This window comes from Niallia oryzisoli (genome assembly GCF_036670025.1).
GTDB lineage: Bacteria > Bacillota > Bacilli > Bacillales > Cytobacillaceae > Bacillus_BD > Bacillus_BD oryzisoli.
The window spans coordinates 5,330,001-5,445,343 of the sequence record NZ_CP137640.1; the positions used below are offsets into that span (position 1 = coordinate 5,330,001).

At 39.8% G+C, this 115,343-nt stretch carries 110 protein-coding genes, 1 rRNA gene, 4 pseudogenes and 1 riboswitch (2 of these 116 cut by a window edge); of the genes and pseudogenes, 58 read left to right on the forward strand and 57 right to left on the reverse strand.

The genetic code is table 11. The features are described from left to right. The 3 genes from R4Z09_RS26590 to yppF all read right to left on the reverse strand — a co-directional run. Positions 1–624 (reverse strand): 16S ribosomal RNA (locus tag R4Z09_RS26590); it reaches 926 nt to the left of the window's first position. A gap of 628 nt (positions 625–1,252) precedes the next feature. Continuing rightward, entirely contained in the window at positions 1,253–2,104 is an 852-nt protein-coding gene (locus R4Z09_RS26595) for a tyrosine-type recombinase/integrase (RefSeq protein ID WP_338449680.1), read from the reverse strand. A 267-nt stretch (positions 2,105–2,371) separates the two neighbouring features. Beyond that, positions 2,372–2,569, reverse strand: a complete 198-nt coding sequence (gene yppF, locus R4Z09_RS26600; RefSeq protein ID WP_338449681.1) for a YppF family protein — start codon at positions 2,567–2,569, stop codon at positions 2,372–2,374. A 496-nt stretch (positions 2,570–3,065) separates the two neighbouring features. On the opposite strand from yppF, the pseudogene R4Z09_RS26605 reads away from it, so the two are divergent. Then, positions 3,066–3,783: pseudogene (locus R4Z09_RS26605) on the forward strand (hypothetical protein). Positions 3,784–4,252: 469 nt separating this feature from the next. Here the strand turns inward: R4Z09_RS26605 and R4Z09_RS26610 are convergent. Both R4Z09_RS26610 and R4Z09_RS26615 read right to left on the reverse strand, forming a co-directional pair. Further along, positions 4,253–4,402 carry a hypothetical protein gene (locus R4Z09_RS26610; protein ID WP_338449682.1) on the reverse strand — a complete coding sequence of 50 codons (150 nt, stop codon included), beginning with the start codon at positions 4,400–4,402 and terminating at the stop codon, positions 4,253–4,255. Between the two features lie 671 nt (positions 4,403–5,073). After that, positions 5,074–5,250: a hypothetical protein gene (locus R4Z09_RS26615; protein ID WP_338449683.1), complete on the reverse strand. Its 177-nt coding sequence runs from the start codon at positions 5,248–5,250 to the stop codon at positions 5,074–5,076. Positions 5,251–5,303: 53 nt separating this feature from the next. Between R4Z09_RS26615 and R4Z09_RS26620 the strand changes: the two genes are divergently transcribed. Further along, on the forward strand, positions 5,304–5,639 hold the full coding sequence (locus tag R4Z09_RS26620; protein ID WP_338449684.1) for a VTC domain-containing protein: 336 nt from the start codon (positions 5,304–5,306) through the stop codon (positions 5,637–5,639). Positions 5,640–5,749: 110 nt separating this feature from the next. Continuing rightward, positions 5,750–6,433: a DUF4956 domain-containing protein gene (locus tag R4Z09_RS26625; protein WP_338449685.1), complete on the forward strand. Its 684-nt coding sequence runs from the start codon at positions 5,750–5,752 to the stop codon at positions 6,431–6,433. 360 nt (positions 6,434–6,793) lie between these two features. On the opposite strand, the gene R4Z09_RS26630 is transcribed toward R4Z09_RS26625, so the two are convergent. From R4Z09_RS26630 to R4Z09_RS26660, 7 genes are all read right to left on the reverse strand, one after another. Further along, on the reverse strand, positions 6,794–8,308 hold the full coding sequence (locus tag R4Z09_RS26630; RefSeq protein ID WP_338449686.1) for an acetyl-CoA hydrolase/transferase family protein: 1,515 nt from the start codon (positions 8,306–8,308) through the stop codon (positions 6,794–6,796). Between the two features lie 131 nt (positions 8,309–8,439). Further along, the gene (locus R4Z09_RS26635; RefSeq protein WP_338449687.1) at positions 8,440–9,084 is read right to left on the reverse strand and encodes a LytTR family DNA-binding domain-containing protein; all 645 of its coding nucleotides are present in this window, start codon (positions 9,082–9,084) and stop codon (positions 8,440–8,442) included. 177 nt (positions 9,085–9,261) lie between these two features. Further along, positions 9,262–9,834, reverse strand: a complete 573-nt coding sequence (locus tag R4Z09_RS26640; protein WP_338449688.1) for a hypothetical protein — start codon at positions 9,832–9,834, stop codon at positions 9,262–9,264. A 527-nt stretch (positions 9,835–10,361) separates the two neighbouring features. Beyond that, a complete protein-coding gene (locus R4Z09_RS26645) occupies positions 10,362–11,675 on the reverse strand; it encodes a S8 family peptidase (RefSeq protein WP_338449689.1) in 1,314 nt (437 codons plus the stop codon). 217 nt (positions 11,676–11,892) lie between these two features. After that, positions 11,893–13,185 carry a cation:dicarboxylate symporter family transporter gene (locus tag R4Z09_RS26650; protein ID WP_338449690.1) on the reverse strand — a complete coding sequence of 431 codons (1,293 nt, stop codon included), beginning with the start codon at positions 13,183–13,185 and terminating at the stop codon, positions 11,893–11,895. A gap of 110 nt (positions 13,186–13,295) precedes the next feature. Further along, positions 13,296–14,186, reverse strand: coding sequence for a response regulator (locus R4Z09_RS26655; protein ID WP_338453363.1), 891 nt, complete (start codon positions 14,184–14,186; stop codon positions 13,296–13,298). A gap of 2 nt (positions 14,187–14,188) precedes the next feature. Beyond that, positions 14,189–15,469 (reverse strand): sensor histidine kinase, encoded by a 1,281-nt coding sequence (locus tag R4Z09_RS26660; RefSeq protein WP_338449691.1) that lies wholly within the window; start codon positions 15,467–15,469, stop codon positions 14,189–14,191. Positions 15,470–15,810: 341 nt separating this feature from the next. Here R4Z09_RS26660 and R4Z09_RS26665 point away from each other — a divergent pair, with 341 nt between their 5' ends. The 3 genes from R4Z09_RS26665 to R4Z09_RS26675 all read left to right on the forward strand — a co-directional run bounded on the left by R4Z09_RS26665 (position 15,811) and on the right by R4Z09_RS26675 (position 18,853). Continuing rightward, positions 15,811–16,728 (forward strand): aldo/keto reductase, encoded by a 918-nt coding sequence (locus tag R4Z09_RS26665; protein ID WP_338449692.1) that lies wholly within the window; start codon positions 15,811–15,813, stop codon positions 16,726–16,728. Between the two features lie 165 nt (positions 16,729–16,893). Next, complete coding sequence (locus R4Z09_RS26670; RefSeq protein ID WP_338449693.1) at positions 16,894–17,655, forward strand: HipA family kinase; 762 nt, start codon at positions 16,894–16,896, stop codon at positions 17,653–17,655. 280 nt (positions 17,656–17,935) lie between these two features. Then, positions 17,936–18,853 (forward strand): VOC family protein, encoded by a 918-nt coding sequence (locus R4Z09_RS26675; RefSeq protein ID WP_338449694.1) that lies wholly within the window; start codon positions 17,936–17,938, stop codon positions 18,851–18,853. 161 nt (positions 18,854–19,014) lie between these two features. On the opposite strand, the gene R4Z09_RS26680 is transcribed toward R4Z09_RS26675, so the two are convergent. The 3 genes from R4Z09_RS26680 to R4Z09_RS26690 all read right to left on the reverse strand — a co-directional run bounded on the left by R4Z09_RS26680 (position 19,015) and on the right by R4Z09_RS26690 (position 20,864). Next, complete coding sequence (locus R4Z09_RS26680; protein WP_338449695.1) at positions 19,015–19,212, reverse strand: hypothetical protein; 198 nt, start codon at positions 19,210–19,212, stop codon at positions 19,015–19,017. A gap of 159 nt (positions 19,213–19,371) precedes the next feature. Next, on the reverse strand, positions 19,372–20,355 hold the full coding sequence (locus tag R4Z09_RS26685; protein ID WP_338449696.1) for a multidrug resistance efflux transporter family protein: 984 nt from the start codon (positions 20,353–20,355) through the stop codon (positions 19,372–19,374). Between the two features lie 284 nt (positions 20,356–20,639). Continuing rightward, positions 20,640–20,864 (reverse strand): hypothetical protein, encoded by a 225-nt coding sequence (locus R4Z09_RS26690; protein WP_338449697.1) that lies wholly within the window; start codon positions 20,862–20,864, stop codon positions 20,640–20,642. Positions 20,865–21,016: 152 nt separating this feature from the next. On the opposite strand from R4Z09_RS26690, the gene R4Z09_RS26695 reads away from it, so the two are divergent. Then, positions 21,017–21,157, forward strand: a complete 141-nt coding sequence (locus tag R4Z09_RS26695; protein ID WP_338449698.1) for a hypothetical protein — start codon at positions 21,017–21,019, stop codon at positions 21,155–21,157. Between the two features lie 180 nt (positions 21,158–21,337). Next, positions 21,338–21,475, forward strand: coding sequence for a hypothetical protein (locus R4Z09_RS26700; protein WP_338449699.1), 138 nt, complete (start codon positions 21,338–21,340; stop codon positions 21,473–21,475). A gap of 112 nt (positions 21,476–21,587) precedes the next feature. Here the strand turns inward: R4Z09_RS26700 and R4Z09_RS26705 are convergent, their stop codons facing one another. Beyond that, positions 21,588–22,055, reverse strand: a complete 468-nt coding sequence (locus R4Z09_RS26705) for a CBS domain-containing protein (RefSeq protein ID WP_338449700.1) — start codon at positions 22,053–22,055, stop codon at positions 21,588–21,590. Between the two features lie 222 nt (positions 22,056–22,277). Between R4Z09_RS26705 and R4Z09_RS26710 the strand changes: the two genes are divergently transcribed. Further along, on the forward strand, positions 22,278–22,532 hold the full coding sequence (locus R4Z09_RS26710; protein ID WP_338449701.1) for a hypothetical protein: 255 nt from the start codon (positions 22,278–22,280) through the stop codon (positions 22,530–22,532). Between the two features lie 57 nt (positions 22,533–22,589). Here R4Z09_RS26710 and R4Z09_RS26715 read toward each other — a convergent pair whose 3' ends face one another. After that, on the reverse strand, positions 22,590–22,781 hold the full coding sequence (locus R4Z09_RS26715; RefSeq protein ID WP_338449702.1) for a hypothetical protein: 192 nt from the start codon (positions 22,779–22,781) through the stop codon (positions 22,590–22,592). Positions 22,782–23,289: 508 nt separating this feature from the next. Here R4Z09_RS26715 and R4Z09_RS26720 point away from each other — a divergent pair. Further along, positions 23,290–23,676, forward strand: a complete 387-nt coding sequence (locus R4Z09_RS26720) for a GntR family transcriptional regulator (RefSeq protein ID WP_338449703.1) — start codon at positions 23,290–23,292, stop codon at positions 23,674–23,676. Between the two features lie 60 nt (positions 23,677–23,736). After that, positions 23,737–24,831 (forward strand): DUF1648 domain-containing protein, encoded by a 1,095-nt coding sequence (locus R4Z09_RS26725; protein ID WP_338449704.1) that lies wholly within the window; start codon positions 23,737–23,739, stop codon positions 24,829–24,831. Between the two features lie 33 nt (positions 24,832–24,864). Here R4Z09_RS26725 and R4Z09_RS26730 read toward each other — a convergent pair whose 3' ends face one another. Beyond that, positions 24,865–26,544 carry a hypothetical protein gene (locus R4Z09_RS26730; RefSeq protein ID WP_338449705.1) on the reverse strand — a complete coding sequence of 560 codons (1,680 nt, stop codon included), beginning with the start codon at positions 26,542–26,544 and terminating at the stop codon, positions 24,865–24,867. 118 nt (positions 26,545–26,662) lie between these two features. Next, complete coding sequence (locus R4Z09_RS26735; protein ID WP_338449706.1) at positions 26,663–28,015, reverse strand: hypothetical protein; 1,353 nt, start codon at positions 28,013–28,015, stop codon at positions 26,663–26,665. 472 nt (positions 28,016–28,487) lie between these two features. Between R4Z09_RS26735 and R4Z09_RS26740 the strand changes: the two genes are divergently transcribed. Beyond that, positions 28,488–28,724, forward strand: coding sequence for a hypothetical protein (locus R4Z09_RS26740; protein ID WP_338449707.1), 237 nt, complete (start codon positions 28,488–28,490; stop codon positions 28,722–28,724). Positions 28,725–28,845: 121 nt separating this feature from the next. On the opposite strand, the gene R4Z09_RS26745 is transcribed toward R4Z09_RS26740, so the two are convergent. Continuing rightward, entirely contained in the window at positions 28,846–29,319 is a 474-nt protein-coding gene (locus tag R4Z09_RS26745; protein WP_422392320.1) for a DoxX family protein, read from the reverse strand. Between the two features lie 357 nt (positions 29,320–29,676). On the opposite strand from R4Z09_RS26745, the gene efeO reads away from it, so the two are divergent. From efeO to R4Z09_RS26760, 3 genes are all read left to right on the forward strand, one after another. Then, on the forward strand, positions 29,677–30,522 hold the full coding sequence (gene efeO / locus R4Z09_RS26750) for an iron uptake system protein EfeO (RefSeq protein WP_338449709.1): 846 nt from the start codon (positions 29,677–29,679) through the stop codon (positions 30,520–30,522). Beyond that, positions 30,523–31,806, forward strand: coding sequence for an iron uptake transporter deferrochelatase/peroxidase subunit (gene efeB / locus R4Z09_RS26755; protein ID WP_338449710.1), 1,284 nt, complete (start codon positions 30,523–30,525; stop codon positions 31,804–31,806). A 139-nt stretch (positions 31,807–31,945) separates the two neighbouring features. After that, a complete protein-coding gene (locus R4Z09_RS26760; protein ID WP_338449711.1) occupies positions 31,946–33,691 on the forward strand; it encodes an FTR1 family protein in 1,746 nt (581 codons plus the stop codon). Positions 33,692–34,338: 647 nt separating this feature from the next. On the opposite strand, the gene tatC is transcribed toward R4Z09_RS26760, so the two are convergent. Together tatC and tatA are read right to left on the reverse strand one after the other, a co-directional pair. After that, positions 34,339–35,082 carry a twin-arginine translocase subunit TatC gene (gene tatC / locus R4Z09_RS26765; protein ID WP_338453364.1) on the reverse strand — a complete coding sequence of 248 codons (744 nt, stop codon included), beginning with the start codon at positions 35,080–35,082 and terminating at the stop codon, positions 34,339–34,341. A gap of 176 nt (positions 35,083–35,258) precedes the next feature. After that, positions 35,259–35,450 carry a twin-arginine translocase TatA/TatE family subunit gene (gene tatA / locus R4Z09_RS26770; RefSeq protein ID WP_338449712.1) on the reverse strand — a complete coding sequence of 64 codons (192 nt, stop codon included), beginning with the start codon at positions 35,448–35,450 and terminating at the stop codon, positions 35,259–35,261. A gap of 389 nt (positions 35,451–35,839) precedes the next feature. On the opposite strand from tatA, the gene R4Z09_RS26775 reads away from it, so the two are divergent. From R4Z09_RS26775 to R4Z09_RS26790, 4 genes are all read left to right on the forward strand, one after another. Next, positions 35,840–36,568 (forward strand): polysaccharide deacetylase family protein, encoded by a 729-nt coding sequence (locus R4Z09_RS26775; protein WP_338449713.1) that lies wholly within the window; start codon positions 35,840–35,842, stop codon positions 36,566–36,568. A gap of 183 nt (positions 36,569–36,751) precedes the next feature. After that, positions 36,752–37,000 carry a FeoA family protein gene (locus R4Z09_RS26780; protein ID WP_338449714.1) on the forward strand — a complete coding sequence of 83 codons (249 nt, stop codon included), beginning with the start codon at positions 36,752–36,754 and terminating at the stop codon, positions 36,998–37,000. Next, complete coding sequence (locus R4Z09_RS26785; protein ID WP_338449715.1) at positions 36,997–37,683, forward strand: FeoB small GTPase domain-containing protein; 687 nt, start codon at positions 36,997–36,999, stop codon at positions 37,681–37,683. The genes R4Z09_RS26780 and R4Z09_RS26785 overlap by 4 nt, the downstream gene beginning before the upstream one ends. Positions 37,684–37,686: 3 nt before the next feature. Further along, positions 37,687–39,087 carry a nucleoside recognition domain-containing protein gene (locus R4Z09_RS26790; RefSeq protein WP_338449716.1) on the forward strand — a complete coding sequence of 467 codons (1,401 nt, stop codon included), beginning with the start codon at positions 37,687–37,689 and terminating at the stop codon, positions 39,085–39,087. An 82-nt stretch (positions 39,088–39,169) separates the two neighbouring features. Here R4Z09_RS26790 and R4Z09_RS26795 read toward each other — a convergent pair whose 3' ends face one another. From R4Z09_RS26795 to nagA, 4 genes are all read right to left on the reverse strand, one after another. Further along, positions 39,170–39,895 carry an SIS domain-containing protein gene (locus R4Z09_RS26795; protein ID WP_338449717.1) on the reverse strand — a complete coding sequence of 242 codons (726 nt, stop codon included), beginning with the start codon at positions 39,893–39,895 and terminating at the stop codon, positions 39,170–39,172. An 18-nt stretch (positions 39,896–39,913) separates the two neighbouring features. Beyond that, complete coding sequence (locus R4Z09_RS26800) at positions 39,914–40,645, reverse strand: GntR family transcriptional regulator (protein WP_338449718.1); 732 nt, start codon at positions 40,643–40,645, stop codon at positions 39,914–39,916. Positions 40,646–40,727: 82 nt separating this feature from the next. Continuing rightward, the gene (gene nagB, locus R4Z09_RS26805) at positions 40,728–41,459 is read right to left on the reverse strand and encodes a glucosamine-6-phosphate deaminase (RefSeq protein ID WP_338449719.1); all 732 of its coding nucleotides are present in this window, start codon (positions 41,457–41,459) and stop codon (positions 40,728–40,730) included. Next, positions 41,456–42,655 (reverse strand): N-acetylglucosamine-6-phosphate deacetylase, encoded by a 1,200-nt coding sequence (nagA, locus tag R4Z09_RS26810; RefSeq protein ID WP_338449720.1) that lies wholly within the window; start codon positions 42,653–42,655, stop codon positions 41,456–41,458. Before nagA ends, nagB begins: the two co-directional genes overlap by 4 nt. Before the next feature lie 262 nt (positions 42,656–42,917). On the opposite strand from nagA, the gene R4Z09_RS26815 reads away from it, so the two are divergent. From R4Z09_RS26815 to R4Z09_RS26835, 5 genes are all read left to right on the forward strand, one after another. Beyond that, positions 42,918–43,436, forward strand: coding sequence for a PTS sugar transporter subunit IIA (locus R4Z09_RS26815; RefSeq protein WP_422392221.1), 519 nt, complete (start codon positions 42,918–42,920; stop codon positions 43,434–43,436). A gap of 279 nt (positions 43,437–43,715) precedes the next feature. Next, positions 43,716–45,260 carry a maltose/glucose-specific PTS transporter subunit IIC gene (locus R4Z09_RS26820; RefSeq protein ID WP_338449721.1) on the forward strand — a complete coding sequence of 515 codons (1,545 nt, stop codon included), beginning with the start codon at positions 43,716–43,718 and terminating at the stop codon, positions 45,258–45,260. 33 nt (positions 45,261–45,293) lie between these two features. Then, positions 45,294–45,998: an N-acetylmannosamine-6-phosphate 2-epimerase gene (locus tag R4Z09_RS26825; RefSeq protein ID WP_338449722.1), complete on the forward strand. Its 705-nt coding sequence runs from the start codon at positions 45,294–45,296 to the stop codon at positions 45,996–45,998. Between the two features lie 100 nt (positions 45,999–46,098). Continuing rightward, positions 46,099–46,968 carry a MurR/RpiR family transcriptional regulator gene (locus R4Z09_RS26830; protein ID WP_338449723.1) on the forward strand — a complete coding sequence of 290 codons (870 nt, stop codon included), beginning with the start codon at positions 46,099–46,101 and terminating at the stop codon, positions 46,966–46,968. 141 nt (positions 46,969–47,109) lie between these two features. After that, entirely contained in the window at positions 47,110–47,934 is an 825-nt protein-coding gene (locus R4Z09_RS26835; protein ID WP_338449724.1) for a metal-dependent hydrolase, read from the forward strand. A 484-nt stretch (positions 47,935–48,418) separates the two neighbouring features. On the opposite strand, the gene R4Z09_RS26840 is transcribed toward R4Z09_RS26835, so the two are convergent. The 8 genes from R4Z09_RS26840 to R4Z09_RS26875 form a co-directional block, all read right to left on the reverse strand. Continuing rightward, the gene (locus R4Z09_RS26840) at positions 48,419–49,717 is read right to left on the reverse strand and encodes an MFS transporter (protein ID WP_422392321.1); all 1,299 of its coding nucleotides are present in this window, start codon (positions 49,715–49,717) and stop codon (positions 48,419–48,421) included. A 277-nt stretch (positions 49,718–49,994) separates the two neighbouring features. Beyond that, positions 49,995–50,519: a 3-phenylpropionate/cinnamic acid dioxygenase subunit beta gene (locus R4Z09_RS26845; RefSeq protein WP_338449725.1), complete on the reverse strand. Its 525-nt coding sequence runs from the start codon at positions 50,517–50,519 to the stop codon at positions 49,995–49,997. Next, complete coding sequence (locus tag R4Z09_RS26850) at positions 50,519–51,871, reverse strand: aromatic ring-hydroxylating dioxygenase subunit alpha (RefSeq protein ID WP_338449726.1); 1,353 nt, start codon at positions 51,869–51,871, stop codon at positions 50,519–50,521. Before R4Z09_RS26850 ends, R4Z09_RS26845 begins: the two co-directional genes overlap by 1 nt. A 319-nt stretch (positions 51,872–52,190) precedes the next feature. After that, entirely contained in the window at positions 52,191–52,964 is a 774-nt protein-coding gene (locus R4Z09_RS26855) for an IclR family transcriptional regulator (protein ID WP_338449727.1), read from the reverse strand. 182 nt (positions 52,965–53,146) lie between these two features. Next, complete coding sequence (locus R4Z09_RS26860; RefSeq protein ID WP_338449728.1) at positions 53,147–54,262, reverse strand: GerAB/ArcD/ProY family transporter; 1,116 nt, start codon at positions 54,260–54,262, stop codon at positions 53,147–53,149. A 138-nt stretch (positions 54,263–54,400) separates the two neighbouring features. Beyond that, entirely contained in the window at positions 54,401–55,531 is a 1,131-nt protein-coding gene (locus R4Z09_RS26865; RefSeq protein ID WP_338449729.1) for a GerAB/ArcD/ProY family transporter, read from the reverse strand. A 25-nt stretch (positions 55,532–55,556) separates the two neighbouring features. After that, positions 55,557–56,771 carry a Ger(x)C family spore germination protein gene (locus R4Z09_RS26870; protein WP_338449730.1) on the reverse strand — a complete coding sequence of 405 codons (1,215 nt, stop codon included), beginning with the start codon at positions 56,769–56,771 and terminating at the stop codon, positions 55,557–55,559. After that, positions 56,761–58,422 carry a spore germination protein gene (locus R4Z09_RS26875; protein ID WP_338449731.1) on the reverse strand — a complete coding sequence of 554 codons (1,662 nt, stop codon included), beginning with the start codon at positions 58,420–58,422 and terminating at the stop codon, positions 56,761–56,763. Before R4Z09_RS26875 ends, R4Z09_RS26870 begins: the two co-directional genes overlap by 11 nt. A gap of 134 nt (positions 58,423–58,556) precedes the next feature. Here R4Z09_RS26875 and R4Z09_RS26880 point away from each other — a divergent pair, with 134 nt between their 5' ends. Then, a complete protein-coding gene (locus R4Z09_RS26880; RefSeq protein ID WP_338449732.1) occupies positions 58,557–58,841 on the forward strand; it encodes a hypothetical protein in 285 nt (94 codons plus the stop codon). A 44-nt stretch (positions 58,842–58,885) separates the two neighbouring features. On the opposite strand, the gene R4Z09_RS26885 is transcribed toward R4Z09_RS26880, so the two are convergent. From R4Z09_RS26885 to R4Z09_RS26895, 3 genes are all read right to left on the reverse strand, one after another. Beyond that, positions 58,886–60,829 carry an FUSC family protein gene (locus R4Z09_RS26885; RefSeq protein ID WP_338449733.1) on the reverse strand — a complete coding sequence of 648 codons (1,944 nt, stop codon included), beginning with the start codon at positions 60,827–60,829 and terminating at the stop codon, positions 58,886–58,888. A 278-nt stretch (positions 60,830–61,107) separates the two neighbouring features. After that, entirely contained in the window at positions 61,108–63,459 is a 2,352-nt protein-coding gene (locus tag R4Z09_RS26890; RefSeq protein ID WP_338449734.1) for a glycerophosphodiester phosphodiesterase family protein, read from the reverse strand. A 294-nt stretch (positions 63,460–63,753) separates the two neighbouring features. Then, positions 63,754–65,346 carry an AraC family transcriptional regulator gene (locus R4Z09_RS26895; RefSeq protein ID WP_338449735.1) on the reverse strand — a complete coding sequence of 531 codons (1,593 nt, stop codon included), beginning with the start codon at positions 65,344–65,346 and terminating at the stop codon, positions 63,754–63,756. Between the two features lie 195 nt (positions 65,347–65,541). Between R4Z09_RS26895 and R4Z09_RS26900 the strand changes: the two genes are divergently transcribed. The 7 genes from R4Z09_RS26900 to R4Z09_RS26925 all read left to right on the forward strand — a co-directional run bounded on the left by R4Z09_RS26900 (position 65,542) and on the right by R4Z09_RS26925 (position 72,440). Then, the gene (locus R4Z09_RS26900) at positions 65,542–66,969 is read left to right on the forward strand and encodes an MFS transporter (RefSeq protein WP_338449736.1); all 1,428 of its coding nucleotides are present in this window, start codon (positions 65,542–65,544) and stop codon (positions 66,967–66,969) included. A 17-nt stretch (positions 66,970–66,986) separates the two neighbouring features. Further along, the gene (locus tag R4Z09_RS26905; protein WP_338449737.1) at positions 66,987–67,772 is read left to right on the forward strand and encodes an SDR family oxidoreductase; all 786 of its coding nucleotides are present in this window, start codon (positions 66,987–66,989) and stop codon (positions 67,770–67,772) included. 12 nt (positions 67,773–67,784) lie between these two features. Beyond that, the gene (locus tag R4Z09_RS26910; protein ID WP_338449738.1) at positions 67,785–68,828 is read left to right on the forward strand and encodes a zinc-dependent alcohol dehydrogenase; all 1,044 of its coding nucleotides are present in this window, start codon (positions 67,785–67,787) and stop codon (positions 68,826–68,828) included. A gap of 19 nt (positions 68,829–68,847) precedes the next feature. Continuing rightward, complete coding sequence (locus R4Z09_RS26915) at positions 68,848–69,717, forward strand: transketolase (RefSeq protein ID WP_338449739.1); 870 nt, start codon at positions 68,848–68,850, stop codon at positions 69,715–69,717. Positions 69,718–69,720: 3 nt separating this feature from the next. After that, on the forward strand, positions 69,721–70,692 hold the full coding sequence (locus R4Z09_RS26920; RefSeq protein WP_338449740.1) for a transketolase family protein: 972 nt from the start codon (positions 69,721–69,723) through the stop codon (positions 70,690–70,692). An 18-nt stretch (positions 70,693–70,710) separates the two neighbouring features. Further along, entirely contained in the window at positions 70,711–70,833 is a 123-nt protein-coding gene (locus R4Z09_RS31205) for a GapA-binding peptide SR1P (RefSeq protein ID WP_422392222.1), read from the forward strand. Positions 70,834–70,979: 146 nt separating this feature from the next. Then, positions 70,980–72,440, forward strand: a complete 1,461-nt coding sequence (locus R4Z09_RS26925; RefSeq protein ID WP_338449741.1) for an aldehyde dehydrogenase family protein — start codon at positions 70,980–70,982, stop codon at positions 72,438–72,440. 76 nt (positions 72,441–72,516) lie between these two features. Here R4Z09_RS26925 and R4Z09_RS26930 read toward each other — a convergent pair whose 3' ends face one another. Beyond that, the gene (locus R4Z09_RS26930; protein WP_338449742.1) at positions 72,517–72,687 is read right to left on the reverse strand and encodes a hypothetical protein; all 171 of its coding nucleotides are present in this window, start codon (positions 72,685–72,687) and stop codon (positions 72,517–72,519) included. Positions 72,688–72,735: 48 nt separating this feature from the next. Continuing rightward, positions 72,736–72,820, reverse strand: a riboswitch (cyclic di-GMP riboswitch). 197 nt (positions 72,821–73,017) lie between these two features. Continuing rightward, the gene (locus R4Z09_RS26935; protein ID WP_338449743.1) at positions 73,018–73,173 is read right to left on the reverse strand and encodes a hypothetical protein; all 156 of its coding nucleotides are present in this window, start codon (positions 73,171–73,173) and stop codon (positions 73,018–73,020) included. 220 nt (positions 73,174–73,393) lie between these two features. Here R4Z09_RS26935 and R4Z09_RS26940 point away from each other — a divergent pair, with 220 nt between their 5' ends. The 7 genes from R4Z09_RS26940 (at position 73,394) to R4Z09_RS26970 (ending at position 81,655) form a co-directional block, all read left to right on the forward strand. Continuing rightward, positions 73,394–73,627 (forward strand): hypothetical protein, encoded by a 234-nt coding sequence (locus tag R4Z09_RS26940; protein ID WP_338449744.1) that lies wholly within the window; start codon positions 73,394–73,396, stop codon positions 73,625–73,627. A 701-nt stretch (positions 73,628–74,328) separates the two neighbouring features. After that, on the forward strand, positions 74,329–75,519 hold the full coding sequence (locus R4Z09_RS26945; protein WP_338449745.1) for a glycine C-acetyltransferase: 1,191 nt from the start codon (positions 74,329–74,331) through the stop codon (positions 75,517–75,519). Positions 75,520–75,635: 116 nt separating this feature from the next. Then, positions 75,636–76,619 carry an L-threonine 3-dehydrogenase gene (locus R4Z09_RS26950; protein ID WP_338449746.1) on the forward strand — a complete coding sequence of 328 codons (984 nt, stop codon included), beginning with the start codon at positions 75,636–75,638 and terminating at the stop codon, positions 76,617–76,619. Between the two features lie 416 nt (positions 76,620–77,035). Beyond that, complete coding sequence (locus tag R4Z09_RS26955; protein WP_338449747.1) at positions 77,036–78,424, forward strand: amino acid permease; 1,389 nt, start codon at positions 77,036–77,038, stop codon at positions 78,422–78,424. Between the two features lie 253 nt (positions 78,425–78,677). After that, entirely contained in the window at positions 78,678–79,337 is a 660-nt protein-coding gene (gene sdaAB, locus R4Z09_RS26960) for an L-serine ammonia-lyase, iron-sulfur-dependent subunit beta (RefSeq protein WP_338449748.1), read from the forward strand. 181 nt (positions 79,338–79,518) lie between these two features. Continuing rightward, the gene (gene sdaAA, locus R4Z09_RS26965; RefSeq protein WP_338449749.1) at positions 79,519–80,421 is read left to right on the forward strand and encodes an L-serine ammonia-lyase, iron-sulfur-dependent, subunit alpha; all 903 of its coding nucleotides are present in this window, start codon (positions 79,519–79,521) and stop codon (positions 80,419–80,421) included. Positions 80,422–80,611: 190 nt separating this feature from the next. Continuing rightward, entirely contained in the window at positions 80,612–81,655 is a 1,044-nt protein-coding gene (locus R4Z09_RS26970) for an S-layer homology domain-containing protein (protein WP_338449750.1), read from the forward strand. A gap of 76 nt (positions 81,656–81,731) precedes the next feature. On the opposite strand, the gene R4Z09_RS26975 is transcribed toward R4Z09_RS26970, so the two are convergent. Next, on the reverse strand, positions 81,732–83,597 hold the full coding sequence (locus R4Z09_RS26975) for a helix-turn-helix domain-containing protein (RefSeq protein ID WP_338449751.1): 1,866 nt from the start codon (positions 83,595–83,597) through the stop codon (positions 81,732–81,734). Between the two features lie 151 nt (positions 83,598–83,748). Between R4Z09_RS26975 and R4Z09_RS26980 the strand changes: the two genes are divergently transcribed. The 4 genes from R4Z09_RS26980 (at position 83,749) to R4Z09_RS26995 (ending at position 86,795) form a co-directional block, all read left to right on the forward strand. Further along, positions 83,749–84,390: a hypothetical protein gene (locus R4Z09_RS26980; protein WP_338449752.1), complete on the forward strand. Its 642-nt coding sequence runs from the start codon at positions 83,749–83,751 to the stop codon at positions 84,388–84,390. Between the two features lie 40 nt (positions 84,391–84,430). Beyond that, positions 84,431–84,937 (forward strand): 2,4'-dihydroxyacetophenone dioxygenase family protein, encoded by a 507-nt coding sequence (locus R4Z09_RS26985; protein WP_338449753.1) that lies wholly within the window; start codon positions 84,431–84,433, stop codon positions 84,935–84,937. Between the two features lie 142 nt (positions 84,938–85,079). Beyond that, positions 85,080–85,754, forward strand: a complete 675-nt coding sequence (locus R4Z09_RS26990; RefSeq protein ID WP_338453366.1) for an FMN-dependent NADH-azoreductase — start codon at positions 85,080–85,082, stop codon at positions 85,752–85,754. A gap of 258 nt (positions 85,755–86,012) precedes the next feature. Beyond that, on the forward strand, positions 86,013–86,795 hold the full coding sequence (locus tag R4Z09_RS26995; protein ID WP_338449754.1) for an alpha/beta hydrolase: 783 nt from the start codon (positions 86,013–86,015) through the stop codon (positions 86,793–86,795). A gap of 172 nt (positions 86,796–86,967) precedes the next feature. Here R4Z09_RS26995 and R4Z09_RS27000 read toward each other — a convergent pair whose 3' ends face one another. Beyond that, positions 86,968–87,102: a hypothetical protein gene (locus tag R4Z09_RS27000; protein ID WP_338449755.1), complete on the reverse strand. Its 135-nt coding sequence runs from the start codon at positions 87,100–87,102 to the stop codon at positions 86,968–86,970. 220 nt (positions 87,103–87,322) lie between these two features. Beyond that, a complete protein-coding gene (locus R4Z09_RS27005) occupies positions 87,323–87,859 on the reverse strand; it encodes a hypothetical protein (RefSeq protein WP_338449756.1) in 537 nt (178 codons plus the stop codon). Positions 87,860–88,135: 276 nt separating this feature from the next. Between R4Z09_RS27005 and R4Z09_RS27010 the strand changes: the two genes are divergently transcribed. After that, complete coding sequence (locus tag R4Z09_RS27010) at positions 88,136–88,609, forward strand: NUDIX hydrolase (RefSeq protein WP_338449757.1); 474 nt, start codon at positions 88,136–88,138, stop codon at positions 88,607–88,609. A gap of 139 nt (positions 88,610–88,748) precedes the next feature. Here R4Z09_RS27010 and R4Z09_RS27015 read toward each other — a convergent pair whose 3' ends face one another. Then, entirely contained in the window at positions 88,749–89,810 is a 1,062-nt protein-coding gene (locus R4Z09_RS27015) for an S-layer homology domain-containing protein (protein WP_338449758.1), read from the reverse strand. 289 nt (positions 89,811–90,099) lie between these two features. Here R4Z09_RS27015 and R4Z09_RS27020 point away from each other — a divergent pair, with 289 nt between their 5' ends. From R4Z09_RS27020 to R4Z09_RS27030, 3 genes and pseudogenes are all read left to right on the forward strand, one after another. Further along, positions 90,100–92,853 carry a hybrid sensor histidine kinase/response regulator gene (locus tag R4Z09_RS27020; RefSeq protein WP_338449759.1) on the forward strand — a complete coding sequence of 918 codons (2,754 nt, stop codon included), beginning with the start codon at positions 90,100–90,102 and terminating at the stop codon, positions 92,851–92,853. Further along, positions 92,843–93,193 (forward strand): annotated as a pseudogene (locus R4Z09_RS27025) (response regulator); the annotation flags it as partial. The gene R4Z09_RS27020 and the pseudogene R4Z09_RS27025, both read left to right, overlap by 11 nt. A gap of 120 nt (positions 93,194–93,313) precedes the next feature. Next, a pseudogene (locus R4Z09_RS27030) lies at positions 93,314–94,384 on the forward strand (two-component system sensor histidine kinase NtrB); the annotation flags it as partial. An 85-nt stretch (positions 94,385–94,469) separates the two neighbouring features. Here R4Z09_RS27030 and R4Z09_RS27035 read toward each other — a convergent pair. The 8 genes and pseudogenes from R4Z09_RS27035 to R4Z09_RS27075 all read right to left on the reverse strand — a co-directional run bounded on the left by R4Z09_RS27035 (position 94,470) and on the right by R4Z09_RS27075 (position 100,545). Beyond that, complete coding sequence (locus R4Z09_RS27035; protein ID WP_338449760.1) at positions 94,470–95,063, reverse strand: hypothetical protein; 594 nt, start codon at positions 95,061–95,063, stop codon at positions 94,470–94,472. 297 nt (positions 95,064–95,360) lie between these two features. After that, positions 95,361–96,509: a plasmid pRiA4b ORF-3 family protein gene (locus tag R4Z09_RS27040; RefSeq protein WP_338449761.1), complete on the reverse strand. Its 1,149-nt coding sequence runs from the start codon at positions 96,507–96,509 to the stop codon at positions 95,361–95,363. 104 nt (positions 96,510–96,613) lie between these two features. Then, on the reverse strand, positions 96,614–96,925 hold the full coding sequence (locus tag R4Z09_RS27045) for a hypothetical protein (RefSeq protein WP_338449762.1): 312 nt from the start codon (positions 96,923–96,925) through the stop codon (positions 96,614–96,616). 100 nt (positions 96,926–97,025) lie between these two features. After that, positions 97,026–97,334 carry a hypothetical protein gene (locus tag R4Z09_RS27050; RefSeq protein WP_338449763.1) on the reverse strand — a complete coding sequence of 103 codons (309 nt, stop codon included), beginning with the start codon at positions 97,332–97,334 and terminating at the stop codon, positions 97,026–97,028. Positions 97,335–97,391: 57 nt separating this feature from the next. Then, positions 97,392–97,733, reverse strand: coding sequence for an SDR family NAD(P)-dependent oxidoreductase (locus R4Z09_RS27055; protein ID WP_338453367.1), 342 nt, complete (start codon positions 97,731–97,733; stop codon positions 97,392–97,394). After that, positions 97,687–98,189, reverse strand: a pseudogene (locus tag R4Z09_RS27060) (SDR family NAD(P)-dependent oxidoreductase). Before R4Z09_RS27060 ends, R4Z09_RS27055 begins: the two are co-directional and overlap by 47 nt. A 509-nt stretch (positions 98,190–98,698) precedes the next feature. Next, positions 98,699–99,361 (reverse strand): response regulator transcription factor, encoded by a 663-nt coding sequence (locus tag R4Z09_RS27070; protein ID WP_338449766.1) that lies wholly within the window; start codon positions 99,359–99,361, stop codon positions 98,699–98,701. Then, positions 99,358–100,545, reverse strand: a complete 1,188-nt coding sequence (locus R4Z09_RS27075; protein ID WP_338449767.1) for a sensor histidine kinase — start codon at positions 100,543–100,545, stop codon at positions 99,358–99,360. Before R4Z09_RS27075 ends, R4Z09_RS27070 begins: the two co-directional genes overlap by 4 nt. 143 nt (positions 100,546–100,688) lie before the next feature. Here R4Z09_RS27075 and R4Z09_RS27080 point away from each other — a divergent pair, with 143 nt between their 5' ends. After that, positions 100,689–101,498, forward strand: coding sequence for a type II CAAX endopeptidase family protein (locus tag R4Z09_RS27080; protein ID WP_338449768.1), 810 nt, complete (start codon positions 100,689–100,691; stop codon positions 101,496–101,498). A 100-nt stretch (positions 101,499–101,598) separates the two neighbouring features. Here the strand turns inward: R4Z09_RS27080 and R4Z09_RS27085 are convergent, their stop codons facing one another. Beyond that, positions 101,599–102,492 (reverse strand): fumarylacetoacetate hydrolase family protein, encoded by an 894-nt coding sequence (locus tag R4Z09_RS27085; RefSeq protein ID WP_338449769.1) that lies wholly within the window; start codon positions 102,490–102,492, stop codon positions 101,599–101,601. A gap of 176 nt (positions 102,493–102,668) precedes the next feature. On the opposite strand from R4Z09_RS27085, the gene R4Z09_RS27090 reads away from it, so the two are divergent. Both R4Z09_RS27090 and R4Z09_RS27095 read left to right on the forward strand, forming a co-directional pair. Beyond that, the gene (locus R4Z09_RS27090) at positions 102,669–103,625 is read left to right on the forward strand and encodes a D-2-hydroxyacid dehydrogenase (RefSeq protein ID WP_338449770.1); all 957 of its coding nucleotides are present in this window, start codon (positions 102,669–102,671) and stop codon (positions 103,623–103,625) included. A gap of 625 nt (positions 103,626–104,250) precedes the next feature. Then, entirely contained in the window at positions 104,251–105,591 is a 1,341-nt protein-coding gene (locus R4Z09_RS27095) for an aromatic acid/H+ symport family MFS transporter (protein WP_338449771.1), read from the forward strand. A 72-nt stretch (positions 105,592–105,663) separates the two neighbouring features. On the opposite strand, the gene R4Z09_RS27100 is transcribed toward R4Z09_RS27095, so the two are convergent. Then, positions 105,664–106,095 carry a hypothetical protein gene (locus R4Z09_RS27100; protein WP_338449772.1) on the reverse strand — a complete coding sequence of 144 codons (432 nt, stop codon included), beginning with the start codon at positions 106,093–106,095 and terminating at the stop codon, positions 105,664–105,666. Next, positions 106,082–106,300, reverse strand: a complete 219-nt coding sequence (locus R4Z09_RS27105; protein ID WP_338449773.1) for a helix-turn-helix transcriptional regulator — start codon at positions 106,298–106,300, stop codon at positions 106,082–106,084. The genes R4Z09_RS27100 and R4Z09_RS27105 overlap by 14 nt, the downstream gene beginning before the upstream one ends. Before the next feature lie 258 nt (positions 106,301–106,558). Here R4Z09_RS27105 and R4Z09_RS27110 point away from each other — a divergent pair, with 258 nt between their 5' ends. The 3 genes from R4Z09_RS27110 (at position 106,559) to R4Z09_RS27120 (ending at position 108,566) form a co-directional block, all read left to right on the forward strand. After that, positions 106,559–107,191: a LysE family translocator gene (locus tag R4Z09_RS27110; RefSeq protein ID WP_338449774.1), complete on the forward strand. Its 633-nt coding sequence runs from the start codon at positions 106,559–106,561 to the stop codon at positions 107,189–107,191. A 202-nt stretch (positions 107,192–107,393) separates the two neighbouring features. After that, on the forward strand, positions 107,394–107,978 hold the full coding sequence (locus R4Z09_RS27115) for a helix-turn-helix domain-containing protein (RefSeq protein ID WP_338449775.1): 585 nt from the start codon (positions 107,394–107,396) through the stop codon (positions 107,976–107,978). A gap of 315 nt (positions 107,979–108,293) precedes the next feature. Continuing rightward, complete coding sequence (locus R4Z09_RS27120) at positions 108,294–108,566, forward strand: hypothetical protein (RefSeq protein WP_338449776.1); 273 nt, start codon at positions 108,294–108,296, stop codon at positions 108,564–108,566. A gap of 119 nt (positions 108,567–108,685) precedes the next feature. On the opposite strand, the gene rsgA is transcribed toward R4Z09_RS27120, so the two are convergent. Beyond that, positions 108,686–109,771, reverse strand: a complete 1,086-nt coding sequence (gene rsgA / locus R4Z09_RS27125) for a ribosome small subunit-dependent GTPase A (protein WP_338449777.1) — start codon at positions 109,769–109,771, stop codon at positions 108,686–108,688. Positions 109,772–110,191: 420 nt separating this feature from the next. Here rsgA and R4Z09_RS27130 point away from each other — a divergent pair, with 420 nt between their 5' ends. Beyond that, positions 110,192–110,374: a hypothetical protein gene (locus tag R4Z09_RS27130; RefSeq protein WP_338449778.1), complete on the forward strand. Its 183-nt coding sequence runs from the start codon at positions 110,192–110,194 to the stop codon at positions 110,372–110,374. A 136-nt stretch (positions 110,375–110,510) separates the two neighbouring features. Next, positions 110,511–111,353: an aldo/keto reductase gene (locus R4Z09_RS27135; protein ID WP_338449779.1), complete on the forward strand. Its 843-nt coding sequence runs from the start codon at positions 110,511–110,513 to the stop codon at positions 111,351–111,353. Between the two features lie 147 nt (positions 111,354–111,500). On the opposite strand, the gene R4Z09_RS27140 is transcribed toward R4Z09_RS27135, so the two are convergent. Further along, a complete protein-coding gene (locus tag R4Z09_RS27140; protein WP_338449780.1) occupies positions 111,501–111,686 on the reverse strand; it encodes an aspartyl-phosphate phosphatase Spo0E family protein in 186 nt (61 codons plus the stop codon). Positions 111,687–112,001: 315 nt separating this feature from the next. Here R4Z09_RS27140 and R4Z09_RS27145 point away from each other — a divergent pair, with 315 nt between their 5' ends. The 3 genes from R4Z09_RS27145 (at position 112,002) to proC (ending at position 115,073) form a co-directional block, all read left to right on the forward strand. Continuing rightward, positions 112,002–113,396, forward strand: coding sequence for a CorA family divalent cation transporter (locus tag R4Z09_RS27145; RefSeq protein ID WP_338449781.1), 1,395 nt, complete (start codon positions 112,002–112,004; stop codon positions 113,394–113,396). Positions 113,397–113,576: 180 nt separating this feature from the next. Next, positions 113,577–114,071: a DUF6803 family protein gene (locus R4Z09_RS27150; RefSeq protein ID WP_338449782.1), complete on the forward strand. Its 495-nt coding sequence runs from the start codon at positions 113,577–113,579 to the stop codon at positions 114,069–114,071. Positions 114,072–114,272: 201 nt separating this feature from the next. Beyond that, a complete protein-coding gene (gene proC / locus R4Z09_RS27155) occupies positions 114,273–115,073 on the forward strand; it encodes a pyrroline-5-carboxylate reductase (protein ID WP_338449783.1) in 801 nt (266 codons plus the stop codon). 142 nt (positions 115,074–115,215) lie between these two features. Here proC and R4Z09_RS27160 read toward each other — a convergent pair whose 3' ends face one another. Then, a protein-coding gene (locus R4Z09_RS27160; protein WP_338449784.1) for a hypothetical protein crosses the window boundary here: on the reverse strand, positions 115,216–115,343 show its 3' portion. It continues 379 nt past the right edge of the window; 128 of the gene's 507 nt are visible here — the last part of the coding sequence; its start codon lies beyond the right edge, outside the window; its stop codon occupies positions 115,216–115,218.

The window sequence follows — 115,343 nt, forward strand, 5'->3', positions numbered from 1 at the left end:
GCCGTGGGCTTTCACATCAGACTTAAGAAACCGCCTGCGCGCGCTTTACGCCCAATAATTCCGGACAACGCTTGCCACCTACGTATTACCGCGGCTGCTGGCACGTAGTTAGCCGTGGCTTTCTGGTTAGGTACCGTCAAGGTACGAGCAGTTACTCTCGTACTTGTTCTTCCCTAACAACAGAGTTTTACGATCCGAAAACCTTCATCACTCACGCGGCGTTGCTCCGTCAGACTTTCGTCCATTGCGGAAGATTCCCTACTGCTGCCTCCCGTAGGAGTCTGGGCCGTGTCTCAGTCCCAGTGTGGCCGATCACCCTCTCAGGTCGGCTACGCATCGTCGCCTTGGTGAGCCGTTACCTCACCAACTAGCTAATGCGCCGCGGGCCCATCTGTAAGTGACAGCCGAAGCCGCCTTTCAGCTTTCCTACATGAGTAGAAAAGAATTATCCGGTATTAGCTCCGGTTTCCCGAAGTTATCCCAGTCTTACAGGCAGGTTGCCCACGTGTTACTCACCCGTCCGCCGCTAACTTTTGGGAGCAAGCTCCCGCAAGTTCGCTCGACTTGCATGTATTAGGCACGCCGCCAGCGTTCGTCCTGAGCCAGGATCAAACTCTCCAATAAGATTGTTTGAATAGCTCATATGTTTTTGTTGCCTTTAGACAACTAGAATTAACGTTGACGTTTCTGCTTTGTTTAGTTTTCAAAGAACAATTTTCATTATCGCTTCATCTCAGCGACCTTGATTATTATATCGTGCTAATTTTTCAAAGTCAATATTCTTTTCAAAAAAATCTTATAATTGAATTTGATAATTTTACGCACTTTCTTATCATCCAAAAGACAACAAAACGATTCTAACAAATTAATTCACCGAAGGCAACTTCCTATTTAATATTTCTATTACAATTAGAAAGATGTCTTGTATCAGCGACCTATTTAATATACCAGCTAACTTCATTAAAGTCAACTTCTATCAATAATTTTTCTCTTCTCTTTTTTACACTATAAATATTATATAAAGAAAAAAACCTTACTTTTTCAAAAGCAAGATTTTTATTATACCATCAAACCCCATTGGAATCAATATCATTTTCATAGCATGTTTTCATATTGTTCAAACAAAAGAAAGGTGTCTTTCACCACAGTATAGAATCTAGTATCTCTTTGCGTAAAATCGCACTGGATTCACATTTATTGTGGATATCTGACACTGATGGGATAGCCCATACCGATTCTTTCTATATAATTATTAGCCAATCTGATTGTTTGTAAAAGCTTGATTAATGGCTTCTTCTACTTTTCGTTTATTCATGCGTGACTTCACATATCGTTTCGTCACGTTAATATCCTTATGACCGGCCAGACGGGATACCGTTTCAACATCCACTTTATTATCAATAAGGCGCTGGCAAAAAGTATGGCGAAGCTTTTGCGGGTTTACATCATACTTCTTCAGCATATATTGTACCGCTCTTTCAGTGAGACGTTCACCTGCACTGGAAACAAACACCGCTTCTTCTATCGAATGGGAGTCCAAATAATTTTGCAAGTATCCTCTTGTCTCCAACGATAGTGGTATAACCCTTTTTTCATTCGTTCTTTCTATGTTCAATTCATGATTATTCAAATCAATATGAGAACGATTTAAACTGCATAATTCCGAAACACGGATTCCAGTATGCAGCAGAACGTACACAATCGTTGTATTGCGGAGGTTACCATCTTCTTTTACCTTCCTCAACAACCGGCTGTATTCAAGCGCGGACAATGTTTCAATGTCATTCTTTTTTTCTACAGGTTTGATTTCTATCCCAAACGTGAGCTCTGGTTTTTTCAAGAATTTAGCAAAGGTCCGAATTGCGCCAATCGTTTTATCGATCGTTGCCAGGCTTTTTTGCTGTTCTTCCATGTAATCGATATAGGATTGGATATCGGTCTTTTCTAGGTGATTGATATCCCTATTCTTCTCTTGAAGCCATTCTTGATATTTTTCCAATTCCCTCTTATACGTCTTAACTGTATTAGGAGATTTTTTGTGTTCATTTAACCAGAGACAGAAATCAAGAATCAGCGGAATAGCTTCAGTAGAATGTTTTTTCATTTCAATCCTCCTAGTCATTGCTTTATCCTCATTATAACTTATTAGAATATTAGAAATAAATTCACTTCTACGAATTTAATTTTAAATTGAAGTAAAGTTGTTTTGAGATGAACGATATAAGTTTGTATATAGTATTATCTTTTTATACATATATTCAAATATAAGAAGACTAATTTACATTTGATATTATCCTGTCAGAATAATAAAAGAGAGAATCGACATATGCGGACTCTCTCTTTTAATTATGTAAAAATAATTGCAATAAATTTAACTAATCGACGCAAAAATAAACGAATCAGGTTTTTGTGCATTTAATTTATCAAGCTCGGAATAAAACTGTTTGTATTCAACGATGGATAGTTCACCATGTATGTATCTTCTTTGAATATGATCTAGTAATTCATTCACATGTGATGCGTTACGATTCATTACTTTCTCAAAATGATTTTTTAACTCTTCCAACATAGTAATCCACCACTTTCTTTAAATTTTCAAACATTTACTGATGCAGGAAAAAGCATATCATGAAAAAAACTGTTTTTATTATTTTTATAATTTTCAGACTACCGACACGAACTTACAAGATTTTAGCTATGTTTGACACATAAATTTTCTGCATCCTTTTTAAATAAAGACTTTGTCCATTTCTATCATTTCACAAATGTCGTCGAATAGTTGAATTTTCGCGCTATCCATGTAGAAATCCTTCGAAAACTTTTTTAATTTTATAAAGAGGAAGTTTATCTTATAACATTTGAATATTTCCAGTGCAGGAAATAATTAATATTTCTATAGAAACCTAGGAAATTACAGAATTATTAGATTGGGAAATAACGTTGGTAAAATGCTTATTATGCATTAACATTAGCGGAGTCTTATAAACATGTAATAAGGATGATTTTCAGTGGAACAACTTTTACAACTGGAACTTCGCAAAAAGAAGCCGCTTAAAAGAGTTGCGATGTTTTTGATCCCATCTATTCTTGGAATCTTTCTCTTTATGATTCCGATTTCGTATAACGATAATATTACTATTCCAATTGCGGTTTTGTCGGGTTTGGTACAGGAATGGCTGGTCGACTATTTACCAGCAATTATGACGGGGATTATTCTTCTTACTCTAATCGGTACGATTCTCATGAAAACCGTTCGCCCAGAGGTGATGAATCGCAATCCTTTTATAAAATCATTGTTGGACGTGCCTCCTGTATGGTTTGCTGCACGAATTCTTGGCGCTATTTTTGCTGCCTGTGTCCAATTCAAATTGGGGTCGGAAATGATTTGGTCTGAAAATACAGGCGGAATGTTACTAAATAGTCTTCTTCCTGTTCTTTTCTCCGTATTTTTATTTGCCGGCTTGTTTCTTCCGCTCCTATTGGACTTCGGACTTATTGGAACTGCTTCAGATTCCTGAAGCGAAGGCAGCTTCGGAGATACTTGTTGTTGGGTTTGCCGATATGTTCCTGCCTTCTGTTATCGGGGCCGGGATTGAAAGTGAAATGACAAGATTTATTGTTGCATCGGTATCGGTTACGCAGTTGATCTATATGTCCGAGGTTGGCGGACTGCTGCTCGGTTCGAAAATTCCCGTTTCGTTCTGGGAGTTGTTTGTGATTTTCATTCAAAGAACGTTGATTACATTGCCAATAATTACAGCTGTGGCGCATTTTCTTTTTTAAATAATCGATTTAAACACCTTCAGGTTTTGGGGGGTTTTTTGTATGGATGGTTTTAAAGTTTGCCTTGGTGCTATTGATGTATCTTTTAAATTAGCACGTGGGGACGTCTTTTAGATTTGCTTAAGGGACAGGTGCTGTTTATTCGAGGTTGGTTTTGTTCTTTTGAGCAGTTTTATGGGACATTTGAGGTTGCTTTGACTTTTGCTTTGTCTTTTAGAACAGCTCTATGGGCTTGCTTTGATCTTGGTTTTGTCTTTTAGCCTGCTTCTATTAGACAAGTACCTTTGCTTCAATTAAAATTTTGTCCATTAGAACATCTATGAAAGCATATTCCCTTTTCCAAATCAAATTTTAATCCTTTATCACGCTTATGTAGGGCAATCAGGGTATTTTTTTAACTTAAAGCAAAAATATAAAATGAACCCTTTTAAAACAAAAGGAGTGCCAGCCAGACTAGCACCCCTAACCTTTATTCATCATCAACCTCGCCGTCGCCAATCTCATCCTCTTCCTCTACATCTTCCACTTTTTCATCTTCCTCAGGCTTCTCATCATTGCCGCAGCCTGCTAAGGAAAACAGTGAAAAGGCTAGGCAAAACAACATAAAGAACTTTTTCATATGGAAACCTCCTTTATCTTAAGGTTTCCAACCTATATCCGATTATGTAAAAGAAAGTATGCAAACGAATTTGGAATCAAAATAAATAATCGGATAGAGAAAAAAAAGCCGAGACATAATAAAAAATAAAACCTATACATGTTTGAGGAACGAAAATGACAATTGCCTTTTTATTTATCTCATATATAATCATTGGGATAATCTTTTATAAAATGCCAAAACGATTATCCCAACTTGAAGTTTATAGCATTTGGATAAGTGTTTCCTTGGTAACTCTTCTATCTGATGTATTCATAGCCGATATTTTAGATATGTATGACCTATTTAAACCCGGATCTCATGTCTCAGATGTTATTATTGAAGTGACTTTACCAGCTTGTTTTGGAATTCTTTATGTGAATTTTATGCCTGAAAACAAAAGAAAAATGGCTATTTATATATTTTGTTGGACCATCTTCTCTGTCTTATACGAGCAACTATCCAGATATTTCGGTTACGTTCATTATAAGGATTGGAAAGTATGGTATTCATTTTTTTACTATTTATGCGCTTGTCTTTTCATGTGGTGGCATGTTTGGTTTGTTCGAAAAGGGATCAATAAAAATCAATGAAAGGGTAGAGAAATATGTGACTCTCTACCCTTTCATTATTTTACCAGTCGTCATTCTTCCTTACTGCATCCCGCCTTTTTGTGGAAACTCAACTCCCAGCTCGGCCAGCTGCGCTTGTGCTTCTTCTCTTGTAATTGTTCCTGCTCTTTCCTGCTCCATGATCTCTTGTGCCTTTGCCTTAGCTTCTTCATCGAGACCTGAAAACATGTCAGGCATAGTTCCTCTATCCGGCTTCATTCCGCCATCTCCACCGCCAAAACCGCCTGCTCCGGCATGGCGAAATCGGATGGATGGAACATGACGAAAGGACGCTTATTCAAGACTTATACCACCAGATGATGTTGTTTCAATTAAAGCCGGTTACTGTGGTGGATTATGAACGAGAAGTCTTTATTTATCGGTATGGAAATGTGCGGGTTACCTTTGACGGCAATATAAAAACAAGCTTTCGAAACAATGATGTACTGATTCCTGATCTGGCAATGGTAGAAACCAATCCTAATGTTGTGATTCTTGAAGTGAAGTATGATGAATTTTTGCCGGATGTGATTAAGCAATTGCTTCAGGTTGGCGACAGGCGGCGAGGAACGTATTCGAAATACCAGATTAGCAGGATGTATGGATGAAAGAGTTGCGTAGGTCCGGTGAATGTGGAACTTCTCTTCGGATATGCCTGCTTAACACCGTAACACCACAGCCATTCAACAGTAAAACATAATTATTTAGAGGAATTATAGTGGAAACGTTAAATTTTAACGATGTATTTAAATCTAGTTTTCTAGAAAAGACTGCAAGTTTTTCGATTGTAGATACTCTTTTTGGTTTATTAGTCGCATTTGGAATTGGACTATTAATATATCTGGTCTATAAAAAAACATTCTTAGGTGTGATTTACTCTCATACTTTCAATATTTCTTTGATTGTGATGACAATGGCAACAGCGATTATTATTATGGGAATATCCTCGAACGTTCTCTTATCACTTGGGATGGTTGGTGCCCTGTCAATTGTTCGTTTTCGAACACCTATTAAAGATCCATTGGACATTGTTTATATTTTTTGGGGGATCGTCGCGGGGATTTTATGCGGTGCTGACTTTATTTTGTTAGCTGTGATCGGTTCCATTGCGATTGGACTAGTACTGCTATTCTTTATTAACCGGATTACCGTTGAAAATCCTTATCTATTAGTTATTCGGTATAATGAAACATCAATTGAAAACTCTTTAGAGCACGTGATTTCCGGACATGCCAAAAAGCATTCGATTAAATCAAAGTCCGTTATGCCGGGAAATGATTACGAAGTTACCTATGAAGTGCGTGTGAAGGATAACGATATGAGCTTTATCAATAATATCTCTACAATTGACGGAGTAAAATCAGCCATTATGCTAAGTTATGATGGGAACTTTACGGCTTAATAGAGTTTTATTAATTAACAGCCTCGATTGAATGATGAAAAAAAGACAAAAAGAAAGCCAGCAGCTGTTTTCCGTCAGCTGCTGGCTAAGCGCAGTATATAGATATATAGAAGGAAAAGAAATAAACCGATGGGGGAAAATCCCACCAAGCGGGTAAAACAACATAGACAGAGTACTTACTTAAGGTAAAGCATTAAACCGATGGGGGACTGTCCCCCATCCTAGTAAAGCGTTAAATCATTGGGGGACTGTCCCCCACTTTGGTAAAGCGTTAGTCCAGCAGGGTACCCACCTCTTTAAGCTTTGTTTGATCTTGGTCCCGTTGGATTCGCTTGTATATATGAACCGTAATTTTTAATGTTATACGGTTGCTGGTACTTTTTGAAGCATTGTGCCGTTTTGGGCAAAGTTGATGTGCCATGAGAAGGCTTTTTCTATAACATGAGGGGTTTGTCCTCCTCTTGCTAGAGCTTCCTCAAAGTATTCACATAATTGATCACGATACATTGGATGTGCGCAGTTTTCAATGATGCGTTCTACTCTTTCTCTTGGCGCTAATCCACGTAAATCTGCAAATCCTTGCTCTGTCACAATGACATCGACATCATGTTCCGTATGGTCTACATGAGAAACGAATGGTACGATACTTGAAATGTTTCCGCCTTTAGCGATTGATTTTGTAACAAAGATGGCTAAGCGGGCATTTCTTGCAAAGTCACCGGAACCACCAATTCCGTTCATCATTTTAGTTCCTAATACGTGAGTGGAGTTGACATTTCCGTAAATATCTAATTCTAAAGCTGTATTGATTGAAATTAATCCGAGTCGGCGGATGATTTCTGGATGATTCGAAATCTCCTGTGGACGCATCATTAATTTATCGCGATATTTTTCAAAATTATTGAATACCTGCTCCATTTTTCCCTCGGAAAGCGTTAGTGAGCAGCAGGAAGCAAAGTTTACTTTGCCGGCATCGATAAGATCAAACACAGCATCCTGTAATACCTCAGAGTATATCTGTAGGTTTTCAAACTCTGAATCTAACATGCCATGAAGTACAGCGTTTGCCACAGAACCGATTCCTGATTGTAATGGTGCCAGGCTTTCAGTTAAACGTCCTGCTTCAACTTCTGTGCGAAGGAAGCTGATCAAATGTTGGGCCATGATTTTTGTTTCTTCGTCAGGTTGTACAATCGTGGATGGAGAGTCAAGTTGATTTGTAAATACAATTCCTTTCACTTTTTCAGCATCAACCTGAATGCCAATTGTCCCAATGCGGTCATCTGGCTTTACAAGCGGAATCGGCTGACGATCGCCTTGTTTTCCAGGCTCATATAAATCATGAAGTCCTTCTAGTTGTGGAGATTGAGCCATATTAATTTCAATAATGATTGACTTTGCATTTAAAGCAAACGTTAAAGAGTTACCAATTGATGTTGTCGGAATCACCATTCCATCTTCTGTGATGGCAATAGCTTCGATAATCGCGACATCAATATCCAAGACATTGGCACGCAGCAGCTCGGCAGTATGGGAAAGGTGCTGGTCTACAAATAAAAACTCACCTTGGTTGATTCCTTTTCGCATGGTTGCATCCGCCTGGAAAGGTAATCTTTTTCCGATAATACCTGCTTCGGCAAATAATTTATCAATATCAGAGCCTAAGGAAGCTCCTGTAAACACATTTACTTTAAAGGATTCGTCATCCTTAACCCGATTTACCAGTGCAATTGGAACCGCTTTCGCGTCACCCGCACGAGTAAAGCCACTTAAGCCTAAAGTCATTCCATTTTCAATCCAAGAAGCCGCTTCATCAGGTGTTACGACGCGGTCTCTTAGACGCTGATCTCTAATACGCTCCAACTTATTCTCCATTTTGTATCCCTCTCTTAACGACTAGTTAGTTATCATTTTACTGATATATGTCATTAAAAGTAGAATTTCGGTACACAAAACTAAATTTTCTGAATAAAAAAGCAAATCCCGACACCGAAACAGAAAAAATTTTAAAATCCTAGCAATTTTCTGAAATAACTGGAATAAGATTGGCTCACAGGCACCTTTTCCCCGTTAGCCATCGACAGCACAAACGTGGAATGGCTATCAGGATAGATAGCTTGAATATGATTCACATTGACAATAAAAGAACGATGGCATCTGATAAAAGAATCCTTTGGAAGCAGGTATTCAAATTCCTGCAGCGTGTTTTTGTGCGTACCTGTTACATCACCTGCATAAACGGTTGTCTTCTTGTCCTTCGCTTCTAAATAGACCACTTTTGAAAAAGGAATCGGAATCCAGCCGTCACCTGTTTTCACAGTTACAACCGATTTTCCGTCTGCTAAAGCCGGATATATTGCCGTGACACACCCTTCCAGCTGCCCATTATGGTAAATAGGCATAGCCAGCCCGTGATAAGGAACTCCGAAGACGTCACGGTTGATAAACTCCGAGACCTTCTGCCCTGTCTCCAGAGCCATATAAGCCATCGTTCCTTCCTTAATGGGATCACCAGGTCTAATTTTTAAATCAATCCGTTTACTCGGCCGATAGTAAATATACTCCGTTGTATTCGAAACAACGATAGAAATCTCATCTGAAAAAACTTCTCCAATTACATCTAATAATGAACTTAGGGTTATATCTCTCATCGCGGAATCACCTCGACACTATTATACTACTATTGGAAAAATCAAGCATTTAGAAAATAAACAAAAGTGAAAATCGTTAAATTGAATGAAAAAATTCCTGCTTTAACGCGGGGTAATTCACGTTTAAAGCAGGCGAGTTATTTTATGTTAGAAAAATGTTAAAAGGGATCGAACTTATTATTTTATACTATGGATTACCTCTACAGGCTTGGCGCGAAAGACAGGATATTCATGTCCATTCTGGATAACGGTTTCTCCATGATGGGTAAAGCCCATCCTGGGGAGGACCCTAGCACCCTCAGGACTGACAGCAAAGCCGCCGATTTCTTGGACATGAACTCCTTTCTGTTTGAGACGGATTAATTCGCCTGGGATATCTTTAATTACTTTACTGGCATATTCTTTACGGCGGGAATCAAGCGTATCAACAATAAGCGTAATAAAGTAAAGGTAAACATCCTCCGGCCGGTCATAGGTCAGGAGTTTGTCTTCAAGCTCATATTCGCTGAGGCTTCCTTTCAGGATCGCTTTATAGGCTTCTTTTGCAAGTGGGAAAAGGCTGTACATGCCCTTTACACCTTCCGTAGTTTTGAGGATACGGTAGATGTCTGGATTCTTTTTCAGGAGATTCCTTAACAGTTCAGGCGAGACATGCCACTCTTTCGGATAGATTTTATCATTCAAGGCAGCCATGCTTTCGCAATCCTGCAGCTGAGCTGTGATCATTTCAAGGATGGTGTAATCATTCATGGGTATACGTACCTCCGTTTTATCTTTTAAGAATAAACCTTCTGCTAGATTAGTTTTGACTATTTATGTATGCGTTCATGTAAAGTAGATGGTCAGCAAATATCTGACTGTTTGAGATCGTTTCTTTTATATCATTATTTTACTATAACTAGATTTTCTCTTTCTTGTTATAAGATTGAGCTTAAAAAAAAGGAAAAAAGCATAGGCTATCTCTGCCTATGCAAAAAAATATATGGATGATTAAGAAATGGAAGCACTAGGTCAACTGTCAATAAAGTCAACCATATTAATGTTGATTAATTTCATTATAGCATTAATCGGTACTCCAATAGATGACATTAATCACATGGTTAGCCTGGTTCTAGTTTCATTCACTTTATGGGATAAATACTTTTAACTTTCTCTTCTGTTTTGCTTTAAATAAAAATCCCAAGATCCAGTAACTGGTTCTTGGGATTTTTGAATGGTTTATGGGTTTATTTTTAGCGAAAAGATTTAATGGGGGAAATTAGAGTGGAATTGGGAGTTTAGATTGGAACGGATCTTTCTGCGTTGATATAGCCGGCACCGTAGACATTTGGATCTTTGCCCTTCCAAAGGTCGGCATTCTCCATAAGAGCTTCTTTTACTTGATCAGGTGATAGGGAAGAATTGCGCTCTAATATAAGGGCAACGATACCAGCACAAATTGGTGTGGCCATGGACGTACCAGATAACATAAAGTAATCATTATCGACCCGGGCCGATTTCTGCAGCTTATCTAAATAAGAATTTGGTGCGCGTAACGAAATGATATTTACCCCTGGAGCTAATATATCCGGTTTGGTCAATCCATACCTTGTTGGGCCGCGGCTGGAGAAGCTTGCGACATCATCATCCGTTCTTTCAACGGAGTCCCTGTCATCGAGTGCCCCGACTGTAATCACTTTATCACTGATACCAGGGCTGGCAATCGTTCCGGCATTCGGTCCTTCATTTCCGGCTGCGACACAGACGACTATCCCTGATTCCCAGGCTTTCTCAACGATTTTCACCATCGGGTCGGCATCTTCTGAACCATAGTTTTGCGCCGTGCTACCTAATGACATAGAGATAATATCTATTCGATCTAATGGATGATCGATATTATATTGAATACACCAGTCAACTCCCTGCATTACCGTTTCTAAAGAACCGGAACCCATCTTGTCCAACACTTTTACCCCGACAAGAGTTGCATTCGGTGCAGGCCCTGCATAGGTTGCTGAAGCAGATGCTGCATCACCGGCACAATGCGTACCATGGCCATTATCGTCATATGCAGCCGTACGATTGTTAACAAAATCCTTAAAGTCTGTAATTCGATTAGACAAATCCTGGTGCGGATGAATCCCCGTATCAATAATGGCGATTTTCACACCCTTACCTGTTAATTCTCTCCCTCCTCGATTAATTCCCTTTGCACCGGCAGCAGGCACAGCTACATTAAGCAGCGCCTTTACCTCGCTGTTCAAATAGACTTTTTTAATATGTTGGCAGCTATTGAGAACGTCTTCTAATCCAGAAGGTGTGATATCCACACTGCAGCTGGAAATCCTCGGAAAATAGTGTCGAATCTTATTTCTCATATGACTATCCATAATTCCTTCCACTACATTACAACCCTCTTCATAGCAGCCGTCCTGGAACTCCACAATCACAGAAATCTTTTTACCCCTTTTAATGGTTCCCTCGAAAAATTTATGCAAAAAGCAGGGGGTCCATTTAAAAGGTCTGTACATATTCAAAATTAAATCCCTTAACGTCCGTTCCAGCTTATCTGCATGAGCTCGTACCATTTGAACCATCGAATAACCAAACAATCTTCTATCATCTCCTTCTTAGTTTTTAGTATATTTTATGAAAATAATAGAAAACCGCATCAACACTTGTCCTCTATTCTAGTAAAAAGGGCACAAACAAGCAGAGCTGTTCTAAAAAGCATGGGGACGGTTCTCTTGCTTCCGTGGAAGCAAGAGAACCGTCCCCATGCAGCTTTTGCACAAAAAAACCGGCCTCCAATGGAGAGCCGGTTTTTTTTTATGCTAATTTTTCAACGGATTGTTCGTTAACAGATTGAGGGTCCTTCGCACTTTCTGGATTGAAGCGGCCTTCCCATTTTGACATAACAACCGTTGCTAGTGCGTTTCCTACTACGTTTACGACTGTACGGGCCATATCTAGAAGTCTATCAATTCCAGCAATGAAGGCTAGTCCTTCAAGGGGAATACCCACAGTACCTAATGTTGCTAGTAATACAACAAAGGATACTCCCGGTACACCAGCGATTCCTTTTGATGTAACCATTAGAACTAAGACTAATGTTATTTGTTCCATGATGCTTAGATCAATACCGTACATTTGCGCGATAAAAATGGCAGCAAGTGCCTGATATAATGTAGAGCCATCCAGGTTAAAGGAGTAACCTGTCGGAACAACAAAGGAAACGATATCCTTTGGACAGCCGAACTTCTGCATTTTTTCAATTACTCTTGGCAATACTGATTCTGAACTTGATGTTGAATAAGCCAAAAGCAGTTCGTCTTTTAATGTTTTCATTAGATGGAAAATGTTGACGCCGACAAGCTTTGCAATTCCACCCAACACGACTACGATAAAGAAAGCCATTGTTGCGTATACAAGGATCATTAATTTTCCTAGCGGCAGTAACGATCCTAGACCGAATTTGGAAACAGTTACCCCGATTAAACCAAAGACACCGAACGGAGCAAATCTCATGACCAAGTTCGTTACCCAAAACATTGCATCTGCTACACCTTCGAAGAAAGCAAGCACCGGCTTTCCTTTCTCACCAATCGCCGCTACTCCTAAACCGAAAACAACGGAGAAGAAGATAATGGATAACATATCTCCGCCTGACATCGCTGAAACGACGTTACTTGGTACAATATCAACGATAATATCCAAAACCCCATGACTTGAGTTCTGAACTTCCTCCGTTGTATGCACGTATTGATCAATGGAGGTTTTTGATAGTGAAGACATATCAATTCCTTCACCGGGCTTGAAAAGGTTTGCTGACAGTAAACCAACGACAATAGCTATCGTTGTGACAATCTCAAAATAAAGAAGCGTCTTCCCGCCAAGCTTTCCCAATTGTTTGATATTTCCAGTCCCAGCAACCCCAATAATTAAGGTTGAAACAATTATAGGGACAACAATCATTTTAATCATATTTAAAAAGATGGTACCAAGCGGTTGTAGATACTTCTCAACACCTGGATTTCCATAGAATATGGCACCTACAATGATCCCCAAGATTAAACCAGTCAGAATTTGATAGGCCAATGAAAATTTAAATCTTTTCTTCATCAAAAAGTCACCCCTTTATTGAAATTATTTTCATAAAAAATGAGCTAATTCCAATAATACGGGTCACCTATTAAATCCGACAGAATCCTACATTTATCTTTTTCAAAAAATTATCCCTGTTGATATTTTTCCAATGTTTCCAAATATAGCACCTGCAAAAATTTCTTAATATTAATTTTAACTTTTGGCTCCTCATCCCGCTCTTCTTGAATCGAAACCATATGCTTTCTGATTTCTTGAAAGTCAAAATAACGCGGCGCGTAGTATTCAAACTCAGGATTGGTGTAATCAATCGTTCCCAAGGAAACTAAGTTATTAAATGCCGTTAAAATTGTGCGGCGGATACGCTGCTCGATGGCTTTACATTCTTTTTTCACATCGACCTGATTAAATTCACCCTTCGATGCAACTGCTTCGTATAACTCCTTTAATGGAGGAAGCTGGGCCATTCTCTCACTGGAATTCATTAAGTGTTCAATAATCAAAACAATATCATCACTCCCCGCTCCCCCGATGATGCCCATATCATTTAGAATCGACATGACGATTTCTTTGACACTCTTCTCTCTTGCATTCAATGTATCTAGGCCGATATGCGCCAGGGTTTCCTGGATCGTGCGCAGAGAATTTTTTAACAAAAACTGCTCGGTGGTTTTCTTTAAAATGCTTTGCACTTCCACACGATTGATTGGTTTATGTATAAAATATTCGACGCCCTTCTCGTACGCTTCCCCGACTATTTCCTTCGTTACCACTTGGGAGATCATGATAAACTGTCCTTCGAACCCTTCGGACCGTAGGCGTTCTATCGTTTCGATCCCATCTAATTCCGGCATCAATAAATCAAGTAAAACAACATCAGGATTTCTTGTGAGAATCGGCAAAAGACCCTTCACCCCATTTTCCGCTTCTCCAATCACCATGCCGAGATCACCATCAATAATGATGTTCTTCAGCATCGTTCTGCTTGCCTTGTCATCATCTACAATAAAATAACGCAGTTTCAATCCCCTCTCTTTCGTAACGACTTTGTTGGAATATGAATGATAAAAGTAGTTCCCTGTTCGGCTGTTTCAATGTTTATTTGCCCTTTTAACGTATGAACAATTTCCTGGACATGTGATAAGCCAATTCCTGTTGCCGCAACGCCTTGCTCGTTGAACTTAGTTGTATAGCCTGGTTCAAAAATTACGGGGACATCCTCTTTTGGAATTCCCTTACCTGTATCCTTGATGACAAAAACGGTGTTACCCGACTCCTCATATATGTCGAAATGGATTTCTCCTTTATCTGTAATTGATTCAACTGCATTAGCAGCAAGATTATTTAACAGAGCCAAGAGTGGAATTTGCTGATTCGTTTCAAAGTCAACAGATATTTTTTTATGAAAAAGGATCCGTTTCTTTAACAGCTCACTGTAGCGTTCATTAGCAATAACGACAAGGCTCAGGACATCAGAAAGATTGAGTTTCTTTTCCCGTTTTTCAAGGCTGAGCTTCGTCAATCCGGAAAGAATCCGCTGCGAGTCCTTTTTGACTTCATGAATTTCTTGTGCAATCTGCAGCGCCTGAACACTTAACAGATGCATGTCTTTCTTTTTCAGCTTGCGGTATAAATCATGACTAGATGCCGTAATTTGTTCGATATGATTCATAGACTTTTGCAAATAAAGGGTTTCGGCATAGAGCTCCGAACCAACCTGAAGCATTTCCTGCATCCTTTTTCTTTGTTCAGAGATGGTGATCGAGCTGTAAAGGCCGACGACAAAGTAGCTGCGGACCAGGGCAACGCCTGTGATCAATCCCCATGCTTCCAGGTCCATGCTTACCTGCTGAAGCAGTTGGTTTCGAACAATCTCTTCGGTACTGTTTGCAATGAATTCAAAAAGAAAAGCCCAGCCTCCCAAAAAAAGCGGAAGTGTTTTGTACTTATCTATTTTAATGATTTGGAAACCTAGCGCAAATAAGAAGTAAAACAACAAAGCAGGAGAGTGGCTGACGAGACTCGTCGACCATATCGCTTCTTGAAAAATCATATCTTCAATTGTGCGTATACAAACAGCCATCACCCCTGTCACCATCCCTGTTCGGATAATAGACATCGGCGGCCAAATTAGGATCAACAAGAAAAACGCCATGCTTCCCAGCCCAAACCGGAAATCCTCCCCTTCAAAAGGAACCACTTTGATTTCACTGGCAATCGTGGTCAATAAAGCCGTCAACAGCATAGCAAACCAGTCATTTTTGCCTAACGTTCGCTTAGAAAATGGATGTGATACAATCATGGATAATCTCCTATACAAACCATATATTTTACTTCATCACCAATACTCAACTATAAACCGAGTATACCATTATATCCATAATAATTTTTTCTATTATTGTAGCTCACATATGAACGAATTATTTAAGTCTGTACGATGTTGAGGATGCAAAGGGACGGTTCTTTTGCTTCTATTTGGGGTAGATACAGAGGGACGGTTCTCTTGCTTCCATTTGGGAGAATCTAAAATGAAGCAAAAGAACCCGCTCATGATACGTCATAATTGTTGAAAAAGGGCAGGCTGACTGTTAATGTAGGTCACGTTATAGTACATACTTATTCTATCTAATGGAGGGATAATCGTTGAGAACAATGAAATTGGGCAGCAGCAGCATAGAAGTGCCGGTGTTGGCGGTTGGCTGTATGCGTATGAATACATTGGAGAAAGCCGAAGCTGAGCGCTTTGTCCAAACAGCTTTGGAAGAAGGAGCAAACTTTTTTGATCATGCAGATATATACGGTCACGGTGAATGTGAGGAGATTTTCGCAGATGCTATACATATGAATGATGATGTCCGTGAGAAAATCATTCTGCAATCGAAATGTGGCATTCGTAAAGGGATGTACGATTTTTCCAAAGAGCATATTTTAACGTCAGTTGACGGGATATTGAAGCGGCTGAAAACCGAATATCTGGACGTTCTGCTTCTGCATCGGCCGGATGCTCTTGTAGAGCCTGATGAAGTTGCAGAAACCTTTGATATTTTGAAAAGCTCGGGCAAGGTCCGCCATTTTGGTGTTTCAAACCACAATCCGCTGCAGATTCAGCTGCTTCAGAAATACATCAAACAGCCGCTTGTGGCAAACCAGCTGCAATTAAGTATCACCAATTCCACGATGATTACAAGCGGGCTCAATGTTAACACGGAAAATGACGCCGCTGTTAACAGAGATGGGAGCGTGCTTGATTTTTGCAGACTGTATGATATCACAATCCAGCCATGGTCTCCTTTTCAGTATGGATTTTTCGAGGGCGTGTTCCTCGGTAACGAAAAGTTTCCAGAGCTAAACCAGAAAATCGACGAAATTGCCGCCAAATACGAAGTAACGAACACAACCATTGCAATTTCCTGGATCCTTCGACACCCTGCAAACATGCAGCCAATCATCGGGACAATGAATCCCAATAGATTAAAAGACTGCACTAAAGCCACAGAGATTCACCTCACCCGTGAAGAATGGTACAGCATTTTGCGTGCAGCAGGGAACATTCTGCCGTAAAGATTATGAAACAGGGGGACGGTTCTTTCGCTTCCTAATGAAGCAAAAGAACCGTCCCCCTGCATTTTTGCCCCGCCATGTATGCTTTTTCCATTCTGCCCTGTCAGTAATGCTAATTATGAATAGATTGTCTTAAAAATAAGGGAAATGGATGGTGGTATATAAATGTATGAAAAGGATGATTCCATCAAGCTAATCAGGTCATTACCTGGTGATATGGCTCAGCTTTTTCAAATAGGCCGTGACAAGCATCTATATGTGATGAAGTTTAATAATGTTTATAATCGAACAAAGGAAGTCGTGAATGAATATATTGTCGGCAAGTTGGCTGAAAAGCTCGGCCTTCCTGTCTTGCCTGTAAAACCTGTTTATGTCACACAATCTTATCTCAAACAGTTAAAAATACCAGGAACAGCTGGATTCCAGTTGTCGCTCCCCTATATCGAAAACTGCCTTTCCTTCAATGAATTTATTAAACAGTCTCAGAAAGAAGTAGTCAATAAAGAAGACCTCTCAGGTATGATTGTCTTCGATCAATGGGTAAATAATACAGATCGTAGTCGAACAAATATCCTATTCCAACCCCAAGGATCAGGTTACCGTTTTCTGATGATTGACCATGGCAGATGTTTTCCCGGCGGATATCTTTGGACAGTAGATTCTCTTTCAGAAGAGGTTCAGTATCGGATTAACATGCCGGTATATAAATGGGCCACATCTTCCCTTACTCATGAGAATGAGCTAAGATTATTCGCCCAAAAAATTTTATCACTCGATAAAAATTCCATTTCCGAAATAATCATGTCGGTCCCCAAAGATTGGATCATAACCGCTGAAGAAAAAAAGCAACTCCTTCACTTTCTAACCAAACAGCAGCAAGCCTTACCGAATGTAATAGAAAACTATATCCAAAGATATCGTCATTAAATAGATGGATGAAGCAGAGGGACGGTTCTCTTGCTTCCGATGGGGGTAAAAAAAGAACAGCATCATCGTATTCTGAAATCCACTGATTAGCGCAAAAAATCCACTTTGTATGTGACTTACGGCACATGATTGCGCTTTCAATATTCTAAAAGTTATTTTCAAAAATCCAATATTATACAAAAAAAGTGTGATTAGACAATTTTCAACAATTGGGATAAATTTAATGGTGTAAAGAAAATACTGGGGATTCGGAATATTTTAGTAAGGGGAGGATTTAGTAATGATACGTTATAAAAAATTGGGATATGCTGTTCTATGTGTAACAGATCTGGACAAATCAATTGATTTCTACACAAATATTGTGGGAATGCAGTTCGTTGAGCGCGTTGGTGAAACCGCTTACCTCCGTACCAGCCATGACCACCATAATTTAATTCTTGAGCAGGCTCCTGAAGCTGGATTAAAACGTGTTGGCTTTGAACTTGAAAAGGCTTCTCAATTCGACGCTGTTTTCAATTATTTACAGGAAAAGGGATTAAATCCAAGAGAGTTAAGTGCAAAGGAAGCACAGGAACTAGCACAAGGAAGAACACTGCGCTTCAAGGACCCTATTCTAGGTATCACCTATGAAATGTACGTGGAAATGATGCAAATGGGTACTGCTTATAAACCAACAAACGGACTGGAAATTGAATGTTTGCTGCATGTCGTATATGAAACAAATCAATTTGATGAAGTATATGACTTCCTTGTCAATACAATGAACATGGCCGTATCTGATATTCAAGGCCGCGAAATGGCATGGGCATGGTTACGTGTATGGCCTAACCCTTACCACCATTCATTTGCGATTACTAAAGGACCAGAAAATAAATTAAACCACATCGCCTATAAAGTAAAATCAATCGATGATATCGGTAAACAAGTAAACGTCTTAAAGAATCACAATGTAAAAATTCACTTAGGACCTGGCCGTCACCATCCATCAGGAAGTATATTCCTATACTATGCGGATCCAGACGGCATCACACTTGAGTACAGCCAAGGAATGGAAGAGTTCCCTGAAGAAAATCCACGCGAACCACGCCGTTTAGAGCCAAGTTTATTAACGCTTGATGAGTGGGGCGGACAACCGGGCAAAGACTTTGGTAAATATGGTAAATTGATTGTTGAAGATGAGGAAGTTGTTCCTCAATAATAGAGTCATTGATATAGGAGAATTCTTCTTTTAATAGAGGAGTTCTCTTTTTTAATAGAATCATATCACTTAGGGCTGTTTTTGAACGATTTTTTCTTCTTTTTACAGGCAAAAAAAAACCCCATCATCCTTCACTCGGAAAATAATGGGGTATGGTTAGGTTAGACATAAAGTAACTCGTTTTCTCGATCATGGATGTCTAGGAGCTCTGCTTCCCGCCATAGACTAAAATCTGGGATGACGTCCTCCTTGAAGTGCAGCATTTTCTCCTTAGGCTTAGCCTTCACCAACACTGTTTCCTCCGCCGTCATTCCACAACAAATTTCATAAATTTCGTCGAAATGAGTGAATGACATCATCGGCACCTTCTTCCTTATTTTGAGGGGTTTTTGACTTAAGTACCTCCCTCTTGCTACTATTATAAGCGGAAAAAGCGACTTCGTTTCCCTTTAATTTTGTCAATATTTTGAATTCAATCGACAATAATGACGACGGCATTTTTTAAAAACCCAAATCCCCTACCGCAGCGATTCAACCTTTTTACTCAAACGTAAGCTCTTCTCCCCTTTTTTACGAGAAGCAAAGCTATGCAGAATCACGCCAAAAATAACTGTCAGGATTCCAGCCCACGATAAAAGCGATGGGAGATCCGCTGATAAAAAGAAAAGCTCACCCAGTAAGGCAAATAGGACGCCGACGGGCTGGGTAGCTTCGACAGCAGCTAATTTCGTCATTTGCCCATTGACCAAGTCCGTTGCGTGAAAGAATAGAACGGTAGCAATCACGCCGACAAACAGAGCAACTAACCCCGATTGAATCGTTTGCGATTGGCTTGGTATCCCTTCTGTAAAAAGTCCATAAATGGACAGCAAGAACCAGAAGGGCAAGCTTGCAAGTGTCATCCCACATACGCGCTCAAATGTGTGAAGCCTGCCGCCTGCAACCTCCATCATTTTACGATTTCCAAGAGGATAAGCAATGGAGGAAATCACCATTGGAATGGTGGCGAATAACATTTCCTTTAGCGAAATGTCTTTTGCATGCTCAATTTGCATGAGCGCGATTCCAGCTAAAATGATCATCGAAAAAGCGAGTCCACGTAACGGGACCCTACTCCGAACCCTTTTCGTTCCATTTGTTGTTTCGATATTTTCATAGAAAAGCGGTGCCAGTAAGGAACCAAAAACTATAGTCATTTGAAACGTTGCCGCCACCAGCCATCCGGGAGCATAAGCGGTTGAAAAACACATCGGAGCATAAAATAAACCAAAGCCGACAAAACTCCACCATACCCATTTCAGAGGCGCTTCCTTCATAATCACAAGTAGCATACGCAGCTGTTTTCTCACCAACACGATGATCACCAGAAATAAAGCTGTCCATATATACCGGAGCGATGCACTCCAAATCCAGCTGCCCCCAGATATCTCCATCGAACGATTGAGAATATATGTAAAAGCAAAAAAGAATGCACCACTAATACCAAATAGTATCGGCCGCAAAAATGTACCTCCTTTGATGTTCGAAAAATTAACTGAAAGGAAACTAACAGCAAAATCAGGTTTTAGGCTTAACACTATTTTATGTTTGCTCGCCTAACTTTTGCAATATTTACACAATGGTGAGATAAAAAAATACAGTGTAAAGCACAATAAGCCAGTCTGGTAAGGAACCAATACTATTGGTTCAAAAAAAAATGCCGAGAAAAATACCTCTTTCTCGACACTTTGTGGTACGCGTATACGTAACACTCTTATTATGATTCCAACCCGAAAATAATTTTCAATTAGTGCCCATCTCTTTCAGTGTACGGCTCCATTTGATCCTCAGCTTCGGTTTCCACCATCCCGTACATGCCGTTCATTTCCTGTTCATCGATATCAAGGCCTAGCGCTGCTTCATTTGTATTTTGCGAATTCATTTGTTGATTATTTTGTGCTTGATTATTCATTCCTTGATTGCTTTGTGCTTGATTATTCATTTGTTGATTTTTATTATTTTGCATTTCCATTTGTGACACCTCCTTATAATAGATTGTCTTAGCCAGACGTACTTCATTCATTGATGCAATTTCTTCAATAACGGAATAATACTTTAGTGGAAATACGAACCTTCATCATATTTACAAAACTTCAGCACAAACTAAGAGTGGAGGTGATCAACATGACAAACAAAGAAAAATTCCCAGAAGGCGCAAAAATCACAAAGGACAATCAAATCTTTGCTCCTGAAGGCAGTTCCCATAAAGTTAAAGGCCAATCACACTCAGCAAAAGGCTCAAACCGTGGGTATGGACAAAAATAATCAAGGGGACGGTTCTCTTGCTTCCGAAAAGAAGCAATATCAAAACCCGGCGAATGTTCAAAGAGGATAAGAGAACTTCAAAAAGGACACAAAATTAACGATTTGAACATTTAGTGAAATATTGACCGATTCATTATAATAACCATTTATTCGTCAAAACTAGTGATGGAGGTGATAAACATGACAAACGAAGAAGAGTTTTTAGAGGGTGAAGACACCATGGAGGAAAACCCGCTATTTGCTCCTGATGAAATCACTGAACCTGTAAAGCCTAGTTTTGAACGAGGATTCAAAATGTGGTGGGATGGTTGGGAATAGATAACCTATTTTGAAAGCAGTTTCTACCATACAGCTGGACAAATCCACATATAGTCTACTAGCATTCAAACCAATAAAAATAGGGACAGTTAAAAAACACCTGTCCCCATTTTCATATCACTGCACTTTTCATAAGTTTGAATGTATTTCGAATAATATCACCGCGGCTGATCATACCGACTAACGTGCCGTTCCGTACAACCGGTACTTTTTGAATATCTTTTTCACCTAGAAAAGCTGCGATATCCTCAACTTCCGCCTCTGACGATATTTTGTAGACCTTTGTCTTGGCAATCTCCATTACATTTAAATTCATTAATCTCTTTGCCCTACTCTCAAGATTATCATGGTCTCCTGACATTATCTGCGAAAAAAATAAAGTGCCAAGTACCATGTCCTTTTGCCTCCCGATATAACGCATGATATCACCATCACTTATGTACGCAACCATTTCATTTTTGTCATTCACAACCGGGAGACCACTAAGACCATGTTCAATTAATTTTTCGATAACCAGACTTACACTATGCTCTTTTTTTACTTTAATGACCTGTGTGTTCATGATATCAAGCGCTTTCATTTTACCCCTCCTAATTTTTAATAGACTAAAAATCAGAAATTCTAGGCTGCTATTGATATTACCCTATATTCATATTAAAAAGTTGTATTATAACAGAAATATATTACATTTTTCCTAATGTTACAAATATTCAGCTTATGAAATAGAAGCATAAGACAACTGAATATGAGCACCATAAGAATGGGAATATAAGTTCCAAATAATAATTCTGGAGGCTTATTCATGACAAAGGAAAATCAGCAGAATAAAACGGAGCAGCAGTTAAAGAATGCCCAAATTGAGGTACAGAAAGCACATTTAGAATTACAGTTGGAGGAGTCTGAATTATTAAAGGCAAAACAGCAAGAGGAAATGGAACTGCAGCAGCTAAAACAAGCACAACAGAAAGTCAAACAAGAACAATTTGACGTCCGGCAAGCCCAAGAAAAATTACGGCAGGCACAAGATACCGTTATGACTTATCAAAATTTACAATAAAAAGGTTCTTTTGCTTCCATCACAAAAAAATGAGAAGCAAAAGAACCTATCTGCGTATTATACCTCAAGCATTTTAATTTTTTCTTCAATATATCGTTTTTCCAATGCTCCTAGTTGAAGCGATAGGTTTATATATGCGGAGCTATTGGCACCGCTTTTATTGTATAGATCCCCTAAGCTGTTCCTAAGTTTAATAATTTGTTGTAGTATCACATTGTCGCTTTGAATGTGTTGTTCAGTGACTGCCATTATCATACACCTCTTCATAATAGAAATTTTGGAATGAATGACATGTTGAACCCGGAAAACTCTTATTTTTATCGTTAGAGACTATTTATAGTCATAAGAGCGGATCATCGTAATTCCAATAAAAGCGTATCACAGTCACTAATGAGATGAAAATATGTTAATAAATAGTAAAACAATTTACAAAAATCTTACTATATATCAATATAACATTACAGTCAAGTGTGTAATTTCAAATCATGAAAATATTCCTGATTATCTATGAAAACGGTTTAACATTAACCCCTTCCCATTAAAAAGATACTTTCCTATGATAATGACTAGAATAAAAGTAAAAATATTCAGACAAGAAGCAGGGTGACGGTTCTGCTGCTTCTTTTTTGAATCTTGGAAGCGGAAGAACCGTCCCTCTGCTTCCTATTAAAGATTGAGCTATGCTTCTTACTTCTGTTCTATACATAATAGAACAAATTTGTTATAATATAAGTAGAACAGATTGGAGGGACGGAGGATGATTATTCGTGTTGAGCCTGAGTCTGATATTCCGATTTATACGCAGTTGTCGAATCAAATTATTGAGGGGATTGCCCGGGGAGAGCTAAGGCCGGGGGATTCGCTTCCTTCTGTTAGGAGCTTTGCTGCAGATTTAGGAGTGAACATGCACACAGTTAGTAAAAGTTATCACCAATTAGAGAAAAAGGGCATCATCCGGATTGTTCCAAAGTCAGGTGCCATCATCCGAACACAGGATGAGTTAAACCGAAGTGGCCCCCATAATGAGCAATTTATTGAAGCATGTAAGCCGGTTATTGCTGAAGCATTGGTTGTGGGATTAACCAAACAGGAAATTAAAGCACTTGTTTCCACGGTTATCGAAAACTTCAAAGGAAAAACATGATACATGCTTCCAAAATCAGATTGTTAAACAAACATTCATAGATTGGAGGAATGATTGATTATGGCATTTATTGTTTTTTTCATTTTAATTCTCTTTTTAACCTGTTTGGAATCTGCTATTCCATATTTGGTGAAACGGACGGTTGTATTTGGCGTATCCATACCAGATCAGCATGTAACGGATGATAAGCTTAACCGCTATAAAAAAACATATACTATTTTTGTCGCTTCTGTTTCAATAGCAGCATTGGCCATATTTACCTTTTGGTACAGCACATCCAGTCCTGCGGAAGAAAAAATGGTGCTATACGGGATGGCCATTCAGTTTGGCATTATGTTATTGAGCATTGCGTTGTACTTTTTTTATCACGGAAAAACAGCCCAGCGAAAAAAAGCAGAAAAATGGGGAGAAAATGTAAAACGGATTAAGGCTGCTGATTTATCGGCAAGAGTTCAAGATGAGATGCTGCCGTGGTATGTATTTTTTCTTCCAATGATTATTACGATCGGTGTCCTTATCTATACAATTAGCAAATATCCTGTCCTTCCTGACCAGATTCCAACCCATTGGGGAATCAATGGCAAACCGGATGCTTTTACGGTTAAAACACCTTTCTCTGCGATTCAAATGCTGATCATCCTGTTAGTGATGCAGGTGATGATGATAGCAATTAATCTATCAACAAAACGCTCAGGTATTAAAGTAAGCACCACAAACACACAAGCAACCCGTGCCCGGCAGCTTACGTTAAGAAAGTATTCGAGCTGGTTAACGTTTATAACGAGTGTGCTGCTTACGATGTTATTTTCCTTCTTTCAATTATCAACGATTCATGAGGACTTAGCCGGTGATGCCGTTACGTTTGCCCTTCCTATGGTTTTCTTGTTCCTTGTACTGGCAGGTACGATTATTTTTGCTGTAAAGGTAGGAACGGCGGGCAACAATAGTGCAGGGGCCCAACCAGCCGAAGGCGTTGGAGACTATGATGAAGATGAATATTGGAAAGGCGGCCTCTTCTATTTCAATAAGAACGACCCTTCCATCTTCGTGGAAAAAAGATTTGGAGTCGGCTGGACATTGAACTTTGCTAACCCGATTGGGTATCTGATTATTATCGTACCTCTCATTGTGATCTTGGTTCTTAGTTTCTTATAGGTTTTAATGCAGCAAAAAAGCAGATGCGGCGAACTACCGCTGCTCTGCTTTTAATGGATTTGTTTTATATACTTTTACCTCTAAGTAATCGGATATGCCATCGCCGTCTGTGTCAGGGTTGTAAGCGTCTGTACCGATTTGTCGTTCTTCGCAGTCTGTCAGACCGTCACCGTCAGAATCTAGACAAGTTTCATCAGATGTATCCTGCTGATTATCAAAAAGTTTTTTCACTGGCAGGAAAAAATCCAGCTTTATGACGCTTTCAAGGACAGATGTTAAGTCTTGATCCTCTGTAAGGGAAACAATCGCCTTGTTTAATACGGAGAGGGTACCCCAGGCAAATGTTTGGGTGAAAACCTGTGTGTGTTCGACAGGTTCGGTTCCAACTGAAAACTCCTGCTCGAACGCTGTAATTTCCTGACCATTAATGATTACCGACTGAACAATTTTCACGGCAGTCTGGGTGGCATCTTTTATAATTTCTACTCCATTCGCTGCCTTTGCTAGGATGCTGGCATTTTCCCTATTTCTATCCTTCGTTTTGGCAGCTGCTTCAACACTTTGTTCTTGCAGAATAACGGCATTTCCCGATGTCTCAGATGTATGTTTTTGTGCAGTAGTAATGTTTGTATTCTGTATCGCTCTATTCACATGCTTTTCTTGATCAATCATTCCGTTCTGTTTTGTATCAATCATAGTTTCTGTTATTTGTTCCATATAGTCTGTTTGATTTTCCGTTACAAAAGATTGCTCTTGGTCTGTTCTGACAGTTGTCTCTTGGCTTTGCTTATCCCTTTTCGTTACCTTTAAAGATTGATTATAGTTTATCGCGATATCCTGCCCCTGTTCGGCCTTCACTTGATCTGCTTCTATAACCGTTTGCTTTTGTTCCGCTAGTACCTCTATAGCCTGTTCTTGCTTATAGGCGTTGCTTGCATGGGGTAAATGGTTATCTTTTTTATCAGGCTGACCTTTTCCTTCATCTACATCATTATCTTCCAAAATCAAAGCAGGCATGTCATTTGGTTCTGTCCCTTCCCCCTCTGATTCCGTATTTTCATTTGAGACAGGATCCTGAGATGATTCTTCAGACTCCTGTTCATTATTTGGTTCAGTCTGATCTGCGGAGCCAGTATCGTCAGCTTCTTGAGATACGACTTCCGTACTAGCGTTGTTATCCGCCTGTGTTCCGATTGAGGATTCTTTATTTTCTTCAGTTTGAGCTTTGTCTTCAATTTCCATTTCTTGATTTTCAGCATCACTGCCTTTAGCGGTGTCTGCGTTCATTTTTTCCTCGGAAGCAGTACTTTCATCCGTTTGTACTTCGGCTTCAGCAGCATTGGTTTTATCCGTTTTAGCTTCGGTATCAGTAGCAATATGATCATCCGTTTGAACTTCATCCCCTATTTCATCACTCACATCAGCATGATTTTCCGCTTCAACGCTTTCCGCTTCTGCCTTATCTATCTCCGGGGTCGTTTGCTCTTGAGACTTTTCAACCTTTAAAGCTTGTTCTTGTTCAATCCTGTCTGCTGTACCATCTGTGTCAACACTCTGTTTTTGCTCTACCTCAATTTCACTCTCCTGGATTTCTTCAACATTTTCATCAGATAAAAAATTGTCTGCTCCACTTACAGCATGAGCCCATGCTGATGTACTTCCAAAAAGCAGGAGCTGTATCATCAAAATGGTGATAAATAATCGCTTCAACACAGTTCCTATTCTCCTTTTTCTATAATGGGATTGTCCCTTCTTGATTGCCTTATCTATTAATTAAAACAGCTCCATCCAGCAAAACTAGATGGAGCTGAAGGGTCATGGATGGAATCGATTAACGTGCATTTTGACTTTGTACAATCGTAGAGTTGGAAGATTGGCTTTGGGTAATATTTCTTCCATTTGAAGTAGAGGATTGATTGCTCTCAACATCAGAGAATTGTCTTTGGCCTGCCAGTTCACCAGTTTGAGTCTGCTCTGAATAATTAGTAGAATCTTGAAGTGCTGATGTATTCTCGCCGGAAATAACCGCTTCCTGCGTGTTGGTATTTACAGACGTTTGGTCCTGTAAAGCAGCTTCTCCTGACTGTGATTGATTCGCTTCATCGTAGACGATTTGATCAAGGCTGATGTTGTCTCCAGTGACTACACCAGATTGGTCAGCGGTATTGTCAGAGCTTTGCGTTTGTCCACTGCCTGTATTTCCAGTCTGCGTTTGCGTTGTATCTGTTTCAACATCCTTTATAACATAGTTTTCATCACCATCTATAGAAGTATCTTGAGTAACAGAGTTTGAAGCAGTCTGGTCTTGAAAAGCTCCGATAGCTTCTGCTGTTTGATCTTGATTTGTGAAATGGTAGGAATATTGGTCTGCATCATTGTTTAAGCCAAGAACCTCTGATAATTGTTGTGTATAACCATTGGAATACTGTCCTTGATTAATTAATAAACCAAAAGCATCCTGGTTGTGACCAATGTAATTGTAAATATCCTGGTAGGACCAGTTGGAATTTCCATCCGTCACTTGAGTTTGGTTATTTGTCTGTTCTGATTCTTGGGTCTGGCCAATTAAACCGCCAAACAAGATGCGGCCATCTGCCGATTGTTGTTCGTCCGTGTCATTGTAAATTAGTTGGTCCTGCAGATTATCTTCTCCCGTTAAGTCTTGGGTTTGGCTGTTAGAATTGCTGGAGTCTTGTGATTGGCCGATTCCATTTCCGTATGCTTCTTTTATTTGGTCAATTTCATTGTTATTATCTTGATACTGAGAACTTGTATTGCCTGATGAGTCTTGTGATAGATTGCTATTGGTTACTGAATCCTGAGTTTGAGAAATAAAGTTACCAGATCCAGTTTGATTTTGTGTTTCGGTAACATCTGTCGTCTGTTCTTGGCTATTTTCATTACCATCAGCATTTTGGTTGAGGTTTGAAAAGCTGTTGGCTGTTTGTGATTGTCCAAGAAAGTAGCCGTTTGTATATTGAGTTTGTTCAGTCCAAAGAGCTAAACGCTGTTTTTGCTTCGCTTTTTTATCCCTTCCATCCTGCACTATAGATCCAGCATCGTCATTTTGATGGTTTTGTGTAATAGAAACTCCTGTACTGTTCTGATCCTGAGAAGTCATATTTGTGTAATCCTGCTCTGCGGCAAATGCTGAAGTGGTGCTAAACAAGGTTCCTGCGATCAACGTGGTGCCTACAATCTTTTTCATATTCAGTACGTTTTTTACATCCTTGAACATTTTATTCATTCTCCATCATACCTCCACGTTTTTTTTTGGAATTGCTTATCCACGTGTAGTATACGATTCGGCAGACAAGATTAGAAAATCGTAAATTCTGTCACTTTTCCATTAAAAAGAACATTTTCCTCACTTAATAGAGAATATTCTCCAATTCTCTCAATTGGATTATTTTTACAATTATTTATATTTTTTACAAGTCCTGAACTGTTATTTAGAATACCTTTACAAAACTAACAGTTAATTAACCTGATTGCTTATAGGAAGCATGAGAACCGTCCCTCTGCTCCCTATCATATTCGCTCGAAAATGTAATGGATATGTCACTTTTTCCACCTCTTCCAGTACTTACCAGGGTATTTGATATCATGTATAATAGATACGTGGTAATATATTCTATTTCCAAGGGGTTGGTAATATGGGTATTCACAAAGAAGATCTTCATATGCTTGTAGACCTTGTAGACGATAAGGATACAAAACTTGTATTTGACCTTATCAGTGCTGTAATTGGGAACTCAGAAAGAGAGATTGTGCTAGAGCCTTATCACACACCATCACCCGAAATAGAAGAAAAGATGTACACACCAATAAACCACAACATTGATAATGATGACCTCATTGATTGGGAAGATTCATGCTTGAATATGGTATGAAGCAGGAGGGTTTCCTGCTTCTTTTTTTGTAAGTTATTTAAATCTACTTCCGTTAGCTACGGGAATGAATCTAGTAATTTATTAACTCTCGTACATTTCACTTATGGTTTCTCTTGATTAGTCATTCAACCGATAAGGCCTGAGATTCTTTATTAAATCCATTTTTCCTAATAAACGGCATAACCCAATAATCTAGTCCAATTTTCGCTGCATTCGCACCAGCAATTAAAATAATAAGCTCTAATAATAACATTTGCGGATTGGTGCTAGTTGTACCAGAAAATAGATAAGAAAAGTTCATCATGACCCCCATCAACGCTGCAAATGAAGTGAACACTCCTAACAACAGAGCTATTCCTACAAGTAACTCTCCCCATGGAACTAAAACATTAAATAGTTCTACATTTGGTAAGGCAATATTTTCAATAAAAAATCCCCACCATCCTGGTACCGCTGGATGGTCGCCAGAAATTTTCGATAGGGCTCCCTGAAGAAATCCTGATGCATCAAATTTTCCTTCTGTAATCTTCCCTAGGCCAGCTGTCAGCCAGCTCCATCCAAGATATACTCGGATGATTGTTAATAAATAACTCATATAAGAGTTACCTTGTAAAACTTTACTAATCACTTTTTTCACCTCCTTAATCAATAATGATAATCTTTCTCAATAATGATATAAACAAATATTCAGAATTCAAATCCGCACTTTGGCCTATTTTTCAGGACTAGTTCATTTTGATGATATATTAATTGAATTTCTTTTATATGTACACTTCCCCGTTCGAAAATCATTCAGCCATGACTTACAAATAGAAAAAATAGATTGACTAGGATTGCTATTCCCTATTTTTACAAAATTATTATTTTTAGAATAATATTTCCTATTGATAATGATTATCATTGTCTGTTATTATAATAGTAATCTGAAAATTATTACAAAGGAGATTTACATATGAATAAAAAGAAAGCGTTAATTGGTGCATTTTTATCTACTGGTCTATTATTTGGCTGCTCTCCAAAGGAAGAAACGGCAACACAGCCTGAGGAGAAAGCTGCGACACCTGCTCCTAGTGAGTTAGATAATGTTTCTGCTGAATACAGAGAGTATGCTTTAGGAGAAATTGAACAATTTGTTCAGGCAACAGATGCTTTTACACAAGCAGTTATTGCCGGAAACATTGATCAAGCAAAGGAGTTATATGGTCCTTCACGCATGCATTATGAACGTGCGGAACCGATTGCTGAGGTATTCGGAGACCTTGACCCAAAAATTGATGCACGTGAAGGTGATGTTCCGGAAGCGGAGTGGACAGGATACCATCGGATTGAAAAAGGGCTTTGGGTAGAAAACACAACAGCAGGCTATGAACAATATGCAGAGCAGCTTATGAAGGATGTTACATTGCTGCGTGCCAAGGTTGAGACCGTTGACGTGACACCAGAACTGCTAGTAACTGGAGCTGTTGATCTATTAAACGAAGTTTCTACTTCAAAAGTAACCGGTGAGGAAGATCGCTACTCCCACACAGATTTATATGATTTTGCCGCAAACGTTCAAGGTGCTGAGAAAATCTATCAGCTGCTGGCACCGGCATTGAGTGAAAAAGATGCAGCACTAGCTAGCGAGATTGAAAAGCGGTTTGCAGATGTATACAGCTTACTCGATCAACATAAACAAGGCGAAAACTATAAACTATATACCGAATTAACGGAATCCGAAGTGAAGGATTTAAGCCTGGCGATTGATGCATTGGCTGAACCCCTTTCACAAATTGGGATTGTAACGGAGGCGTCTTAATTGGCAGAGACAGAGAAGGACACAACAATTTTTTCAAAAAAAGTATCCAGAAGAAATATGCTTAAAACAGCCGGCGCAAGCGGGTTCGGGGTACTTGTCGGTGCCTCGGGGCTTGGCGGATTCCTATCCTTAACTGAAGCTGCGGAAAAGGAACAGCAAACGATTGACAGTGTTCCGTTTTACGGAAATCATCAGGCAGGAATCACAACGGACGTGCAAAATCATCTTTATTTTGCCTCCTTAACCGTCACTACGGAAGATAGACAAGAGCTTATTCAATTATTTAAGGACTGGACAGTCGCCGCAGAGAAATTGACAAAAGGAGAACCGCTGGAGGAAACATCATCGAATACCTACATTCCTCCTAAGGATACCGGCGAAGCGGCAGGGCTTTCTGCATCCAACCTGACCATTACCTTCGGAGTTGGACCAAGCCTTTTTGTAAAAGACGGCAAAGACCGCTTTGGCCTGCAGTCAAAACAGCCGGCTGAATTACAAGAACTGCCGAAATTCCCTCTCGATGCATTGGAGGATGCCTGGAGCGGCGGCGATCTCTGTATCCAAGCCTGTGCCGATGACATTCAAGTAGCCTTTCATGCCGTGCGCAACCTTGTAAGGATTGCACGGGGAAAAGCGGTCATTCATTGGGCGCAAACCGGTTTCCAACGCTCAAAGCAGGCGGATGCAAAAAAGGAAACACCGCGAAATTTATTTGGTTTTAAAGACGGAACGATTAATCCGGATGTAAAAAAAGACAGTGAGATGAAGCAGCAGGTCTGGGTTCAACCCGGAGACGGTCCAGACTGGCTTGCGGGCGGAAGCTATATGGTGGTTCGCAGGATTCAAATGTATATCGAGGTGTGGGACCGGACGACACTGAGTGAGCAGGAGAAAACGTTTGGCCGTCACCGCGATTCTGGAGCACCAATCGGGATGAAGCATGAGCGTGACACCGCTGACCTTAAGGCGAAGGATGAGAATGGACAGCCGATCATACCAAAGGATTCTCACATGGCCTTGTCTCGCGGCGACGGCTCCCAGCATATTTTACGCCGGGCCTATTCCTATGAGGCCGGATTGGATCCACAAACAGGCAGCTTTGACGCTGGACTCTTGTTCATCTGCTTTCAGCGCAAACCAAGCAAACAATTCATCCCAATCCAAACCCGACTCGCCCAGAACGACAAACTAAACGAATACATCATCCACCGCGGCAGCGCCCTCTTCGCCTGCCTTCCAGGAACAAAACAAGGCGGCTACATCGGTGAAACACTATTTTCATAGAAGCAGAGGGACGGTTCTTTTGCTTCCAAATTCACGTAACGTACTAGAGAAGCAAGGGGACGGTTCTTTTGCTTCCAACGTAACTCGAAGCAGGAGAACCGTCCCCCTGCTTCATCTTTGTTAAAGGAGAAAAACATATATGATCTATAAAAAAATGCTGGGTATGCTGACGGCCTGTTTGATAGTGTTCCTTTGTTTAACGCCTGCATCGTTTGCTGCTGAGAAAAACTATGACAGTTTATTTGTTTATATCGGCGATAGTTTAATGAAGGCGAAAAGCGGAGATCAGGAAGCGATTGTTGAAAATATGGCCGGATTTGAATCAGAATGGAATGCTCTTAAGAATGATAGTGAGCAGGCCAAAGGGGTGGACGAACATCTTTTACAAGTAAAGAGTGCTTTACAAAAAGATGCGGGAATGGATGAGATTAGAGAAGAGCTCTCTTCCCTTTCTAGCTCCCTCGTCGCCTTTGATAAAGCGCAAAATCCTGTAAACAAAGGCAAGGATAAACAAAAGCTGCAGGAACTACTGCCGCTGATCGATGAAATGAAAGCTACAGTTTCTCAAGGTGATACTCAGAAGGCAAAAAGCCAATATAACGAGTTGTTGAATAAATGGGCAGAAGCTGAAACATTCGTTAGAGGAGAAAGCGTTGTTTCCTACGGCGAAATTGAAAAGTACCAAGCCTTTATCCGCATCGCGGTGACAAATGAGCCGTTGGATCAAGAAAGCGCTCAGTCAAACCTTGATGCACTCCAGGCTTCCATTGAGAATGTGATCGCAGGAAATGTGAAAAAAGCCGACAACGCTGCTGAATATTCATTGACAGATATTACACACCTTTTAGAAGAAAGCATTGAAGCTATTGAGGCAAACCAGCTAGATTCTGCGGTTACTCAATTAAATGACATATTAACCATTTGGCCGATGGTCGAAGGCGATGTATCAACTAGAGACAGCAAGCTGTACAGTGATATGGAGACGAAGGTCCCTGAGGCGATCAGCTTGTTAAGTTCGAAAAAGGTGCAGGTCGACGCGGCAAAGTCAATCCTCAATGACTTAAACGAGAGGCTCCTGCCTCTAACAAATGATACCAGCTACTCGACTTGGGATGCTGCCTTAATTCTATTACGTGAAGGCTTGGAAGCCCTGTTGATTGTTGTAACCTTGTTGTCCTTTTTAAAAAAGGTTAACCAACACGATAAGCAAAAATGGATTTGGATCGGCGTTGGCGTCGGATTAGCTGCAAGTGTAGTTTTATCTTTTATCATAAACATGGTCTTTTCACAATTAACCGCTGCTTCCAGTCGGGAATATATAGAAGGTATCATTGGAATCGTAGCGGTCGTGATGATGCTGACCGTTGGAGCATGGCTGCATAGTAAATCCAATATTCATGCCTGGAATCAATATATCGGCAGCCAAATGTATCAAGCGATTGCCACAGGACGACTGTTTTCCTTTGCCTTGATTAGCTTCTTCTCGATTTTCCGTGAAGGTGCCGAAACGATCATTTTCTATTCAGGCATGGCCCCGTATATGAGCTTGAAGCAAATGGTAAGCGGAATTGGTATTGCTCTGGCGATTTTAATCGTCATTGGATTTATTCTAATTCGCTACAGCGTGAAACTGCCAATTACCCTTTTCTTTAAAATTGCAACAGTCATGATCTACGTTTTGGCATTTAAAATTTTAGGTGTCAGCATCCATGCGCTGCAGGTTTCACAGGTACTACCAACCCATTCCATTGGATCACCGTTTATTGAATGGATCGGCCTGTATCCAACACTTGAAACCACATTGCCGCAGATTGTGTTTGTAGCACTGATTTTGTTGACTACCGTTTGGGTAAAGAAGAGAAATAACGCGGCTGCAGCAGCATGACTCCGATTCAGATATGTTCGCAGTAATAAAGGGATTTTTTCTTACTTCGAGATGGTAAAGCTACACCTTCTGTTTTGTCAAAAAAAAAAACTCGCCACAATTGAACTGCACCTAAATTGTTAGACACAAAACTAACAATTTAGGTGCAGTTTTTATATGGCTAAATTTACATTTGAAGATAATTTATGGGCAGTAAAAGAATATGAAAAAGGAATCCTGTCTTATAGGGATATTGCTAAAAAACTTGGTACTGTTCACTTTCAATAAAGTATCCTTAGAAGACCGAAAAGTATCCTTCACATTCCTCATAGACTCTCCTCTTTCCAAGGGAAGCAAAGGGTCGTTCTCTTGCTTCCTTTTTGCTGGTCATTGCTAGATTTATTATTAGGATAAAACAATTAGTAGTCATTAGCTGTTTATATTTATTATCTATTTCTATAGTCAATAAGTATATTCATATAGTTTCTCAGTCCTATTTTCATATTCTGCAAACAGTTCTAAATTCCTGCTAATTGAGAAAATAAAATGAAGAATGCGCGGCGGGCACGGTTCTACTAAGTCTATTTAACCCATCTAACACAGAACCTTCCTCTGCACCTAAAAGGTAAATTTCTGCTTGAACGAAAAAAGAAGCATGAGACTAGTGTCTATGCTTCTCCTAATTCAGCTTCCCATTCTTTTTGTTTTTTAAGTTTGCGTTTATAGACAACCTTTGATAGGTTCACGCTGATTTCATAGAGAAATAGCAGTGGGACTGCCACAAGGAAATCTGACATGAAATCCGGTGGTGAAATAACTATGGCGATGATGATCAATAGGAAATAAGCATATTTCCTGATTTTTTGAAGGACATATGGATTGACGATACCCAAGGAAGTTAGAAACATGAGTACAACCGGCAATTCAAACAGTACTCCGAATGGGATGGTCGTTGTCATGATAAATCGGAAATATTTTTCCGCGGTAAAATTGGTCACCATCATACTGCCGCCAAGTTCAATTAGAAAGTTCATTACTGTTGGAAAAATGACAAAATATCCAAAACACAGCCCGATGAGAAACAGAATAAAGAGGGCTGGAATGTAGGCCAGCGTGACTTTGACTTCATTTGGTTTAAGGGCGGGTTTAATAAACGCCCATATTTGATAAGCCAAAACCGGAATGGTGCCAGCAATTGCGACGACAGTGGCAATCATGAAATAGACCCAAAGAATATCACTCGGTCCCAGCACAATCAGTTTGACATCCAGATCATTGGTCATCCATTGATAGACGTCTTCCACGTAAATAAATCCAACAACAAACATAATAATAAAAGCAGCAACTATTTTAATAAGCCTCGATCTTAATTCATCAAGGTGATCAATTACATTTAACTCTTTCTCTTTCATCATACATCCCCAATTGTTCATTGATTTAGTAGAAATGGCCTTTGGCATACTATAAGCAAGCCCCTTCAAATCTTAAAAGTTAGTAAAAGTAAAAGCCAAAGCCATTCAAAAGTCCTTCGTGTAACCAGCTATTTTAAAAAAGGTGTAAGATCCCTTACACCTGGTGGTTTTCAATATTATTTAGTCGCTTTTTTTGCATCATCGATTTCATCCACTACGTCGCGTGTCAGCTCACGAGTAGATTTCTTAAATTCACCTAATGTTTGTCCAACCGCACGGCCAAGTTCAGGCAGCTTCTTTGGTCCAAATATGATAAGTGCCAATACGATGATAAGGATTAACCCCGGTACACCAATATTTGTTAGCATTGTGTGCATCTCCCTATTATTCTTTTTTAATTTAAAACTATTATAATACACCAAATTACAAATAGCTAAAATTACTTAAAGTCTTAATGAAAACTTCACAAACCCTTAATGTAAATACTCCCAATCAATTATTCCTCTTTACAAAACGAAAATATATTAAAGCAGAGGGACGGTTCTTCTGCTTCTTTTTCTGTTTATATCGAGAATAAAATAAGTTCCGTGTTTTGCTGAAAAGGCACCACTTTTTTAGATTCTAAAAGAAAAAGTGTAAGATACACTCCCGCTTTGGGTCGAATGAGTTTTAGGAAGCAAAAGAACCGTCCCTTCGCTTCATATTTTCTACCATATTGCGGAATAATAAGCAAAAACTGATGAAAAGTGGGGCGTTTATGAAGAAAGCATTGATTTTTTTACTTTTAACAGTAATTTTGTCTATTCCAACACAGGCATATGCAGAACGCGGGATCCCGATTCTCGTTTATCATTGGATTGATGAATACAATGGAACCGGGCAGAAGGAATTATATGTAACACCAAAGAATTTTGAGGAGCAGATGAAGTATTTGCGTGATCATGGTTACACATTATTAACCTTTGAACAATGGATAGATCGAAATAAAGTGAATAAACCCATCTTTATTACCTTTGATGATGGATATAAGGATAATTTAAATGCCTTTCAAATTTTAAAAAAGCTGCAAACGCGAAAGTTTAAACCAGCAGCTACCATCTTTGTAATTTCGGAATTCATTGGCGGAATCGGGCGATTAACATCCGCGGATATAAAAATGCTAACGGAATCGGGACTCATCTCCATTCAATCCCATACGGCTACACATCCGGATTTGACGAAAAGAGAGAAACTGGAATTTGAACTCGGCGAATCAAAAGAAGAAATTGAAAACATAACCGGCAAACCAGTAATCGCCCTGGCATATCCGTATGGTAGTTTCAATTCCACTGTAGTGGAAGAAGCAAAGAAATACTATCAATTCGGACTTACCACAACACCCGGTCCATACAAAGAACAAAACATGAAAAACGAACTCTACCTCCTGCCACGAACCTATGTCAAATACTCAACAACCATTGAAGAATTTGCCAAGATTGTGGAGTAGGAAACGCAGGGACGGTTCTTTTGCTTCCATTTTGCCTTTTGGAAGCAAAAGAACCGTCCCTCCGCTTTTTCTAGCTAATCCATATATATTTTTTTCTAAATCATGTAATCAATATGAATATATGTTCATATTATATCTCCAAAAGTTGTATTAAGGCAAAAAGTGAGATGAGGGGAAAAAGTGATGGCTAATTCAAATAAATTGAACTTGTTTGAAGGGAAGATTGGTGATTTTATTCGGATCACACATATGGAGATTGAAGGAGTTATGCGAAGAAGGCTTCTTGATTTAGGCTTTATTCCCGGGGCAATAGTCGAGGTTCTGAAGAAAAGCCCTTTGGGTGACCCTGTGGCCTATCGGGTAAGCCAAACGTCCATTGCTTTACGAAAGGAAGAAAGTATAAAAATTGAAGGCGAGTTGATTGAGCCATGACTACCTTCCGTATTGCACTTGCAGGTAACCCTAATACGGGCAAAAGCACAATATTTAACCTGCTAACAGGTTTAAAACAGCATACTGGAAATTGGGCCGGGAAAACAGTTGATTTGAAAACGGGAAGCTTTTCTTTTAAAAATAAGCAATTTGAAATGATTGATCTGCCAGGAACTTATTCTTTATTTTCCAATTCAAAGGACGAAGAAATTGCGCGTGATTACATTATCTTTGAAAAACCCGATGTGACATTGGTCGTTTTGGATGCCACTGCCCTGCAAAGGAATTTAAACTTAGCCTTACAGGTGATGGAAATGACCGATCGCCTCATCATTTGTATTAACCTGATTGATGAAGCTGAAAAGTTAGGAATCAAAATTAATGATAAATTGCTGATGAGACGTCTAGGAGTTCCAGTCATTAAGATTTCGGCTCGAAATAAAACAGGGATTCCCATGCTGCTTGATACGATTGACCGAGTTGTAACTGGCGCGATCCAATGTACTCCTTTTCAAATGACCTACAATGAAGAAACGGAACAAAAAATCAGTCTTCTTTTACCGGTCGTAAAAAAGCTTGCCGGAGAGGAATTTCCCGTAAGATGGCTGGCACTGCGGCTTTTGGATGGGGATAAACATCTTTTACAACAAATTGAAAACAGAATAACCATAACGGAGGTGTGAGGAATGGAGCTTCAATCGGAATCAAAACAAACGGGACTGCAGGTACTTTTAAAGCAGGCTGAACAGCTTTCTTCCTCAAGTATTCGAGATCAAATTGTCGAGCAGCTTTATCAAAAAAGCACTGACCTAGTGAAAGAAGGCGTCATTTTTACAAAAACAGCATACGATCAAAAAACGGAAAAATTAGATGCGGTCTTCACATCCCTTATCTGGGGATTTCCAATCATGCTGCTCATGCTGGGTGTTGTATTTTACCTTACTATTGCTGGGGCAAATGTCCCTTCATCCATGCTTGCAGAGTTCTTCAGCTGGATCGAGGGATATTTAACTCTCATGTTTACTGCCTTACATGCGCCTGATTGGCTTCATGGAGTTCTTGTTTTAGGACTGTTTCGAGGAACTGGCTGGGTAATTAGTGTGATGCTCCCTCCAATGGCGATCTTTTTTCCTACCTTCGCGCTTCTGGAAAATTACGGATATTTACCTCGAGTAGCTTTTAATATGGATCGCCTGTTTAAAACGGTTGGTGCACATGGGAAGCAATCATTAACGATGGCAATGGGATTTGGCTGTAATGCAGCGGCAGTGATGTCCTCACGAATTATCGAGTCTCCCCGCGAACGAATGCTGGCGATTCTCACCAATAACTTTGTCCCATGTAATGGGCGTTGGGGAACACTCATTGTCCTTGCTTCTCTGTTTATGGCCTCGGGTTTTACCGGGGGAATGAAGTCTTTTGTAACCACATCAGTCGTCGTGGGAATTGTTTTGATCGGTATCATCACCACGTTTGTCGTTTCCTGGGCTCTTTCAAAAACAGCCCTTAGAGGGGTCCCAACACATTATACGCTCGAGCTGCCTCCGTACCGGAAACCAAAATTTTTCGATACAGTGATCCGATCTTCCTTAAATAAATCCTTATCAGTCCTAAATCGTGCTGTTAAAGTCGCAGCTCCGGCAGGGATTCTGACTTGGGTTTTAGCCAATATTCAAGTAGGAGACATCAGTATCCTGTTGCATATTGTGAATTTCTTAGACCCACTGGGGCAGGCAATCGGTCTAGACGGCTTTATCCTGATGGCTTTTCTCATCGGTCTTCCGGCAAATGAAATCGTCCTCCCAATCCTGCTAATGGGTTATTTGTCAACCGGTGCTTTAATTGATGTGGACGGAATTAGTGATCTCAAGCAAATCTTCCTTGATCACGGCTGGACTTGGTTAACCGCCCTTAACATGATGCTGTTTTCATTGCTGCATTTCCCATGCGGAACAACATTAGTAAATATTTATAAAGAAACAAAAAGCCTCAAATGGACATTTTGGTCCTTCATGATTCCAACAAGCATCGCCTTTATAGTAACGTTTGTCATTGCCCAGCTAGTCCGGCTCATGGGATGGGTTTAAACAGACTTTGCTAAAATAGTTAAATAGGTTTTGCTTCTTTTTGTAAAAGAACCGTCTCTTCGATAAGGGACGGTTTTTCGCTTCAAAGCAGAGGGATTCTGTTCTTATATTGATTGACGATTTCTTTGTTGTGTTGTTCGGATCCTTCAATGTTGCCGCTTTTGAAGATGGGGGGCTGGATGTTTTCTTGGAGCATCGTATCTACCGCTTCAATGATGATCGCATTTGCGATGGACATGCTTATGATCGTAGAGCCTGAGCCAAAGGATAAATCCCCATGTCTCATTAATGTATCTCCAACTGAAATATGATTATCGATAGAAAGATCGGCTGCTTCACGTAAAAATAACCCTTCCTGATGACGGGAAGGTTGAGTTTTGGCATATTGATGGGACGTGATGGCAATCACAAAAGCACCTTTTTGCTTAGCAATTGCAGCAACATCAATCGGAACGGGATTTTTTCCAGAGGTCGAAATGACCATTACCACATCGTTTGGAGAAATGGTCACTTCCTGCATAAATTGCTCAGCATAACCATTCATTTTTTCCAGCTCGGACGAGCGGACAGCTCCCTTATGAAGCATAACCTCTTCCATTAGGATAGGACTTATCGATGCAAGACCGCCAGCACGATAAAATAACTCTTCCCCGATCATATGCGAATGACCGCAGCCAAACACGTGGATGATACCATCCTGTTGAATGCAATTGGCTACCTGCTTTGCTGCCGTTTTTATGTTATCTGTCTCCGTTTTTTCAACAAGATCCATTAAATCCTTTAGCTTACCAAAATATTGACTGAACATGATGAGCAACTCCTACCTTCATCCATTTTTTCGTCGCATTTGAATCGTAAACTTATAACGGTCTGCACGATAGATTGATTTTACCAATTCAACAGGTGTTCCATCCTGAAGGAAAGTGTTTCGTTGAATCAGCATGACAGGAGCACCAGACTTTATTTTTAAGAAATCTGCTTCCTTTTCCTCCGCAATGGAAGATTCGATCGTTTGTGTAGCATTCTCAATAATTAGGCCTAATTGTTCTTCCATATAAGCATAGATGGATTGATTGATAATTTGTTCCGTAAGACCCTTTATAAGGTTAGCGGAAATATAATTCGTCTCTAAAGCCATCGGCACGTCATCGGCTAAGCGAATTCTTTTGATTTCATAGACAGGGTCATATTCTTTAATCTGTAATTGATTTGCAACCTGCAAACCTGCCGGGATGATTTCGAAATGCAGCAAGTGACTGCTCGGCTTCAACCCCCTAGCAGTCATGTCCTCTGTAAAGCTTGTTAAACCAAGTAGGTGCTGTTCGATTTTCTGTTCAGAAACAAAGGTGCCTTTTCCTTGTATCCGATAAAGTTGTCCGTTATTCTCAAGTAAAGTCAAGGCTTGTCTCACCGTCATTCTGCTGATTTGGAATTTTTCAGAAAATTCTCTTTCAGAAGGGAGTGCATCTCCCGGCTTTAGATTCCCATTTTCAATTTCTTCTTGAATGAGTTCTACTAATTGATAATAAATAGGAATAGGGGAATTTTTTTTTATCATGTTTATATTCACCTTTGTTTTTTCTAAACGACTGCTATTCGACCGGACTGACAGCAGGAAAACTGTAACGCTTTAAATGAAATTAAACAGCTATTTTTCCAATTGCAGCCATGTCTGCGATAATTGTAACACAAGGATGTGTTCTTAAAATAGACGCAGGGAAGTTTTCGTTTACCTCTCCTTGTAAAAGCTGAGCTAACGCGTCTCTTTTGCTTTCTCCGGAAATAAGCAATAGTATTTCTTTGCTTCTCATAATACTTGCAATTCCCATTGTAATCGCATGGGTTGGTACCTCATTCAGGCTGTTGAAAAACCTTGCATTCGCTTCACGTGTGGAAGCCGCTAATTCGACAATATGGGTTTCAGATAAAAAAGAAGTACCTGGTTCATTAAACCCAATATGTCCGTTGCTGCCAATACCAAGGATTTGAATATCTATACCTCCATGTACTGTCAGAAGCTTTTCATAATCCACACAGTATTGCTGAGGATTCTTTGCATTCCCTAGAGGAACACACGTATTCGATTTTTGAATATCAATATGATTAAATAAATGCTGATCCATGAAATAACGATAGCTATTTGGATCTTCACCAGATAGACCGATATATTCATCTAAATTAAACGTTGTGACATTGCGGTAAGATGTGTTATTTTTTTTATGATCCTTCACTAAGTGTTCATATAATCCAACAGGAGTTCCGCCTGTTGCTAATCCAAGATTTATGTTTGGACTGCGTCGGATTTTTTCGATCATAAATTCAGCAGCTTTGATGCTCATTTCTGTATAATCATTTACTCTAATGATTTTCATTTTGTTTCTCCTCCTCTTATAAAAGCACGTTCTCCGCGGCAAAAAGTCATCGCAACTTCAAGATTTTCGTCCAAGATGACAATGTCTGCATCTTTTCCTGGTGCAATACTTCCTTTGCAATCGATGATATTTAATTGTTTTGCTGGGTTGGTTGAAGCCATTTCAATCGTATCTTCGAGAGAGCAGCCTGAGAATTCCAGCATATTTTTCAGGGCATGCCCTAGTTTTAGAATGCTGCCCGCAAGTGTTCCATCCTGCAGTAGAGCTTTTCCATCCTTTACCGTTACTGGCTGCCCGCCAAGATCGTAAATCCCATTTTTCAAGCATTTTGCTCTCATCGCATCAGTGATGAGAATTAATCCTGTTTTTCCTTTTTGTTGAAAAGCCAGCTTCACCATTTCAGGTCGAACATGTACACCATCAACAATCATTTCCGCTTTTAGTTCATCATGTAAAAAGGCAGCACCCACCACGCCTGGTTCACGATGATGCAGTCCTCGCATTTGATTAAAAAGATGTGTTACATGATTAGCACCTGCCTTGATTGCTTGGGTCACTTCTTCGTAAGTAGCATCAGAATGTCCGATTGAGGCAATAATGCCGTTTTCTTTTAAAAATTTCACCATTTCTAATCCGCCCGGTAATTCAGGAGCTAGAGTGACGAGCTTGATTGATTGTTGTGCTAATGTATTCCACTTTTTAAAATCATCTATACTGGAATTGACAATAAAATCGGCCGGCTGTGCACCTGCTCTTACCTTGTTTACAAATGGTCCTTCAAGATGAATTCCAAGGATTTCAGCCTTACCTGGCTGCTGATGCTCATGTATATAATTCCCCGCATTGATTAATGCTTTTTCAATGGCTGTATTGCTCTGTGTGATTGTTGTAGCCAAAAAACTAGTTGTGCCTTCTTTTGGCAGTGCCGTAGTCATTGTTTCTAATGCATCAAAGGTTGCGTCCATGACATCTGCACCATTCACCCCATGAATATGGACATCTATCAACCCTGGAATTGCTTTATAGCCAGCGGGGACATCAATCACCCAATATTCCGCAGCTGAACTTATCTTTTCTATTGGACCGTACTCCACGATTTTTTGGTCCTTTAAAATAATATATCCAGATTCAATCTGTTGATCTTCAGCATATATTTGCATTCCTTTTAACAAAATAGGTTTAACCTTGTGTTCCATTGCAAACCCATCCTTTCTAATTTCGACCCAATCTTAGCACGATTAAAATATAGTTGTCTAGACCAATTATTTCTAAACAAATCAAACAAACACCTATTTTCATTTAAAACTCACTGTTATTAAAGGCCGTAAGTAATTTTCTCTTTATTATTTTATGTAAGGTGGTATAGACAACTATAACAATTGAGTGATATGCTGTTTTTAAATTTGGCTCTGTTAAACTTGGTCAGCCATTTATATATTCAAAAGGAGAGATAACCTTATGTTTGGTCTTTTTAAACGTAAAAATAAAGAGGCAGCCAGTACATCAAAACAACATGAAGAAAAGTCTGAAATTGGTCATGATTTTATTATGCCAATTGAAGGTAAGATAATCGCGATTACTGAGGTGGAAGATCCTGTATTTTCAGAAAAAATGATGGGTGACGGATTTGCTATTATTCCTGAGGCTGGCTTAGTGGTTTCACCTGTCGACGGTGAAATCCTCAACGTTTTTCCTACAAAGCATGCGATGGGAATTCGTTCAAAAGAAGGCTATGAATTTCTTATTCATATTGGATTAGAAACAGTTAACCTAAAGGGTGAAGGTTTTACAGCACTGGTTAACGATGGAGATCCCATTGAAAAAGGACAGGAGCTATTGAAGTTTGATTTAGAATACATCAAGAAAAATGCTACTTCATCAGTTGTTCCCGTCGTATTTACAGATTCCACTAGGATACATGTGAAAAAACTTGGAAAAGTAAAACAAGGGGAAAATGATATATTGTCCTTTGAATAAGCTGAAGTGCAGCTAGTATAGTCCCCCTTTTACTAAAGACTATTTGAATGGGATGAAATCTCTTTTAAATAGTCTTTTTGTTATGACCAAATGAATGTATGAGGAAGGGGTATCTACATACCCTTTATAAAATTGATGAAAAGATTTTCATTAAAAGAAGCAAAATGTTGAAAACCTATGAAAACGAATTCAACTCCATTGAATATCATTCGTTAGGCCTATATGATAACCATGTAAGCGATATTAAAACTTTTTTACGACATGAAGGAGGTTACATCAATGAAAAAGGCTTTTGAAAAAGCTCAGCAGTTTGGTAAATCGTTTATGCTTCCCATTGCCGTTTTACCTGCTGCTGGTCTATTACTGGGAATAGGTGGAGCGCTGTCTAACCCTAATACGGTTTCAGCTTATCCATTTTTAGATATCGCATGGCTGCAAGCTATTTTTACGATCATGAGTGCAGCTGGTAATATCGTGTTTGCAAACCTGCCAATTATTTTTGCGGTGGGTGTAGCGGTTGGTTTAGCCCGTTCTGATAAAGGTACGGCTGGATTAGCAGCTATGATTGGTTATTTTGTTATGAACGCTACCATAAACGCCTTGCTTTCCCTTACAGGGAAACTTGCTGCAGATAATTTAGCAGGGGCAGGCCAGGGAGTAGCTGTTGGAATTCAGACACTAGAAACAGGTGTGTTTGGCGGGATAATCATAGGCATTGTAGCAGCCGCTTTACACAATAAATATAACAAAATACAGCTTCCACAAGTTTTAGGATTCTTTGGCGGATCACGATTTATTCCAATCGTTGTTTCTTTCACAGCCATTCTTGTCGGTGCAATACTATTTGTAATTTGGCCGTATTTCCAACTTTTAATTAATCAACTTGGAGCATTAGTAACCACTACAGGCGAAATTGGAACCTTGCTATATGGTTTTATTTTACGTATGCTTGGACCTTTAGGACTTCATCATATTTTCTATCTTCCTTTCTGGCAAACGGCTTTAGGCGGTACAATGGAAATTGGCGGAAAGTTAATCAGCGGAACGCAAAACATTTTCTTTGCTCAATTAGCTGATCCAACAACAGAGCAGTATTATGAAGGTGTATCAAGATTCATGTCAGGTCGTTTTATTACGATGATGTTTGGATTACCAGGTGCAGCATTAGCAATTTATCACTGTGCTAAACCTAAAAATAGAAAAGTGGTAGCGGGTATCTTACTTTCAGCCGCATTAACTTCTTTCTTAACAGGTATTACAGAACCACTTGAATTTAGTTTCTTATTTGTTGCACCAATATTATATGTTGTACATGCTGCATTTGATGGATTAGCGTTTATGATGGCGGATATTTTCAATATTACAGTTGGTCAAACGTTCTCTGGCGGATTTATCGACTTTATCCTATTTGGACTTCTACAAGGTGTCGATAAAACAAATTGGCCGTATGTATTATTAGTTGGTATACCATGGTTCTTCCTATATTATTTTACATTCAAGTTGTTAATCAAGAAAAGAAACTTGAAAGTGATTGGTCGTGAAGATGAGGAGCAACAAATAACTGGTGCAGAACAAGTTACAGCTACAGACCGTGCGAAAACAATCGTAGTAGGATTAGGCGGAGCTGAAAACATTGATATCGTCGACTGTTGCGCTACTCGTTTACGTGTAACCATTAAAGATGAAAACTTAGTAAATGATGATATCATTAAAACAACAGGTTCAAAAGGAATTGTGAAAAAAGGAACCGGTATCCAAATCATTTACGGACCACAAGTGACGATTGTTAAAAATGAAGTAGAAGAGCTACTAGATAAACAATAAACGTAATTTATATATATATAAGGACGTGTGAATATGCAGCAAGTATTAGAACAGATTGAAAGAGGACTCATTGTTTCGTGTCAAGCCTTGGAAGGTGAACCCTTACACAGCTCATTTATTATGGGCCGTATGGCATTAGCGGCAAAAGAAGGGGGAGCAGTTGGGATTCGTGCCAACTCTGTTGCTGATATCTTGGAAATCAAAAAACAAGTGGACCTTCCTGTAATCGGGATTATTAAGCAAGTGTACGGAGAGAATCCTGTTTTTATTACACCGACAATGAAAGAAATCGATGCCTTAGCAGCAACAGGTGCTGAAATTATTGCAACAGATGCGACAGCAAGATTACGTCCTGATGGCAGTAATTTAGAGACTTTTTATAAAAATGTAAAGGCAAAATATCCTGATCTTGTTTTAATGGCAGATGTATCCTCTGTAGAAGAAGCGATTTTTGCCGATGAATTAGGATTTGATATCGTAGCTCCAACTTTATATGGCTATACAGAAAAAACTAAAGGTCTCAAAATAGATGATCATAACTATTTCGTTATCAAACAGATTATTAAAGAAGTGAAGAAGGCGAAGGTGATTGCAGAGGGAAATGTTTCGACGCCGGAAATTGCCCGGTCTGTCTTAGATATCGGTGTTCATGCCGTTGTTGTAGGCGGAGCGATTACAAGACCACAGATTATCACTAAAAGATTTGCAGATGCTTTGAAAATGGATAATCTATTCTAAAATAACTCAGGCTGCTGCCTGGGTTATTTTTGTTAAATTGGGATTACTAGTAGTATAGGAGTCCTTCCTACTTAGTAGAATACATTGTAAAGAAGAAAATATGGAAGTCGAAAAAGAGGTGAAAGATATGGAGTATCTTGGTGAAAATTTACTTAACGGGATTGTCTGCAGCATGGAAAAATTTACAAGCTCTGAGGCAGAATTAGCACTTTACATCATACATAATCCTGATGAAATCAGTCAGCTGTCCATTAGTCAAATTGCAAGAAAGATTCATATTTCACCAGCAACCATCACTCGTTTCTGTCAAAAAATCTCTTTTTCGGGCTTCAATGAATTTAAGCATGAATTAAAACGGTATATCGACTTAAGAAACAAGCCGATTTTCAATAGCGATATCAAAGACATTGATTATTTTGCTAAGCTGTATCAAAACCATATTGATATCATTGAAAATACGTTTCGTAAAATAACTTATTTTGATATCCAGCGAGCTGTGACCCTTTTAAATGCTGCGAAGAAGGTTCATGTCTATGGAATTGGCAATTCAGGGATTGCTTCCCAAGAGTTTAAATGGAAGTTTTTTCGAATTGGCGTCAACGTAGAGTCCATTACAGACCCGCATCAAGCGGCGATGGATGCAGCCTTAAGTACTGAAAGTAGTTTAGTTATTGGAATTTCTGTCTCAGGAAATACAAAGGAAGTCATCAATGCCGTGAAGATTGCCAAACAGCAAGGGGCAACGATTCTTGCCATCACAAGTCAAAAAGAATCTGAGCTGGCTCGTTTATCTGATTTAACACTCGCTGTAACCAGTAAAAGTAATATGCATATGGGTCAGAATATCTCTCCATCCTTACCATTATTTTTACTCTTTGATTTAATCTATACAGACTTCGTTGCCAAAGACTATATAAACAGAAACCAGACTCGTGATAAAACATTAAAAGCCTTAAAGGATATTGAGTGAACAATCAAACCTGTTCTTACAGTTTTTTGGGTTCTCGTTTTATAAAATTCGATGAAGCTGAAAAAAATTCTCCCTGTTCTATTTTTCTCTCTCAAAAATAAAATTGAGTGAATCTTGTTTTTTGAGGGGGAATTTAATTTAATGAAAATATGGCGGCTTGGACATGCGATGTATGTGTTGACGAGTAACGCAGGGAAACAGTATTTGATTGACCCTTTTTTTGACATGAATCCTGGTTTTCCGCAGCATTTGGATAAGGCGGATTTCTATCAGTCGATCGACTGTGTTTTTTTAACACATGGACATATCGATCATACAGGCGGCCTTGCTAAATTAGTCAGCCATAAACCCGATGTCATGATTGTGGCGCAGTATGAATTGGCACTTATTTTATTAAATCAAGGAATCAAAAATGTCCTGCCGATTAACACAGGAGGGTCTGTTTCCTTTGATGATGTGACGGTCACAATGGTACAGGCAAAGCATACTTCCTCCTATGCAGAAACAAAGGGCGCGAATCCTGTATATGCCGGTGAAGCGGCCGGATATATTTTTGCTTTTCAAGATGATTATACCCTTTATCACTCTGGCGACACGGCAATCATGACAGATATGAAGCTGATTCAGGATGTATATCAGCCGGAAATTGCAATTCTTTCCTCTTCAGGACATTTTACGATGGGACCGAAAGAAGCAGCTTATGCGGTAAAAAATTTACTTAACGTTCGCTATGTCATCCCAAGTCATACTTTTCCAAGCAACGAAACCGCACCCTCTCCGGAGTCGTTAAAACAATTACTACAAGCCTTCCCTGTCGTAAAATTCATGACCGACAGAGACAACGAACTAAAAGGACTACTAAAAGACTACAAAAAAACAGCCGTCATCACCCTCAACTATGGCGAAGAAAAAGAATTCAACAAAACCCCCTGGTCAGAAACCTTAGGAGACATGGAATTTTCTTAGAAGCAAGGGGACGGTTCTTTTGCTTCCTTTATTCCTGGTATAGAATCCTTGAATTCTTGAGGGTTAATCACGAGGCCCACCAACTATTCATTTAACGAAATAATATTCAATCCAAGTAAGAGAGAGGGAAATAAACCTGTAACTTACTTCCATCTTTAAGATTCACTTGTTAATCTTGTAAACGAATGGTATATTAATAAAGCGATGAGCTAATTTGCATAAGTCAATGGTCAAGCTTAAATGCTAAACGCACGAATGTGGTCGTCCGGTCCATTGCCGCAAACGCAGAAAAGACGTCTGTCTATGACAGGCGTCTTTTGCATTTTTACATAAAAAAGAGGAGAGTCATACTTAACGACAACTCTCCTTTTTTATAAAATTCTAGAAGGGACAACACTAATTAAATTTTCACTGGTCAACCCTGTTTTCACAGGTCAACCCGCATTCAAAATTCGGACGGAAGCAGGAGAACCGTCCCCCTGCATTACTGATTGGAAGCAAGAGAACTGTCCCTCTGCTTCGCATTAACTTTGTCGAAGCTGCCGTGTTTTTCTTGGACGAGGGTGATGGCGATGGCGGCGATGATGCTTGGGACGGCAAAGGCGATAAAGGCTTTTTGCGGGTCGATGCCGGTTGCCAGGATTAGACCAAAGAGAGTTGGGGCAAGAATTGAGCCAATTCTTCCGATTCCCACTGCGTAGCCAATGCCAGTTGCCCGTATTTCACTTGGGTAATATTCCGAGATATATGGGTTGGCGATATTTTGCGCACCTACGCTGCAGGCTCCCCCTAAGGCAATAAGGAAATATAAAGCTGTAATATTGGTATTCAAACTTAGCATCACAAAACAGACAGCACCAATGATATACAAGCCGGCAAGAACCTTTTTATGTCCGATTTTATCAGCTAAATATCCGCCTAGCAGCGCACCGCCGACTTGTCCTACACATAATACAAGATTAAACGTTAAGCTGGACGTAAGACCATAGCCCTGCTGCTGCATGATTTTCGGCAGCCAAGTGTTCAAGCCATATACGATCAAGAGACAGCTGAAAACCGCCAGCCAGAAGGCAAAGGTACTTCCTGCGCGTTTATTTTCAAATAGCTTTTTGACCGGAAAACCTTTCGCATTCTTTCCGACAGCTGCCATTTGATAATTCTCATGCTCTTTGTAGTCACCCAACGGGTCAACCCTATTTAAAATGCTGACTAATTTTTTCGTTTGTTTTCGGATCATATAATAAGATAATGATTCAGGAAACTGTTTCATAAAAAACGGTAACGTAAAGAGCGGAATCACTCCAATCCAATAGAGCACTCTCCAGCCAAAAGTCGGAATTACATACATCCCAATCAAAGATGCCAGAATTCCTCCGACTGAATAGCCGCAATACATAGTTGCAACAATAACGGCCCGGTTACTTTTAGGCGAATACTCTGTCATTAAAGAAATAACATTCGGCATTAAACCGCCCATTCCCAGCGCTGCAATGAAGCGCATGATGGTGAAAAAAACAGGGTTTGGTGCAACACCTGCCAGCAGTGTAAAGATACTGAACAACAGCATACAAATAGCTAACACTTTTTTTCGACCGGCTTTATCGGCAAGCGGAGCAAAAACAAGGGCTCCTACCATCATGCCGACTAACGAATAACTTCCGATGGCACCCGCCTGTACGGCTGTTAATGTCCACTCCTCCATCATCCAGGACAAGCCGACCCCATACATAGCAATATCATAGCCATCAAACGCAATAGCAAAGAAACACCATAGATACACCATTAGATGAAAACGGTTAAATTTACTGGAAGCCACCACTTCCGAAACATTAATGGACCGCACACTTACCAACCCCTTATGTAATATAAATCTATCGCTGCTTGACTTTTCTTTACTGCCTGTCAACATCCCCACATTAACAAGGACCACAAAAGCTAGAGTAATAGACCTTCCTTTTTTTTAAAAAAACTTCCCCGTTAACCGATTGCCAACTTGCAGACACCGGCACACCCCAAGCCAGTTCTGCTCTTGCAATCAACATCCCCTTTGTCCACAATTCTTACAAAAACATGCTCATATTCATTGTCGTAATCACAGCTTGATCCGGATAAATCGTCCGTGATGCGATTTTCCATTGCCCATTTTCTCTACGGACAATATCATGGCGCTCGCCAAACATTTGCTCCACTTCACGCTGCGACCCCCTGCTGCGCTTGAACAAGAAGTAACTTCTCACTTTGTACTCATCATGATTCGGCGTACCTTCGATCACGATATTGGATATAAAATGCCGCTGACGGGTCGCCGGATTTTCAACCCACGCCGATTTTGTATAAAGCCGGAGCACCCTTGTCTTCAGTGATGTCTTCGTCTCTTCAAAAAAGGCCATATCTTCTACAATGTTCTCGGCCTCAATACCGCCGTCAACCGTCTCACGCAACGGCATTCTGTAAACTAAATCATCCGTCAAAAGATCCAGCCAGTCTTTAAACTTCCGGTTATCCAAAAGGTACGCCTCATGATAAAGCAGGTTGCTGATCTCCTGTTGTACTTCAAAGGTGATTGGTTGTGCCACTGTACTCATTACACTTCCTCCTTCACGTAAAGATCCTTCGAAATGAGCTCAAGCCAGTTTTCATGCAATCTTCTTGATAGAGCATCCGTGTAACAAGTCGGGTAAGCCGTCCCCGGCCCTGGGAAAGACTCGTCCGGCTCCACATTTGTTAATCCCATTAAATAATTGGACACACTGTTGTAGCTCAGTTCCTTGTCCCTCGCCATTAAGCCCTTGCTTGATTCCACGATCCTTGCCCATGTTTCAGTATCATCCTGCTCCAATGTTCCCGAAGGTCCAAAAGAACCAAGGTAGCCGCGATAAGCAGCTTCTTTATATTCCTCAGGTGCCGCCTTATCGATCATGAACCAGCACCAAACCTCAACATGGTCCGGTCCAATTGGTCTCCAAAGTCTGAAGTTCAGATAGTTGTGCAGGTGTCCCTCTGTTCCGTGAATCGGGCTGACAAATGATAAATTCGGATAAGCACCGCCAACGAAAACCGTTACTCTTGATTGAATATCAAGCTGTTCAGGAGTGAGATTTTTTTCAAACATCGGCCACATCTCTTCTGGCATCCCTTGGAATGGAACCCGCGCCTTCCCTGTTGCAGATGTAATGACATTAATACCGTGGCCATTTTTCATGACAACTTGATGGCCGTACCCTGCATAAAGCGGATCTTCCGGGCTGATTCCCATTTCAACAGTAGAACGGTGGGTAGTTTGAACATGGTACGGATCAGCAGCGAAGTTTTCAGCAGTTGATTTCCAATTGGCTTTCGCTACCCAGCGCTGAGGGACTCCCCTGACTTCCATCCCGCCGTCTCCTCTGCCTAGCATAAGATCAAAATACCATTTCATTTCTCCTAAATAGTCGTCCAACGGCTCGGCATTCGGGTCGAGGTTTCCAAAGATCATGCCTTGATAGCTGGCGACTTGAGGAATCTCGCGTAGACGCCATTCCGTCTTGCACATCTCCTCGCCATACACTTTATTTCCCGCCACAATCCCAATCAGATCGCCTTCGAGATTATAGCTCCAGCCATGATACGGGCATGTAAACGTTTTCTTATTTCCGCGGTCTGCAGTACAAAGCTGAACCCCGCGGTGCGAACAGGAGTTAAGAAACGCTTTAATCTTTCCCTCCTTGTTTTTTACAAGAAGGATCGGGTCATTCACAATCCAGCGGGTCACATAGCTTCCCGGCTCCTTCAGCTCTGTTTCATGTGCAAGGAACTGCCACGTTTTCCCGAAAATCTTCTCCACCTCTAATTGATAGATATCCGGATCCGTGATGACCCATTGCGGCAATAAACCCTGCTCCATTTTCTCCTTTAACTGTTGAATCGTCTTTTGATCAATGTTTGATCTAATCCCCATTTTTTAGAACCTCCTTTAATTTTTGTAAAAGTTATGCATCTTCTGAGTGTTCCTATGTGTTCACTAACTTTAAATGGTGTCCTAAGTATCATTCATTTGTGCTAACGTTTTCATTTTATGATTTTATAAAATAGCATCCTACTTGAAAGGATTCCCTCCTTTTGAAATGTAGAAATAAATAAACTTTAGTTATCCTTTTTAATTCATCTAGTGAATTGTTAATTCATATAATGAATTCATACTCATAATATATACAAAGTTTTCTAATTTGTCAAAACATTTTAATAAAAAAAATCACCTCTGTAGAAAGAGATGATTTTCAATCTATATGACCCATTCTTCTCGATATTTTCCCTGCCACAGCTTGCAGCTGCTGTGAAAGTTTTTCCCTCGCCTGCCCTTGAATTTTAAAACTCGGTCCTGAAACAGCAATCGCTGCAACTGGCTCATTTCCAGTTCCAAATATCGGTGCTGAAATAGCCGTATATCCCATGAAAGTTTCATCTTCATCAACAAAAATACCTTTTTGACGGATCTCCCGAAGCCTTTGCATAAATGATTCAGGTTCAACCAATGTATTAGGTGTATGTTCTTCAAGCGGATGTTCATCGAGAAGCTTCTGGACAAATTTCTCAGGCTTGTACGCCAATAACACGATGCCAAGGCCACCATGATGCAGAATCCGCCTTCTTCCAATAAAGTTACGAGGCTGGAAACCCTCGTCGCTATCGTAACGCAGCAGATATTGCAAATTGGTTCCTTGAGGAACAGCAAGAATCGTCGAATGCCCTGTATGCTCCTGAAGCTCCTGCAAATAAGGATCCGCTTCCCTCCGGACATCCAAGTGTTCTAAGACAATTCCGCCATATTCCAACGGCTTGTAGCCAAGCCGGTACATATTTTCCTTCTGATCAAAATAAATAAGACCATTTTTCTCCATCGTCCATAGCAAACGATAAACGGTTGCCTTAGCCAACTTCGTTTTCTCAATAATTTCTTCAATTGTTAAGTTCGGTCGTTCAAAGCTAAAACAGTTCAAAATCTGAATCGCCCGTTCCACGGCCCGAATCGGCTCTATGTTTAACTCTCTCATCACTGCTTCCCCCCTTACGAACCCTCGCTCTATTATCTATGTATTTACAGTATCTTACCTTATTTTCCTATTAAAAACCACTCATTTCATAGATGCCGGGGGTCTTGAGGTGTTCTCTTTGGGTTCAGAGGGACGGTTCTCTTGCTTCCTTTTCAAATAGAAGCACGGGGACGGTTCTAAGGCTATTCAGCTTTTATAACCGCCCCCTGCTTTTTCCTATTTTTAAAAAAGGCAATCACAAGAAGGAAGGATGGGATGATCACTTGGAATGGGAGATGAAGAATGAATGTAATATGTGTAATCCCTTCATGCAGGTGTTCGGTATAATTACTTGCAATGGTAATAGATAAAAACAAAATCACAAGTCCCATTGGATAAACCAGCTTTTCAGGTTGACTAATGTTAAATATACCGGATGCTCCTGCTACTGCTGCATAGATAAAAAGACATATCTTAAAAAAGCCCCCGATTATCATCGCTATCATAAAATATACATCTAATCGTTCCAAAAACTCAGCTATCTGGATGGTCTGAATCGTAGATAAAAGAGGAAATGGCGAACGCGATGTAAGATCCACACCAAGAACACAAATATTCATTGCCATGACAAGTGTCAGGTTGATACCGCTTAGTCCGATTGCCAGCAAACCTGTCTTCTTCACTTTTTCAGGCTTATTCAAATAGGGCATTATCATGGCAAACACGATGACCTCACCGAACGGAAAGAACAAGGTTTCTGTGAAAGCACTGGTCAATATAGGCATGATTCCTTCTTCCAAAACCGGCCGTAGATTATTGACATCAATCGTACCGGATGCCACTAGTAATATAAAACCTGAAATAGCTAGGATATATATAAGTACAAAAAATAATTCACCAGCTCTTGCTAACACCTCAATCCCTTTACGGACGGAATAAATAATCACAACCATGAATAATGCATTGGCAATAAATAAAGGTGTTTCAAGATACGCAACAGTCACGAGCATTTCCCCAAAATCCCGCAGTACTCGTGCTGCAACATATGAAAAATAAAGAATATATAAAAAGGCAAAAAACCGGCCAAATATTTTTCCAGTTAACTTTTGTACATATTCTGTTAAGGGGATATTAGGATAGTACTGGTAAAGACGATGATAAATCAAAAACAACAGAAATCCCCCGACCATGGCAATCAATATAGCCATCCAGGCATCCTGTTTTGCTCCAATTGCAGTCGGAACTAACTGAGCACTCCCTAGTTCAAACAATAATAGGAGAACAAATAGCTGCCAATTACTAATTTTCGCCTTTTCCACGGATGGACACTTCCTTTAGCTTAATTATGACTCCAATACTATACATAACATCGCTTTCAATTCCAGGACAGAGGAAAGTAATTGCATTCCATTCGTTTTCACTCTGCCTTTCACATGCTTTTAGAGGGCAATCCAGAATTACCCTTGATGCTCCTTATCACCTTTTGCCATTGCACCGTTTTTGTATCTTTTTTTTAAAAAAATAACGATAAGAAGTAATAAAGGAATGATTACTTGGAAGGGAAGATGAAGAACAACTGTAACCAATTCTACACCTTCTCGTTTATGCTCTACAGAGTTGCTTGCAATAGAAAGGGACATAATCAAAATAACAAATCCCAAAGGAAACACCAGCCGTGCCGATTCTTTTATTCGAAACAAGTTTGCCGCTCCTACGGCCGCTGCATACAAATAGAGACTAATTTTAAAAAAGCCGCCGATAATCATCGCAAACATAAAATAAACATCCAGACGTTCTAAAAATTTAGCAATCTGGATGCTCTGAATGGTAGATAGAAGAGGGTATGGTGAACGAACCGTCAGGTCAACGCCAATGACACTGATATTTATAACCATCACTATTGCCAAATTAATTCCGCTTAATCCCAATGCCAGCATACTAGTTATTTTTACTTGTTTGGGATGATTCAAATAGGGAAGGATCATCGCAAAGACAATGACTTCCCCAAATGGATAGTACAAGGTTTGTGTAAAGGCACTCTTTAAAACCGGCATAAAACCCTCTTCCAATATAGGTCTTAATTGATTCAATTCGATCAGACCAGAAACGACAATCAAAATAAATCCCGAAATAGCTAGCAGATACAAAAAGATAAAAAATAATTCACCGGCTCTCGCTAATACCTCTATTCCTTTGCGGACTGCATACATGACGACACAGATGAATAGTAGGTTAGTAATAATGATAGGTGTATCCCTATAAGCAATAGTACTAAGCATTTCACCAAATGTTCGCAGAAGCCTTGAAGCAATATAAGTAAAATAAAGCACGTAAAGAAAAGCGAGAAAACGTCCTGCTGCTTTTCCGAATATCACAGGAAGGTATTCAGTCAAGGGAATATCAGGATATTGTTGAAAAAGGTAAAGGTAAATGGAAAACAAGAATAAACCGCCTCCCATGGCGATAAGAATGGCCAGCCATGCATCTTGTTTGGCTTCAATCGCAGTAGGCACCAGTAAAGCACTCCCAAGTTCCAATAAAACAATGAGAATAAAGAGCTGATTTCTACTAATTTTTGCGTTTTCCACCGAATGATTACCTCCTTTCAAAGCCTCACTTTTCCATATTTGAGAGATAAGATTTATTTCTAATACCAGTTCGCCTCACAAAGGCATCAACCTTCACGGTCACTTCCGTTTTCGGAAAGTGAATCTCATTCCAGTCCTGTTTCATCCTTTTCCAGGCTTTTGGATTGGCCAAATGGACCTTTTCACCAAACCCAAGGATATCGGATTGATCTTTTTGAGCACGTTCTACTGCCATTTTTATCTCTTTTTCAATTTCTTTTTCCACTACTTTTTCTATTTTTAATAAAGCCATTGGGTCCGTTATATCAATAGGTACCATTAATTCACCAATATCACCTTCCGCGCGTGTATGAATCGTGACGGCTGGTACCCCATCCTTTTTCAATCTGGCAGATACTTTTGTGTTTTGCCTGATTAGTTCATAGGCAATCGCCTCTTTTTCTCCCTCCCAATTAATATTGATATCGGAGGATTGAACCTTATTTAAAATAAAGGAGGCTCCCCTTGCCGGTTCTCCTTGAAGCCAACTAATCAATTTACCCTTTTTAAAGACTGCCATGCCATTTACTACAAGCTGCCCATCGGGGGTCGTCTGCTGTAAATTATTCATCTTTTTACCGTCCTTAGAATTCCCCTTGATATAAAATCCACTAATCATTGGCTCCCGGCCTGCAGATACAAGGTCCCTTATGACATCTTGAATCATGACATTAAAAAATTCCCCCCATCTCTTTTCAGAAGAATCAAGGGTTTTTATCACCTTATTTGCCGGGACTTTCTCAATTGCCGTTAACTTATTGACAACTTCTGCAGCTGTTGTATTCCGGGCAATGATCACTGTTGTAGTCGTTCGAAATTCTGGGTCACGGTCCATAGCATCAAAAATCTTTAAGATCCCTTCTTCTTTTGCTAGTTTCTCACTAATCACGACCAGGTTCGTATGGGCATAGTACAATCTGCGGGGAATCTGCTTTGTTGCCTCCCTGCTTGTTTCAACCACATTATTCCCCGTAATGGTAAAAACCGTGACTGGAGATGCTTGATTGCTTCCTTGTTTACCCGCAGCAACGTTTCCCGGATTAACAATTTGAAAAGTGGTGACATATTTTCCTTTTTCATTCTTATCAATACCCATCGCTGAAACTAATGCGAGATCGGTTAGCTCCTTTTGGCTCCAGCACCCTGAAAGAACGGATACGCTAACAAACATAATGAAAAGAAGTCCCCATCTACATCCCATCGTTGTCATCCTTTTGTGTTTGATCATTATCCATTAAACGGCTCTCAGGAGGCTTCGGTTTCTGATCTTTCCCTTCACGAACCATATTTCCTTTACTGATCATTTTTGGTCTATGTGTGAAAGCCCACCATGGTGCTCGAATCACCGTATCATCATTATTACCAGGAATAAAAGGTGCAAGCGGAGACATATAAGGTACTCCAAAGGAGCGAAGCCCGCATAAATGTACCACCAGCATGATCATCCCAAGAATCACTCCATAAAAACCAAATACTGCAGCAATCAGCATAAATAAAAAGCGAATCAACCGGGCTGATATCGCAATCGAAAAGGATGGAGTGGCAAAATTTGCAATGGCTGTAATCGCTACAACAATAACCATTGCAGGTGAAACAATTCCAGCCTCTACAGCAGCCTGTCCAATAACTAGTGCCCCAACAATCGATATCGCTGATCCAACAGCTCTTGGCATTCGGATCCCTGCTTCACGCAAAATTTCAAATGCTATTTCCATGATGACAGCTTCGACAAATGCTGGAAATGGCACTGCTTCCCGCTGTGCGGCAACCGCAAAAAGCAAATTAGTCGGTATCATTTCCTGATGAAAGGTTGTCGCAGCAATATAAATAGAAGGACCAACAAGAGAAATAAAGAAAATTAAGATGCGTAAAAATCTTAGTGCAGTGGCAATATCAAAACGAGCATAATAATCTTCAACAGACTGAAAAAACTGGATAAAAACAGCTGGTGCAATCAGCACAAATGGTGTCCCATTGACAAAAATGGCGACCCTTCCCTCCAGAAGATTTCCCGTCACTGAATCCGGTCTTTCTGTATGATAAAGTGTTGGAAATGAGGTAAAGGTCTGATCTTCAATCATCTGTTCGATATACCCAGATTCTAGGACACTGTCGATGTTAATTCTGCTTAATCGATTACGTACTTCTTCCACAATTTCCTCATTTGCAATCCCTTTTATATACATGATGGCAACATCTGTTTTTGTTACCTTGCCAATTTTCATCGACTCCATCCATAAATCAGGATTTTGAATTCTTCGGCGCACTAGAGAGGTATTGGTCCTTAGCGATTCGGTAAAACCATCTCTTGGACCGCGTACGGTAACCTGGCTGCTTGGTTCCTCTACAGAACGCTGCTCACCGCCTTTTGTATCGGCAATTAATCCACGATCGATCCCATCCAACAGAATAACCGATTCGCCTGACATTAATGAGGAAAACAGATCATCCCATAGGCTGATTTCCTTTACCGTTCCAAGTGCAACAACATCCTCTGCAAGAACATTCAGGGTTTCCTTCGCTCCCATCTTTTCTCGTAGGGTACTGTTTTCCATAATGGATTCAAGGATAAAGTCATGGATAGATTGACCATTTACAATTCCCTCTACATAAACAATCGCCATTCGAATCCCTGGGTCTCTACCCACCTTTAATATTCGAATGATGATGTCAGGACTGTTACCTGTCTTTTGTTTGATTACATCCAGATTATGAGATAAAGATTCCGTTAAGAATTTTGGCAAACGGTTACTAACCTGGCTCTTACTGCTAGAATCAGGTTGGTTCTCTCTGCTCAAACCTTCATTATTTTTTTGTCTTTTTTGTTTTTGACGCTTAAAAAATGGCGGCATCTGTCAAAAACACCTACTTTACTTAAATATTCCCCGCTTACCAATCAAGGAATATTATGCCTATTCCGCCAACGTCTATTCATTTATAGGAAATAACAAACTGGGAAATATATTAGAATGGAGAGTGATAAAAAATGAAAATCCTCGGCATTTGTATTTTAATCATGATTCCTTTAATCGCTTTTTCTTTAACGATAGATATTCTGCAAGGATTTGACTTAGCCACATCGATACGAAATGCACTCAGCCCCTTTAACGTTATGGAGGCCCCTGAACAGGCTGTCCTCTTCTTCTTTCTCTTCCTACTAGCAATTCAATTCATTCAATCCTTCATCAAAAAAAGGAAGCGCGGGGACGGTTCTCTTGATTCCTCCACAGAGGAACAGGAGGACGGTTCTCCTGCTTCCGAAGGGCAGTAAAAGAGGGAGAAAACCAAAAAGCCCATCTGCCTCGACCTCTAGATTCAAGCCTTTCTCATTGATTTTTGCAGACGGATAACCGCTTTTTGGATACTTGAGAATTGCTGGATTTCTGGGATCACCTTCAATGGTGGAGGGAGTTTTCGGTTTGCTGCGTTGGCCATGGTTTCGAATACATAAAGTAACTGAGCTAGGGTTGAGTCAGAAAGAATCGGCCTGACTGGATTTTTCGAGCAATTTTCTAGTAAATAGGCTAAGTGTTCGATGGAGAAAAGGACCGGCCAATAATATTCTAGTACGCTTGGTTTGACCGGAATCTCGCCTGCTGCAGTACTGTAAAGGGTTTGGGCATGAAATAAGTTCGTTCTCATCTTCAAAAGCTCCCGGCTGTCAGGAGCATAAAATCCAGCTCCTTGATTTGTGAAAAGAATGAACAAACATTGCCCCTGACTGCGAATTGTTTTCGTAATGACATGAGGGAGCAAACTTGACGCTGACCGCCTCCCTACCAGCCATACACCGATTAGACCAATCGCTATCCCAATCACAACATCAATAATTCTAGCAGAGGCAAAATAATTAAAACTAAAGGTACCTGGATTGGTACTTTCTGCCATCAACAACGCATTAGGTGTAAAAAATAGCGCTGCTAAACCATAATTTTTTACAATAAAAAGCTCCGTTATAAAGGTTAAAAGGAGAATAAAAAAGATAATCATGTATCCAGTCGGATGTGCAGCAAGAATTAAACCGGCAATCACAATCCCCATCATTGTACCAAGAGCCCTCTGAATCGCACGATGAAAGGTTGAAACAATAGTAGCACCTGACATCACAGCGACACAGGATAACGGCACCCAATAAGATCTCTCCAGCTCAAATTGATAGGCAAAAATAGCCGCAATCATCGTAATAACCCCGAAACGAACAGCCGAAATAAACACAATTGAACTTTTATCAAAGGCCCCTAAAAAGACACCCTTATAGGACGGCTTAGAAATTTCAATCACTTGTTCAATCTTAGAGTTTGGTTCATTCATAACGGCGTCAGCATCAAATACAGCAACAAACAGCGCAGCAACCGATTCATCCATATCATTCGGCTGAAGAATTCGTTTTGGTGTTGCCTGTTTCTTTTTTCTATCCATTGAATAGGCGATTTCCCTCACAGCATCCCCCAATTCAGGCGGCATTGGAGCACTTTTTTTCGAAAAATGTTCAAGTATGTATAAAAAAATTACATTTGCATGGTCGTTTAATACATACAGACGCTTAAAAAAGTTGTCTTCCCTCCAGGAAATATATCCGGCAGCAAGCGTCTCTTCTGCCTCCTTCAGTACGGACATTACCCGATGTCTTGCCTCATGAAATTTCTCAGTCCCGATTGAATCAAGCAAGGCAGCAAGCTCAAGGAAAACTCTTTTGACAACAGTTGTTTCTGGACCATGGGGCTCAAAAAACCAGCCAATCATGGCGATGATCCATGACAGTGTTCCTCCCAAGAAGACAAGGCTGGCACGAAGAAAAGCAAGCTCCGGCTGAATCGGCATGCCTGTGGTCATCGCAAACACTAATACGAAAAAGATCGCCGAAGGTCCGATGATTTTTAAAGCACCAAAAATAAACACAGCTACGGCCCCGATTAATCCTATCAAAATCGAAACCGCTAACGGATAAGGAGCCGCTACCGTTCCGAGCCAGGCAACAAAAGTCATTCCAAGCACAACAAAGAACAGCTTCTTCGCTCGCTGAGCATAGGGAATGTTGAATGTATAGAGATACGTGAAGCCGCCCATTCCTGCAATTAACCCATAGGCAAAATTACCGAGCCACAATCCTATTAATACAGGCAATGCCGCAGACACCCCAGCGCTAAAAGCCTTCACCCATGGAAATGGCTTTCGATTCACAGTCAAAGCCTGTTTGAATATCGACGGGGGTTTGGGAGTGTTGGATTCTGCGGATTCAGTCGTTTTGTTATCGCTCATCATAATCGCTTCTTTCTATAAAGTATACCTCATCAAAAAACACACAATCTTCATTATCATTCCGATAAAGTTGGGCAGTTATTCACAAACAGCCTGTCATCACTAACCCGCCTTTTTTTAATGACCAACAAAAAAATCTCTGCAGATATCTCACTGCAGAGCAAATCAGAGGGACGGTTCTCTTGCTTCCAAAGGGGTGTAGAAGGAAGCAAGAGAACCGTCCCTCTGCATTAAAACTGGGGAGCCCTCTCATTGCTTTGGAAACATGGGGTCCTTTTTTAGCGAATATTTACTTCAACTGGTTCAGCTACTAGGTTCCATTCTTTTCCATGTGCACTGAAAGTATGTGTGACAAATACATTTACTTTGCCTGGTTTCAGTGCTTTGATGGTGTTTCCTTCAACGACAACATTGTCTTGGTCACCGGATACAAAGAGTTTTGTTTCAATATTTTCTTTCTTGTCTTCACGGTAGTGCATAAAGGCTTTTGCTTGGATAACTGCAGAATCTCCAACTTTTAGATTTCGCTTTTTGATTGGTGTTTCCAGACGGATTGGTACATCTGTCAGCCATTGAGTGTAATCTGTGATTGGTCCGATTACTCCTTGCTCCAGCTGATTTCCTAAGTGCTGCTCATTTCTAAACGTCCAGTGCATATTCATCATACCGCGCTGGCGCATATAAGTGGTAAATTCTTTAGATATGCTGCCATAGCTTGCATTCAGTGTGGCATTCATACCGGAAGCGTAGTTAAGCATTTGCTGGGCATTTTTTAACTTTGCATCGGTTGTAGCTGGAACGCCTGCCGAGAATAGGTAGCCAATCCCCACTTGAGGATTTACTTCATCTGACTTGATTATTTCTCCTAAATGAAAGCTTTGAATGAGGACCTGATCGGTCATACCTTCTTCTTCAATTTCCTTCATCGTCTGCTCAGCAACATCAGTGGCTTTTAGTTCAACTAGCAGTACCACATCTTTTCCTTTAAAAGCTTGCAGATATTCCCGGAAAGTCGGTACCTTTTCTCCTGCAAATTCAGGGCCATATTTGATGCCGGCATCTAAAGCACGGATTTGTTCTAGGGTTAGGTCTGCTACATTCCCTGTTCCGTTTGTTGTACGGTCAACCGTATAATCGTGCATGATTATAAGATGTCCGTCCTTTGTCCGTTGTACATCCGTTTCAATTAAGTCCGCGCCAAGTTCATAGGCTAATTGGTAGCCTGCCATTGTATTTTCAGGCGCGAGCGATGGAACTCCGCGATGCGCAGCAACAATCGGACGCTGAACAATTGTATTTTCAGGATATTGGCTGTAAGCAGATACGGCTGCCTGTTCATCTTTAGCAATGATTCCATCAACACCTAAATGGATCAGACTATGCGCATCACTTTCATTCTCGCCACCGATTCCCCAAATTGATATCGTACGGCTATGTAAGTAGTGCACGACTTCTGGAGTAATTAGCTTTTGCGGAATAACTGCGACCTTTGCATTGCTTTCATGGATTTGCAGCGCCAATTCCTTCAGATCATGTTTATTTAAAGCATTTTTTGTGTAAAAAACAGCTCCCCTGACGAACGGAATTCCTTCCTTGAATTGTTTTACTAGCTCAGTATTTGAAGACATTACAGATATATCTTGAAGCTGCTGGGCTTTAATAAAATCCTGTAGTCCTGTAATCGTTTTTTCATCTTGGATTTGGAAAATCGGTATCATTTTTCCCTTCATCGCTTTAATCACTTCGGAAAGCGGTGTATCGTTTACAAACAATTTGCCCTGAGCATTGGTATGTACGGGTAGAATCATCGAAGAAACATCCTGGCTATTCGCAATTTCTTCAACAGTTTCAAAATTAGAAATAACAGTTGGCGCATTGACGATATTGGTTTCAGGCTCATCAGCAAGGAAAGCCTTTGAATTCTCTAACGGCGGCAATTCTTCCGTATTCGTGGTTACTTTTACATTATCAAATTGGACCGTAACGCCTGCCGCCTGGAATCCAACATCCCCTTTAGACCATTTAGTTGCTAAATCAGTATCAATGACAAGCTGCCCATTTACAAATTGTTGTACACGGTTATCCTTTGCAACGATTTTTAAATGATAGCTTTTACCGAACTGAAAAGGTTCTGGATAAAAGGTTTTTTCCGGTACATCCCACTGATTTCGTTCATTGCGAATCGCAAACTCCAGTCCGTTTAACGCAGTTGTCCCTCTTCTTACCGCAAATTGATAATATGGATAGTTATCCTCTTGAACGCGATACATCATCGATGCCCAGCGTGTATCCTCCACAGCTGAGATAAACGTCATATCGGCTTCAAATACATAATCACCCGACTCATCTTCTAGCGGAATCAAGACACGGCTTGGTTTTGAAGTTGCTGGTGATGTCAGCTGCAGTTTGCCCTCCTTAACCTCAGCTTGGCCTTCAAGCAGCTTCCAGCCATTCGGCAATGTTTGTCCTGTCAGTTGATCAAAATTCTCAGTAACTAGCAAGCTCTCTTGTCCGCTAGCTTGAACCGTTGTCCCAGGAATTATTGGAATTGAACTAATCCCAATCGCCATTAAACTAGTTAATACAATTGGTGTCACTTTTCTGTGCTGCTTTTTCTGTTTTTTCGACATTTAACGAACCTCTCCCTACTTTTACTAGATTAGCTATGTCATATTGTGTCAAACAAACGTAGAGAGAATATTAAGGAAACATAAATATTTGTAAAGTTCACACTTTTGATTCATTAGTCCTATGAATGGAAGCAGGGGGACGGTTCTTTTGCTTCCTAAACGATGGAAAGTGAGCAGGAGAACCGTCCCCCTGCTTCGCCCTTATGGTGAAGAAAGAGAGGCTGTGCCAAACGGTCGAATAAAGACCTTTTGGCACAGCCTCTCTCTATTTTTGGCAACTTACTTTTCCCGGCTTTAGATGAAGTCCTTTGAGAATTGTTTTTTATATTGCAATGGTGTGTGGCCTGTGATTTTTTTAAATGTTTTGGAGAAGTGCTTGGCTTCAAAAAATCCAACTTTGGCGGCGATTGTATAAACTAACTCGTTGCTGGACTCGAGCATCTCCTTTGCTTTTTGTATGCGATAGGTAATTAAATATTTTTTTAACGTGATTCCCATTTCCTTTGTAAATATCTGACTTAAATAAGAATGATTGATTCTTAAGTCATCTGCCATCGTTTTTAAGTTAATATCTTCTTCGAAATGTTCATGGATATAATCAATCGCCTCTAAGACCATTGGATTTTTAATCATATACCGATTGGAGACTTCACCTCTTAAAAGATGAATCGTTTCGAGAATATCTGTATATTTTTGTTCGATAGATGAATAGATTAACTCTTGTGGTGAAGTGTTTTCAATCAGTGACTGCTTGAGGACAGCTCCAAATTTCTCATGTAAAGCAGCATAGATTCCTGTTTGAGAATAAAAGTATAGTTGATAGTTTAAGCTTGGCTTAATTTTTTCCAAAAAAAGCTCCTCTAGTAATTGTAGCAATTGAGGATTTGTGAATTGATGCTGGATGTATTCTTTAATTTGTTTTAAGCTTTGCTCTATTTCATTGCAGTCTACTTCTTTACTTGATTTATCAAGCAGACTAGGTGTGAGGACCTCTGCTTCCCGGCAGAAAAAATGATAGCCCTTAAGTCGGTGAAAGGTATCATAAGCTGGACGAATATCCTCAATCGTTTTTATTCTCTTGCTTCGATATCGAACAGCGGTTTTGCAATTTAATACATAGTTTAATTTTTTTGTTAATTCCTCAAGTGTTTGATAACGTGTGACTTCACTATTTGTCTGAACGTCATTAATAATGAGACATAGTAATGTAGGACTAATATAGAATACTTCTCCCCCATTATATTGATCTAATACGGTCTGGCATTCTTCACACAAGATTTCTCCCACCCAATAATAGATATTTTTATTTAAGTGATGATCAACATATTCAATATCTTGTAGATCCCATAAATATAAAAAATACCCATCATTTTTCAAACGAAGCTCTGCCTGCTTTTGATAATAAAGAAACTCACCTTTTGTTACTCCGCGTAAAATGTCCTTCAAAAATTCCGTTCTTTCCAATTTTTCGAGGCGCTGATTCATAATGAGATTTGCCGTATCACTTTCCCCAATATAATTAGGAAAACAATGGTAATGCTCATGAAGTGCTGTTGTAAAAAAGTTCTCTAGTTCGTTTGGAAAGTTGGAATCATGATAAGTAGTAATCGCATATGTCAGTTTTTCTTTGGAAATCGTGGAATAAGCCAATAATATTGGAGACAGTTCCGCTTCGGCCAAATCTGCAAAAAAGTTTTGCGCTTGATAAATAGGCGAAGCTAAATGAAAAATAACAATGTCTGGTTTCAATTCAAATACTTTATCACTGAATTCTTCAAACGAACTTGTGTTACATATGATGTCAAATTGAGAGTGGAATGAGCTAGCAGATTGATATAATAATTGACTAATTTGAGGATCAACAAATAATAGAATCCTTGAGGCCATGGTTCATTATCTCCTTGAAACAAACTTTAGTGAAATAAGATAGTATCATTATAGTTTTATTTAACTAAATAATCAAATAATTATGAAAATATAAAAAAAGAACACCATTTTCTAAAAAAAACACGGTTTATATGAAAACGTATTCATTATAATCCATAGTAAGAAGATTGCTTCTAATAAAAAGGAGGGAAGTAGATGTCAGAAATAAGTTTAGAACAAAAAGAAATAGTAGTTGATTCAAATGGCTATAAGAAAACATCTGCAAAACCAGGTTTTTACAAATTGGAAAGGCGGGAAATTGCCGGCTATTCCCTAGTTGATTTTGCCATGAATCTTGTCTTTCAAGCAATTCTGATGTTTCTTACTTTCTACTACACAGATGTTTATGGGCTGACTGCAGCCGAAGTATCACTCATGTTTCTGATTTCGAGATTTTGGGATGTCATTTGGGATCCATGGTCGGGTGCCATCGTTGAGCGGCTTAATCCAAAAAGAGGAAAATATAAACCATATATCCTCTATTTTTCAGTACCATTCGCATTAATCGCAGTTTTAACCTTTACCGTTCCGGATATGGGACATATCGGGAAACTGCTTTGGGCTTATGCAACATATAACCTGCTTAATACATTATTCACACTCATCATTAATCCATATATTTCATTAACTACCGTTATGACAGCTGACCCTGATGAAAGAACAAAATTGAATTCCGTTCGGATGATGTTCGCCCAGGCAGGCGGTGTTGTGGTTGCCTTATTCATTCCCATTTTATCCGCTTATTTTGGAAAAGAGGATCAGGCGACAGGTTATCAAATAACCATTATTCTTTTAGCAGTTATTTCTGCATCTATTTTGCTTTACAGTTATACGACAGTAAAAGAACGCATTCAATCTGCTTCACATCTTGATCCTGTTGGGATCAAAGACATATTCGTCCAGTTATTGACCAATCGTCCGTGCGTCATTTTATTTCTCTTATTCTTAGGAGTTTATGGATTTAATACCGTATCCTCTGCATCAGGAATTTACTTTATTACCTACAACATAGGCCGTGGAGATCTTGTTGGGTTGTTTTCATTATTAAATGTACTGCCATCTGTTATTGCTGTTCCATTTGTTATCCTTCTTGTTAAAAAGCTTAAAAAGAAAAACACAGTCGCTCTAGGATTAATTCTTGCAGGACTCGGAGCAATTGCCTTTTCTTTCATCCCGGCTTCATCCATTACCATGTTGATGACAGCTAAAACCGTTTCTTCTTTCGGATACGGAATTTTGATGGGGATTTTATGGTCCATTATTCCGGATGCTGTTGAATATGCAGAATACAATACAGGCAAGCGCTATCCGGCAGTCATCTACACAACAATAACACTTGGATTAAAAGGCGCTCTGACCATTGGCGGAGTCATTCCAACAATGGTATTAGCGAATGCTGGATATGTTCCAAACGTAACACAATCTGCAGAAGCATTAGGCGGCATCATGTTTATTACTTCATACCTTCCAGCTATTGTTTGTTTGGTCACATTAGTCATTTTTATGGCCTTCTATAATTTGACGGAAGAAAAAGTTGAAAAGATCATGCATGAATTAGCGATCCGTAATGCAGGTAAAAATTAATCAATTAGGAGGTCATTATGAGTAATCGTTTACAAGATTTTTCACTAGATGCCTTTTCATTAAAAGGAAAGGTAGCTATTGTAACTGGCGCCAATCAAGGACTAGGAATGGCCTATGCCGTTGCTTTTGCAAAAGCAGGGGCAGATCTTTACATTCCTCATTTAACGGATGATGTATCAGAAGTAAAAGAATTAATCGAAGCAACAGGGCAAAAAGTTGCCTTTATCCAAGGTGATTTAACAGATAAATCCTATATTCAAAGAGTCGTAGAAGGATGCATCGAGCAATACGGAAAAATTGATATTCTCGTCAATAATGCCGGGGTCGGAATTTTTGGAGACTTCCTCGATTATTCAGATCAGGCATGGGAAAAGGTCATGGACATTAATTTAAATGCTGTCTATTACTTGAGCCATCTTGTCGTTCAAGAGATGGCCAAACAGCGCTCAGGCAAGATCATCAATATCGCATCCGCCCTTGCTTTTACAGCTGATAAAAATTGTCCCCCGTACACAACAAGTAAACACGCAATTGTTGGCTTAACCAAGGTATTTGCCAATGAAGCAGGTCAATACAATATTCAAACAAATGCAATTGCACCAGGTTTTTTGGAAACAGAAATGACAAAAACACTGACAGACAATAAAGACTACTTCAACAAAATTAATGACCGTATTCCTGTCGGCCGTTGGGGTTCCGGCGCCGATTTAATGGGAACTGCCGTCTTTTTAGCAAGCTCAGCATCCAATTATATCAATGGCTGGACCATCAATGTCGATGGCGGCTTTGCTACCACACTTTAGGAGGTAAACACAGTGAAAACAATCGCAGCAGTTAAAATTGGAAAATTAAATGATCCAAATGAAGAAACACGTGGAAGAGTCGATGTCATCGATCTTCCCGAGCAGCCCCTTGGAGAAGAAGATGTAAGAATCCAAGTCGCCTATTGTTCGATTTGCGGTTCTGATCCGCATCTGGTTGAAGGAATTTTCGGATGGGAGCCTCCCTTTGGGATTGGTCACGAAGTATCCGGTGTAATTATGGAACTCGGTCCGAAAGCAACGAAAAAAGGCTTGAAGGTTGGCGACCGCGTAGCCGGGAACTTCTTGAAATTCTGCGGCACCTGCTACTACTGCTTAAATGGCCAGGAGCAATTTTGTGAACATGTACATGATTATAACCGCCCGGGCATGGCTGAAACCATTGTTTGGCATGAGTCACAGGTATGGAAAATACCAGATCATGTATCACTAGAAGAAGCTTGTCTGCTTGAGCCGGTATCGATTGCTGTTCGTATCGTGGATAAAGCCAATATGAAAGTAGGACAGAGAGTTGCCATCTCAGGAGGCGGACCGATTGGATTATTAACACTTCAAATGATGAAAAAATTCGGGGCCACATCGCTAACGTTAATTGAGCCGATTGCGGAGCGCCGCGAATTAGCGAAACGATTTGGCGCAGATCATGTCATCGATCCAATTCATGAAGACGTAAAAGATGCTGCTCAACACATTACAGATGGACGCGGATTTGATGTCGTCATCGAAGCATCAGGCTCCCCTCGGGCAGCGAATGTTACCTGTGATATTGCCGGAAGAGGCGGCACGGTTTTATATATTGCCATGTTCCCTGCAGGCTATGAAATGCCATTAAATTTATATGAAAAATGTTATTTCCAAGAACTAACGATTTCCGGCATTTTTGTCGCACCATATGCGTTTCCGCGTGCACTTCAAATGCTGCCGCAGCTTGATCTGAAGCCTTTCACACAAAAAATCATTCCATTGGAGCAAGGTGTCGAGGCGTTTGAAGCCCATATGAGCGGGAAATATCCAAAAGTATTGATTAAATGCAATTAGAAAAAAGGAGTGTTTAGAAATGACTAGTACTATAAAAAACCTTACCGTTCAAGAATTAGAAGATAAAGCCATTGAAATCCGCAAAAACTTATGTACGTATATCTACCGAATTGGCATCGCCGGACATTTAGGCGGTGAGTTGTCTGTCATTGATATGGCTGTTGCACTCTATTATAAATATATGAATTATGATCCAAAAAATCCAAACATGCCCGAACGTGACCGATTGATTTTAAGTAAAGGCCATTGCGCAGAAGCTCTTTATACGATCTATCAGGACATGGGCATGTACACAATGGACTATATGGTCGATCATTTTGAATCACTTGAAACAGCCGTTTTCAGTATGCACCCTAACCGTAAGTATATCGATGCAATCGAAGCTTCTACAGGCTCTCTTGGTCATGGGATGCCAATTGCAACAGGACTGGCACTTGGTGCACGGATGTCCAATGAAAACTGGCGCACATTCTGTATCATCGGTGATGGTGAACTTCAAGAAGGGACAAACTGGGAAGCCTTTATGACAGCAGGACACTATCAACTTGGCAATCTAGTAGCGATTATTGATAAAAATGATCTGCAAATGTCAGGCCCGACAGGTCAGACCAATTCCATTGACCCATTGGATGCAAAAATGAGGGCATTCGGCTGGGATGTCATTGAAATTAACGGAAACGATATGGGTGAAGTTTGCGCAGCCCTTGAGTCCCTCCCTCCCTCCGATCCTATTATTCGCCGTAAGCCAATTTGTATTATCTCCAATACAGTAAAGGGCAAAGGCGTATCTTTTATGGAAAATGTAGTGGGCTGGCATGCCGGTCAATTGAATAAAGAAAAATGGGAAGAAGCACTAGAATCCATCGAAAACACAAGAAAGGTGAGATAAATTATGGCTGTAGATGTAACGTTAAATTTTGATCAAATTTTATCATCCGCACGTGAGGTATATGGAACGGAATTACGGAAAATGGCAGATGAAGGAATTGATTTTGCGTTTGTTTGTTCTGACAACGTAGCCCCTTCATCAGAGGTCGGCAAATTGATGAAAGCCTATCCAGAGCGCTGTATCAATGTTGGGATTGCCGAAGCCAATCAGGTTGGATTGTCTGCAGGACTTGCTTTATCTGGGAAAGTCGTATTTGCCCAGGTATTTGGACCATTTTTACCACTAAGAGCAGCCGATCAAATTCATGCGGATATTGCGTATAACGATGTACCTGTTCGCTTAATTGGCACTCATGCGGGAGTTACTTCCGGCGGCGGCCCGACACATAATGCGATTGCTGACCTTGCGTTTTACCGTGCAGTACCAAACTTAACAGTAGTTTGTCCGGCAGATGCGAACCAATGCGCAAAGGTTGTTAGACAGTCGATGGACTATCCAGGTCCAATGATTATCCGGATTGCCCGTGGTGCTGAGCCTGATGTTTATGCGGATAATAACTATGAATTTGAATTTGGAAAAGCGATAACCATTAAAGAAGGCGAAGACTTAACGCTAATCGGTACAGGAAGCAGCGTGTACTGGAGTTTAATGGCTGCGAAAAAATTAGAAGAATCCGGGATTCATGCAAGAGTGCTAGATATGCATACGATCAAACCGTTTGATAAAGAAGCGGTTTTAAAAGCAGCAAGTGAAACAGGATGTATTGTTACAGTAGAGGATCACAGTATTAATGGAGGGCTTGGCGGACAAGTCGCTGAGATTATTGCAGAATCAGATATCCCAACCCGATTTAAGCGCATCGGTCTTCCTGATAAATTCGCGATATTAGGTGAACCAAATGAAGTCTATGAATATTACGGAATGGCTCCAGAGGGCATTGCAAAGACAGTCCTTGAATTTTTTAACAATAAATAACAGATAAAGGAGCGGGACATGGTGACTCAATTAATTTGTCAACAATGTGAAGAGTTAATCGAAACAATGCAAGATGAAAAAGCCGGCATATTGTATGGGAAATGTTTGAATTGTAGTCATGAAAAGAAAGAATCTAAATAGGACTAGCTAAAAATGGATCGTATGAAAAGGCCGCTAAGACAAGCGAATGGTCTTGCGGCTTTTTCCCTCTTTCTCAAGTTAATAGAGGAAGTTTTGTTGATTTCATTGAAAATAAGTAAATAGGAAATATAGAGAGGAGAACGAAGATGAGCAAATTCGTAAGTTTGACAAAAAGTTACATAGATGGTGAATGGGTAAGCGGTGACAGCGGCAGGGTCTATCAAGATGTCAATCCTTTTGATAACTCCGTGATTGCAGAAATCAACATTGCTTCCAAACAACAGGTAAAACGAGCCTTTGAAGCGGCTCAAGAGGCACAAAAAGGATGGGCAAGATCATCTGAAAAGGAAAGAAAAGCAGTCATTGAAAAAGCTGCTCAATACTTGAAAGACAATCGCGAAGAAATTGTCCAGCTTGTCAGCCGCGAAACAGGTGGAACGATTTTAAAGGCAAATGTTGAATTGCATCTTGCTTTAGAAGTATTGGAAGAGGCGTTAAATTATGCTGGTGAAGTAGGATCTGTTTGTGAAGTCCCAACAGGTACGGAAGGAAAAGTGAATCAAATCTACCGTCTTCCATTAGGGGTGATCTCTTCTATCTCTCCTTTCAATTTCCCAATGAACTTATCGATGCGTACGATTGCTCCAGCAATTGCCCTTGGGAATACGATTGTTCATAAACCGGATATTCAAGTGGGACTTGTTGGTGGTGTCGTCCTTGCAAAGGCATTTGAATATGCAGGTCTGCCGGCAGGAGTATTCAACATGATCTTAACGGATATAGAAGAAATCGGGGATGAAATGATGGAAAATCCAATTCCTCGTTTAATCAGCTTTACTGGTTCTACTGCTGTTGGACGACATATTGGATCCATTGCCGGACGCAATTTAAAACGAGTGGCACTAGAACTAGGTGGAAACAGTCCATTTGTTGTGTTATCTGATGCAAATGTGGAACAAGCAGTAAACGCCGCTATTTTTGGCAAATTTATTCACCAAGGACAAATTTGTATGATTATAAATCGAATCATTGTTCACAAAGATCAGTACGATGCCTTTGTCGAGCAATATGTTGAACGTACAAAAGGATTGGCTGCCGGGAATCCACAGGATCCGACTACTGTCATTGGACCACTTATTAATGAACGGCAAATTGAAAAAGCACTTGAAGTCGTAGAGTTGGCAAAAAAAGAAGGAGTAACTATAGCTCTTGAAGGAAAGCGGGAAGGCAATATCTTAACCCCTTACATTTTTACTGACGTTAAAAACGATAGTGAACTTGCTCAAAAAGAACTATTTGCCCCAATTGCTTTAATCATAAAAGCAGACAGTGATGAAGAAGCAATCGCGATGGCCAATGAAACAGAAGCTGGCTTAAGCTCAGCCATTTTTACAAGTAATTTAGAAAAAGGTGAACAATACGCACTCCGGCTGGATGCGGGTATGACCCATATCAATGATCAGACTGTCAATGACTCACCAAATATCCCATTTGGCGGCAACAAAGCCAGCGGTCTGGGACGATTCGGAAACCCATGGGTCGTCGACGAATTCACCTCCATGAAATGGGTATCCATTCAAACAAAAGAGAGACTGTTTGCTTTTTAAAAGAGCCATCCCTCTACTCATAAATTAATTTTCAAAAAGAAAAGAAGCAGGAGAACCTCCCCTGCTTCTTTTCTTTTTATATTGGATAAATAGGATCTATGTATTGCTGAGCCAGCTCTCGATGATAGGATGCTTTAATGAGCAGTCGATTTCGTAGTGAAACGCTTATGCAATCATTGACTAGCGCCTGATAATGTCTTGATTTCATTAAATGCCAGTTGTAAAACCATTTGTTAATCATATTCATAGGGATTCCTCCTTTTGATCGTTACCACATAAATCGCAGGAGTCCGTATTCGGTAGCTGGCGAGCATGGTTGTTAATCTTTAGCCCCTATAGCTTTGCGTCACTATTTTTCAATAGTTTTGCCGTTATCGTACGATTTATATGTTTAAATTTCCCATACTTTATTTATGACACATTACACGAAATTAGTCTAGGGTATTTAGTACTAGAAAATAAGTGCATAGGGATGATTCTACTACATTCAAACATTATTTCATCATATCTATTTATTTAACCCAAAATAAAGTAAGAGGTTGATCATTAATTTGATCAACCTCTTTTATATAGGGTTTTATTTCTTATTCACTTGCCGCCCGCTTTTTTTCTGGCTTTGTGATCCGGAATTTCCAATTTGAAATTCATTTCCTAGTTCAATATCATTACGATTGTCCTGTCTTTCTTTTTGCGCTCTTGTTTGATTATTGTTCGTCATGCCTTGTTTTGACATTCTCTTTCCATCTCCTTTCAAATAGTAACGGTTTTATTATGTACATTTTTGGAGAAATTACTTGTTTTAGTTTTGAAAACAAATCCTTAGAAATAGTGTTTTCTGCCACCGCTGTTCTTTATTTAAAAAGAACAAGAAAATATTCCATTAATTGGCTTGAATAAGGGTAAAAGCAGCCGGCATATACATCCTTTACAGACACAAAAATGAGGTGGATAAAATGAAAAGGCTGGTAACGTTGTTGCTAGTAATTTTCACTTTGTTGGTTTTGACGGGCTGCAGCAGTAACAATAACAGCAGCGGAGCTGTCCCTACCCATACAGAGGCAAATTTAAAGTCAATTCCACTGGAGATTGCGGGGACCATTGAAGGTATTGAGGGAAGTCCCGGTGATAGCAGCGGCATTAAAATAAATGATCTCAAAACGCAAGAGGTGTTTAAGAACTGTAACTGAAGCTCTTGAAATATAGTCCAAAGCAAAACAATGGCTTTATCCCCAGAAGAGGCTGCCCTTCCTAAGGTTAGCCTCTTTTGTTTGAAAAGTTCAGAAATGCAACTACAAATTCTCTCAACCCTATCTATTAGCTCTAATTAATCTTAGGAGCCAATACTAATTTATCAAAAATACTCTATTACTAAAATTTCCCATATCATGCATGGAAGTATACAAGAATAGCAGTTTAGGCTCAATACGGTAGAAGACAGCAGGAGAACCACCCCTCTGCTTCCAGGTTATTTGTTCGTTTTTTCACGCTCTTTTATTGCGGTACACGTGTCCATATGAGGCGGAATTTTGTGATTAGTCCATTTGAACAAAACAGCTGAACACCCTGTAATGACAAAGAAATCTGAAAAATTTGTGTATTTTTGAAAGCGTTGACACTATCCTTCAACGAGGTTATGATGGCAATGTAATAAAGATATGACAAATGATTGATAGAGGGTGATATTTATCACATCTACGATTATTGAAATCAATTATTTTACCAAAATCAATTAGCGTAGCTTAATCCATGCAGTTGTACCAGATACCCGGAAAAATTTTTTACACCATATGTAAGCGAATACATTATAGAACATTCCGAATAATACAGCAGTTACACTAATAAATTTTGAGTAAAACTAAGAAGCTTTATTTTTAAAGGAGGATTACCATTGGCAAAAAAAGCATTAGATGATTTTCTAACACCCCAGCTTAACGAATTACGTGAAAAAGGACTTTACAATGTGATCGATACTGTCGAAGGTCCAAACGGTCCAAAGGTCCAGATTAACGGGAATACGGTTATCAATATGTCTTCGAACAACTACCTTGGTCTTTCTAACAATGACAGATTGAAGGAAAAAGCAATTGAAGCCGTTCAGAAGTATGGTGTTGGTGCCGGTGCGGTGCGTACGATTAACGGAACCTTATCCATCCACAATGAATTAGAAAAAAGAATTGCTGAATTAAAGCACACAGAAGCGGCTATCGCTTTCCAATCTGGATTTAACTGCAACATGGGTGCCATTTCAGCGGTCATGACAAAGAAAGATGCCATAATTTCTGACGAATTAAACCATGCTTCCATCATTGATGGCTGCCGCTTATCAGGAGCAAAAATTCTTCGCGCGAAGCACCAAGACATGGATGACCTGCGCCGTGTAGCAAAAGAAGCGACGGAAAGCGGACTGTATGAAAAGGTTATGTATATTACAGACGGTGTGTTCTCAATGGACGGAGATGTCGCAAAGCTTCCTGAAATCGTTGAGATTGCTGAAGAATACGGCTTAATCACATATGTAGACGATGCACACGGATCAGGCGTTATGGGTCAAGGTGCAGGTACAGTAAAGCATTTTGGACTATCCGATCGCATTGACTTCCAAATTGGAACACTGTCAAAGGCAATCGGTGTTGTTGGCGGGTATGTAGCCGGTTCACAAAAGTTAATTGACTGGCTAAAGGTTCGTGCACGTCCTTTCCTTTTCTCAACATCAATGACACCAGGTGATGCAGCTGCATGTATTGAAGCGATCGATATTATGATGGAATCAACTGAAAAAGTTGAAAAGCTTTGGGAAAACGGAAAATACCTAAAAGAAGGCTTGAAGAAATTAGGCTTTGACATCGGCCATTCTGAAACACCTATCACACCATGTATCATTGGCGATGAAAATTTAACACAGCAATTCTCCCGCCGTTTAATGGAAGAAGGCGTATATGCAAAATCCATTACCTTCCCAACTGTACCAAAAGGGACGGGAAGAGTAAGAAATATGCCGACAGCAGCACATACAAAGGAAATGCTTGATGAAGCGCTTGCCGTATATGAAAAAGTCGGGAAAGAATTGAACATTATTTAAACGGTTCTGTGAAAGGATTTCTTTCACAGGCTAGTCAAATGAAAGCGATATCATAGATTTTTCCTATTGATATGAAAAAAAATCCTATATTACTGTTAACTTTGGGGGTTAAGAAAATGAAAAAAATACTTGTAACTGGATGCTTAGGCCAAATCGGCTCAGAATTAGTGATGCGGATGCGTGAAATCTATGGAACAGAAAACGTTATTGCAACAGATATCCGACGTGTTGATGGCAACATCGTCATTGAAAGCGGCCCATTTGAAATTCTGGATGTGATGGATTATGAAGCCATGCTTAATATGGCTAAAAAATATCAAGTCGACACATTTATCCACTTAGCAGCACTTTTATCAGCCGTAGCAGAAAAGAAAACAAAGTTAGCTTGGGACTTAAATATGGGCGGTCTTGTAAACGCACTTGAAGTAGCACGTGAATTAAAGCTTAAGTTCTTTACACCAAGCTCAATCGGATCCTTTGGACCTGGCACACCGCAGGATTTAACACCACAGGATACAATTCAACGTCCAACAACGATGTACGGTGTGACAAAGGTAGCTGGTGAATTATTATGTGACTACTATTTTACAAAATTCGGTGTTGATACGCGCGGCGTTCGTTTCCCTGGCTTGATTTCATACAAAACACTTCCTGGCGGTGGTACAACAGACTACGCAGTTGATATCTATTATGAAGCATTGAAAAATAAAAAATACACTTCATTCATCGGCAAAGGAACTTACATGGATATGATGTATATGCCGGATGCCATCGATGCCATCATCAAATTGATGGAAGCTGACCCAGCAAAATTGAAGCACCGCAATGCATTTAACATTACAGCGATGAGCTTCGAACCGGAACAAATTGCCGCTTCGATTAGAAAATTTATTCCGGAATTTGAAATGGATTATGATGTAGACCCTGTGCGTCAAGGAATTGCCAACTCTTGGCCAAACAGCTTAGATGCATCTGCCGCTTATCAGGAATGGGATTTCAATCCGCAGTATGACTTAGACCGTATGACGAAGGATATGTTGGAAAACCTATCGAAAAAATTAGGAATTCCCTTCAAAGCTAAAGAATTAGTTTCTGCTTAAAACAATAACAGTCGTACTTGTAGATTATGAAGGGAATATTGCCGTCGATATGAGAAAACCTAAAAAGAATGATAAAAGACTATCGTTGTGGGATTTACAAGGTGTAATGGATGGATTTACAACAAAAAAAGCAGCGTAAACATTTTCCTGAGATAACGAGCTGGACACTCATGTTAGGAATTCGACCTAACTCAAATAGTAGGTTAGGTCCCTGTTTAACGCCACTTCTTTAAAAGGAATCGAGGGACAGAAAAAAATATCTTTCATTGCCCTAAAATTATATTATAATTATATTTCATCCGTAATAAAAAAACAATTGTATTTTTAAGGAGGACTCTTTATGTAAGAGTTTGGTTTTGCCTCAGAATGTTAGCAGCCCTACCTTTTAACAAATAGGAGAGCAGGAGGAAACAACAATGGCAAAAGAAGAATTAAGCAGAGGATTGTCCAGTCGTCATATTCAGATGATCGCACTAGGAGGTACAATCGGTGTTGGCTTGTTTATGGGATCAGCCAGCACAATTAAATGGACAGGCCCGTCAGTTATGTTAGCTTATGGAGTTGCAGGTATTTTTATCTTTTTCATCATGCGTGCCATGGGGGAAATGCTGTATGTAGAGCCAAGTACCGGTTCCTTTGCTACATTTGGTTATAAATATATTCACCCACTTGCAGGATATTTAACTGCTTGGAGTAACTGGTTCCAATGGGTAACTGTAGGGATGGCAGAAATTATCGCTGTCGGAACATATATGAACTTCTGGTTCCCGGATCTTCCTTCTTGGATTCCAGGTTTAGTTGCCATGCTTATCCTTGCAGCAGCAAACTTAGTCTCGGTTAAATCATTTGGTGAATTTGAATTTTGGTTTGCACTTATAAAAATTGTAACGATTCTATTAATGATTGTAGCTGGATTTGGACTTATTTTCTTCGGACTTGGTAACGGCGGTAACGCAATTGGATTGTCAAATCTCTGGTCACACGGCGGTTTCTTCGCTGGCGGCTTTAAAGGCTTCTTCTTCGCATTAGCACTTGTTATCGGCGCATATCAGGGTGTAGAATTAGTTGGGATTACAGCTGGTGAAGCAAAAGATCCGCAAAAAACATTAACAAAAGCGATCAACAGCTTAATCGGACGTATTTTAATTTTCTATATTGGTGCCATCTTTGTAATCGTAACCGTATATCCTTGGGATGAATTAACAACCATCGGCAGCCCGTTTGTAGCTACTTTTGCAAAAGTAGGTATTACAGCTGCAGCCGGAATTATTAACTTCGTTGTTATTACAGCAGCTATGTCAGGCTGTAACAGTGGTATCTACAGCGCAGGACGTATGCTTTACACATTAGGAGTAAATGGACAAGCTCCTAAATTCTTTACAAAAGTCACAAAACATGGTGTACCGCTAGTTGGAACATTAGGTGTCGTCATCGGATTAGCAGTCGGCGTATTATTAAGCTACATTGCGCCGGAGAATATATTCGTTTATGTCTACTCCGCAAGCGTATTGCCTGGTATGGTTCCATGGTTTGTTATTCTAATCAGCCAAATTAACTTTAGAAAATCTAAAGGTGCCGCAATGGACAGCCATCCATTCAAATTGCCATTTGCACCTGTTACAAACTATTTAACCATTGCATTCCTAATCGTAGTACTAGTCGGCATGTGGTTCAACGTTGAAACACGTATATCCCTAATCGCCGGCATCGTCTTCCTTGGCCTAGTCACAGTAAGCTTCTACGCCTTCGGAATCAACAAAAAAGTACCAGCAGAACTTGACAAAGATAAAGACAAAATAGCATAAGAGGCACAAGAATTATGGAAGCATGGGGACGGTTCTCCTGCTTCCATAATGCATATTCCTCATATGACTAAATAATCCTAAAATAGGGATAGTTAATTATAATTATCCCTATTTCTTATTATCAGAAGCAGAGGGACGGTTCTTTTGCTTCCAAACAGAGGCATGGGGACAGTTCTCCCGCTTCCAAAATAAGCCTCTTTTTTAAGAAAATATCATCAAGAAATGACTATAAACAGAACTTAGGTGATCTTTTATGAAATATCGGTCAGCATTTGATATTATCGGTCCTGTTATGATTGGACCTTCTAGTTCTCATACAGCCGGTGCAGCCCGGATTGGTCGTGTGGCCCGCACTCTTTTTGAAAAGCAGCCAACTAGGGTGATCATCTCCCTTTATGGTTCTTTTGCCAAAACGTACAAAGGCCACGGAACGGATTTGGCCTTAGTTGCAGGCTTGTTGGATTTTGACACATTTGATGAACGCATCCCCGATGCTTTTGAAATCGCTGATCAAGTCGGGATGGAGGTTATTTTTAAAACAGAAGAAGCCATACCCGAGCATCCAAATACAGTCAAAATCAATTTATCTGATGACGATAAACAATTGGAGGTCATTGGAATCTCCATTGGCGGCGGTGCGATTGAAATAACTGAAATCAACTCATTCAAACTAAAATTATCTGGTGATCCGGCTATCCTTGTCACACATCTTGACCGCTTTGGTGTCATTAGCTGCGTGACCTCGATTTTTTCTAAATACAAAATCAATATCGGTCATATGGAAGTGGCTAGAAAAGAAAAAGGCGATACAGCGATTATGGTCATCGAGGTTGATGAAAGAATCGATGATCAAGTAATCAAAGAATTAAAGAAGCTGGAAAATGTTACGAGTGTTATTCGGATGGTTGAGTAGCAGACGGAATAGATTTAGCTGTTTTGTTTTATTAAACTGCATGCGGACTCGTGTGGAGCAACAGCCATGTGAAATTGCACCTGTTTTTCCATTCAAAAAATCATTAATAAAGCAGCCTAGACGTCTTTTGCGGACAACCTAACTATATATTGAGGAAATTTGTACATCAGGGGGAAATGCTATGTTTCGCAATGTAGCTGAACTTGTGAAAGCAGCAGAGTTAGATAAAATCAAAATTGCCGAAGTAATGATTCGGCAGGAAATTGAAGTCTCGGGACTGTCCCGAGAAGAAATCATCGCAAAAATGGATCAGAACTTAACTGTAATGGAGCGAGCAGTTGAACGAGGCTTGAACGGAGTAAAATCACGCACCGGTTTGACCGGCGGTGATGCCGTTTTATTACAAAACTATATTCAAAGCGGGAAATCCCTTTCGGGGACGCTGTTATTAGATGCGGTCAGCAAAGCAGTCGCCACAAATGAAGTGAATGCAGCGATGGGAACCATTTGCGCTACACCAACCGCTGGATCAGCAGGCGTCGTTCCAGGTACCTTGTTTGCTGTAAAAGAAAAACTCAACCCAACAAGATATGAAATGATTGAGTTTTTATTTACAACAGCTGCCTTTGGATTCGTCGTTGCGAATAACGCCTGCATTTCAGGAGCTGCCGGTGGATGTCAGGCAGAGGTCGGGACCGCTGCAAGTATGGCAGCAGCAGCTATTGTTGAAATGGCAGGCGGCACACCGCAGCAATCGGCAGAAGCCTTTGCTATTACGTTAAAAAATATGCTTGGTCTTGTGTGCGACCCGGTTGCAGGGCTTGTCGAAGTACCTTGCGTGAAACGAAACGCAATGGGTGCCTCCAACGCCTTGACCGCTGCAGACATGGCACTTGCCGGCATCACAAGCCGTATTCCATGCGACGAAGTCATCGCAGCTATGTACGCGATTGGTCAAACCATGCCATCCGCACTAAGAGAAACTGCAGAAGGTGGACTAGCTGCCACACCAACTGGACGCAGACTTGAAGCAGAAATCTTTGGCGAGCCAAAAGACAAGTTAGTGGATTATTTATTGAATTAAAAGTTGCAGGGGGACGGTTCTTTTGCTTCCAAATTTGGAAGCAAAAGAACCGTCCCCCTGTCTTTCCAACTGAAACAAAACAATTGTCCACATTTTTATAATTTTCAAAAAATAATTCTAATAATTCCACAAGTTTACCATTATAATAGAAAATAGATAGTATTATTTTTCAAGGAGTGAGTGAATTATTTTGCGAAAATGGTTCCTGCTGTCTGTTGTATTTATCTTTTCATCTAGTCTTTTTGGTTTGAGTGCTATGGCTGCAACATTCACTGATTTACCAGCTAGTCACAGGTTCTATGAAGAAATAACCTACCTTGAAAACAAAGGCATCATTGGCGGGTACCCTGATAAAACCGTCCGGCCTGAAGCGGAAGTCACACGTGCTGAAGCGGCTATCATGATTGGACGAACGCTGAATTTAAATGGCGAGCAGCGAAACACCATGTTTACCGATGTCAGCGCTAAGCAAATTGCAAGCGGATATATTACCTCTGCTGTAGAAGCTGGAGTGATCAAAGGCTTTCCCGACGGAACCTTTCGTCCAAATACCATCATCACTCGGGAGCAGGCAGCCATTTTGATTTCGAGAGCCTTTAACCTCACGAAAGAATCCGAAGTTCCTTTTACAGATATCTCACCTTCTATGGAAAGCTACCCGCATATTAAAAGAATCGTTGTAGAAAACATCACAAACGGCTATGAAGACTATACATTCCGGCCTTATGTAAAAGTAACACGCGCACACTTCTCGGCCTTTTTAGCGCGGGCATTAAATGATGATTACAAGGTTAAATTACCTCTAATATTTTTAAAAGATACAAGTAAAGTATATCATTATGAAGATGGCGGAAAAGTACGCTATGTATACGAGAATGAGGAATATGAAAACTGGAATCTCTGGAAGGTCTACCTAGAGAGCGGAACAACGTATTCCATCGTGGAGAGACAGGATAGTGCGGGCTATAAATTCGGTTACCCAGACTCCGAATATTCGGTGCAAGTTGCCTTTCCGATAGAAGTCGGACATACGTGGGACGGCTACGGAGAAATGCCGGATTATTATAAAATAACAGCCGCCTCTCTATCCGTTACAACGCCTGCCGGAACCTTCGAAAACGTCGTCGAAGTGACTACAACAGAGGGATATGTCAGCTACTATGCACCGTTTACAGGCCTGATTAAAACAACTAAAGATGGAGTAACAGTTACAGAATTAACAAAAATTGAATAAGAAGATTAGTGTTTTAGATGCAGAGGGACGGTTCTGTTGCTTCTTTGGAAGCAACAGAACCGTCCCCCTGCTTTCATCAAATTTCGATTAGCCCTAATAAAAGGAATACTTGAACAGCGACATGGGCGTCGAAAAAGCCTTGGCTTGTGGAGAGATTGAATCCGCCGATTTCTTGAATACGGTTCAGCCGGTAGCGGACAGATCCTAATGACACATTCATGTCCTTTGCCGTGTTTTTCATATGGCCATTGTTCTCTAAATACCAATAGAGTGTATATAATAGATCAGCCTTATATTTATGATCATAGGCCATAAGATCATCCAATAATTCATGCGAAAATGACATAAGCTCGGAGAAATTTTCGGGTTCTATAAATTTCGCAATCGCGCCCAACTCTTTATACGACTTGACCCTCGATGGACTTTTACTGAACGACATCATGTTAATGGTTTTTTGAGCTTCGATCAGCCCCCTTTTCAAATCCTCCACTCTTTTACATAACGTACTAATCCCTAACGTTACATCCAGCTCATTATTCTCGGCAAACGCATGATCCAACAGCCAGGATCCTGCGGCCGTCACGGAAGGAAATGATTGAACCCATTCTTCGGGAATGAGCGCGATGATTTGATTTACCCGCGTTGACATCAATCCCTTTCCCTTTCTTTGCTCCATGACCTTGTACATCCGCTCAACAGCGGCTTTTTTCCATTCAATAAAAGCCTCATCGAGGAGCTGTTCCCGATGATTAAATTTATTTAAATGAAAAATACACACATATTGTGGCTGTGCAATATTAAAACCAGCTAATTTTAACCGATAAATTAAATCCTCTTTTGGCAGCTCTTCTTGAAAAATTCCATTTAATAGCTCCTCTTTTAATCGATTCTCATTTTCAAAAGCGGAGGTTTCATTTAAAATTTGAATCGCACTAACGGATGAAGCTCTTTCAATGAGTAAATAATCCAGCTCTGAAAAATCACCTGCTTTTTTTATAAAAGAAAGAAAGCCAAATAATTTATTCCTTAAAAAAATCGGGGATACAAGCCTTTGATAAACTTCGTTCCCTGCTGTCGGAACCTTTAAAAGGATCGTCTTTTTTGCCTGAAAAGCGGACTGAATGTAAGGTGTTAACTCTTTTTTAACAAAATCAGCTCCTAAATCGCTGGTTTTCAAACATGAACTGGCTTCGATCCTTTCAAAATGAATATCCTCAATCAGGACCGGATAGTTCATTTCTTTTTCAATAAGCGTAATAAGCCCTTTAAGCCCGCTCCCATTTAAGATTGCATTTGGCAGCTTTTCACTGATCTGCAGAGCCCGTTTGAATACTTCCTTCTGCTCCTCGATCCGTTTAAAAGCATTATCTAACTCCTGGCCTAAATTCTCCTCCTGATAATAGGGCAGTTCTTTTTTAATCTCCTTTCCCCAATCCTCTACAGGCATGGCAACCCAATGACAGTGAGGATCGCCCTTCCCTTTGCATTCCACTTCTTTAAAAATAACCTGTCTTCCAAGGATGCTGCTGACGTATCCGCCGGCATAGCCGGTTAGTGTGAAACAAACCGGCTCAGAGGATAATCCAAAGTGTTCGAGATGTTTTTCCGCTTCCTGCGAATACACCCAATATCCCTCTGAAAAATAGTCCTTTGTATCAGGATCAACGATTAATTTTATGACCGAACTCCCCAGATCTGCCGTAATGGCATGTACGTGTGAACCAGAGAGAAATAAATCCTCTAACGTTAAGGTACTATAGTCATCCTTCCTTTTTAAAAGCTCAGCAAACTTTTCTCCACAATCCCAGCCATAACGAAGCAGAAAGCCTTTGGCACGGTCCATTCCCAATGCCGAAATTAAATGATTTCTTAAGGTGTCCAAAAGCTGACCTGATTCAGGCAGATATTTGATCATTTCATCTGAATTAATAATTGATGCCATTGGGTTGTCCCATCCTTTAGTCTTTATTATTAAAAATATTCATAATATTAGCAATTATTGTACTATTATTTAATCCTTTTTTACACTAATATGATTATACAAACCTGGCGCCGATGGTTTTTGAAAACGTTCACAAACTGGGGGAATGAAGATGAGTAAATTTAAAGAGGTAATTGCTACCTGTACACAGCCCATTGCTGATTTACTAGAAAAGACCACAAACCCGCTGCACATCGCGATTCTTGAAAACTATCGCCGTCATATTCATCTTGAGGGCTCTGGACAATTTGATAAAATCGTCGCGTCTGATATGACCGTTGATCACCCAGTCTACCGCATCACATGGGGTGAGAATCCTCTTGTTGTCGAGGAAAAGGAAGGGGTGGTTGGCTTTTATAATATTGCTGCACAATCTGTCCTTTGGCATTCAGATGAGCTGTTAGCGGTAGCAGATTGGGGAATCGCAGATGAACTAACATTCCATCAATTAATTAAAGGACAAGCTCTGCTTGACCTAGGATTTCATGTAGATGATCCGGAAAAAATTTATCATTATTCAAGCCGCCAAGTTTTCTTATGGCCATATGATCCAGAAACTGCCCGCTTAAAAGGAGAGCATCTATACGAAGATAAAACCACTGTGGTCATTGAAGAAGTTGCTGACGAAGATTTGATAACAACTGCTGAAGTGGCTCAAATTCATAAGGAAGTATTAGAGCGCTTGGAAGCAGGCCGCCCGGATAAGTATTGGACATTGGAAGTTGTAAAGCAGCAGCTGGCTAGTAAGGTTTGATCAGGGATTCATTCTTTAAAATAATAAGGGGGTAATGAGGATGATTGAGAGCTATATTCCAATTGAAGAAAAATTAGATACTAGACGTGATCAGTTTGCTTTGGAAGAGGGATATTTAAATATGTCAGAAGAAGAATCTCCATGGATTCCATTCCCAGGCAATGATAAAGTATGGATTCGCCACTTGTCCTTTGACGTCCGCAATAACGCTGCAGTTAATATCCTTCGCGTGGATGCCGGGGGTTCCCTTGGGCGTCACCGTCACCGCGGTCCTGTAACAGGCTTTACCCTTGAAGGAAGCTGGTATTACGCGGAGTATGATTGGGTTGCAAAACCAGGCGACTTCATTCGCGAAAGTCCAGGCAGAACACACACCCTCATGTCCGACCACGGCATGAAAACGTTATTCCATTTAAATGGATCAGAAGAATTTCTCGATGAAGAAGGCCGCATTGAACTTATCATCGATGTCTATTGGTTCATTGACCACTATATGAGCTACTGCGAAGAAAATAATTTGCCAATCAATAAGAAGCTGTTTTTGTAAAACAGGTTAATACATGATGCAAGGGGACGGTTCTGTTGCTTCTTTAGAAGCAACAGAACCGTCCCTTCGTTTTTCCCAAGCTAACTTTTTGACAGTGTTATTTTAAAAGAGTAATATTATCCCAGGATTATAATTATTCTTAATAAAGAAATATTATATTCAAATATTTACAATTAAAGGGGATACAACGATGACTAATGTTTTATTTATCAAAGCAAATGACAGACCAGCCGATCAGGCAGTTAGTTCAAATATGTATGAAACATTCTTGAATACATACAAAGAAGCCAATCCAAACGACTCCATTACTGAGCTGGATTTATTCGCGGAAAATATTACGGATTATGGCCACACTGCAATTACAGGCGTTTTCAAACGTAATCAAGGGTTGGAAGTAACGGCAGAAGAAGCTGCGGCTGCTGACTTAGTTGATCAATATTTAAACCAATTCTTTGCAGCGGATAAAATTGTTATGGCTTTTCCATTATGGAACGCAATGGTCCCTGCGCCGCTTGTGAACTACATTTCTTATTTAGCTCAAGCAGGAAGAACATTTAAATACACTCCAGAAGGTCCAGTTGGTTTGGTAGGAGACAAAAAAGTCCTTCTATTGACTGCCCGTGGCGGCGTATACTCTACAGAGCCAGCAGCATCAAATGAATTAGCTCTAAAATTTGTTTCAACCAACCTTGCATTATGGGGAGTAACCAATCCTGAAACAGTCATCATCGAAGGTCATAACCAATATCCAGACCGCGCCCAAGAAATCATCGCCGATGGTTTAGAAGAAGTTTCAAAGGCTGCAGCGAAATTCTAAGAAGCAGGGGTTCTCTTGCTTCCAAAAGTCTAAAAGGTAGTTAGAAAGAATTCTCGTATTGACCAACATTAAACACAAAGAAAATGCCCGATCTACTTTGATCGGGCATTTTTTCTATCCATATGGATTCTTACTACCAGAAAGGAAGCACAAGAACCGTCCCTCTGCTTCCATCAAAAGAGCCAACCTTCTGCTTCTATTCTTACTTCTTAATTTCATATATTTTATATAAACGGTCTTTTGGGGAGTGATGATGGTTTGGGTTATTTTGTGAGGACGGAGAGTAATGTGAATCTTTATGTGGAGGATTTGAATCCAGAGGGAAACCGGACGATTGTGTTTGTTCATGGGTGGCCGTTGAATCACCATTTGTTTGAATATCAATATAACGTGCTGCCTGAGATGGGGTTTAGATGTATTGGCATTGACCAAAGGGGGTTTGGAAAGTCCGATAAACCATGGGGTGGGTATGATTACAACCGAATGGCAGATGATATCTGGATGGTGATTCAAACATTGCAATTGCAGAACATTACACTCGTCGGCCATTCGATGGCAGGTGCCATTTCAATTCGATATATGGCGCGCCACAATGGATACGGCGTTTCAAAGCTGGTCCTTGTAGATGCTGCTGCACCGACAGGTTTTACAAAGGAAACAGCTGCCCAGCTTTTTAGCAAGGCGAGCAATGACCGCCCAAATATGCTCGAGGATGTCGCTGATATATTTTTTTATAAAAACACCAGCCGCCCTTTCTCAGAATGGTTTATCCGAATGGGCTTAGAAGCAGGCAGCTGGTCCACACTGAAAACCATCATCTCACTAAGGGACGAAAATGTAGCACCAGATCTAGCCCAAATATTTGTCCCCACTCTCATCATCCATGGGATTCACGATCAGGTTATCCCATTTTCGCAATCCCATATCCTGCATCAATCCATCCGAAATTCCTATGTCATCCCTTTCAAATACAGCGGACATGGCCCCGTCTGGGAAGAAAAAGACAAATTTAATCAAGAACTGGTAAACTTTATTAGGTAAAACGGAGGGCAAAATTCCGAAGCAGAGGGACGGTTCTCTTGCTTTCAAATTAAAAAGAACCAGTTTTAATCAAACGTTTGTTTATATACTCCAGTATCACTTATCGCTTCTGGTTATCGCTCCATGGACTCTATACGATAAAAAGGGACAGTTTTTCTGCCCCTTTTTACGTTTACTTATTTTGTTCGTTCAGACCTTTTAAGGCTACCTTTTCAAATCCATTTCCGCGTTCTTCGGCAAATTCCACATCAACTTTTGGTAAAGCATTATTATGCTTCGGCGCATTGTTATTCTTATTTTTAGCCATGATTCCACCACCCTTTATGTCAAAAAATCGTTCAAGGATGCTGACACTATAAAAATCACGATATCAGTTCAGTTATCAGCACCCACCTTTTTAGTTTGCTTCCTTTTTTATAAGCTATGCTTGGAATACCTACTGCAATTTTTTCACGCAAACGAAAAGAGAGTAAACCTAATTGGTCTACCCTCTTTGCACTATAATGGCCATATTACGCAATTTCTTGTTACTCAATGCTCTCCACAAGATTTTGCCCATACTCGTTTGTCTTATAGACAACGGTTAATTCTTTTCCCTCTTCCATGGCATCAAGTTTTGCACCAATTTCTTCATCGTAAAATTGGAAAGCCATAACACCTTCAGGGACCGCATTCGTTTTTAATTCAAATGTGTGTGGATCGGCTAAACCTCCAAACGTACCCTTTACAGTCTGTACGTCAGCGGCTTGTTCATCTCCACCTGCAGGCTCTTCGACAGTACCCGGATCCTCGGATTCGGTTGGCTCCGCTTCTGTTCCCGGGTCCTCGGATTCAGTTGGCTCCTCTTCTGCTCCCGGGTCCTCTGTATCAGCTGGTTCTTCTACTTTAGGAGTGTCTTCTTTTTTCGTTTGTTCATCAGTGCCAGATGCTGGCTCTTGAACGTCTTCTGTCACTTCTTTTTTAGTGTCAACAGACTCTTCTTTTGTTGGCGCACAAGCAACAGCCAAAGTCATAATGGCCATAACCAGCACAGCAAGAAATCTAAACTTCCAATTTTTTTTCATGGTACATACCCCCTTACCTTTTTTATATCATATTTGCCAATCGAAATGTTAAATTAATAGAAAATGTTAGCAGAACTTCATGAAATAGTAAAATTCCGTTCTTTTGTACTAATTCATAAGCAAAGGGACGGTTCTCTTGCTTCAAAAACATTATAGGACTATATTATTAGTCAACTTTCCGTACTTAATAACAACAGAAATCCTCCTAATAATGAATCAACCCTCTCATTTTGGGCATTAATTTTAACAGAGTCAAGCAACAAGAAAGGATATACGATGATGGGTTATATCGAAGAAATCAGAAGCAAACTGGGAAATGACCCGATTATCTTAAATTCAGCCGGGGTTATTATCCCAGACGCAGAAGGCAGGGTGCTGCTTCAATATCGGAATGACACGAAGAATTGGGGGTTGCCGGGCGGTTATATGGAGCTCGGAGAAACTTTTGAGGAAACGGCCAGAAGAGAGTTAAAAGAAGAAATGGGCATTAAACCGAATAATCTGGCCTTTTTTGAGATATTCTCTGGCAGTGATTTTTACCACGAATACCCTAATGGCGACCAAGTATACAGTGTTGCTGCGGTTTATATTGTATACGGAATCAAGGAAGAGATTAAGCCGGATCAAAAGGAAATCAGCAGGGTCGCATACTTTTCTTTTGACGAGCTCCCACAGCATCTAACGAAGACTTCTCGGTTGATTTTGGAGCATTATCGAAAAAGCAGGGACACACGAGATACCTTACACTAACATTTTCAGAATAACCTAGCTGACACTCCCTCTACTAATTATAACAAAGGCCGGAGAGCTGCGAACCTTCTCCGGCCTTTGTTATTTATACGTCAACTTTTTGGAAGCAAAAGAACTGTCCCCCTGCTTCCTTGTGCTTCTATCTTTCCTGGTAATTATAGATCTTCCATTGGCCGCTCGCAGGGTCTTTTTTTAGGAGGTATATTCCTTTGTCCATTTGGGTGGTGAAGTTTTCGTTGAGTTCTGGCTGGGATGGGATTTTTGCATTAACAGATACGGTGATGCCGGTTACTTTGACCTTTGCAAAGCGGTTTGATTTTCCCAAAACTTTGAACTGCATGTTCTCATCATTGATTTGGATTGTAATCTCCGCTTCTTCGACTGCTGGATAGAACCAGTCAAAGGGCTTTGGATCGCCTCCGCCAAGTTGATAGAATCCTGTTCCGAATTCTTCATCCAAGGCCGGAAGCTCTGCAAATTGATTTGTTTCTACCAGCTTATTTTCGCGGGTAATGTATTCACTTAGAACAGCTGTTAGGTCAGCATCCTCCGGTAAATCGGACTGTTCAAGCTTGAGCGCTCGATGCAGCATGGCAAATGCTTCTGCCCTGGTTGCAAATTGGTTTGGATTAAAGGACTCTCCATATCCGTTGACAATTTTTACGGAAGAGGCCTTGCGAATAAACTCATCCGCCCAGTTTTCATGATCTACATCAGCAAAAACTTTTCCACTTTCACTTGGGAAAGACAATGTTTTCTCAAAAGCTAGGACAAGAATCTTTGTCATTTCAGCACGGGTAATTGGATCATTCGGGTAAAAATGACCGCCGTATCCGCCAACAAGTCCCAAATCACTAGCAATTCTAATTGCGTCAGCATACCATTCATCCTGTTTTACATCTGAAAACATCTTTCCGGGTCCGTCACTTGATAACCCTAACGCAGCTACGATGATTTTCACAAATTGAGCTCTTGTGATGTGTTCATCCGGATTCACATACATCTGCCCATCATCACCCTCGAAGCCTTCCACTACATCTGCATAAAGAAGATCCTCCAAATCCTCGTATGCCCAATGCTTATAAATTCCTTCATCATGAAATTCATAGGAAGCGAGTGTTTTTGCCTCTTTTGCCAAAGCCATTTGATACGGGAGTAAAGCAACTAACAATACAAGAAACAACATCCTTACTGCTTTCATGCTTGTTCACTCCTTAAAAATACTCTTCGGGCGATGATGAACTAGATGATGAATATTCATTTTATTTATTAGTTTAAATATTCGATAACCAAACAACTGATTCCTCTGTTAATTTCGGACTCTTTATAAAAAAACTTCAATTCTCCTCCTTGATTATAGATCTCACCCGAAATTCACATTTTAGGCACAAATTATATTAGTATAGTATTTTCTTGAGCTCATCTATTCGGTTAATATAGAGTGGGGAAGTATATTTCATTCTTACGGAGTCAGAAATGAGGAAAGATGTATGGAAAAACGAAAAAGTTCCATTCGAGGCATTATCAGTATATCTTTTATCTTCCTAATGGTCAGTACTCTGATTACAATTGGCTTTATTATTTTCTCAAATTGGAACGCGTCATCTGAAAGTGTAATCGAAAAGCTTGAAAACGACGCGAGTAAAGACATCCTCAATGAAATCGACGAACTAATTAGTGTTCCCGCCGATATGAACAAATTAAACCAGCATATCATCGCGGATAATATAATCGATTTTTCCAATAAGGCGAAACGGGAAGCCTTCTTTGCGAATATCATCCAAGCGAGCAGCGAGGAAATATACAGCTTTAGTTATGGCATGGAAAACGGGGACTATTACGGAGCCCGCCGCAATGCCGACAATGATCTTGAGCTCTATCGGAGCACAGCTGAAACGAATCGACATTCCCTTTATTACTCCGTCACGAAGAATATGACAGAGGGAGCCTTTGTTGAGGACTTTGGCGAGTTTGATCCGCGGACACGAATATGGTATACGATGGCCAAAAAGAAGGGGAAACCGATTTTTTCTCCCTTATACAAGCATTTTGTAAAGGATGATTTAGTTCTGACTTCAGCCTATCCTATATATAGTAAAAACGGGCAGCTTCAAGGTGTGTTAGGTACACATATTACGCTTTCCAGTCTTAATCAATTTTTAAAAAATGTTGTATCAGACAGGATGGCAGCCGCTTATGTAATGGAAAAAGGTACCGGGGAACTGGTGGCCAATTCATTGGACGGTCCTAATTTTGAAAAACATGCCGATGGAACATTCAATAGAATCTCAATTGATTCATTAGAAGATACATCCATACGGGATGCCTACAACGAATTTTTAACAACAAACAACGATAAAATAATTAAGGAAACTGAAAATGGCAGCCTCCATATTAAACTAACTGAATATGAACGCGAAGGAATCGATTGGCTGATTATCACAGCCATTCCGGATCAACCATTTACATCAGATATTCATAAAAACATTCAAACAGCTATCCTATTATCGGTTTTGGCCCTGCTTCTATCGATCGTAATCTATAGAAAAAGTACTGATTTTATGTTAAAGCCGATAAATAACTTAATGGATGCAGCAGAAAAATTTTCAAAAGGAGATTTGCAGCAAAGAGCCGGAGTTTACAAGAATGATGAAATTGGCATGCTTTCGAAGTCCTTTAATAACATGGCGGACGAATTATATAAACACATTAATAATCTAGAGGAAAAAGTAAAAGAGAGAACGGCGGAAATCGAAAAGACCAATGTTGAATTGAAGTGTGCAAAGATTGAAGCGGACAAAGCCAACGCGGCAAAAAGTGAGTTTCTCGCCAATATGAGTCATGAAATCCGTACACCGCTCAATGCAGTCATTGGTTTTAGCGAGCTCCTGCAAAATACCGTACAGGATGAAAAACACAAAAGGTATATTAAAACGATTAACACAGCGGGAAACGGCCTGCTCATGATTATTAATGATATTCTCGACCTTTCCAAAATTGAGGCGGGAAAAATGGAACTGCATTCAAGACCGGTGACATTGCCGGCTATTTTTAAAGAAGTCGAAACGATTTTCACGCAAAAGGTGCAGGAAAAGGGAATTGAATTTCGCATCGACATCCAGGGAGACATTCCAGAACTAGTCCTGTTTGACGAGGTGAGAATTCGGCAAATTCTCTTAAATCTTGCCGGTAACGCGGTTAAGTTTACGGAGAAAGGCTATGTGAAGCTTTCCATCAAGACAAGACCTTCAAAGACGAATGACATGAGCTGCGTCGACCTGCAGCTTTCGGTTGAAGATACCGGCATAGGAATTCCTGATTATGAAAAAGAAAAGATCTTCGAGTCCTTTACCCAAGTATCAGGGCAAAGCATTAAAAAATATGGCGGTACCGGATTAGGGCTTGCTATTACGAAAAAATTAGTTGAAATGATGAATGGAAAGATTTCACTTGAAAGCGAAGTTGGCAAAGGAAGTATTTTTCGAGTCCTTTTTACCAATGTCCAGATTGCGGCAACCGAATCTTATTCTGACAAAATAGACACTACTTCCTTCTGGCAATACCATTTTTCAAATGAAACTATTCTTATCGTCGATGATATTGAGACCAATCGTTTCTTATTAAAAGAATTACTTTCAAAAGCGGGCTTAAGGATCCTGCTTGCTGGAAACGGGCATGAAGCGTTGAAGATCTGCTTGAATGAGCGGCCGGACTTGATCATTACGGACCTCGTGATGCCGGTCATGGACGGGTTCGAGGTCTCTGCAAAACTAAAGGCCCTGCCTCATACAAAGGATATTCCAATCATTGCTTTAAGTGCCTCCACTTCTCAAGTTCTGCCAGAGGGCAGCCTGTTTGATGGTTATTTAATAAAACCTGTCCATGCAGAGCAGTTATTAAGTAAGCTTGCACAATTTATTCATCATAACAAGGAGTTTCCTGACCCTTCTTTCGAAACTAAGGGCTGTGACGAGGATACCGCTCTTGCGCCTGAAGAGTGGGAGGAAATCAGGACCCAGCTGCTTCCTTACGTAAAAAAAGCAGCCTCTACCATCATCATAAGCAGTGTGAAAAGCTTGGCTGACCGGTTAATCTCCATTGGGGAGCAGCATCAATCCCGCTTATTGATAACCGAAGGAAAAGAACTACTGAGCCATGTAGAATGCTACGATATTGTAAAAATCAAAAACAAATTAAAACAGATTGAAAAAATATTAGCAGAGGGCCGAACAGATGGAGAATAAAAACAATGATTTAATCTTAATTGTGGATGACAACCCTGGTAATATACAAGTTTTGGCGACGATTATGGCGGATCACGGGTATGAGCTCGGCATTGCACAGAACGCAAATGAAGTGTATCAGTTTCTGGAGGAACATACCCCTGAGCTGATTTTATTAGATGTAGAAATGCCTGAAATCGACGGTTATGAGGTATGCGCAGCCATTAAAGCAGACCGTCGGTATAAAGAAATCCCAGTTATCTTTTTAACGGTAAAAAATGAGCAGGAGGACATCATTAAAGGATTTGATCTAGGGGCCGTTGATTATATGACCAAGCCCTTTCATCGAAATGAATTGATTTCCCGAGTGAAAACGCATCTTGCACTCAAACATTCCAGGGACGAACTGGAAAGAAAGAACCAAGAGCTTGAGAAGGTTTTAGAGACGAGGAAAAAACTGGAAGAAGAAAAAGACTTATTAACGATGGAGTTAATTCATCACCGGGATATGCTGGAGAACATGGTTGAAATGCGGACAAAGGAACTGGCATCCGCCAATAAAAGGATTATGAATATCGTGGAAAGTATTACGGATGGCTTTGTGGCTTTTGACAAAGAGTGGAGATACATTTATGTAAATTACCACCCCTATTTCCCTGATCAACTGGAAGCCGATGATTTAATTGGCAAGAGATTATGGGATATCTTCCCTAAGATGGTGGATACGGAATGGGGGAAAGAATATCGTCGGGCAATGGAAGAACGGGTTCCGGTTCATTTCGAAGCCATCTCTCCATATGATGATTTATGGTATGAAGTTACGGTGTACCCATTCGACGATGGAATCTGCAGCTTTTTCAGAGATATTACAGAAAAGAAAAAGTACGAGAATGAAATGAAACGATTATCCGGACTAGATTTAATCGGGCAGATGGCAGCAGGGATCAGTCATGAAATTCGAAATCCAATGACGACCGTACGCGGATTCTTGCAGCTATTAAGCTCTAAAGATGAATGTGCGGCATTTCAAGATTACTTTAGCTTGATGATTGACGAGCTTGACCGTGCAAACTTAATCATCTCAGAATTTCTTTCAATGGGAAATACAAGATCAACAGGTTTACAGAAATGGAATTTAAATTCACTCATCCATGATATGGTTCCTTTACTGCAGGCGGATGCTTCTAACCAGAATAAACAGGTTGAATTGGAGCTGACTGACATTCCTGGTCTTATGCTAAACCGAAATGAAATCCGTCAGCTCATCCTAAACCTATACCGGAATGGCTTGGAGGCCATGAGCCCGGGGAAGGTGATTACAATCAGCACTTACAAGGAAAACGATCATGTTGTACTCTCAGTAAAGGACCAAGGAGAAGGAATAAAGCCCGAAGTCTTAGAAAAATTAGGTACTCCCTTCTTCTCGACAAAGGATAACGGAACCGGCCTCGGTCTCGGCATATGCTACGGCATCGCAGCACGCCACCAAGCCAAAATCCAAATCCAAACAAGCACCCAAGGCACAACCTTCTCTGTGAAATTTACAGTTTAGAAGAAGGTGCAGTTAAAAGCAGAGGGACGGTTCTCTTGCTTCCATATGGAAGCAAAAGAACCGTCCCTCTGCTTTATTCTAATGTTTACCTTCCCAAAGCCTCTTCTAGAGCGGCAACTTCTTCTGATGTAAAGCGGGAATATGCCATTTGGATGGCCATTTCTTGTTGTTCAGGTGTTAAACCATTAGCAGAAGCACGATTATAGAGTTCGATTTCTTCCGCTGTAAAACGGCTGAATCCGAAGGCAATCGCTTCCTCTCTTGCGGCAAAATGTAAACTGCCAGAGGATGGTTGTGTCGATGGGGAAGTCTCAGCATGTGCTGTTGAAGAATCTGCTGCTGTGTTATCCGTTGTTGATGTTCCAGCTTCATTACCTGCAGCTGATGTTGCTGCAGTGTCCCCAGTAGCAGTTCCTCCCTCTACGGCTGCTGTAGTTTCCTCGTTAGCAGCTGCTTCTGCCTGGTTGCCCGCTACCGATGATTTTCCACTGTTCGTTGTGGAACCCTCTTCCGTTTCTTTTGCCTCTTTGGACTTCTGTTCCACTTCATTCTGCTTTATTTCATTTTTAGCAATTGTGTTTTGCTCTTCTACCTTACCGTTATAATTAATTGCTAGAATAGCAACAATAGCTATTAGCACTACGCTAACTATAGCAATAATCTTACCTTTTATTTTCAAATGAAACTCCACCTTGATGCTGGGGGGTGTCTCATAAGGACTCCCCTTCCGCTTACTCTATCATATAGTTCGATTATTTCTATCGTCAATGACATTTTATGTAATATCCTTGAATGTTTTGAGGAGTTTCATAGAATGAAAAGAGAGATTATTTTATTAACAAAATTGTAGACTTTTTATTAAATAGACAAAAACAACCGGCATTAGGAAATATGCCGGTTGTATACATTTCGAGTACTATCTCTAACTATTAAAGTTATTTTGGAAGCAGAAGAACCGTCCCCCTGCTTTCAAAACCTAGGATAAAATAGGCATTAAAACGCCTTTCATCAATCCCCTATTTATCCTATCCAAGTTAAATTCGTTATATCCTTGGAATAGTCCCCATTCTGATGTTTGAAAATAATCAGGGTGCTTAGGATCAGAGATGACTGCTAGGAATTCTTCAAACCCTCCTTCTCCCCCGACATCCTCCGGCGGGGCGCTCCCTTCCCCTTCAAGACATATAGGATGGTTTAACGAATAATCCGGGACTTCTTTTACAAAATCAATATAAACCTGCCAGGAGTCTCCAAAGTCATAGTGATATTTTATTTTGGCGGACATATAATCCGATAAATGTACTTCGGAATCTAATTTCTTCGGTACATCCATTTCGTGTTCCAAATCTTTTTCATCACAGACGATGTTTAAAATGGGCTTATAGCCATCTTTATGTGAACCATGGTTAATATCCCAGTTATCATAACCGGTCGTTTCCGGATCAAATAGATAATATTCATACAAATGCTGATCTTTCCATCCAAAAGCTATTTGCAATATATTATGGAATTCAGCAAACGTTCGATTGGCTGGGACCACCAGCCTCCGCCAGACATGATGCTTTTCCAGTTTAAGAGTTACCAACATTTCAACCGCTTTCGAGCTAAAAATAGGTCCTCCCGCAAACTCCTCTAGATCCTTATACAATTCTTCTGCTGGTACGATATAATCTTTTTTCCCCTGCCCGACTAAAAATTGGCTGGCCCGCTTACTTACCTTGCTTTGAAAAAGGACATCGTTTGTGAATAAATCCTCACAATAAGTCACATGTTCACAGCTCTTATTCATCCTGGCAACCGTTGTTCGATCCTTCGTTTTTGCAAAAGAAATTTCCTTTGCCTGTTCCAAATACTGATCGATAATTTCCTCTTTTATAGATTCCTGCTGAAAAGCAACCCGGACTGCCTGAACAAAGAGCTCATCAAGCTTTTTAAAATCCTTAACCTTTAGCCCATGGAGAACAATGATATACCGATTATGGTCATTCGAAAACACCACTGTTTTCCTCCGGTTCACAAACAGCACATTCGCATGCCAAGAAAAAAGCGGCACTTCCTCTCCCTGTACCTCCTCCGGCTTCAGCTTCAACTCATCCAACAACTTCTTCGTACAATGTATCTTCATGTACAAAACTCCATTTCCAAAGCAAAAATCATTACAACACATATTAAATCCAATCTTATCCTATCACCTTTAAAACATTCAATAAACGGAAGCATGGGGACGGTTCAAATCTTCTTCCGCAATATTCTATGAGCTACAATCATCACAACAAGGTTAAAAATAAGTACGAACGGTGAATAAATAACATATGCGACGAAGAACCAGCCGATTGCGCCTCCAGCGACATCGGGAAACATGGCGATTTGTATGAGAAGCAAGCCTACCAGAAGGATGGTTTGCACCAACGCTAACAATACGTAATTTCCAATACTCTTTAACACAACAGATTTATTTGATTGAATGATTTTTTTTTGTAAAAAAATACTTAACACAACAGGCAAGATTCCAATTCCTAATAATATGATGATTTCCGCCATTCACTTCCCCCTATTAAATAGACTGACATCAGCCTGCTTAAACTGAGAGTAAACTTAGGCTACTCCCATTTACTCCGTACCATCTCATCCTCCTTTCTGCTCAATCATCCGACCCTCCTGAATCAGAATCGGAACCTCCCTCACTATAAGAACCATGGTCATGGTCATGGTCATCATCACGGTCATCATCATCCCAATCATCGTCGTCCCTGTCATGATCATTATGATAATAATGGCTGTCATAACTTCGACTTGTCGCAATAGACTTCTTAGCACCGCTCCGGCTAGAGGGAAACAATAAAAAGGCAATGACAACACTAACTACACCGCCTAATTCCATCTCAATAAAAAAGAGCAAAAGTCCGGCAAGCAAAAAACACGCACTTAAAACATACCTTAGAACTCTCAAAAGAACCCCTCCATATCGTTTGAATAGAATGTTTTCCATCCTAAAAATAATCATTCCTTACATAAAACAAATCCCGCCATCTGCAATGACGTTCTGCCCCGTGATATAGGAGGATTCTTTGGAAAATAACCACGTAACAACCGATGCGATTTCCTCTGCTAAACCTATTCTGCCTAAAGCATTGCATTCATTATATTTATTTTCTAGAATAAGAGCTTCTTCCTCGTTAAGCACAGTAAATTTCTTTTCTAAAAGCGGCGTTCGAACCGCTCCCGGACTAACCGCGTTTACCCTTATTCCTTGTCGCCCGTATTCTTGTGCGGTTGATTTTGTTAAGGCAATCACACCACTTTTACCAGCTGAATAAACAGCCGTGCCAGCAGCGCATAAATAATGCATCAACAGACGATGTATTCACAATTACCCCGCTTCCCTGCTCCGACATTACCTGCAATTCATACTTCATACATAACCACACGCTCTTCAGCGTAACACCAATTAACCGGTCATAATCCTCTTCCATAAACTCAGCTGTATACGCAGAGATTACTTCATCATTTGCAGCATTATTAAAAGCAAAATCCAAACGTTCGAAGTGCTGCAGCGTTTTTTCAATCATCCCTTTTACTTCCTCTCCCGTTGTCACTTCACATGAAAGATAGAGAATCTCTTGATGGATTTGCCTCAATTTACGTAACGCATCGTTTCCTTTTCTTGATTTCTCCCAACAATAACAACCTTTGCCCCTTTTTCCGCTAATCTATTGGCAACAGCAAAACCAATCCCGGATGTACCGCCCGTAATCAAGGCCACTTTACCGTTAAACTCCACCTTTATCCCCTCACTTTTTTTCATAAAAACGCTGTCTGTTCCTTATTGATTTTATCTTTTTCCGACAGAAGACTCCCACTTCAATTTTGTGCTGGGCAAAAATAAGTGGGAGATGAATGTCGATTGACGATAGACAAACACTTGTTCGCAAGGTATAATATTCCTGTGAGTTGTTCTTTGAAAACTGGATATATAGGGTTAGTGCGAGAAAGGCTTCGCACTGTAAAATATCCAAGCACCATTCGCCTCCACGCACACCGAAGTTGCGAAAACCAAGCTAAAGTAGGGTGCGTGGCGAGTTCAACGTACAAGTTTGCAACACTCGCAGGAGGCTCACGCCACTTGTACTGCTAACCGTCGGTGCGACGGGGATAGCCTGCTAAATAACTGAGGGATACCTTGGTGTTCGCAGGAATCTCCATCTTCAAATTTTCGTTGGGAAATTAAGGTGGAGTAGTTCAATCAAGAAAAGACATATACAGTAGTGAGAAAAGGCGAACAATAAGTCATATTCTCGACCTTGTGATGACTATTTATTTTTCCTTAATAATCCGCTCTTCTATTGCCTTCATAATCGCGGATGAACGGTTTTTCACCTCTAATTTCGAATAAATACTTGATATATAGTTTTTGACTGTTCCGAGAGACAAAAACATTCTTTCAGATATGGCCTTATTTGAAAGTCCCTGCGCCAGATATTTCAGCACCTTTAATTCCTGTTGGCTTAATTCATACGGATTCTTCATAGGATCTGTGTGATCCGCTCCCTTGTTCGAACCATTTTGGATGGACTGAAAGACTTCTTTAGCTAATTCCTGTGGGATCAAGGTACCTCCATGATAGACCAGCTTGATGCCATTCACTAAAAACTGCGGGTCCACGGCCTTCAAAATATACCCCTCCGCACCTGCATGTAGGGCATTAAGTACATGTGTGATATCCTGAAAGGTGGTTAATATAATCACTTTAATATGAGGCATACGCTGTTTTATTTCTGCTGTTGCCTTGACCCCATCCATCACTGGCATTTGAATATCCATTAATACGACATCAGGATTTTCCTCTTCACATAATTGAATCGCTTCTTCCCCATTACTAGCCATTCCAATAATTCGAATATCGGACATACTTTCCAACACAATCTTTAAACTTTTCCGAAGCAGCTCTTGGTCTTCGACAATAATGGCTTTAATCATGTACGTACCACTTCCTTTACAAGCGGGATGGAACAGCGAATTTTTGTCCCTTTATTCTTTTCCGACTCCATGCTTATAACTCCATTTAGTGAGCGGATTCGATCCTTCATCGTTGTGATTCCAAATCCGGGATCAAGAGATTCTGTCCCAGCGCCATTGTCCGTAACCTGCAGGATAAGCGCATCGTCCTCAAAGGAGATCTCCACAAACACCTGTGTCGCCTGCCCATGTCGTTTGGCATTCGTTAACGCTTCCTGCAAACAGCGAATCAAGGTATACTTCGCTCTCTCACCAATTTCTCGCTCGCTTCCCTCTATTTGAAAATCAACGTCCGTTCCCGTGTGCTTCATAAATTCCGAAATGACCTGCCGAAAAGAAGCCGCTAATGATTGATGCGATTCCATTGGTGATAATTGATGAATCGTTTTTCTCACATCATCCAATCCTTTTCTAGCAAGATTAGAAATTTCCTTTATATTATTCTCTGCCTCTTCTTGATTGGCCTTCATCACAAATGGCAGAGCATCCAAGCTCGTGATAACGGATGTAAAAATGTGGCCGACCGTATCATGCAAATCCTGTGATACCCGGTTCCTTTCCTCCATTATCGTCAGCTCCTCAATTCTTTTCGAATATTGCTCTAACGCCAGGTTTTTCTCTTGAATAGAGTCAATTAATTTTTTCATTTTCAGATTCACCACCGTTACCCTTCCTAAGCAAAACCCAATCATATAAAAAAGCGGCGTATTAATTGCCATATCAATGAAGGTTTCGTTGAATTGGTCCCCGACCCATGTACCTGTTAAGAATAGAACGAGACTGAGAAGCGGCCCAATCCAAACTAATGGCCTTACCTGACAAGCATAAGCAAACATAATCAAGGGCAGATAAAGAAAATCATAGGCGCCGGTCATCTGAAATTCATTCATCAGGAAAATAAACATACTCCCCGTCAATAGGAATTCGGCGATGAAAAAATATACGAGATGAATACAGCCTGGCCGGTAAAACAGAAGCGGCACAAGGTAAATAGCGGTAAACCAGAAGAACAACAGCCATTTATTCACGGGATCAACCGTAACACCTATAACCCAGCTGGCATTGTAATAGATCCACAGCGTACGCATAAAAAACAAAAAGGTATCAAGCCAATTCCACTTTCGATTATCTAAGGCTGATAACATCACTCATCATCTTCTTTCAACCGGTTTTCATTATGAATTTTCAGTCTTTTCCATTATGACTAATCATTATCCATTCGTCACTACGTAAGATGACTTTTTGCCATTAATATGAGAATCAATAAACTAACAAAGGATGGATGAAAATGAAAACTGGTTTGTTTCGTATTATAAGTGTTTGTGCCATTAACTTTCTTCTCAATTATTTATTGTTATTCCCGTTAGGTTTGTTTCAGTATATCAGTACACCGGACCTTAAAATGTTTGGATTAGTCGGGTTGGTGGTAAGTGGAATCACCGCCATTGCCACGATCCTTTTTTATCGATTGGTTGACCGAAAAAAAATAAATACATTGGGATTTAGGATGAATAATAAAGATCTATTATTCTCCCTTACTTCTATTGTCGTTACAGTATTACTTGTTATGTATGTAGTCATGATTGGTTCAGAAAGAGGAGTCATTTCAGCAGAATGGAATTTACAAGTCTTGTCAGAGGGTCGTTTTTACAGCTTATTCTTATTGGTTTTTGCCTCCTGGTTTATCGCTGCACTTTATGAAGAGATCTTATTTCGAGGATACTTTGTTGCAAATCTACATTTCCTGACAAAAAAGAAGCTTTATATAGTATCAAGCGTCATCTTTATGATCTTTCATATTTTTAAAGGATTGGATCCCGTTAGTATCGTGGTATTAATGGTGATGAGCTGTGTACTTCTCTATGTTTATTTAAAAAGCGGATCATTGCTGCCGGGTATATTCGCTCATCTCATTTACAACTTCGCTACTTCACATCTTGTTGGGAACAGCGAGATTGCTCTTTTGAAATATAACGGGGATTTAGGGTTGTTTCAATTAATTATTATTGTTTTATATATCTTGATCACCCTTTTCTTAACGAATGTATTTTACCGTCAAACCGTTTCATCAACTATCAGTGAGAATGTACACTCCTAAAAAGAGGGTCAAGGGGACAGGCACCTCGTCCCAAGGGTCATTCTGGGACAGGGTGCCTGTCCCCTTGACCCACCAATGTCCCTCTTTTTTGCAAAAAAGATTATCTTTCCGAAATAGTATTAACTAATGTTCCTATTTTTTCAATTGTGATTTCCATTTTGTCACCAGGTTTTAGAAACCTTGGAGGATTAAAGCCTTTACCCACCCCTGCAGGAGTTCCAGTGGCAATAATATCCCCAGGTTCAAGTGTCATACCCTTTGATAAAACATGGATAATCTCATCGATAGGAAATATAAAATTTTTAGTATTCGAATGCTGTCTAACTTCGCCATTAATCTTTGTTTCAATCTCTAAATGATGTGGATTTTCGATTGCAGAAGCATGGACAATCCAAGGTCCTATTGGACATGACGTATCAAGGCTTTTGCCAATAAAAAATTGCTTATGTTGGGCTTGTAAATCTCTTGCCGTTACGTCATTGATAATAGTGTAGCCAAAAACATAATCTAATGCCTCTTCTCTGCTGATTTTACTCCCTTTTTTTCCAATAATAACGGCTAATTCCCCTTCATAATCCAGCTCACTTGTTACATCTTGATGGTTTTGAACTTCTGTACCGTGCCCAACAACGGTTGTTGGAGCTTTCGTAAAAATAATTGGGTGCTTTGGAATATCCTTTTCACTGCCCATTTCTATTGCATGCTTAGCATAATTCTTCCCAACACATAATATATTTTTTCTTAGTTTAGTCATTGGTGCTAGCCTTGTAACTGAATCTATCGGAATATATGACTCACTTGTTACATTTTTCAATAACCTCTGTACCTTAGCGATAAATTCATCCCCAAGCTCCACTGCCTCTAACATAGTGTTAGGAAAAAACCCCTCTTCTAACTCATCCCACACCCTTTTTAAAGGTAAAACAAGCTTTTCCGAATCATCAACTAATCCAATAAACTCACAATCCTGATCTTTTACCGTTACAAACCTCATCCTCTCACCTCTTAGTTCTGATTTTCTTCTATAATAGAATAAGTATTTCCTTAAAAATTATATACAGAAAAAGGTAATTCGAAAAGAATCAAGGTTCGAGGGGACAGGCACCGTGACCCATAGTAATACCGGGTCATGGTGCCTGTCCCTTCGACCCATTTGAAAGGAATGATATTATGAATATTTGTGTTTTGGATGGCTATACATTAAATCCTGGTGATTTAAGCTGGAGTGAATTGATGCAGCTTGAGGAAACAGCTATTTACGATCGGACACCTGTGGATCTCATTGTGGAAAGGGCTGCAAACGCTGAGATCGTCTTAACGAACAAAACACCTTTAAGAAAGGCTGTTCTCGATCATCTGCCCAATCTAAAGTATATTGGTGTACTGGCAACTGGCTTCGATGTTGTCGATATTCAGGCTGCGAAAGAACGAGGAATCGTCGTGACGAACATTCCTGCTTATGGGACGGAATCAGTGTCCCAAATGGTTTTTGCGCTGCTGTTAGAGCATTGTCATCGCGTTCAACGCCACAGTGATGCGGTTATGGAAGGGCAGTGGGGAAAGAATCCTGATTGGTGCTTCTGGAACTACCCGCTTATTGAATTGTCCGGCAAGACGATGGGCATCGTTGGGTTAGGACGAATCGGACTTCAAACCGCACGGATTGCTTCGGCATTTGGTATGCGTATTTTGGCATATGGCAGGAATCACCGCGAAATGGACCTGCCCGATTTTCAATGGTGCGATTTGAATGAACTGATGAGGTTATCGGATGTTGTCAGCTTGCACTGTCCATTGACCTCAGAAACAGAAGGACTGATAAACGCTGAAAATTTATCCATGATGAAACGTTCCGCTATTATTATTAACACGTCACGCGGCAAGTTAGTTAACAATAAAGATTTAGCAGAAGCCCTCAATGCAGGAGTGATTGGCGGCGCCGGATTGGACGTGCTGGCGGTAGAACCTCCGGAGGATACCAATCCTCTGCTTCAAGCAAAAAATTGTATTATCACGCCACATATCTCTTGGGCTACGAAGGAAGCACGCAGCCGTCTTTTGAATATGGCCGTTGACAATATAAAAGCGTATATGACCGGGAATCCAAAGAATGTTGTAAATTCCTAAGGGATAGGGGGACCTCTTTGGTTCAAGGGGACAGGCACCTCGTCCCAACAATTGAATAAAAGTTGTATAGATTGAATAAGATTTTTCAGCATGATTAATTGAGATAAATCTTATTCATTCTATATTATTTTTTAAACTTGCAATCAACTGGGTGAACCTGTCCCCTCGACCCACGAATAATACAAGTGGTTCTGTTATAATTTTTTTGGGTTTTTGGTAATTTATGCAAGAAAATTTTTATTAGACATTTTGTCAGAAAAACATTAAATTATATTTATATTCAGATAATTTTAAATATACATAAAATAATTCTATTACTTTTATGACAAATTAGACTTCGGACACTATTGTCTATGTCTATTAAGTTGTAAATCTTAGTGCTTTAAGTTTTTTATTCACCAATGAAAGAGCAAACTCTAAAATAGCCCTGTTACTGAATAAAAATCTTTAGAATAAAAGAAATACTGGTTCCGCACTTTTTAAATCAATTAAACAGGTGCAACATGTATTTCTCATTTTTTTGTTTTGTATTCACTATAAATTTAGTGATTATAATATTAAGATATTTTATTTTAAATCAGTTTTGGCACTTATTAAGGAGATGACATTAAAGGAGGAGGAAGACATGCAAGTAACAACTAATGCTGAACAAACAGTTCTAAAGGCAAAATTTAATAAGTTTCATGGGATGTTACTTTTCTGGGGTGCACTATTAATGCTATTTGATGGGTTTGATTTAACGATCTATGGTGCAGTGGTACCTACCTTAATGAAAGAATGGGGAATTTCTGCTGTTCAAGCAGGGATGTATGGAAGTTATGCCTTATTTGGCATGATGTTTGGAGCATTAATATTTGGAACCTTAGCAGATAAATTAGGCCGAAAAAAGATTATCTTGATTTGTGTTTTTATCTTTAGTCTATTTATGCTGCTTGCAGGATTAGCTCCAAGCCCAGAATTATTTGGACTGTTCCGATTCATTACTGGTTTAGGATTAGGCGGCATGATGCCGAATGTTATTGGTTTGATTAGTGAATATTCTCCAGAAGGATTGCGCAGCCGTATGATCGCTACGATTATGGCTGGATATTCCATTGGCGGAGTTGTCGCAGCTTTACTAAGTATGATTCTGATCACTAATTTTGGCTGGGAGTCCGTATTTTTCTTTGGTGCCCTTCCAATATTGTTCTTGCCGTTCCTGGTAAAATTATTACCAGACTCAGTAGGATCATTGATTGTTAAAAATGATCATAAAGGGATACAAAAGATTCTCGTAAAGGTGAATACAACGTATAAACCATCAGAAAATGAAACATTCGTCTTAAATAAAAAACAAGATTCATCTCCAGTTAAGAATCTATTTACTGAAAAAAGAGCCCTTTTAACCGTGATGATTTGGTTAACATACTTTATGTCACTATTGATGATTTATGGATTGAATACATGGCTGCCAAAATTCATGACCGAAGCTGGTTTCCCTCTTGGTTCAAGTTTAAGCTTCCTTCTGGCGTTAAATGTGGGTGCTACCATCGGTGCGATTCTAATGGGATGGTTAGCAGACCGTTGGGGTGTTGGCAGAGCGCTCATTCTATTCTTTGTAATCGCTGCTATTACGATTACAAGCCTAGGATATGCAACAAATATGATTCTATTGTATGTATTGGTGGCGATTGCAGGAGCCGCAACCGTTGGAACCCAAAACCTTACACATTCCTATACTTCTCAATTTTACCCAATCACCATGCGCTCAACAGCACTAGGATGGGCATTAGCAGTCGGAAGAATTGGAGGAATACTTGGACCAACCATTGGCGGTATTTTACTCGCTTCACAATTAACTTTACAAGTAAACTTCCTAGTATTTGCGATTCCAGGAGTCATTGCAGCACTAGCAGTTTTCCTAGCCAATCAACAAGGCGAAAAGGTAATAACAACTCAACAACAATTAGACACACCTGCTAATTAATAGGGACAGAGGGACAGGCACCTCGACCCAGTGCAGTAATACTGGAACAAAGTGCCCCTTTGTCCCCTTCCTTTATTCATCGAAATGTTCATTTTGTCGCTTTATTCGTAAATAGTAAATATAAATAACTGGCACAAGACCGCAAATAAATAAAATTCCGCCCATCATTACTCCGTCAATTATTGTAAAACCATCCGTAATGGATACAAAAAATCCGATTAGGATAGAAACAATAACTATTACAAACAACGAAATATTTAAACCCTTTTTCGGGGATTTTCCATTACCTTCATGGTCTATACTAATACTCATTGATAGATATGTAGAAATAACCGTTGTTAGTATGAATACTAGCCATAATGGATTTTCTCTCATGCCATCAAACCCTTTTGTTACTAAATCATAGCCTAATATTCCAAGAATACCAACTGTTTGAATGATGTATGCAATACGGATGTTTTTTAAGTTTTGTAAAACTAGCCGTTCATCCTTAATTTTTTTCACTTTCATCACTCCCCTTTTCTATCCAAAAAACTTCATCTAGTGTTTTATTCACGGCATAACAAATATCCAGACACAGCTTTAAGGTTGGATTATATTTTCCTTTTTCTATCAAGCTAATGGTTTGACGAGTGATACCAATTTTCTCCGCCAATTGCTGCTGAGTTAAACCCACCTGAACACGCGCTATCTTTACCCTATTTTCCAACGAAAAAATCCCTCCTTGAAAACATTGTAACATATAAATTACATTATTCCATATATATATTACATTAGGGTCGGAGGGACAGGCACCGCGACCCTTTTTCAGTGGCACCTACACTACTATTACTCTACAAGTTTCATAATACCTTTGATATGTCTGTTCAATCCCTAAAATTGATATTCAATTAATAACATGATTTATATATAATACATGTAAGAATGACAAATTCAGAACTTATCATAATTAGAAGGTGTTAATAGAATGGAAAATTTTCCACTGTTTGTTCTTATGTGTATTTTACTAATTCTTTTACCTGGTCCCGATACTGCTATTGCCACAAAAAATACTGTCACTGTTGGAAGATTAGGGGGTCTTAAAACTGCCTTAGGTACTTGTTGTGCCCTTCTCATCCATACATCTGCTGCTGTATTAGGACTATCAGCTATCATTGTAAAATCAGCATTATTATTTACTATCTTTAAATACGTTGGTGCGGTTTACTTAATTTATCTAGGTATCAAAACACTATGGTCTTTGAAGAAAAAGGAAACAACAGCAAGCGTTGAGATGAACACAAAAAGCCCGTTTAAAAACACATCTTGTTTTAAACAAGGATTCCTTACCAATATCCTAAATCCCAAAGTTGCTGTCTTTTTCTTAACCTTTTTGCCTCAATTCGTGCACACTGCAAGCAATACCTTTATACCCTTTCTATTAATGGGTATTACTTATACGGTTTTGACTGCCGTATGGTTTTTACTTTATATCTATTTAATCAATCAGATTAGTGTTTTTATGAAAAAACCGAAAACACAACATATTATTGAAGGAATCACAGGCACTGTATTGATAGGCTTTGGTATAAAACTAGCTCTTGAAAAAGCCCATAATTAGATTCATTTTATTTTTACACACACTAAGACCCTTAATCGAAGGGTCTTTTTTTACCATATTTAGGAGGGACAGAGGGACAGGCACCTTGACCCAATGAGGGTCGGGGTGCCTGTCCCCGTGACCCAGCTTTAACTCTACGGAGCGTTTGTTGCTTACAGCTATATAAACCTCTAAGATGACAATAGAGCAGGAGGGAAAATGGATGGATAATCGTAAAGTTGGAGAGTTAATTTATCATTTGCGAAAAGAAAAAGGGCTGACACAGAAACAATTAGCGGATCAAATGAATATTTCTGATCGAACGATTTCAAAATGGGAGCGCGGGTATGGATGCCCAGACGTCACACTATTACCAAGTTTATCATTCCTCTTGGGAGTTAATATAGAAAATATATTAGATGGTGAATTATCGTCGAATGAATTTGTGGGAGGAAATATGAAAAAGTCACATTATTTTGTCTGTCCATCATGTAATAATATCGTATTAGCAACCGGAAGTATTACCCTATCTTGCTGCGGGAGAAAGTTAGAACCACTCGAAGCGAAGAAAGCAACAGACGAGGAAAAGCTATCGATGACAGAAATGGATAATGAATGGTTTATTTCAAGCGACCATCCGATGACAAAAGATCATTATATTTCATTTATTGCCTTTGCGACAGGTGATCAAGTTCAAATCATTAAACAGTATCCTGAATGGAGTTTACAAACACGTATCCCAAAACGCAAACATGGCAAACTGCTATGGTTTGATACTCAATTCAGATTATATTATCAGCTTGTTTAAAAATTTAATAGAAAAATAAACATATGTGAGTTATGACTTAACTGTTATTACTCGTTTAAATTCAATCCCTCACCTTTTGAATAATCCTGATTCAAAAGGTGAGGGATTCTTTTTCTAATGAAACTTTTTGGAACAAGGGGACAGGCACCGCGACCCTGAGGTAAAAATACTGGGTCAAGGTACCTGTCCCCTTGACCCCTAGGCGAAAGCACTGACGCTTTGGTTGGAAAGTTTGACTTTAATTAATTTTAGTTTACAATAATAAGTTAATGTAATTTTTTATCAAAGTTGTTGACAAAAGAGGAGGCGTGAAAAATGACGGTGTCTGAATATTGCGGCAACATAGAATCTTCCATTCTGCATTTCATTTTTTCCTTTATGGAAGACATTCGTGAAAAAATTGCACAAAGAAAGTTATTTTATAAAGAGCAAATCGTACGCTATGTGAAAAAACAAATTGATTTATTCTTCAAAGCATTTAATATAAAAAGTGCACTTCTATGCACCTATAAATACGATACTTATAACACAATTATGTTTAAATTAAAAAGTGTTTTAAAGGAGCATAATATCTTCAAATGTATATGAACAGGGCAATTAAAATTGCACCCGTTAATGCAAAAAACAAGCGCAGATCCATACTCTGGAAATGCGCCTGTTTGTGAAGATTGAATCGGGAAGCTTGTCATGGAGTTACAATTAAAAAATCATCTTCTTTTTTTCCTATTTTGTTCTTTGATGAATTTCCTTGCGTTTTTCATGCCACCCATACCATTAAACATTTCATTAATCTTTTCTTTCTCAATCATTTTAGAATTCAAGCCTTCATACTTTGTTTCCCTTTTAAGTTTCCAATAGCTTTCAAGTCTTTCAATTGACAAAGTGTCATCTTTAATAGCCTGTTGCACAGCACAGTTTGGTTCATTCTTATGAGTACAGTAATTGAATTTACAATTAAAAGCAAGTTCATCAATATCAGCAAAGGATTTTGTTAAATCCGCATTAATAATTCCAAGCTCCCTCATACCCGGAGTGTCTATCACAACGCCACCATTCGGCAACATGATCAGTTCACGCCTTGTCGTAGTGTGTCTGCCTTTATCATCCTCTCGTATCCCATTTGTATCTAATATATTTTGACCGAGTAGACAATTGATTAAGGTCGATTTCCCTACTCCAGATGAGCCTATAAACGCTGCTGTCTTACAACTAGGAAGATACTTTTTTAACGATCGATACCCTTCATCAGAAGTAGTAGTTGTAACAAGTACCTCTACACCTATTGCGATAGAGGATATTTCGTTAAGCCTTACCTCTATTTCTTTACATAGATCTGATTTAGTAAGGACAATAACTGGTATTGCACCACTGTCCCAAGCGATAGAAAGGTAACGCTCCAGCCTGCGAAGATTAAAATCATTGTTCAGTGACATACAAATAAATACTGTATCAATATTTGCAGCGACAACCTGAATATCTTCCTTAGAACCTGCCACTTTACGCGCAAAAACACTTTTCCGTGTAAGGATGTGATGTATGATTCCGTTTCCCTTTGAATGGTCTGTTCTATCAACCATAACGAAGTCACCAACGGCAGGAAATTCAGAAAGTTCTTCTACACGATAGTAAAGTTTCCCTGAAATCTCAGCAGCAATCTCACCATTTTCCGTTATTACTTTATATAAATTTTTATATTGCGATGAAACTCGACCAATAAAAAGATCTTTATATATTTTAGACTCCTGTATTAAATCTTCAGTAAGTCCTAGGTATTTCATATTAATAGTATTCAACTTCATTTCCTCCTAAAGTTTGGATCCTAACCTTTGGGAGGTTCTATGCATGAATTTATTTTGCACATCCCTCCCCATTTGTTACAATCTCAAAGTTTTGTTTGCTGTACATTAAAACAACATCTCCTTTCCATTATTTATGCTTTTACTATATCATGATGTTCAACCATTTGGTAATGAACATTCTAGGCATCGATTCCCTGATCTTTCCCATACAAGTTTTAATAAAATTACACCTCTCACTGCTTCATTATTGCCTCATTTGGGGAGGTGGGCATGTTTAGCTTGAAATTTAAACGAATAATACAAGTCACAGTTCACATAAGGTGTCAATAAATGGACGAAAATCAGAAACTCAGCCCCTTTAACGGTTACAAGTATCCTCGAATCTGTGATTAGCTTCCAAAAGGAGCGATTGAGATGAGAAGAAAAAATAAACACCTGCAGCTCATTCAAATTCTAGGCGGCTTTTTACTTATCTACATCCTAGTAAACGCCATGCAAAACATCAAAGTTCATTTCGTCTACAGCTCAGGTTTAGGGCCTTTCTTTTTTGTTGGATTCATCATCGTGCTTATGGTCTTTCTCTATATAAAAGGATAGATGATGCAGGTGGATGGTTCTGTTGCTTCCATGGAAGCAACAGAACCATCCACCTGCATCTCAAGAGTGCCAATTATTAACCAAGCCCTACCGAAATATGGTAATCTATAACTATATTGAAAGGAGTGATTGGTTAATGGTTTCATCAATTCCAGAGATTACGCTTAACGACGGTCTTCATCTGCCTGTTGTTGGCCTTGGTACTTATTTGCTTAAGGGAAATGCAGGTGTGAATTCCATTCTGACGGCGATTGATGCCGGCTATCGCTTAATTGATTCTGCTTACAATTATGAAAACGAAGGAACTATTGGGGAAGCTGTTCGACGAAGCTCTGTTCCACGACAAGAGCTCTTCATTACCTCTAAATTGCCTGGCCGCTATCAAGAATATGATAAGGCGGTTACGACCATCCAAGAATCCTTATACCGTGCGAACTTAGATTATTATGATTTATATTTGATTCACTGGCCAAACCCTCGTGTTGATACATATATTGAAGCATGGCAGGCGTTAATCGACGCTAAGAAATGGGGCCTCATCCGCTCCATCGGTGTGTGCAACTTTTTACCGGAGCATATTGACCGTTTGGTAAACGAAACCGGCGTAAAGCCAAGCGTCAACCAAATCGAATTACATCCATTTTTCAACCAGGAAGAAGCACGAAAATGGCATCAGGAGAATAACATCGCTATTGAATCATGGAGTCCGCTAACCCGCGGCATTCGCGATATCCATGTTGACTCAATTCAAGAGATTGCCAACCGTCATAACAAGACAATTCCGCAAATTGTGCTGCGCTGGCATTATCAACTGGGTGCGGTTTCCATACCGAAATCCGCTTCACCTGAACGCCAGCTCGAGAACATTTCCATCTTTGACTTCGAATTGGATCAAACAGAAATGAGCATCATTTCAGGATTAACCCACCCGGATGGCCGAATTAACAACCAGGATCCGGCTGTTTATGAGGAATTTTAAGCTGTTATCACGACAAAGCGCACCACTCTTAAGAGTGATGCGCTTTTTTTATTGGTTTCCGAAAATATTTTCTTTTAGTTTAGTGTAAAACTCTCCAATTGGTTTTATCTTTTGAAAATAAGAACAAACCAAGGAAGAAATTGATACCTAAGCTAATTCTTTTAACATAATTGCTTGATATCTTGCAATATATTCATCAAGTCGTTGACTTAGTGTTATTGTATTAATACTGGTAAGTCCTTCTGTCATACCAGTTCGGATCATTTCTTCTCGTACAGTTGCTATAATATTCAACAGGTCATTTTTCTCATCACTTTTTATCTTAAAAATCATACTAATGACCCCCTTTTTCAGAATATAATAGAATTTTATTAAAATTTCCTAATCTAAACAGTGACTAAACTCACATTTTTTAACCAAATAAATTAATAATTTATGTGAACACATGAGTATATTTTATGTGGATATGAATATTTATTGTGTATCATTAATAATAATATTATTTAAACATTTTTCATTATTAAAATCCATTTATAAACGTTGAAAATTCAGAAATATATAAGGGATCTATCTATTAAGCTAATTCAAATATGAATAATTTATACTTAATCTAGAAAACTGGAATAGAAAGTGAAAGGAGCGCAATACATGGACATCCCTTTGTTAAAAAAGCATATAACCTATTTAATCATTCCATTTACCTATCAAAAGCCGTTTAAAACAATTCCTGCTATACCCTTTTTTACTGTAAAAAAGCTAACAAATGAAAAAGTATTTGATCATATTGCCTCTCTTATTAACCATAATGAAAACGATAAAACAACGATTGGAAAAGCTTTTGAGCTGGAGCCAAATGATCGCTCAAAGCTAGGGTTACCGGAACAAGCAGCTTGTAGAATCACTTATCAAGTGAAGGAACATACATTTGAAATCAGAATCGATGGAATAGATCTATACTTATTTGACACACAGGTCGGATTTTTGGTCTACCATATCATGACTTGCGGACAAAAGAGCGAAGTTGATTTTGAAAAACAAGTGACAATCCATGACCTCATTCTTACAAACTACTACATCAAACAGGTTTTCAAAAAGACGAACAAAATGTACTTTATAAAAGATACTAATGGAAAAATGACAATTGACTTTAAGGACTTGACCAAAACCGTAACAAAGACGCTCGCGGTTGATTCTTATTTTGAAGAAATGAATCAGAATCCGAACCATGTGCTGTTGTATACCGGATCATACCTGCAAGGGCCGGTACTAAGTGATGGAAAGGATATTGCAAAGTATCTATATTATTTAAGAAAAGCATATAAAGATACCTATCTTCCTACAAAATATGATTTAAATCTTGAGGACAATCCGGATATCTATCAACCTTTCGAGAATAGTTATTGGGGATTTTCGATAGAAGGAGTAGCCAATCTTTCGTTGGAAACAGGCAATCGTACCACGGATGATTATTTTGCCGATCACTTTTTTAACAACATTGAAAAAACCTATTTCTATCTCTATCTTTTGCTTCTCCAGCAAAAATACAGCCTGCTCAAAATGTCCGTGAACGCTGGGGTGATTCACAATACTTTAGACGGCAAGAATTTTTCCGAGCAAGTTAACATCATCAATCATTTCAAGCAAGAAATCGTCGACTTTACAGTAAGAGGACTGTATGAGCAGGTTTCCTACATTACACATCATGCTGAGCTTTATGAGAAAATCAAAAACCGTCTAGGAATTGACTCTCTCTATAAAGAATTGAAATCAGAACTCGACGCTTTATCTTCCTTTATTGAGGTTGCCGCCGATAAAGATGAGAAGGCAAAAGAGGAAATGCGGATTGAAAGTCGTGAAAAAACAAACATACTCATCCAAGTAATCACCCTGCTCTTCCTGCCCATTACTGCCATAACAGGCTTCTTTGGCATGAATGTCGACTTTCTAAAAGGGAAAGATGAATACTTCTATTATTCTGCCATCATCCTTTACGTGGTAGCTTTCTTCGGATTCTATATTATAAGAAAAAACAACCGGCGTTGAAGCATTGGGTTCTCTTGCTTCACATTTTGATGATGGCACCGAGTCATTTATTCTGGTTCTGTTTAGAAATGGTAAAGGATTTTGTTACATAGACACCAATCCTCCACCATTTCTGAATACTTTCTGCATATTTGCCTGCTATGATTCGACTACAAGTTGAACCTTAAGGAGAAATGAACCATGAACATGACAATGACTCATTATATGGAGCTGCTGGCAACAAACCAACCATGGAACTTGATTCTGTTTATGGCCATTCCAGTCATCTTGGCTGAAACCATTGCCATAACTGAATTGGCCATACTGTTTACCCGAAATCTTAACGGATCATTACGAGCAGTTAACAAAATTACCTCTATTCTTGTAGGCTTGTATTTCACTGGCGTGTTTATCTATCTGTTTATCAACGCAGTTATTCCAATCACAACCGCTGAAGAATGGCGCGGTTTGACAGATATATTGGCTGTGGGTCTCTACCTATCAGGTATTGTTCCGCTGCTTGGAATGGCTTTACTAGACATGAATCTGATTTGGAAAAATAAATCGGCAGAGCAAAAACTTAAAATCCATGCCACTTTTGTGGGGATTTTCCTCGTTGTCTCACACATAGCGATGATATTAGGTATGTTAGAACCGACTTTCGGGGCAGGGGCGAATCATATGATGAATATGTAGTAAGCAGTAAAAACGGTGTTATCTACTAGCGTAAACCTGTAGATAACGCCGTTTTTTCCTTGACAAAAAAGATGCTGTCCTTCTCTGCGGCTTCTTTTGTACATAGGACTTTGTGGCTTTATTTAAAAAATTCTATTTTCGGAAGTTAGAAAAGGTTATAGTAATGTTAGGTAAATTTATAAAAGAAAGACAGGTGCTAACATGAGTAGGACAATTGGATTTGTTGGAGCAGGCAACATGGGAAAAGCCATCATGAATGGAATCATTAAGGCGGGAATTGCGTCACCGCAGGATATCGTCGTCTATGATGTCTATCCGCCATCCTTAGATGCTGTTCAGACAGAATTAGGTGTAACCACCACTTCCAATGAAAAAGAAGTCGTGCAAAAAGCGGACATTATTATTCTGGCGGTAAAACCAAACAATATTGCCGAAGTACTTACTACTATAAAAGAGGATATTTCAGCTGATAAAATCATCGTATCCATTGCGGCAGGTGTTACGCTTGAAAGATTGAGCGCCAATGTACCGGAAAAAACAAAGATAGTTCGCGTAATGCCGAATACGCCGGCATTAGTAGGCGAAGGGATGTCTGCGCTTTCCTGCAATGCGTATGTAACGAAGGAAGAGCAAGCGGAACTATTAGCGATCTTCAGAAGCTTCGGTGAAGCAGAGGTTGTCGGCGACTATTTGATGGATGTCGTGACAGGCTTAAGCGGTTCTGGCCCGGCATTTGTCTATATGTTCATTGAAGCATTGGCTGACGGTGCTGTTGCCGAAGGATTGTCACGGGCAAACGCCTACAAATTTGCTGCGCAAACCGTTCTCGGCTCTGCCAAAGTGGTGCTTGAAACGGGTAAACACCCTGGCGAACTTAAAGACATGGTTTCTTCTCCGGGCGGAACAACTATTGCAGGTGTGAAAAGCCTGGAAAACGACCGCTTCCGTGCAGCGGTTATTAATGCTGTTGTTGCAGCTACGGAGAAGAGTAGAACGTTGTAAAGCAGCATAGTGGTCGATTCTTTTTGAAGCAGGGGGACGGTTCTTCTGCATCCTTTTTAAATGGAAAAGAAGCAACAGAACCGTCCCTTCGCTTCCAAAAATAAAAAGGAAAGCCAGTAATCATATTGATTGGCTTTCCTTTTTATTTTAATTCGGTTCCAGATTGCAGACTTCTTTTCTCCAATCTTGTTTTTAATCGAACGAGCCGGGGTCTGTTGAACCGTTGGATTAAGCAAAACGGGATTTGAACGAAAACATTTATGATTGAAC

Excerpts from the sequence above, each read along its gene's own strand:
- proC (WP_338449783.1), top strand. The coding sequence starts at position 114,273 with ATGAGTAGGACAATTGGATTTGTTGGAGCAGGCAACATGGGAAAAGCC.
- R4Z09_RS26620 (WP_338449684.1), top strand. The coding sequence starts at position 5,304 with ATGGAACATGACGAAAGGACGCTTATTCAAGACTTATACCACCAGATG.
- R4Z09_RS26880 (WP_338449732.1), top strand. The coding sequence starts at position 58,557 with ATGAAAATCCTCGGCATTTGTATTTTAATCATGATTCCTTTAATCGCT.
- R4Z09_RS26670 (WP_338449693.1), top strand. The coding sequence starts at position 16,894 with ATGTATGAAAAGGATGATTCCATCAAGCTAATCAGGTCATTACCTGGT.
- R4Z09_RS26840 (WP_422392321.1), bottom strand. The coding sequence starts at position 49,717 with ATGGTGTATCTATGGTGTTTCTTTGCTATTGCGTTTGATGGCTATGAT.
- nagA (WP_338449720.1), bottom strand. The coding sequence starts at position 42,655 with ATGGAACACAAGGTTAAACCTATTTTGTTAAAAGGAATGCAAATATAT.
- R4Z09_RS26640 (WP_338449688.1), bottom strand. The coding sequence starts at position 9,834 with ATGAATGATTACACCATCCTTGAAATGATCACAGCTCAGCTGCAGGAT.
- R4Z09_RS27150 (WP_338449782.1), top strand. The coding sequence starts at position 113,577 with ATGAACATGACAATGACTCATTATATGGAGCTGCTGGCAACAAACCAA.
- R4Z09_RS26745 (WP_422392320.1), bottom strand. The coding sequence starts at position 29,319 with ATGAGTTATTTATTAACAATCATCCGAGTATATCTTGGATGGAGCTGG.
- R4Z09_RS27095 (WP_338449771.1), top strand. The coding sequence starts at position 104,251 with ATGCAAGTAACAACTAATGCTGAACAAACAGTTCTAAAGGCAAAATTT.
- R4Z09_RS26610 (WP_338449682.1), bottom strand. The coding sequence starts at position 4,402 with ATGAAAAAGTTCTTTATGTTGTTTTGCCTAGCCTTTTCACTGTTTTCC.
- R4Z09_RS26850 (WP_338449726.1), bottom strand. The coding sequence starts at position 51,871 with ATGGGGATTAGATCAAACATTGATCAAAAGACGATTCAACAGTTAAAG.
- efeO (WP_338449709.1), top strand. The coding sequence starts at position 29,677 with ATGAATAAAAAGAAAGCGTTAATTGGTGCATTTTTATCTACTGGTCTA.
- sdaAA (WP_338449749.1), top strand. The coding sequence starts at position 79,519 with ATGTTTCGCAATGTAGCTGAACTTGTGAAAGCAGCAGAGTTAGATAAA.
- R4Z09_RS26775 (WP_338449713.1), top strand. The coding sequence starts at position 35,840 with ATGAAGAAAGCATTGATTTTTTTACTTTTAACAGTAATTTTGTCTATT.
- R4Z09_RS27005 (WP_338449756.1), bottom strand. The coding sequence starts at position 87,859 with ATGAAAAAAAATTGGAAGTTTAGATTTCTTGCTGTGCTGGTTATGGCC.
- R4Z09_RS27085 (WP_338449769.1), bottom strand. The coding sequence starts at position 102,492 with ATGAGGTTTGTAACGGTAAAAGATCAGGATTGTGAGTTTATTGGATTA.
- R4Z09_RS26740 (WP_338449707.1), top strand. The coding sequence starts at position 28,488 with ATGGGTATTCACAAAGAAGATCTTCATATGCTTGTAGACCTTGTAGAC.
- R4Z09_RS27075 (WP_338449767.1), bottom strand. The coding sequence starts at position 100,545 with ATGTTATCAGCCTTAGATAATCGAAAGTGGAATTGGCTTGATACCTTT.
- R4Z09_RS27145 (WP_338449781.1), top strand. The coding sequence starts at position 112,002 with ATGGACATCCCTTTGTTAAAAAAGCATATAACCTATTTAATCATTCCA.
- R4Z09_RS26615 (WP_338449683.1), bottom strand. The coding sequence starts at position 5,250 with ATGAAGCCGGATAGAGGAACTATGCCTGACATGTTTTCAGGTCTCGAT.
- R4Z09_RS27135 (WP_338449779.1), top strand. The coding sequence starts at position 110,511 with ATGGTTTCATCAATTCCAGAGATTACGCTTAACGACGGTCTTCATCTG.
- R4Z09_RS26935 (WP_338449743.1), bottom strand. The coding sequence starts at position 73,173 with ATGTCAAAACAAGGCATGACGAACAATAATCAAACAAGAGCGCAAAAA.
- R4Z09_RS26845 (WP_338449725.1), bottom strand. The coding sequence starts at position 50,519 with ATGAGTACAGTGGCACAACCAATCACCTTTGAAGTACAACAGGAGATC.
- R4Z09_RS27020 (WP_338449759.1), top strand. The coding sequence starts at position 90,100 with ATGGAAAAACGAAAAAGTTCCATTCGAGGCATTATCAGTATATCTTTT.
- R4Z09_RS26715 (WP_338449702.1), bottom strand. The coding sequence starts at position 22,781 with ATGGCAGTCACTGAACAACACATTCAAAGCGACAATGTGATACTACAA.
- R4Z09_RS26710 (WP_338449701.1), top strand. The coding sequence starts at position 22,278 with ATGACAAAGGAAAATCAGCAGAATAAAACGGAGCAGCAGTTAAAGAAT.
- R4Z09_RS26930 (WP_338449742.1), bottom strand. The coding sequence starts at position 72,687 with ATGAATATGATTAACAAATGGTTTTACAACTGGCATTTAATGAAATCA.
- R4Z09_RS27130 (WP_338449778.1), top strand. The coding sequence starts at position 110,192 with ATGAGAAGAAAAAATAAACACCTGCAGCTCATTCAAATTCTAGGCGGC.
- R4Z09_RS26820 (WP_338449721.1), top strand. The coding sequence starts at position 43,716 with ATGAAAAAGGCTTTTGAAAAAGCTCAGCAGTTTGGTAAATCGTTTATG.
- R4Z09_RS26905 (WP_338449737.1), top strand. The coding sequence starts at position 66,987 with ATGAGTAATCGTTTACAAGATTTTTCACTAGATGCCTTTTCATTAAAA.
- R4Z09_RS26950 (WP_338449746.1), top strand. The coding sequence starts at position 75,636 with ATGAAAAAAATACTTGTAACTGGATGCTTAGGCCAAATCGGCTCAGAA.
- R4Z09_RS26985 (WP_338449753.1), top strand. The coding sequence starts at position 84,431 with ATGATTGAGAGCTATATTCCAATTGAAGAAAAATTAGATACTAGACGT.
- R4Z09_RS26835 (WP_338449724.1), top strand. The coding sequence starts at position 47,110 with ATGAAAATATGGCGGCTTGGACATGCGATGTATGTGTTGACGAGTAAC.
- R4Z09_RS26695 (WP_338449698.1), top strand. The coding sequence starts at position 21,017 with ATGACAAACAAAGAAAAATTCCCAGAAGGCGCAAAAATCACAAAGGAC.
- R4Z09_RS27090 (WP_338449770.1), top strand. The coding sequence starts at position 102,669 with ATGAATATTTGTGTTTTGGATGGCTATACATTAAATCCTGGTGATTTA.
- R4Z09_RS26785 (WP_338449715.1), top strand. The coding sequence starts at position 36,997 with ATGACTACCTTCCGTATTGCACTTGCAGGTAACCCTAATACGGGCAAA.
- R4Z09_RS26825 (WP_338449722.1), top strand. The coding sequence starts at position 45,294 with ATGCAGCAAGTATTAGAACAGATTGAAAGAGGACTCATTGTTTCGTGT.
- R4Z09_RS26700 (WP_338449699.1), top strand. The coding sequence starts at position 21,338 with ATGACAAACGAAGAAGAGTTTTTAGAGGGTGAAGACACCATGGAGGAA.
- R4Z09_RS26955 (WP_338449747.1), top strand. The coding sequence starts at position 77,036 with ATGGCAAAAGAAGAATTAAGCAGAGGATTGTCCAGTCGTCATATTCAG.
- R4Z09_RS27115 (WP_338449775.1), top strand. The coding sequence starts at position 107,394 with ATGGATAATCGTAAAGTTGGAGAGTTAATTTATCATTTGCGAAAAGAA.
- R4Z09_RS27120 (WP_338449776.1), top strand. The coding sequence starts at position 108,294 with ATGACGGTGTCTGAATATTGCGGCAACATAGAATCTTCCATTCTGCAT.
- R4Z09_RS27045 (WP_338449762.1), bottom strand. The coding sequence starts at position 96,925 with ATGGCGGAAATCATCATATTATTAGGAATTGGAATCTTGCCTGTTGTG.
- R4Z09_RS27140 (WP_338449780.1), bottom strand. The coding sequence starts at position 111,686 with ATGATTTTTAAGATAAAAAGTGATGAGAAAAATGACCTGTTGAATATT.
- R4Z09_RS26780 (WP_338449714.1), top strand. The coding sequence starts at position 36,752 with ATGGCTAATTCAAATAAATTGAACTTGTTTGAAGGGAAGATTGGTGAT.
- R4Z09_RS26890 (WP_338449734.1), bottom strand. The coding sequence starts at position 63,459 with ATGTCGAAAAAACAGAAAAAGCAGCACAGAAAAGTGACACCAATTGTA.
- R4Z09_RS31205 (WP_422392222.1), top strand. The coding sequence starts at position 70,711 with ATGGTGACTCAATTAATTTGTCAACAATGTGAAGAGTTAATCGAAACA.
- R4Z09_RS26760 (WP_338449711.1), top strand. The coding sequence starts at position 31,946 with ATGATCTATAAAAAAATGCTGGGTATGCTGACGGCCTGTTTGATAGTG.
- R4Z09_RS27000 (WP_338449755.1), bottom strand. The coding sequence starts at position 87,102 with ATGGCTAAAAATAAGAATAACAATGCGCCGAAGCATAATAATGCTTTA.
- sdaAB (WP_338449748.1), top strand. The coding sequence starts at position 78,678 with ATGAAATATCGGTCAGCATTTGATATTATCGGTCCTGTTATGATTGGA.
- R4Z09_RS26790 (WP_338449716.1), top strand. The coding sequence starts at position 37,687 with ATGGAGCTTCAATCGGAATCAAAACAAACGGGACTGCAGGTACTTTTA.
- R4Z09_RS26915 (WP_338449739.1), top strand. The coding sequence starts at position 68,848 with ATGACTAGTACTATAAAAAACCTTACCGTTCAAGAATTAGAAGATAAA.
- R4Z09_RS26705 (WP_338449700.1), bottom strand. The coding sequence starts at position 22,055 with ATGAAAGCGCTTGATATCATGAACACACAGGTCATTAAAGTAAAAAAA.
- R4Z09_RS26975 (WP_338449751.1), bottom strand. The coding sequence starts at position 83,597 with ATGGCATCAATTATTAATTCAGATGAAATGATCAAATATCTGCCTGAA.
- R4Z09_RS26980 (WP_338449752.1), top strand. The coding sequence starts at position 83,749 with ATGAGTAAATTTAAAGAGGTAATTGCTACCTGTACACAGCCCATTGCT.
- R4Z09_RS26635 (WP_338449687.1), bottom strand. The coding sequence starts at position 9,084 with ATGAGAGATATAACCCTAAGTTCATTATTAGATGTAATTGGAGAAGTT.
- R4Z09_RS26800 (WP_338449718.1), bottom strand. The coding sequence starts at position 40,645 with ATGATAAAAAAAAATTCCCCTATTCCTATTTATTATCAATTAGTAGAA.
- R4Z09_RS26875 (WP_338449731.1), bottom strand. The coding sequence starts at position 58,422 with ATGCCGCCATTTTTTAAGCGTCAAAAACAAAAAAGACAAAAAAATAAT.
- R4Z09_RS26725 (WP_338449704.1), top strand. The coding sequence starts at position 23,737 with ATGGCATTTATTGTTTTTTTCATTTTAATTCTCTTTTTAACCTGTTTG.
- R4Z09_RS26650 (WP_338449690.1), bottom strand. The coding sequence starts at position 13,185 with ATGAAGAAAAGATTTAAATTTTCATTGGCCTATCAAATTCTGACTGGT.
- R4Z09_RS27055 (WP_338453367.1), bottom strand. The coding sequence starts at position 97,733 with ATGCATTATTTATGCGCTGCTGGCACGGCTGTTTATTCAGCTGGTAAA.
- R4Z09_RS26870 (WP_338449730.1), bottom strand. The coding sequence starts at position 56,771 with ATGGGATGTAGATGGGGACTTCTTTTCATTATGTTTGTTAGCGTATCC.
- R4Z09_RS27015 (WP_338449758.1), bottom strand. The coding sequence starts at position 89,810 with ATGAAAGCAGTAAGGATGTTGTTTCTTGTATTGTTAGTTGCTTTACTC.
- nagB (WP_338449719.1), bottom strand. The coding sequence starts at position 41,459 with ATGAAAATCATTAGAGTAAATGATTATACAGAAATGAGCATCAAAGCT.
- tatC (WP_338453364.1), bottom strand. The coding sequence starts at position 35,082 with ATGAAAGAGAAAGAGTTAAATGTAATTGATCACCTTGATGAATTAAGA.
- R4Z09_RS26855 (WP_338449727.1), bottom strand. The coding sequence starts at position 52,964 with ATGAGAGAGTTAAACATAGAGCCGATTCGGGCCGTGGAACGGGCGATT.
- R4Z09_RS26690 (WP_338449697.1), bottom strand. The coding sequence starts at position 20,864 with ATGGAAATGCAAAATAATAAAAATCAACAAATGAATAATCAAGCACAA.
- R4Z09_RS26920 (WP_338449740.1), top strand. The coding sequence starts at position 69,721 with ATGGCTGTAGATGTAACGTTAAATTTTGATCAAATTTTATCATCCGCA.
- R4Z09_RS26595 (WP_338449680.1), bottom strand. The coding sequence starts at position 2,104 with ATGAAAAAACATTCTACTGAAGCTATTCCGCTGATTCTTGATTTCTGT.
- R4Z09_RS26630 (WP_338449686.1), bottom strand. The coding sequence starts at position 8,308 with ATGGAGAATAAGTTGGAGCGTATTAGAGATCAGCGTCTAAGAGACCGC.
- R4Z09_RS26885 (WP_338449733.1), bottom strand. The coding sequence starts at position 60,829 with ATGAGCGATAACAAAACGACTGAATCCGCAGAATCCAACACTCCCAAA.
- tatA (WP_338449712.1), bottom strand. The coding sequence starts at position 35,450 with ATGCTAACAAATATTGGTGTACCGGGGTTAATCCTTATCATCGTATTG.
- R4Z09_RS27070 (WP_338449766.1), bottom strand. The coding sequence starts at position 99,361 with ATGATTAAAGCCATTATTGTCGAAGACCAAGAGCTGCTTCGGAAAAGT.
- R4Z09_RS26680 (WP_338449695.1), bottom strand. The coding sequence starts at position 19,212 with ATGATGTCATTCACTCATTTCGACGAAATTTATGAAATTTGTTGTGGA.
- R4Z09_RS27110 (WP_338449774.1), top strand. The coding sequence starts at position 106,559 with ATGGAAAATTTTCCACTGTTTGTTCTTATGTGTATTTTACTAATTCTT.
- R4Z09_RS27010 (WP_338449757.1), top strand. The coding sequence starts at position 88,136 with ATGATGGGTTATATCGAAGAAATCAGAAGCAAACTGGGAAATGACCCG.
- R4Z09_RS27040 (WP_338449761.1), bottom strand. The coding sequence starts at position 96,509 with ATGAAGATACATTGTACGAAGAAGTTGTTGGATGAGTTGAAGCTGAAG.
- R4Z09_RS26900 (WP_338449736.1), top strand. The coding sequence starts at position 65,542 with ATGTCAGAAATAAGTTTAGAACAAAAAGAAATAGTAGTTGATTCAAAT.
- R4Z09_RS26795 (WP_338449717.1), bottom strand. The coding sequence starts at position 39,895 with ATGTTCAGTCAATATTTTGGTAAGCTAAAGGATTTAATGGATCTTGTT.
- R4Z09_RS26925 (WP_338449741.1), top strand. The coding sequence starts at position 70,980 with ATGAGCAAATTCGTAAGTTTGACAAAAAGTTACATAGATGGTGAATGG.
- R4Z09_RS26675 (WP_338449694.1), top strand. The coding sequence starts at position 17,936 with ATGATACGTTATAAAAAATTGGGATATGCTGTTCTATGTGTAACAGAT.
- R4Z09_RS26660 (WP_338449691.1), bottom strand. The coding sequence starts at position 15,469 with ATGATTGTATCACATCCATTTTCTAAGCGAACGTTAGGCAAAAATGAC.
- R4Z09_RS26940 (WP_338449744.1), top strand. The coding sequence starts at position 73,394 with ATGAAAAGGCTGGTAACGTTGTTGCTAGTAATTTTCACTTTGTTGGTT.
- R4Z09_RS26830 (WP_338449723.1), top strand. The coding sequence starts at position 46,099 with ATGGAAGTCGAAAAAGAGGTGAAAGATATGGAGTATCTTGGTGAAAAT.
- R4Z09_RS27080 (WP_338449768.1), top strand. The coding sequence starts at position 100,689 with ATGAAAACTGGTTTGTTTCGTATTATAAGTGTTTGTGCCATTAACTTT.
- R4Z09_RS26720 (WP_338449703.1), top strand. The coding sequence starts at position 23,290 with ATGATTATTCGTGTTGAGCCTGAGTCTGATATTCCGATTTATACGCAG.
- R4Z09_RS26895 (WP_338449735.1), bottom strand. The coding sequence starts at position 65,346 with ATGGCCTCAAGGATTCTATTATTTGTTGATCCTCAAATTAGTCAATTA.
- R4Z09_RS26815 (WP_422392221.1), top strand. The coding sequence starts at position 42,918 with ATGTTTGGTCTTTTTAAACGTAAAAATAAAGAGGCAGCCAGTACATCA.
- yppF (WP_338449681.1), bottom strand. The coding sequence starts at position 2,569 with ATGTTGGAAGAGTTAAAAAATCATTTTGAGAAAGTAATGAATCGTAAC.